Origin of the sequence: Sphingomonas sp. S-NIH.Pt3_0716, from assembly GCF_003950715.1 — a bacterium.
In the GTDB taxonomy this organism is placed as follows: Bacteria; Pseudomonadota; Alphaproteobacteria; order Sphingomonadales; family Sphingomonadaceae; genus Sphingobium; species Sphingobium yanoikuyae_A.
In genome coordinates, this window is the sequence record NZ_QLJK01000026.1 from 1 (window position 1) to 83,124 (window position 83,124).

Sequence of the window (83,124 nt, forward strand, 5' to 3'; positions counted from 1 at the left end):
CGCGGGTGGTCGATCACATCGTCGCGCTGGCGCTGGCTGGAAGCAATGACGGGGGCAACCTGGCCCCCGCGTGCGCCTGTTGCAATGATGCGAAAGGTAGGGTTGAAGCGCGGTTCATTCGCCGTGGTTACGACATCCGCGATATCATGGCTGACATCGAACTGGCGGACTGGATCAAGCGCGGCAGGCGTCGTCTCGACGGTTGAACCAATCATGGATGGCGGGGGCAATCCTGCCCCCGCTGGACCAATACTTATTCGGCTGGCTTCAAGCCAACGCACTGCTTCCAAGCGCCGCCGATCGTGCCGAATTTCTTACGATATTCGATCCGACTACCGGTGCCCTCGGGATAAACCGAGAAGGCCATCGAAACGCCGCCGTAGCCATTCTTGATCAGAACGACGCGCGAACCGTCATCGCGGGGCATCGGTGCGGTGTTGTTCTTATTGGCCAAGCAGAACGCGACCTCGTCAGCGCTCTTTTCGGTGCGAAAGATTTCCTTCGGAGCATCGCTCAAGACCTCGTTGGTCGAAGCGCAACCGGCCAGCAAAGCCGCGCCCGAGAGCGCAACCAAAACAAATGACTTCATAAGACCCCCAAATAGTCGCGTGGGTGCGACCCGAGCTATTTGGTGGAGCTTTTTTTACCTGTCTATATTTTTATTGCTTTGACGGGGAAGATGTTACGGAACTGTCCGTTGTCATAAATAGAGACGTTGCTCCCGTGCTGTCGGATCGCGGTGACGACCACGATCCGGCAGCGCAATCGTCCCATATAGTGGGGCGGGTAAAATCATAATATACCATATATTGGGACTACCGCAGCCCAGGCTTTTTTTCACGCGTCCGAATTAAAATTTCAGGTCAGAGGTTAAGAATGTTCGCGACGAATTCTGCCATGTAGGTGTAGCTCGGGCCGCCCGCATCTGCGGAGTCGCACAGGCCCACCAGATTACCGACTTCGTCAAGGAGCGGTCCACCGGAAAATCCTTCCTCCAACTGGACGTTGAACAGGACACGCGCCGTCATCACCGACGCACTGCCGGACATGCTTGCTTCTGCGGGCGGCCACGGGCCGTCGCCGCCTGTCGGATAGCCATACGCCGTGACCTTTTCGCCGTTAACAACCTGCACGATGTCCGCTTTCGTGAAGGCGCGATAATAGGTCGCGCAAAGGCGAAATTCTTCTTCTGTGATCGGGATCGCGATCATGTCGGGTTTAACGCCATCTATGGGCGCGACATGATTGAAACGCGGATGGTCGCCAACGAACAGATCGATATTCAGCATGCGCTGGTCCGGCAGCATGACCCCCAGCCTATTCGACCAGCGTGAATAATCTTCATGCGCCTTTTCGCCGATCGCATTGTGGGCTGCCGTGATGATCCATCTGCCGTTGCCGCCAGCGAAGAGAAATCCGGAGCCACCGCCGAAGTCGTCTTCGAAGGGATCGTCGGCACGCGGTTTGCGTCGGAGCAGAGGGAGTGAAGCTTTCATAGGTCTCGCATATCCATGTTCAAAACGGCCACAGCCCGAAACATAGTTACTAAATATTAAATATGAAGCCTGGCAAGAAACTGACTGATCCAGCGCGCAAAAAGCTAGCTGGCACCCACAAGAAAAGCGTCGATAACAACGTCGTCAGCATCACGCCCGACCTGGTGCGCGACGTGCCGGTCATGCCAGCCTGGTTGTCCGACAAAGCGAAGGCGGTCTGGACGGCGAACGTCGAGCGCGTTGTCGCCGTCGGCGCGACCAGCATCGACAGCGAAGCATTTGGCCTATTCTGCGATACCATGGCGGTGTTCATCGCCAGCCCGGAAACGGCGAACGCGGCCTTTCGCAGCGAACTGCGGAAGCAAATGGAACTTTTCGGGATCGCCAGCGCCAAGTCCCGCCTCGCGCGGATCGCGGCGGGGGAACCCGCGAAGACGAGTCCGTTCAGCGTTCGTGCGAGTTAGACTTTTCCCAGACCACCTTTCCTGGTCCGGCTGATCCAGGAAACTGCCATCCAAGACGCGTTACCGTATCGATCACCTCGGCAACGAGATAAATAATTTCCTGCCGAGTTTGTCGAAGGAAATCCACGTCAACTGGAGTGTCAAAGCGGCGCTTTTTGCGGTCGATGTAGAACGGGATAGAGCGCCCTTCATCGTCCGGTAGTCGCCAGGAACCATGGCATACGGCGTTCCGAAGTTCAGCAGCGTCACGGAGTTTGCCCACAAGTTCCTCGTGTGTTTCAGAAGCTGTGGACGTGTGATCCCGAACGGCTCGATCAAAGGTTGCGATCTGCGCACCCAAGGCATCGGTGACGGCCTTTTCCAGCACGCCAGGCCATTTTTCCAACGCAGCCTCGATTTCGGTGTCGTCGTATTCTCGGGTTGCGGTCAGGGCGAATATCGCCCGCGTCAATGTTTCTTCCAGGAACCCGAAAGTTCCCACTACGCGACCAAGCTCTTCCCAAAAGATTGCGTCATGTCGATGCGTCGGAAAGTCTTTTGGCAGGTTGTATCTATCGATCGAAAAAGTGTCCTCTGGAGCGGTCGGGTCAGATTGGGCTTCTGATTTAGTGGCATCTGCATTTGGCATGCGGCGGACTTTCATAAATATCGGGTGCGATATCCCCGAAATTCTTACGCTTGGACCGCAGTCGATTACGCCAAGCGCGTCGTCGCTGGCAAGGTGCCTGCCTGTTGGCAAATCCGCGCCGCGTGCCAGCGGATGCTCGATGACTTCAACCGCACCGACATCACGTTCTCGGCCAAATATATCAACCACGCCTGTGCGTTCGTTGAGGCGCTGGTCCATATCAAGGGCCAGTGGGCCGGTCAGCCAATTCGGCTTGAGCCTTTCCAGGTCTGGATCATCGCCAACATCTTCGGCTGGGTCCGCAATTCGGACGGCCTGCGCCGGTTTCGATCCGCGTTTGTCTTGCTGCCGCGCAAAAGCGGAAAGTCGCTGATCGCCGCCGCCATTGCGCTCTACATGGTCTTCGCCGACGGCGAGCCGGGTGCCGAAGGATATTGCGGCGCGACCAACCTGGCCCAAGCCAGCGAAGTATTTGGTCCGGCCAAGCGCATGGCCGAATTGTCACCCCATTTCCTCGATACGTTCGGTGTCGAAGTCATGGCGAAATCGGTCTTTTGCGAGGCGACCGGTCAATCGTTCGTGCCCGTCATTGCGAAGACAAAGGACGGATCGTCTCCGCATCTTGCCATCTGCGACGAGCTTCACCAGGCCATCGACGACACGCAAATTCAGGCGTTCAGAACCGGCATGGGCGCACGTCGTCAACCCCTGTTGCTCGTCATTTCGACCGCTGGCACCAACCTAGCTGGCGTTTGCCGCACCGAGCAGCTTGCCGCCGAGGCTGTGCTGCGCGGCGGTTCGATCGACGACAAGCTGTTCGCAGCCATCTGGACGATCGACGCAGACGACGATTGGCGAGATTTCGATTCCTGGATCAAGGCGAACCCCGCGATCGGCGCATCGCTCTCCGAGGAATTCCTGCGCGACAAGCTGAACGAAGCGCTTCAGTCCCCGGCGAAGGCAGCGGCGGCACGCACCAAACACCTGAACGAATGGGTGGCATCGGCGGCCGGATGGTTGAATCAGAACGATTGGGCGAACGCGGCCGACCCGACGCTCGACATTATGGCGCTCGCTGGGCGTCCCGCGTTCCTCGCGGCCGACCTTTCGACGAAGCAGGATTTGACCAGCATTAACGCGGCCGTCCCACTCGACGATGGGCGCTTGGCGATCTTCCCGTGGTCTATGGTGCCGGAGGGCGCGGTCACCAATAGCCCCAATTCATCGGCCTATGCGGAATGGGTCGAACGCGGTGATCTTATCCAGACGCCTGGTAGTGCGTCATCGTTCGCCGAAGCCGAAGAGCGCCTGGAATGGCTGCGGCAACACTTCGACGTGCGCGTGGCGATCTTCGACCAGTGGCAGGGGGAGGCGGTGCGCCAGCGTTACGAGGCGGCCGGTGTGCCAACGATGATTTGGCAGGCAAATAACCGAGGCGCCTGGACGATGGCGATGGATGATTTCGAGGCAGACCTGAAAAACGGCCTGGTGGTCCATCCCGGAAATGCGGTGCTGGATTGGTGCGCCGCCAATATCTGCGCCTCGACCAGGGGCGTGACCCGCATTCCGGTCAAACCCAGCGGCCAGGATCACCTCAAGATTGACGCCATGGTGGCGACCATCATGGCTTACGCAGCCGCGTCCGTCGAACCGCCAGCGCCTGTCGCCCCGCCGCAGGTGATTTGGCTCTGAGAACCGATCGTTGGCGTTAACTGTTTCGCATTGCGCTCCTTACCAACCGGACAAAGTCCACCGGATCGTTGAAGTAGTTTCGATATGCGCTTCGCACCTGTGCTGGATTATCCGCTCGAACGTAGACAGCGTTGAAGCTACTAGGGTCGCTTTCTAGTTGGGTAGCGTAGTTGACGGCTTCTGTAGATGTCCTGAACGCCTTGACTTCCAGTTTCGTTTCGAATCCGTTGTCCCATGCGATATTCAGAACGTTATGCTTGCGAATTTTGTTGAATTCATCGGCCTGTTTTAATGCTTCTAGGCGGTGGAGAATGTTTAGCTTTCTCTCCAGTTTTGCAAAATCTCGACATAATTCATGAAGATTTTTATTCAAAAATGCGCGAGATATGCCTTCGTGATATCGCGCCAATATTTCACTTGCCATGGCAAAGAATATGACGCGCTCGTTCGCGGCGAGATCGAACTTTGTCCGCTGGTTATCTATTAGGTCTGAAATTTCTAAAGCGGTAGCCCACGCATGCTGAACGCGAGTTCGGTATTGGACTTCAACGAGAAGGCCCAGCCAAGGCTCCGCATTCGTTCCCGCTCGACGGTGTGGCCTTGGGAAATGCTGGAAGACATCATGAATGCCACGGTAGCCACTAGGTTTCGGAGATTCGATGTAGTCATATTTTTCCATGTCGTGTCGAAGCTTGTGATGGACGTTCGCCATCGAAGCGGCAGAATGGATATACTCCCGAAATTTTCGTAAAGAACTAATGTCGTCAAAGATTAAACGGCATCCAGCAAAATCGTGCATGCTGGTTACGTCGGCCATCAGACGGGTGCCATCTGGCCGCTTTCTTCTAAGCTTATCTAGAACCGTATTTCGTCTTTTAAGACGTTGTGCGAACTCTATTCCGCTCCCGGCCTTCTCAATTCGACGCTTGAAAAAAATTTGGAATGTGTTGATCACATACCCGTGCGCTGCGCGCCACTGATCCACTAGCGCCAAATCTTCGGGAGTCTCGACACCATCCGCGATATTCCTCCCGGATCGGTTGACTGATCGCTTGGGTTTTGGCGGTGCGGGGAATGTGCGCAATTTAAGTTCCATAGAATATTGACCGGACGCAGATACGTCATTGGCCATAGGCAGTCAAAGCGCCGTCGTCACAATTGGCCGGATCATCGCGCTAAATACCCGATGGGAAAAATCATTGACTTTTTGTTCGGCCAGGCCGTCGAGCAGTCCTTTCAGACCAAAAGCATTTCGACGACAGTGGTGCCGCACCATGGAGCGGAAACGATTGAGGCGCGGCTTCGTCAGGAAACGGAGGGCGCAACTTCTGCTATCGCCATCAGCGCAGTCTATGCATGTGCCCGCGTCATTGCCGAAGGTCTGGCACTGCCGCCTTGCTATCTTCACCAGGCCGACGCGCGTGGCAAAAAATTGGCGACCCGCCATGCCATATATAATCTGCTTCATCTTGCCCCGAACGACCGGCAGACTAGCTATGAATTCCGCGAACAGATCGGCCTTCACCTCGCGCTGAATGGAAATGCGCATGTATGGCTGAACCGCAATCGCGCCACCGGCGAAATCTTGGAAATGCTGCCCATGGACCCCGGCGCGGTCACGCAGATCGTGGACCCCAATGTTATTGGTGGCCCCGCACGTTACTTCCTCCATGGTCAGGAAGTGCCCCGGAATCAGCTTTGGCACCTCAAGGGGCCGTCGTGGCTATCCTACCGAGGTATGACGGCGGTCGATAACGCCCGTGAAGCGATCGGTCTGGCTCGTCACGCAGAAAAATTCGGCGCCGACCTGTTCGTCAATGGCGGCCAGTTGTCCGGTCTACTCAACGCAAAAGGCGCCTTGACCGACGATCAGGTCCGACAAATTCGCGAAGGTTGGGAGCGGCAATACACCGGCGCGGGTAAACAGCATCGCACTGCCATTCTGACCGGTGACATCGACTATACCGCGATGTCTTCGACCGCCACCGACGCGCAGATGATCGAAGCCCGTCGTTTCCAGATCGAAGAGATTTGCCGGTTCTTCCGCGTGTCGCCGACGAAGGTTTTCCAGTCCGGCGGCTCACAGTCCTATGCCAGCGTCGAGCAGGCGCATATCGCCCACGACCAGGACACCGACGCCCATTGGCACACTCGATTTGTGCAGTCTGCGTCCGTCCATCTGCTGACGGCGGCAGAGCGCGCAGCCGGTTACACAATCTCGCTCGACAATCGCGATTTCCTGCGCGGCACCGCTGTCGAGCGGATGACCTACTATAACGCTGGCATCGCGGCCGGGATCATCACCCGGAACGAGGCCCGCGAAATGGAAGGGTTCGACCGTTCGGATGATCCGTCGGCCGACAAGTTGACACCCGCCGCGAACCTGTTCGGTCCCGACCAGGCCCAGACCGCCGCAGCATAAATATTGATATGCAGAAAAAGGCCCTGGCACTGCGCGAAGTAAAGTTCGCGCCACCGACCGATGACACGACCGAGGCCCGATCCTTTGAAGGATACGGCGCGGTGTTTTCGAACATCGACAGCTACGACGATATCATTGCGCCTGGCGCTTTTGCGGCGTCGATCGCCGAACATAAAGCGGCCGGGACCATGCCGGTGATGCTGTGGAACCACGACGCGATGGCGATGCCGATCGGCTTGTGGACCAGCTTCGACGAGGATGACTACGGCCTCAAGATGTCCGGTGTGTTCTTGGACACCGTGGCGGGCCGTGATGCCCACACGATCGCCAAGGCGGGCGCCGTCACCGGACTATCGATCGGTTACTTCGTCACCGCGTCGGAGATCGAAAAGCGCGATGGCAAGACCGTCCGCGTTATCACCGAGGTGAAGCTGATCGAAGTCAGCCTGGTGACCTTCCCCGCGAACGACCTTGCCCGCGTCAACGACGTAAAATCCCACATGGAGACAGAAGAAATGAAATTGCAGCGCAAGTCGCTCGAACGCCTAGCTGAACTGTTTGGCGAAGCGAAAGACCTGATCGCCGGTCTCGTAACTGAAGCCGACGAAGAAAAGTCCGAGGTCGATGATCAGGCCGAAGACGAAGAAGGCGCAGCGTCAGATGATGACGATGCCGAAGCTAAATACAACGCGGCAGTAGAGGCCGTGAAAACCCTTTCGTTCCACTTCTAGGAGATACATGACTACCACTGCCGTATTTGACGAATTCAAACGCCTTGAGCATGAATTCAAATCTGCGATCGACCGCCGCGACGACGCCGCCACCGAACGCCTGAACAACGCCATCGCCGATCTCGAAGGCAAGATGCGCGACATGGAAAAGGCTGCAAACCGCCCGTCGGTCGAAGGCCATAGCGCCGAAGACGCCGAAGCGAAGTCTGCCTTCACCGCTTACATGCGCAAGGGCGACAAGATCGAAGCCAAGGCGATGTCCACCCTCGTTCCGACCGAAGGCGGCTATACCGTGCCGAAGCAGCTTGCCCAGGCGATCCTGCTCGCGAAGCAGGACGTTCCCGCCCTGCGTTCGATCGCCAACGTGATCAGCGTCTCGACCCCCGATTTCCGCATTCCGTTTTCGCCGACCGGCGCTGCTGCTGCGTGGACCGGTGAAAAGGACGTTCGCAACGAAACCGCTGCGCCGACCATCGTCGAGATCGTGCCGAAGTTCGGCGAACTGACCGCGAAGCCGTTTGTGACCCAGACGCTTCTGGAAGACAGCGCATACGACATCGAGTCATTCATCATCTCGTCCGTCGCAACTGAATTCGCCCGCTCGGAAGGCGCTGCCTTCGTCAATGGCGATGGCGTCAACAAGCCGTCGGGCCTGCTCAACGTCACCAGCGCGCTGACCGGCGACGCGACCCGCGCATTCGGCACGGTTCAGCACGTCACGTCCGGTGCCGCCACCGATATCACCAGCCCCGAAAAGCTGGTGGCGCTGACTATGGCGCTGAAGGCTGGCTATCGTGCGAACGGTAAGTGGCTGACCAACCGCGACGCGCTGCTGCGTGCCCGTGTCCTGAAGGATTCGACTGGTCAGTTCATCTGGCGCGCCGGTCTGGAAGCTGGCCAGGCTTCGACCCTGCTGGGTTACGAAGTGGTCGAAGACGAGAACATGCCCGCCGTCGCGGCTGGATCGCTGTCGATGGCCTTCGGTGACTTCAAGGCCGCCTACACGATCGCTGATCGCGTCGGCGTCTCGATGATCCGCGACATCTATAGCCACGATCCCTACGTCGCGTTCAAGACGCGTATGCGCGTGGGTGGTGTGGTCGTCGATACCAACGCTTACAAGCTGCTCAAAACCGCCGCTTAATCGCGTCGGTAGGGCCAAGCCAAAAGAGGGGCCGGGGAAACCCGGCCCTTTTTCGTGCCCGGCTAAATAGACGGTGAAAAGAGTAACCGCCCCCGCTTTCCCTGCCGTTTCCGCCGACCAGTTGCGCGAATGGCTACGCCTCGATCCCGATGTCGATGCCGACACCCTCGACCTGCTGCTCGGTTCTGCGGTTGATCACGTCCAGGCCCTGACGGGCCAGATCGTCGTGTCGGCCGATTACGAGACGGTCCTTCACGGGCCTGGTTGCCATGTCATCACCATCAGCAATTCCACAGCGGTCGCCCTTTTCGACCAGGCCGGTGACCCGATCACTGACATCGACATCGTCGAAGCCAGCATCCACGGGCACACCGTCTTCGTCGAAGTGGTTCCACCCGACCTTGGCCCGGTCACCGCCCGCGTGACGGCTGGCTGGACGACCGAAGAGATGGTCCCCGCAAGCCTTCGTCACGCCATCGCCGTTTACGTTGGTGCGGCCTACGATAGCCGCCACGCTATCGACGACGCCACGCTTCGCACGGTCGCGGCCCTGTGCCAACCCTTTCGCCGGATCGTCATCTGACCATGCGGATCGACGCAGGGGCGCTGGACCGCCGCATCGAAATCATGGTTCAAACGAAGGTCCGCGACGCGGTCGGCCAGGAGCGTTCGACCTGGACCGTCGCCGCGACCGTCTATGGCCAGCGTCTGGAACTGCGCACGTCGGACATCGCGCGCGGAGCCGGTCGCCAGGCCGTTCCTGCGGCCCGCTATCTGATCCGCTATCGGTCCGGACTGACGGTCGCGCACCGAATTCGCGTGGACGGTCAGACCTATTCCATCACCGCAATCGACGAACCGGATCGTCGCACGACGCTGGTCGTCACGGTCGAGGGGGTGGCGCAATGACCGTCACCGTCACCACTACCGGCTTCGCCGCGCTCGAATCTAGGATGAAATCGCTGTCGAACGATTTCGCGACCAAGGTCGGCCAATCGGCCAACCGCGCCGGTGCCGTGGTGATCCAGAAAAAGATCAAAGAAGGCGTCCCGATTGGCCCGCACGCGGAGGGTTCGATCCGCAACCGCACTCGAAAAAGCGGCAAGGTCGTCCAGGAAAAGCACAGCAAGATCATCAACAACATAAAGGTGCGGAAAGTCAGGGCGGAAGCTGGTCGCGTCGTCAATGCGATCGTCGTCGGCAAAGATGCCTATCATGCTTCGTTCGTCGAATTCGGGTCGATTCATAATGCGCCCAATCCATTTTTCAGGACTGGCTTTGCGCTCGCGAGCGAAGATGCCGTCGATCGTATCAAAGCTGTCCTGGCCAAGCGTCTCGACAAGGCAGGCGTGTGATGATCGAGGCCCAGCTTGTCGCCCATCTCGCGGACCTTGCACCGCACATGTATCCCGGCGCCGCTCCGCTCGACTATTCGACGCCCGCCGTCGTGTATAATCGGATTGGGACCGACCCCAGCGATGACCTGTCCGGTTGGACCGGCGAGGGCTGGCTGACGTTCCAGATCGACGTTTACGATCTCGCCTACCTGGTCGCGAAGGAACTGGCGGCCGACATCCGCGACCGCATGATTGAATGGGATGACGACACTGTCCAGTCGGTGACCTGGACCGGCGAGACCGACATGATCGACGAAACCACCGATACCAGCCTGTTTCGCACGATGCTGACGTTCCGTCTTTACGCGACCCTCTGATCGACAGGTCAATGCGCGCCTTTGGCTAAATAATTTGTCCGGCGCGCCTTTGCGTCGAAAATCATACGGAGACGCAAATAAATTATGGCATCTGGCGCAGTTCATAGCCGCAAAACGAAAATTGAAATCACCGACGGTTCGACCAAGGTCCAGATCAAGGGCCTTACCGGATTTTCTGGTCTGGGCGGTGGTTCCGCTTCCGTCATCGACGTGACCGATCTCGACAGTGACGCAAAAGAAAAGATGATCGGTCTGGCCGACGAAGGTCAGGTCACCCTGTCGCTCAACTATATGCCCGCCGATCCCGGTCAGGTCGCCCTCGAAGAAGCGCGTCTGTCGGGCGAACTTTCCGAATTCGTCATCACCCTTCGGAGCGGTGCGACCTACACCTTTTCCGCCGCCGTGCTGTCGTTCGAAAAGTCGGGCGGTGTTGACGCGGTTATCGCCGGTTCGGTCGCGCTTGAAGTGTCGGGCCTGGTCGTGAAGGGCACCGCCGCCTAACATGGCGATCCTTTCAAAGGGGGCGATCTTTGCGGCCGCCCCCGCCACCATTGAGGTAGAGATTCCAGAGTGGGGCGGCTCGGTTATGGTCCGCGCCTACAGCCTGATCGACCGTGTAGCGCTGATGGATGTCGCGACCGAAAACGCACACGCGGTCGAACTTTACCAGCGTGACCAGGCACTCGACGAAGAAGACCGGGAAGGTCTTGCCGAGGTGAAGCCCTTTGACGCTGCTGTCCTGGAGATCATCTATAGCTGCGTCGATGACACCGGCGCCCGCCTGTTCGATCTGGCCGATCACGACCGTATCCGCGCGCTGTCCTATACCTCGCTGCAATCGATCCTGATCGCGATCCGGCAGATCAACACGGTGCCGGACCAGGCTGCGCTAAAAAAAAGTTCAGACTGAACCCTAATCGGCGGTTTCTCTTCCGCCTGGCTCTTCAAATGGGCCGGACGGTTGAGGAACTGTCGGCGACCATGTCGATGGACGAATTCCACGAATGGGCCGCGTTCCACGATGTCGAACCATTTGGCACGCCGGTCGAAGACGATCGCTTCCGCAATGTGCTCGCCCTGCAATATAAGGCGCTGAACGGCACAGCCGAAATTCACTGGCTGGACCGTGATCCCGAATGGTCGGCACACCTGCGCGACCTGGCACGACCGCCTCTCGATGACGCGATCGAGGCCTATTTCGAAGCCCGGATCGCCGCTCAGAAGGCGCCATCGACCTAAATAATCGATGGCAGACATCGGCTCACTTTACGTAAAAATGGCGCTGGAGAGCGCCCAGTTCATCAATGGTATGAAGAAGGCGGCTGAACAATCGGCCGCCACAAACAAAGCAATATCTGCGGCCATGGATGGCGCGAAGAAAGCGGTCGGCGGCCTCCTGGCTGTGATGTCGGTCGATGCATTCGTGTCGGCCGCACGCGCCGCATTTGACTACGCGGATTCGATCGTGGACCTCGCGGATCGCACCGGCGCGACAACCAAATCCATCCAGGAATTACGCTACGCGGCCCAGATGACCGGGTCGGATTTCGCTTCCGCCGACGGGGCGCTGGAGAAATTCGCCAAAAATCTTGGCACTGCACAGAGCGGCGGCAAGGCGATGGGCGAAGTCTTCAAAAGCCTGGGCGTCACGTCCAGTGATTTCGACACCGCGCTGCGCGAAACCATAGACGGTATCAGCAAGCTGCCGACCGTGTCGCAGCGGAATGCGGCGGCGTTGCAGGTTTTTGGCAAAAGCGCCGGAACGCTGACCGCGCTGATGGGCGAGGGGGCGAAGGGCTTCGACGAATTCGCCGACGCGGCCGACGACCTTGGCATCGTGCTGGGTGACGATCTGCTGCGCAACGCCGGTCAAATCAACGACCGGCTCGACACTTTGAAGATGACACTCGACGCGCGGTTCGCGTCCGCGATCGTCCAGAACGCCGACGCCATCGGCAATCTGGCCGATCAGGTGATCAAGATCGCGGGCGCAATGGCGCAGTTCTGGAGCCAAAATCCGACCGGCGCGCTGGCGATTATCGGCGCCCTTGGCGGTGGCATCACCGGCGGTTTGATGGCTGGCATTCCCGGCGCGATCGGCGGCGCAATCGCGGGCGGTATCGGTGGCGCGGTGCTGGGATATAATAGTCGCGGCGAACGCAAAACCCTGACCGACGAACGCGCTGCCCTGGTCGCCCAGAATAGCGGGAAGAATCCGCTCCTTGCTGCGGTCGGCATCGATGCCGACGCGATCGGAAAGGGATCGCCGCAGTGGAAGAAAAACGAAGCCCGCATCAAAGCCATCGACGCCCGCCTGGCGCGAATGACCGCAGAAGAAGAGGCGGCGGCCAAACTGCTCGCCGGTGGAAATGGTGGCGGCGGCGGTGGCACTCTTCCGCCTGTCGCCGGTGGCGGCAAGAAATCGACCGGCAAGACCGCCGCTGAAATCGCAGCCGAACAGTCTGCCCGCTTCACTGCCGACATGGCGTCCGGCGATATGGAATTGCTTTCCGCGAAACAGGCCCTTCTCTCTGAAATTGTCGAACAGTCGGCGCTCCAGCGTGAAATCCTGTCGATCGAAACGGATCGTCGAAAGGCGGCGATCGACCAGGATGTGGCCGACGGCAAATACACCGCCGCGCAGGGCGATGCGCTCAAGCTGCTCGAAGACAAGATCGCATACACGCGGGCGGACGAGATCAACCTGCGCGAAAACGAAGAACTTGCCCGCCAGGCGCTCGATATCCAGCGTGCCACCCTGGACAACAGTCGCGACCTGTTCGGGTCGGAAATGTCCCTCGCGCGATCGTCCGCTGACCGTCGCGCCATCAGCCTGCGGTTGGTCGATCTCCAGTATCAGCAAGAGCGGCTTTCGATCGACGCGATCCTTGCGTCGAAACAGTCCACTGCTGCGGAAAAGGCCATCGCGGAGGCCCGCCTTGGCGTGCTGGATAGTCTCCAGGCCAACGACACGGCAGCGGTCAACCGCGATACAATGGGACCGCTGGGACAGTATTTGGACGGCATCCCCCGCACTGTCGGGGAAATCCAGGATGCGCTCGGCAGCGCGGCGGCGGAAGGTTTGGGATCGTTCAACGACGGTCTGCGCGAAGCGATCCGGGGTGCCGGAAATCTGGGCGATGCGTTCGAAGCGGTCGGTGACCGGATCATCGACAAACTGATCGACATCGCCCTCCAGCAAGCGATTTTGAAGCCGCTGGGATCGCTGTTTGGATCAGTGCTAGGGTCGATTGGCACCAGCCTCGCGGGTGGCAGTGGTGGCGATATCGTGCTGGGCGGTGCGGCTCTCAAAATCGGCGCGCGCGCTAATGGCGGCCTGACCCGCGCTGGCACCTATGTGGTCGGCGAACGCGGCCCGGAAATTGTCAATGTTGGGAATACAGCCAACACGGTCCCGAATCACGCTCTCCGAAGCATACGCGGCGCGGGCCAGGCCGGTCCCGCCGTCACGATTGGCAACATCACCAGCAACGACCCCGCGATGGTGCGCGCCATGGTCTACGAAGGGATCGCCCAGGCGGCGCCGCTCTTGTCGAAACAGGCGAGTGATCGAACGCTGGGCCGGTTCCAGCGGCCGACGATGTGACGAACGGCATCCGCCTAAATAATGGATGCCGACCTATCCATTGTCCTTTCCCGCCGTCACCCCGAATTCAGAGCGCCTGGCGGTCAATCGTCGCCAGGCCGCTATCGCGTCCAATTTTTCCTTGGTCCAGCAGACGATCAACACCGCCAGCCAGTGGACGCTGACCTGGACCTGGCCGCCGATGCGCCAGAATGTCGCCGAACGCCTGCGCGCCTGGCTCAATAGCTTGCGCGGACAGGTCGGTCATTTTCGTTACTGCCCTCGACAAACCGTCACTTCGACGCTGACGGGTCGGAAGGTCGCCGAGACCGCCTATGCCTATCTGTCCGCCGTCGTGATGGGCGGATGGGTGGCGGGACAGGCCAGCCAGCTTCGGATCGGCCAGCTATTTTCCATCGGGTCGCAACTGTTCGAAATCACCGACGCACCGGCGAACGCCGACGCGAACGGTCAGTGCCTGGTTCAGTTCGAACCCGCGCTTCGCCAGACCTTTGCGGTCGATACCGATGTCGAATTCTTCCGGCCAAGCGGCCTGTTTCGCCTGACTACGAGCGAGGGCCAGACCTATACGCTGACGCCTGGTGGCCAGCGCGGAAACTTGGCCGAATTCGGCACGCTGACCGCTGTGGAGGCGGTGGGCGCATGAGACCTGGCACCACCCCCGAAATCACCGCCGCGCTCGCGGAAGCCGGGATCACGACCGCCCTTTTGGCGCGCCTGGATTTCAAAAGTGGCACGGTTGGCGCCTGGACTGGTGGCCATTCGATCAAGGTGACCGGTTGGGCTGACAGCCTCTTGAACGATCAGACCTTTCACCCGCTCGAAAACGGCGTGATCGTCGATATTGGTGACAACAGCTTCTCGTATAGCGGCTCCGAAGCGCTTGAAATCGCGCTGGGCCTGCCGTCTTCGGTGCCCCTCGCGCTTGAAGCGGCGGCGGTCGAGCCGACCGAATATCAGGGGCGAACGGCCACGATTTGGCGCGCGCTTTTGATCCAGCCTGGCCTGATCGCCGAACCGCATTGGGTCTTTCGTCGAATTCGGTCGGGCACGATGGACACGGTCGAAGTCAGCGGTGACGGACTGTCGCGGACATTCAAACTGTCGATCGAGGGGCACGCTGGCATGATCAGCAACGCCACCCAGGGCACCTATCTCGACCAGCCGAAATTCGACCCGAACGATCGCTCGCAGGACTATGTGGCGGCAATCGCGAACGGCGACGATCTGATGAAATTGGCCCCGACGGGCTGGGCGGCGGTCCAGTCCACGATCAACAACTGGCAGCAGCGTTAGGCGTAGGGCGGTTAAGCTAAATATGGGATGCAGCTTGCGTCCCACAGATATGGCGATTGGGAAGATCGCCTCCGCACCTACCTCGACCGCGTAAACGACGAACCCTTTCGATGGGGTCGTCACGACTGCGCCCTGTTTGCCGCCGATTGTATCCGGGCGATGACCGGGTTCGATCCCGGCGAAGCCTTTCGCGGACGATACGACACCAAGACCGGCGCGGCCGAAGCGCTGCGCGAATTCGGCGCTGGGACGCTCCTTCGGACGGTCACCTCCTGGCTTGGAAAATCCAAGTCGATCCATCTCGCGCAGCGTGGCGACATCGTCATGAACGCGGACCTGTCCTGTGGAGTCTGCGTCGGCCCCTACAGCTATTTTGTCGGGGAAGGCCCTGGCCAGGTCGGGCTGATCCCGGTCCCGACCGCTAGTCTGAAATACGCCTTCAGCGTGCCCTTCGAAGCGTCGGAGGGCGAAACTTGGGCAAAGTAGTAACGACCGTCCTGGTCGTCGCCGTTGCGGTGGCGATCGTCGTCTTTGCCCCGCAGATCGCTGCGGCCATCGGCGCATCGGGTATTTTCGGCGCGACCGTCACCGCCGCGACCCTTGCCACGATCACGTCGTCGCTGGTCGGCCTTGGCGTTTCGCTTGGCATGGCTGCGGCCGCGTCGGTGCTGCGCAAGGCGCCTTCAATGTCGCAGTCGCTGGTCGATCGTCTTCACACCAGCGTCGTTCCCAGCGCCCCGCGAAAGATCGTGTTTGGCACCACAGCGGCCGGTGCGGACGTGCGCTTTGCAGAAACGTTCGACCGCGCCGGTTCGAAAAAGGACGGTTACGCGCAGATCATCGCGCTCGCGAGCCATCGGATCAATGCGGTCAAGGAATGGTATCTCGAAGAGACCCGGACTTGGGCGAACGGCGCGATCGTCGATAGCCACGATGGTGGCGTTCTGGCCGTCCAGACCTGCCTCGAAGGCAAGCCCGGAAACGGATTTTCCTGGGGATCGGGGAAATATTGGACCCCGCAATCGACCTTCACCGGCTGCGCTTATCTCGCCACCCGATACAAGCTGGATTCGAAGGTTTGGCCGAGCGGCATCCCATCTCGTTACACCACGATCGTCGAGGGCTGTCCGCTTTACGATCCCCGCCGCGACAGCACCAACGGTGGATCAGGTGCCCATCGTATTGTGGATCAATCGACTTGGACCTTCCGCGAAGGTTCGACCGAGATTGGCCGCAATCCCGCGCTGGCGCTGCTGACCTATCTGCTCGGTTACCGGATCAACAACAAGCTGGTTTGGGGCATGGGCATCCCGGCCCATCGCATCGACTTCGACAATTTCCGCGCCTACGCGAACGTCTGCGAAGAGCGCGTCCTGACCCAGTCTGGCGCCACGGTTCAGCGCTACACCAGTGATGGCACCTTTTCGACCGCTGACCCGCACGAAACCGTCATTAATGGTCTTTCGGCGGCCATGGGTTCGTGCAAGCTGGTCGATACGTCCGGCGTCTATCAGCTAGTCGGCGGTTTCGACGATACGCTCGGCCCAAAGGTCGATTTCGACGAGAACGACCTGGTCGCCGCAGCCGGATCGGCATCCCCATATCTGTGGAAACCGGCGCCGCCGACCCGCGAATTGCACAACATCGTGCGCGGTCGCTTCGCCGATCCGTCCTCGCTCTATCAGTTGGTCGATTGGGGTGTGGTCGAAACCGATCCGCTACCCGACGCGATCCCGCGCACCCTGTCCCTCGATCTTGGTCTGGTCACCCGCGCAGAGACTTGCCAGCGTATCGCGAAGCAATGGCTGCTCCGCGAGGCCAAGACGCCTGGCGTGTTCAGCGCGACCTTTGGTCCGAAAGCGTTCAGAGTCCAGGTCGGCTCGCTGATCACCATGTCGCTTCCCGAACGCGGTTGGAACCGGAAACTGTTCAGGGTGATCGAGCAGGTCGAGACCCACGATCTTCTCTTCACGATGGCGCTTCGCGAAGAGTCCAGCGAAGTCTATGCCTGGGACCGCGAAGAAAAACCGCTGCCCGCGACGATCCGCCCCGACGGCTATAATCCGCGCGACACCATTGCGCCGGAAAATCTCACGGTCAGCAGTTCGGTCATCGAAGGCGCAGGCGGTCAGCAAGTCAGCGAAGTCGAGGTCACCTGGACCCCAGCACCGTCCGCGCGCATCGTCGGTATCCAGATTGAATCGAGACCGACAGGCGCCATCGCTTGGACCGAGCAGGCCGCGATCCATGATCCCGTCAGCGGTGTTTTCCGCTTTGGCAGCAATGTCGGCGGCGTCGATCTCGCGGTTCGTGCGCGATATCGCATGGGGACCGGCGTTTACAGCGAGTGGGTTGGCGCGGATGTCGTGTCGGCTGCGATCGAGATCGTCGATGGCCAGGCGCGCGAAAACGCCACCACCGCAATCGACACCGCGCAGCAGGCGCAGGAAACCGCGAATTCGGCCGTCAGCCAGACTTCTGTCCTGACCCAGCAGCTTGCCCAGCTTGATGCCGATGTCGCGACGGCGAAGTCAACGGCGGCCGACCTCCAGGCCACCTATGGCAATACCGTCTCGTCGAAAGCCAACGCCGACGCTTCTGCCCAGCACGCTTCGAACGCCCAGGCGGCTGACCAGAATTCTCAGGCGGCGCTCGGTCTGACCCAGCAAGCGCGCGACGCCGCCGCCGACATCCTGAACCAGACCGGTGCGATCCGCGATGAAACGGTCATTGCCCGCACTGACGCGCAGACCGCGAACAGCCAGGCGAAGGGCTATCGTGACCAGACCAGCGAAGCCGCGAACACGGCAGAAGGGGCAGCAGCGCGGGCGGCGGAATCAGAACGCCTGACCTCCATCGCCCGCGATCAAACCGGCCAAATGGTCGCGGCGGCGGCCCAGCACGAAAGTAACACGGCGAGTTATGCAGCCGAGGGCCAGCGAAGCGCGGCGGCTTCTGAAAAGAGCCGATTGAATGCCATTTCGCACGCTGCCGACAACATCGTCGGTAAGCCCTCTTTCGATTCGACTGGCGACCGGGGAGCATGGGCCGGAACGATTTTCGTCGGGAATGATCCGCGTGTCGGTTTTGCGGTCATGTGGCAGCGCGGTCGTGACGCCTACGAGGGCGATCAGATCGCTGGCAACTGGTCAAACCGTCGCCTTCGGATCACGGGAAACGGCGCGGCGTGGGGGCCATATCCCTCGAACGCTGGCGTTCAGGTTTTGCGGTCAAATGGCGAATATAGCTGGCAGACTATTCTGGCACGCCCTGCTGGGGCTGACTACGGTGATTTCTCTGGCGAAGTGGTGATCCAGCCAGACGCCGTATCACTACGGCCATTCTTGCAGTCCGATGGTCCGTTCAGCGCTACGGACCATAATTGCGCGTGGAAAACGCTCCGCATCGAGGACATCACCAACCAGCGTAGCGCCGAAAATGCTGCTGCTGCCTCGGCGGAGAGCCAGCGTCAGGTCGCAGCGATACAGACGGATGTTTCCCAGAAATCCTCGGCAATTGAACAAGATCGTATCCGCACGGAAACAGCGAGAGGGCAGGCTGAAAGTTTTCGCAATCAGGCCGCCACCAGCGAGCAGAATGTCAGCGGGATGGTCCAGACCGTCACCGGTCAGACACAACTTAGCGCGCAACATGTCGGTCAGACCGGAGCGGACGTTTCTGCAACGGCGGCCAATGTGGCCTTGGCGCAGACGAAGGCGACCGAAGCCGGGAACGCGGCTAATGCAGCCAACAGCACGGAAGTTCGTGTGTCTTTGCTCGGTCGTGACGCCGCCTCGCGGGCAGGCGGCAATCTGGTCGGTCGTGCCAGTTTCGACGCCAGCAATGATCGTGGCCTCTGGCGCGATTTCTGCTCTTCGTCGTTAGACCCGCGCGTTGGCTTCCACGTCCTTTGGCAAACTGACCGCGACATCACAGAAGGCGATTTTCTACCGGGTGCTTGGGCCAACCGGGTCATGCGCGTGTCGGGCAACGGAGCGGCGTGGGGACCATATCAGACTATCGCTGGCCTCCATGTCCTGCTGGACAACGGTTCGTCCACGTTCGTCGGATCAACCGCACGACAACCCGGCCAAGATTATGGTGATTTCAGCTTCGCGATCACGCTCCCGGCCAACGCGAGAGCGGTTCGTCCATGGCTGGCCAGTGATGGTCCATGGGGTTCGGCCAATCACAACTGCGCGTGGAAAACGCTTCGGATTGAAGACGTAACCAGCGAAAAGCGGTCTAGCGATTTCGCCGATGCGGCTTCGAGCAGCTATTCGGGTGCGCAATACGAGGCGGGACAGTCCTGGCAGCACTCGCAAGCCGCAAGCGGCTTCAAGGATCAGGCGCAGGCCGCAAACGGCAGTGCTTGGGCAGCCGCAGATTCCGCCCAAGGGTCGGCCGCGATCACAACCGAAAAGGCCGCCGCCGCTGCGCAAAGTGCTAACCTTGCCGCGACCTTCAGCACGGGCGGCGGCAATCTCGCCCCAAACACCAGTTTTTCGGTCGATGCGTCGGGGTGGGCCGCTTACGCGCCGGACGCATTCGGCTTGGCGTGGGGGCGCGACGACGGCGGTGATGCATGGCGTCCTACCAGCGAACACACGCTGTCAATCCGGCAGTCTGGCAATAATCAGTCGATTTGGGGCCAGTGGCACAATGCAGAACGTTACGCTGTGCAGGGCAACACGCTTTATGAATGGTCGATCTACGCAGCCGCGCACCGGTGCAATGTCGAACTAAAAATCGAATGGTATGACGCGAATGGCGCGTTCATCTCAACCTCTTGGGGTGGCTCTCGCACGATAAAAACAGGCGGTAGCGCCATCGGTGCGTGGGATCGCCTATGGGTAAAAGCAGCTTCGCCGCCCAACGCGGCGCAAGCCCATTCCGTATTCATGAAATACGCGACGTATCCGGGCGATGGCGACAGCGTGGCCTGGATGTGTCGGCCGCAATGGCGGCCTACATATGCGGAAGCGCCAGCGCCCACCGTGTATAGCATCGGGTCGGGTGACGCGCTTGCGGTCTCGATGAAGGCCAGCATCAGCCAGAATTCCACCGCGATTGCGACTGCAAATAGCAGCCTGGCAAGCCTCGCAACCGTTGTTCAGAGTGGATCGCCAAACCTTCTGGAGATCGGCGGATTTTCTTCTGGGATGTCGGGCTGGTGGGCGTCCAACAGCGGATGGAGGGCCGGTATTTCGGGGGGCTGGGGTCAGTGCTGCTGGAACCAGCAGGACTTTGCTTCTGGCGGATATTCGTATCTCGAATCCGGCAATGTCAGCGTGTGGGGCGGGCAGGCTTACACTGTGTCCGCCGACAATATCTGTCAGATCAACAGCGGTGTCGGCTACTCGTATGTCGAATTGAACTGGTATGATGGCGCGAACAACTGGATCAGCCAATCGAGCGGGCCTGCTTACAGCAGTTGGCACGATTTCACGGACGATGCCTTCGGCCGAAAAGCGCTCAAACACACGGCGTTCGCGCCGGGCAACGCTGCATTCGTGCGTGTTCGCTTGGTCACGTTCAAAGCGTCTGGGACAATCGGCAACGTAGGCTGGCGTCAGGTTAAGCTGGAACCCGGCCAGCATATGACCGCCTATTCGAACGAAGCGGCGGTGACGATGATTTCGGAAACCGTGACTTCGGTTGATGGAAAAGCCAATCAGGCGCTGGCCCGTGCTGCTGTCCAGCTTGACGTGAACGGTTACGTCTCGGGTTGGGAAATGGCCAACAATGGCCAGACCGGGTCGATGACGATCAACGCCGATCGTTTCCAGATCGTCCGGCCGGGTGGTGGTCCGCGCACCGAATATCGAAACGGTCTTTGGATCGTTACCGATGGGTCTTCTTGGATGTCAATTTGGGGCGGGGCGTTTGGTAGCGGGAACCGCTTCATGCGCTGGACTGGTCCATATTTCACCGACCTGAACAATTGCAACGAGGGCAACGCGAAAGAATATTTGCGCGTCGATGGCACCGCATATTTCGGCGGCGCCTTGTTGGCTGGCACGCTTCGAAACAGCGGCGCGTCGAGCGCTACGGCTGCGAACGCTTCGACGACCACAGGCGCCTTTGGCAGCAATGGCGGCCAGGTCACCGTCAACACGTCGTGGGTCTACAGCTATGATGTGACTTCGACTTACGCGGCCACGACGCAAGGGCGGCAGCAATACGACGCTGCCCTGGCGGCTTTTGGTTCGACAGGGTCGGGCGACGGTGGTTTGACCCATCAGGGATCGAAGACGGAAACCATGTCGGCGGCCGAAATCGTCCTGAACCTTCGTAAAAATGGCGGGTTGGTTGCCAGCCAGGGCGGCGGTTCGAAGATCGTCTCGTTGGACGGTGTGCGTCCGACGATCGGCGATAGTGGTGGCCGGATTACGTGGACGTATAGTCACAGCAGCAGCTTCACGCACGTCGATGACGAACGCTCGACCGCTGCCCGGACGTTCAGTGCCGACATCGTGCGTAACCTGTCTACCGGCAACAACCAAAGCCAACGGGTCAGCGTGGTCTGCGTCGAATGATAAATATGCGCATGGATATCACAGCAGAAACGACCCTTCGCGAGGTCAACGCATATTCGATCCAGACGCTTGAAGCGCTGATCGCCGACATCGACGCCCTCCGTGCGTCCGCGCAGGGCGCGACGTTGGAGCAGGACTATCCAACCGCCCAGGTGGTGGGTCAGGCTCTTTCGAGCTTGGCGGGCATCCGCATGCAGCTTGAGACGCGCCGGGTCACGCTGGAGAACGTCCGTCGGGGTTGGGACGGTGAAGAGCCGTTGGCGGCGGCTGGCACCTTCACGCCGACCCTGCCGGTCACGCCCGCGTGATCGACCGTCTGAAAACGGTGGGCGAAAAAGTGGGGGCCGCAGCGATTTGGCTGTGGCACCTCCCGCCTGTCCGATCCGCTATCGTAACGAACATCATCCGCGTTGCGGGTGGCGGTGTCGTGGGTTCGATCATCGTCGCTATCGTGGATGGCCTTGCGAACGGTGGGTGATGTTTCGTCAATCGTCGAGTGGGCCGCAGCCCTTGCAACCGTCGCCGGTGCGTGCGGCCTAGTGACGCGGGCGATCACGAAAGACGTTGCTCGCGACGTTGTAGAATTGCGAAAGGATGATAGCGATCTTCGGCACAGTCTGAAGAACCAAGCGACGCGCATCGATGCGATCGAGCATCTTCGGACGGCGGACGTTGAGCGCATCGTTAAGTTGGAAAGCGCAGTTCAGTCTTTCGACAAGGCGATCGAGCGGGTTGAACGCGGCCAGGAAAAGCTGGCTACCGCTATCAATGACCGATTTGATATTCTGGCGGAAAGCATCCGCGAGATACGTATCGTGACGCCGAAAGGCTGACTTTCGCCACGACATAAATAGGGTGATGGCTACCCCGTCACCGTTCGAGCCATCATGGCTCACCTATGCCCGCACTCTGGTCGGCGTCCACGAAATCGTCGGCCCGAAACACAGCCCCACGATCATGTCGTGGATCAAAGCGCTTGGTCCCAAAATCCTCGGCATCGCCGTCGATTCCGATGAAACTCCTTGGTGCGGCACCTTCGCCGCGCACGTCGTTTCCCAAGCTGGTTTCCAGCCGCCGAAAATCGCCGTCCGGGCATCGTCTTGGGACGCTTTCGGTGAAGCGGTCAGCAAACCGTATCTCGGCGCTATCGTTCGGTTTCAGCGTCCTGGGGGCGGTCACGTCGCGTTTCTGACGGGCGTATCGGCGGACGGTCGGCTGTTCCGCGTGTTGGGTGGAAACCAGCAGAATTCGGTCAACGAGACCTGGATCGAACGCGGCCGGTGCGTTTCGATGCGATGGCCGACCGGGGCGTCAAAGGCGATTGCGCTGGCGCCGGTGGTGAATTCAGGGGGCGCCAAGGTTTCGAAGAATGAAGCCTAGATAAATAGGGGTTATGTAATCCTCTTCGCGTCTTGGTCGCCTGCGAATTCAGCGGCACCGTTCGTGACGCATTCGCCGCGCACGGTCACGACGCTTGGTCGTGCGATCTCCTGCCATCGTCGGGCCAGCACCTTCAGGGCGACGTTTTCGAGTTCCTTGATCGCGATTGGGACATCCTGATCGCGCATCCTCCCTGCACCTATCTCTGCTCGTCAGGTCTCCACTGGAACAAGCGTGTCGAAGGTCGGGCAGCGCTGACCGAAGAGGCGCTCGATTTCGTGCGGCGGCTGATGGAAGCGCCAGTCGATAGGATCGCAATCGAAAACCCGGTCGGCTGCATCAGCACACGAATTCGACCCGCCGATCAATATGTCCAACCCTACGATTTCGGTGACGATGCCAGCAAGCGCACCGGTCTTTGGCTGAAAGGTCTGCCTAAGCTGGTCGCTGACCGTTCGAAGCGGGTCGCCGGTCGCATCGTCAGCGGGAAGGAGCGCTGGGCCAATCAGTGCGACAGCGGTCAAAATCGCCTGGGACCGTCTTCCGACCGTTGGGCGGCCCGAAGCGTCACCTATCCGGGGATCGCGAACGCTATGGCGACCCAGTGGGGCGTTCTCGCGTGACGCGCTACCGGTCGAAATTCGAAGCCCGTTGCGCCGCGCTCGTCCCGGCCGAATTCGCGCACGAAGCGATCAAGCTGCCGTATCGGATCGATCACACTTATCTGCCCGATTTCGTCGATGTCGAAGGTCGCCGGATAATCGAGGCGAAGGGTCGTTTTCTCGCACAGGACCGAAGAAAGGTTCTTGCCGTTCGCGACCAGCATCCCGATTGGACGATCGAGATGTGGTTCCAGAACCCCCGGCTCAAGATCAGCCCTGGCAGTTCGACCACATATGCGGCTTGGTGCGACCGCAATGGGATCGCTTGGCGCCAGGGGCCAACGTGAAGGACATCATTCGGCGCCGATCCCGACTTCGGCGATGTCAATCGGAATCGCCCCCATTTTGGGGGCAATTATCCATGCGCGATGCTTGCACGTGCGATAAAATGCATCCGTGAATGGAGGTGGGACATGGAGCATTTTGTCGAACGAGCTTTGCCCGACGAACTGGTCGAAGTTCGAAAGAAGCTGGAAGAGTGCCTGTCGGTCCTGGATGCGCACGAAGAAGCTGATGCGGCGATATACGTCTGTCACGCGATCGAGAAGCTGATCGGGGCGCCCAGCACAATAGAGCAGTGGTATATGATGACCGGACGAAACCCGGACGGATCAAGCTGCGAGAGCTAGAGCAGGCTGTAAAGGCCTGCGGCCGACGATCCGATCATAATGGCGGCCAGGAAGATCGCCTGGACTTTGAGGACTAGCGACGATCGATCGCGATCATATTGGTGATGATTCAAACGTTCGCCTTCAAAAAAAATACCCCGCCGACTTTGGCGGGGCATAGTAAAGCCAGAGAGGAGGCCGACAAACGCTTTCTGCTCGCGTCTGTTCCGCGCCTATCGCATCAAGCCCAGCATGGCGGCTGCCGCATATGCGCAAAGCACTGCCAGCGCGAGGATTGTATCGGCGATCGATCGCGTTCGGTTAGTGGCATCGGTGTCGGGGCGGCGCAATGCTTGTCTCTCCAGGTGTGCGGGTCGGGATGAAACGACCGTTCTCGTCGATGGTTGCGCGCTAGATGATCAGGATGACGATCGCGCTGATAGCCGCGACCAGGATCGTCGCAGCCAGGACGAACGCCTCGATATCCGACTGATCGTCGCCGCTTCGACTTTGGTCGCCATCGTCGTGATGATCGTCCATCCGTTCTCTCCCTGCGTCGAAGCGATAGCATCGATCCGTGCAGCGGTCGCCATGGAAATGGTCGAGAGGGATCAATGCGCTGGGGCGGATCGGTGCTGATCGCCTCGACGAACATCATCCCGCCCAGGGCGACGGCTTCAATGGTCAGGACGGATGGCGGTCACGTTTCATCAGGCATCAGCCTTCGGATGATCATTTCATCCATGACCGCCTGCTGCTCGTAGGAGAGGTTCTCTCGGTCGGTGACCGCAGTCCAGGCCTTCATCAGTTCGTCGTCTGACATATCGGCCGCAACCGCAGCGGCCTTCAGGTGGTCTTCCATCCGCGCCTCCGATCATTACGCAGGCGGCAAATAAAATCGATCCGGCAAGATTTTTCAACCGCCTCCAGTTTGCGCTGGGTTAGAAAATCTGGCTGATCACGACCCTATGCAGCACCGCAGCGGGTATCAGTCGATCAACCTGACGATTTCGCTGCCGCGCTGACGATCATCAGCAGCGCAAGGACGGCAGCTTCAATGGTCAGCACGATGTCGGGGCTGCTGCGCATCAGGCGTCAATGTCCATGGGACGCGTCCTCCGTCCGGGGACAGCGTATCACATGTCTGGTGATATAGGCGCGATTAAACCCGGTGCGGGCAACCCTGAGAATTTCCCCAGAATTTCCCCAGAATTTTGGAAGGTGTGTCGGGAAACCCTAGGAAATCCGCCGTTTTTTGGTGGCCGATCCTGCTCCCAAAGCAGGCGCGCTACCAGACTGCGCTACTCCCCGATGCACGCGCGCCTTAGCGTTCGAGCGCCGCCGGCGTCAATGCCCGAAAATCATGTCGAGCCACATATATTGCGCGGACAAATAAAAAGGGCGGACCATATAGGCCCGCCCTTCGAAATCTCGCCGTGGCAGAGATTAGTGCGCGTTCGCAACGTTCTCAGCAACGTTAGCGGCGTTAGCAGCTTCGTTGGCGGCGTTGGCGGCGTTGTCAGCAGCGTTGGCGGCGTTTTCGACAACGTTCTCGACGACGGCGTTCGAAGCGTTCGCGGTTTCGTTGGCCGGCTTCTCACCGCAAGCGGCGAGGGCCATCAGGCTGGCCGAAGCGAAAACAACAGCGATCTTCTTCATTGTGTACGGCTCCCATAGCATTATGCCGCGTCTGGCACGTTACAAATGTGACCCTACGCGAGCGACCCGCATTAACGTGTGCGCTGCACAAATCAATGCTTTTCTGACGTCGGTGAAGCGGCAGAATCACGCGACGGGGCGTTCTCTACTATAAAAGTTCAGTTAATGCCCAATGTTTCTGTCGCATTCGCAGCAATGTTGAGCGTGACCGCCCAGGCGGCGACATTCTGGCGCAGCTGCGCCGGATCGATCTTGTCCAGCGTGTCGTCCGGCGTGTGGTGAATGTCGAAATAGCGGGTGCCATCCTGCTGCAGGTCGATCACCGGAATGCCCGCCTCCACCAGCGGTTCGATGTCCGATCCGCCATGCGCCTTGTCACGGCTCGGCACGATGCCCAGCGGTGCCAGTCCCTGTGCGATCCGGGCCGAAAGCGCTTCATGGCCGGCGGGCAGGGTGAAGTCGACCTTCCACACCTTGTCGGCGCCAAAGTCCGATTCCAGCACCAGCGCATGCGGCTCCTTGCCATGGGCAGCATAATAAGCGCGGCCGCCATTGCCGCCCACTTCCTCGGCGCCGGCGAACAGGACGCGGATCGTGCGACGTGGCATACCGGCCTTGGCGACCTGCAAAGCGGCGGCGGCCACGATGCCGCAGCCCGAAGCGTCGTCGATCGCGCCGGTGCCCTGATCCCAACTGTCGAGGTGACAGGCAGCGACGATGACGCCGGCCTTGGGATCGTTGCCTGGGATTTCGGCGATGACATTGCCCGACGGCTGGTCCTTGGCGGTCTTCGATACGGCGGTCAGGTGGACGCGGACCGGCTGGCCGCGCGAGACCACGCGCGCCATCTGTTCGGCATCGGGGATGCTGACGGCCACGGCCGGGATCGGCGTTACGCCATCGGCCCACATCTGCACGCCGGTATGGGCGATACGGTGATGATCGGTGCCGATCGACTTCACCAGGATCGCGATCGCGCCCTTCCTGGCGGCGATGCTCGGCCCCTGGCGGCGGGCGGCACCATAATAGCCATAGCCCGACCCGTCCTGGGCGGCGACCATGTCATGGCTGACGAACACGATCTTGCCCTTCACCGCGCTGTCCGGCGCGGCCTGCAGGTCGGCGATGGTCGGGAAATAGGCGATTTCGCCTTCAATCCCCTGGGCCGGGGTCGATCCGCTGTTGCCCAGCGCCGCGACGACCAGCTTCTGCGGGAAGGGGGCGATGATCGCTGCTTCGTCATGGACGCGTTCCCACAGCGGCATCTTATAAGGTTCGATGCGGACGTTGGCGAAGCCCAATGCCTTGAGCTTGGCGGCGGCCCATTCGCGCCCGCGCGCTTCGAGCGGCGTGGCGGCCGGGCGCGGGCCGACTTCGGTCGTCAGCCCTTCGGTAATGTCCCAGGCGACATCATCCTTCAGGGCGGCTTCGCGAATCGCGGCGTCGCTGGCCGGGGCGGCCTGGACCAGAGCGGGGGTGAAGATGCTGCCAAGGAGCAGGGCGGCGAGCGGGCCCGATCGGATTTTCTGCATGGCTGAAGGCTTACTCAGACATACCCCATTTGCCAATGGCTTCCGCCTTCGCTAATTCGGCGCAAATTTTCCTGTCCATACCCTTTGGAGCTGCGCGAACCCATGTCCGCCTCATCGCAATATGCCTATGTCATGAAGAACATGACAAAGACCTTCCCCGGCGCGCCCAAGCCGGTGTTGAACAACATCAATCTGCAATTCTATCGCGGGTCCAAGATCGGCATCGTCGGCCCGAACGGCGCGGGCAAGTCGACCCTGATCAAGATCATGGCCGGTATCGACACCGACATCAGCGGCGAAGCCTGGCCGGGTGAGAATGTCACCGTCGGCTATCTGCCGCAGGAGCCCCAGCTCGATCCGACCAAGAATGTGCTGGAAAATGTCAAGGACGGCGCCCGCGAGATGGCGGACAAGCTGGACCGCTTCAACGAGATCAGCATGATCATGGCCGATCCGCCGGAAGATGTCGATTTCGACGCGCTGATGGAGGAAATGGGCACGCTGCAGGAGCAGATTGACGCCGCCGATGGCTGGACGCTCGACAACCAGCTCGAAATCGCGATGGAAGCGCTCCGCTGCCCGCCGTCGGACTGGTCGGTGGAAAGCCTGTCGGGCGGTGAAAAGCGCCGCATCGCGCTCACCCGCCTGCTGATCCAGAAGCCCGACATCCTGCTGCTCGACGAACCGACCAACCATCTGGACGCCGAAAGCGTCACCTGGCTGGAAAATCACCTCAAGGAATATGCCGGGTCGGTGCTGATGATCACCCACGACCGCTATTTCCTCGACAATGTCGTCGGCTGGATCCTGGAGCTCGATCGCGGAAAATATTTCCCCTACGAAGGCAACTACTCCACCTATCTGGAGAAGAAGGCCAAGCGTCTGGAGCAGGAAGACCGCGAGGCCACCGGCCGCCAGAAGGCGATCAACGACGAGCTGGAGTGGATCCGTCAGGGGCCCAAGGGCCGTCAGACCAAGTCGAAGGCGCGTATCGCCAAGTTCGAACAGCTGGTTGCGTCCCAGGAAAATCGTGCGCCCGGCAAGGCGCAGATCGTCATCCAGGTGCCCGAACGCCTGGGCGGCAAGGTGATCGAGGCCAAGGGCATTTCCAAGGCCTATGGCGACAAGCTGCTGTTCGAGGATCTGTCCTTCATGCTGCCGCCCGGCGGCATCGTAGGCGTCATCGGCCCGAACGGCGCGGGTAAGTCGACTCTGTTCCGCCTGATCACCGGCCAGGAAACCCCTGATTCGGGCGAGATCGACATCGGTTCGACCGTGCGCCTGGGCTATGTCGACCAGAGTCGCGACCATCTCGATGCGTCGAAGAATGTCTGGGAAGAAGTCTCGGACGGTCTCGATTACGTCAAGGTCAACGGCCATGACATGTCGACCCGTGCCTATGTCGGCGCCTTCAACTTCAAGGGCCAGGACCAGCAGAAGAATGTCGGCAAGCTGTCGGGTGGTGAGCGCAACCGCGTCCACATCGCCAAGATGCTGAAGCGCGGCGGCAATGTGCTGCTGCTCGACGAACCGACCAACGACCTTGACGTCGAAACGCTGGCGGCGCTGGAAGAGGCGATCGAGAATTTCGCCGGTTGCGCCGTGGTCATCAGCCATGACCGCTTCTTCCTCGATCGTCTCGCCACCCACATCCTCGCCTTCGAAGGCGACAGCCATGTCGAATGGTTCGAAGGCAATTTCGAGGCCTATGAGGAAGACAAGCGCCGTCGCCTGGGCGATGCCGCCGATCGTCCGACGCGCCTCGCCTATAAGAAGCTGACGCGCTGATCTGATCGGGAGGCTGGAAACAGCCTCTCGCTAAATGGCGTAATAACAATGACTTGAAACGCCCGGTGTCCCTCAGGGATGCCGGGCGTTTTGCTGTTCCATCGCCCTGGCGGTAATGAAGTTGCAATATCTGCAACGCCGGTTCCGCCCTTCGCAATTGCGAAAGAACGCGCTGCGCTGCACATAGGACGGGCCTTTCAGGCATCCTCTCCTAAAACTTATCAAGGCCGGCCTTTCGGGGCTGGCCCTTTTTTTGTCCTTCGAACGGGCGTTTTCAGGCAGGGCCAACTCACGCGGAAATCGGACAGGTCGCGGCCGGCCGGGCCAGTGCTGCATTCTTCAGGAAATCATGGTCCGTCAATGCGTCGAGAAAGGCGAGCAGGGCAGGCATGTCGACATCGACCAGCATCGGTGCGGCGTGGCGGCGGATCGCCGATTCGATCGTCGGCGACTGACCATCGTGCAGCCAGGGGCCAGTGACGGCGACATTGCGCAACGACGGCGTGCGGAACTGCTCGGGCGGCGGCTCGAAGCCCGGCGGCAGGGGCTTGCCGCCATAGGCGGCGGCATCGACCTCCTGCGGCGCAGCGGTGCCGACATAATGGGTCTTGCTGTCGGTAAGATCCGGCCCGGAATGGCAACTGCCACATCCTGCCGCGGCAAACTGCGTGGCTCCGCGTTTCGCCAGCGGCGACAGCGTGCCGCGATCATGGGCATTGCCAAAGGATATCATCGTCCGCTGGAAAGCGGCGAGCGCGGCCGTCACCCCGGCAAAGCCGGCCCCGCCCCGATCACCGGGGAAGGCCGCCGCGAACATCCGCTGATAGCAGGGATCGGCGCCGATCCGCCGCGCCAGCCCGGCATCATCCTGCGCCAGCCCCATCTCGACCGGCTTGGTCCCGGTCATCGGAACCATTGCCTGCTGTTCCAGCGTGCTGAGCCCTGCCTCGGTCCAGGTCAGGCCGCTGCGCCAGCCGACATTGGCGAGGCCCGGCACATTGCGCACCCCCATGTCGCCCATCACGCCGCGATGGGTGGAAAGGCCATCGGCAAAGCCCTTCTCCTGCTGGTGGCAATCGGCGCAGGCCATGCTGCCATCGGCCGACAGGGCGCGATCATAAAAGAGCCGGCGACCAAGCGCGACCTTGGCCGCGCTCATGCCGTTGTCGGACGGGATGACGGGCGCTGCAACGCCAGCGGGCAGGGCAGGCCAGCGCCAGGCGGGACGCGCAGCCCCCAGTCCCGTCGCCAGCAGCGCCGCCGCCCCGATGATCGCCGCTCCGCCCACTCGCATCCGTCGTCCCCTTCGCCGCGCATGACGAACCAAGGCTGACCGATCCGCAGGCCGGGGTAAAGGGGGGGCGATGGAGGTTAAGGATGGCGGTCGCTGCCCGATGCCATTTCTTCGGGCAACATCGGATGCTCTCTCGACCGAACGGCTACCGAGGGTGGTTTCCTGCCATTCCCCTCCCGTAAACGGGAGGGATAGCGAGACTTGCGCGCGCAGCGCGTTAGTCGCAGCGGGGTGGGCTTTGGCGACGTCCTTCCCACCCCCCTAACCCCCTCCCGTTTACGGGAGGGGGAACAGTCTCGAATTGGTCGTTAGATGCCATCGCAAATCCGTCAGCCGTGCGAGGTGGGTCTGTCCTATTTGGCGCAAGTCTGATCTATTCGGGCCATGGAAAGTCGTCTCGATTTCGTCTGCTCTTCTGACATTGTCGCTTTGGTGTCGCTTCACGGTCGCCTGACTGCCGCGTCGGCGAAGTGCTACTGTGACCCTGATCATGGCTCTGCTGTCGCGTTGCAGGCGCGTGGGTGCCGCGTAATGGGCGCGTTGCAGGCGCAAAAGGCCCGAAATGGCTCGACGACACTGTGAACTTCGGACGAAAATATACTGTCGCGTCGATTACTCGACTGACCGCCGGATGTTTTCGCTGTCCTACAGGCCGTCATTCAGCCTAAATTCGATCGGCTCTTTGCTCTGTCGAGACCATCTCGCGCCTCATGGCGCGTCAGGCTGTCGGCTTTTTCTCGAAGCTGTTCAGCGCTTCGACCGGCACATCCATAGCGTCGATCCGCGCGACCTTTGCTGCGGGTGGGCCATCCTGTGCCAGCGTGATGAAGCGCGCGACCGCATCCGCCTCGCCCTGTACCAGTGCCTCGACACTGCCATCCATCCGGTTGCGGACCCAGCCGGTCAGGCCCAGGCCGCGCGCGGCGTCGACCGTCCAGTTGCGGTAGAAGACGCCCTGCACCCGGCCGAGGATCATCAGGTGACGGGCGACGGCCGGCATCAGCGGATCCGCTTGATCCAGGTCTGGCCGCCTTCGCGCACTTCGGTGGTGAAATTGGGGATGGCGGCGATCAGATCGGACAGGCGCTTGAAGCCATAATTGCGCACGTCGAAGCTGGAGCGGTTGCCGACCCGCTGGCCGACCGGCCCCAGCGCCACGAAGCCGCGCTCGTCCCGCTTCGCCTCGTCATAGGCGTCGATCAGCAGGCGCACGACTTCCGGGTCCACCGCCGCGCCGGTGCCCGCGGGTGCGGGCGTTGCAGCTGGCGGGGGCAGGGCCGCCGTTGCGGGGGCTGGTTTGGCGGGCGTGCCACTCTTGGCCGGCGCCTTCTTCTTGGGTGCTGCCGCCGGTTTGGCCACCGGCACCTCAACCGGGCGCAGCGCCGCGACGTCGATGAAGCGGGTGCAGGCGCGGCGGAAGCCTTCGGGTGCATTGGCGTTGCCGAAGCCATAGACCGGGATACCGTCCTGGCGCAGGCGGGTCACCAGCGGGGTGAAGTCGCTGTCGCTCGACATCAGGCCGAAGCCGTCGACGCGTCCGCTCGACAGCAGGTCCATCGCGTCGATCGTCATCTTCATGTCGGTGGCGTTCTTGCCCTTGGTCAGGTCGAACTGCTGCTGCGGCTCGATCGCCTGCGCGACCGACAGCGCCGCCCAGGTCTTGAGCGTCGCCTTGTTCCAATTGCCATAGGCGCGGCGGATATTGACCGTGCCGAGTTCCGCCAGCACGGTCATCACCGCATCGAAATGGGCCGCCGACGCATTGTCCGCGTCGATCAGCAGGGCGATATTGCCGCGCCCTTCCTGCCGCATGGGCATGGTGCGCCTCCCGTCAGGCTGCGGCGAAGACGCCGGTCTGTTCGTCCAAGATGTGGAGCTGGCCGTCGGAAATGGCGAAGAAGCTGCCGACCAGTTTCAGTTCGCCGGACTTTTCCTTGGCCCGCACGCAGGGGAAGCTGCGCAGGTTGGTGAGGCTCACCTTGACGCCTTCCTGCTCCATCGCGCGTTCAACATCCCGGTCACGCTGGTCGCCATAGCGGTCCACCACCACGTCGCGCGCATCGTCGAGCAGTTGGATCCAGTTATGGATGAAGCCGCCTTCGCCCGGAGGAGCGTCCTTCAGGTCATGGCTGAGCGCCGCCTTACAGCCGCCGCACTTGCCATGGCCCATGACGACGATCTCGCCGACCTTGAGCACCTGGACGGCAAATTCCAGCGCCGCTGACACGCCGTGCCAGCCGGGATTGGTTTCGAACGGCGGCACCAGCGCGGCGACATTGCGCACGACGAAGATTTCGCCGGGGCTGGTGTCGAATATCTGGGCCGGGTCGACTCGGCTGTCGGAACAGGCGATCACCATTACCTTGGGGCTCTGCCCCTCGTTGAGTTCGTCCCATCGCTCGCGCTGCTGGGACCAGCCGGTGTCACGGAAGCGGCGATAGCCTTCGAGCATGTCTGCAAAGTCGGTCATGATGATTGATGTGCCGCACAAAGAGAGGGCTGGCAAGTATGGTCCTGCATCGCTATCTGGGGCCGATGAACGACATTGCCCCGATCCCCGTCCCCGGTCAGCCCGCCACGACCGAGCGTGCCCGCAAGCCTGACTGGATCCGCGTCAAGGCGCCGACCAGCCCCGCTTATCACGAGACGCGCAAGCTGATGCGGGAAAAGGGTTTGAACACGGTCTGCGAAGAGGCCGCCTGCCCGAATATCGGCGAATGCTGGACCAAGAAGCACGCCACGGTGATGATTTTGGGCGATGTCTGCACCCGCGCCTGCGCCTTCTGCAACGTCAAGACCGGCATGCCGCGCAAGGTCGACGTCAACGAGCCGCAGAACCTGGCTGATGCTGCCGCCGAGATGGGCCTCGAACATATCGTCATCACCTCGGTCGATCGCGACGACCTGCCCGATGGCGGCGCCAGCCAGTTCGTCAAGGTGATCGAGGCGCTGCGCCGGACGACGCCGGGCACCACGATCGAGATCCTGACGCCCGACTTCCGTAACAAGCATGAACGTGCGGTCGCGATGATCGTCGAGGCGCGTCCGGACGTCTATAACCATAATCTGGAAACCGTACCCCGGCTCTACCCGACCATCCGCCCGGGCGCGCGCTATTATGCGTCGCTGCGTCTGCTGGAGAGCGTCAAGAAGCTCGACCCGTCGATCTTCACCAAGTCGGGCATCATGCTGGGCCTGGGCGAGGAACGCCTGGAGGTTCATCAGGTGATGGATGACATGCGTTCGGCCGACATCGACTTCCTGACCATGGGCCAATATCTGCAGCCCACGCCCAAGCACGCCAAGGTGATGGAATTCGTCACCCCGGCCGCGTTCAATGCCTATGCGGCGATCGCGCGGGCCAAGGGCTTCCTGCAGGTGGCATCGAGCCCGCTGACCCGGTCGAGCTATCATGCCGGCAAGGACTTCGCTGAGATGCGCGCCGCGCGCGAGGCGAAGCTGGCCAAGGCGGCCGTCGCGAAGGCCTGATTGGCGAATGCCCAAGCATGAAGAGACCCGCCAACTGCCCTATAGTCCGGAACAGATGTTCGACCTGGTGTCGAACGTCTCGGCCTATCCGCAATTCCTGCCCTGGGTCAGCGCGATCCGTATCCGCTCTGACAGCGAGAGCGAGATGGTTGCGGACATGATCGTCGGCTTCAAGGGGATCAGCGAGAGCTTCACCTCGCGCGTCCACAAGCATCGCCCGGACCATGTCCGGGTCGACTATCTCAACGGCCCGCTTAAGCATCTCCATAATGAATGGCGTTTCCGCGACGACGGGCAGGGCGGCGTGCTGGTGGATTTCGAGGTCGAGTTCGAATTCAAGAACCGGATATTCGAGATGCTGGCCGGTCAGTTTTTCGACAAGGCGCTGCGCAAGATGATCGGCGCGTTCGAGACGCGCGCGGCGGCGCTTTATGGCGCCGGCGAATCGGGCAGCAGCAGTTCGAGCGCGCACAACGCCGCCTGAAGGCGGACGCCGCCCCGGCCATTATCCTCGAAATGATGCATGTCGGCCACGACCTTGTCGGGGCTGCCGCCACGTTCCGCCCGCGCGAAGACGACGGTGCCGACCGGCTTCTGCTCGCTGCCGCCGCCCGGCCCGGCGATGCCGGTGATGGCGACCGCGACATGGGCGTGGCTCTTCTTGAGCGCGCCCTGCGCCATCGCCCAGGCGGTGGCGATGGAGACCGCGCCGAACGTGTCCAGCACATCGTGCGAAACCTTCAGAAGTTCGGCCTTCATATCATTGGAATAGGTGATGAAACCGGCCTCGAAGACGTCCGACGATCCGGCGATTTCGGTTAGCGCGGCGGAGACCAGGCCGCCAGTGCAGCTTTCTGCGACCGCGACGGTGCGACCGGCGCGGCGATTGGCGATGATGACCTTTTCGGCAAGGTCGACGAGCTGGGCTGGCAGGATGGTATTGGGCATGGTCGGCTCAGAATAGCGTGGGGAGGGAGAGGGTGGCAACCGCCTGCGCGGCGATGCCCTCGCGCCGGCCGGCAAAGCCAAGTCGCTCGGTCGTCGTCGCCTTGACGCTGATGCGATCCAGCGAAACGTCCAATATCTCGGCGATCCGGGCACGCATGGCGTCGCGATGCGGTCCGATCTTGGGCGCTTCGCAGATGATAGTGAGGTCGACATGATCGATCCGGCCGTCCCGTTTCAGAACCAGATCACGGGCATGGGCGAGAAAACGATCGGACGAAGCGCCGCACCATTGCGGATCGGACGGCGGGAAATGGCTGCCGATATCGCCATCGGCGAGCGCGCCGAGGATCGCATCGACAATGGCATGGAGCGCGACATCGGCATCGCTGTGACCAGCAAGGCCCCGGTCGTGCGGGACGAGCACGCCGCCCAGCCACAATTCTTCGTTGGGCGCGAGCCGATGGACGTCATAGCCCATGCCGACGCGGGTGGTGCGGGCGCCGCCCAGGCGTGCCTCGGCACGGGCGAAATCCTGCGGGTAGGTCAATTTCTCTAGCCTTTCATCGCCTTGCACCAAGATGACGTCATGGCCCCAGGCGCGCAATATCTGGGCATCGTCGGTGGCTTCCTGTTCCTCGTCCCAGTCGCGATGGGCGGCCAGGATGGTCTCGAAGCGGAAGGCCTGCGGCGTCTGCACGCGATGCAGGTCGGCGCGATCGACGCCGTCGCCCATCCGCGCGCCGTCACTGCGAACCAGCGTATCGGCAACAGGCAGGGCGGGGATGGCGCCTTCGGCATCTTCCAGCGCGGCCAGCAGCCGGTCGATCACCCATGCGGGCAGGAAGGGGCGTGCGGCGTCGTGGATCAGCACGATATCCGCGCCACCGGCCGCCGCGATCGCCTCCAGCCCGGCCCGGACCGAACCGCGCCGGCTGTCCGCGCCGGTGACGAAATGGGCGACCCGGTCGCCGAGCGCAGCCTGCGCGCGGCCCTCCTCGCCTTCGCCCAGAACGATGTGGATGGCCGACACGCCGCCATGCGCCGTCAGGGCGTCATGGGCATGGGCCAGCACGGACTTGCCGTCAATCTGCCGATATTGTTTGGGAATGTCGCCACCGGCCCGGCTTCCCTGCCCGGCGGCGACGATCAGCGCGACGATCCTGCTGTTCGATGTCATGCAGCGGCGCATAGACGCTCTGCCCTATGCTCGCCAACTACTAAAGCGCTACACATGGTCCGGGGCCTGCCTTGTCGTCGCGGCCATTTTCGGCTAAGGGCTGCCTGTTTTTTAGGCAGTGATAGAAGATGACGCGCAGGCTTTCCCCCATTTCCGTTGGACCGGTAACGGTCGACATGCCGGTCATATTGGCGCCGATGACCGGTGTTACCGACATGCCCTTCCGCACGCTGGTCCGCCGTTTTGGTTCGGGTTTGAACGTTACCGAGATGATCGCCAGCGCGGCGATGATCCGCGAGACGCGCCAGTCGCTGCAGAAGGCCGCCTGGCATCCGCTGGAAGAACCGGTGTCGATGCAGCTGGCCGGTTGTTCGCCGACGGAAATGGCCGAAGCCGCCAAGCTGAACGCTGATCGCGGCGCGGCGATCATCGACATCAACATGGGCTGCCCAGTGAAGAAAGTCGTCAATGGCGATGCGGGCAGCGCGCTGATGCGCGACCTGCCGCTGGCGGCGGCGCTCATCAAGGCGACGGTCGAGGCGGTCGATGTGCCAGTGACGGTCAAGATGCGCATGGGCTGGGATCATTCGAGCCTCAATGCGCCCGAACTGGCGCATATCGCCGAGGATCTGGGCGCGAAGCTGATCACGGTTCACGGCCGCACCCGCTGCCAGATGTACAAGGGCAGCGCCGACTGGGGATTCGTCCGCTCGGTCAAGGATGCGGTCAAGCTGCCGGTGATCGTCAATGGCGACATCTGCTCGATCGAGGACGCCGAGACTGCGCTCGACCAGAGCGGCGCCGATGGCGTGATGATCGGCCGTGGCGCCTATGGCAAGCCCTGGCTGCTGGGCCAGGTGATGCACTGGTTCGCCACCGGCGAGCGCCGTGCCGACCCGAGCCTTGCCGAACAATATGATCTGATTACAGAACATTATCGCATGATGCTGGATCATTATGACAATATGACCGGCGTCAATATGGCGCGCAAGCACATCGGCTGGTACACCAAGGGCCTGACCGGATCGGCGGAGTTCCGCAACACGGTCAATCAGGAGGCGGACGCGCAGCGGGTGCTGGATATGCTGGCCGCCTTTTATGAGCCGCTGATTGCGGCGGATGAACCGGCGGTGGCACTTCAGGCTGCATGACCATGCCATTGCCGTCCCTCCCGCCGCTTCAGATGCAGCAGGATGGACCATCCCTGTCGGAACTGATGACGGCGTTGCCGGTCGCAACATTGGTGGTGCGGCCGGATAACGGCATTGCTGATGCCAATGTGCGGGCGGAAACGCTGCTGAATATGGCGCGGTCGGCGATCATCGGCAGTGACGTGGCGCGTACGGTGCGGATCGCGGAGGCTGGCGCCCGGTTTGATATCTGGCACAGTAACAAGCCGATCGCCGCCTATGACATCAAGGTCCATGCCGGGCGCACCGCCGAGATGGAGGTCGATCTGATGATTTCCCCCATCGTCGATCATGAGGGCTGGCGGGTGGTGTCGATCCATGCGCAGGGGCAGGCCCGCAAGATCGGCCATCGCGGCACGGCGGGCGGCGCGCGATCGGCAGTCGGTGCCGCGGCGATCCTGGCGCATGAGATCAAGAACCCGCTGTCCGGCATTCGCGGCGCGGCCCAGTTGCTGGAGACGAGCAACGGCGGCAGCGATGCCGCGCTGACCCAGTTGATCTGCAACGAGGTGGACCGGATCGCTGCCCTGATCGACCGGATGCAGGATTTCACGACCGACCGCACGCTGGAATGCGGTCCCGGCAACATCTATCCGTTGATCGATCGCGCATCGCATATTGCGGCGGCCGGATTTGCCAAGAATGTAAAAATTATAAAGCGTTATGATCCATCCCTACCATTCGCGATCATCAACGACGATGCGCTGGTGCAGGTGATGATCAACCTGCTGAAGAATGCGGCGGAAGCGCTGGAGCATGTCGAGCAACCCTGCATTCGCGTCGAGACGGCGTTCCGGCATGGCATGTCGGTGCTGGTCGGCGATCGCAAGGGCAGCGCCGTGCTGCCGATCGAGATCGTGGTGATCGACAATGGGCCGGGCGTACCCGAACATATTCTGGACCACCTCTTCAACCCGTTCATCACGGGCAAGCGGGACGGGCAGGGGCTCGGCCTGGCACTGGTAGACAAGTTGGTGAGGGACATGAGCGGTTTCGTGCAATATTCCCGCGATCAGGAAGCCGGGGAATCCACCTTCCGCATCCTGCTGCCGATGGGAATGGGCTGATGGCCGCAACGGGTACGGTCCTGGTCGTCGATGATGATCCCGCCATCTGTGTGGTCGTGGGCGAGGCTTTGCGGCGCCAGGGGCACAAGGTGAAGATCGCCGGTTCGATCCGCGAACGCACGGCGCTGATGGAGAGTTTTTCTCCGGACATTCTGATCACCGACGTCATGTTGCCGGACGGCGATGGCCTAGATGGCGTGGCGGAGATTATCGAGCGCAAGCCCGACCTGAATGTTATCATTCTTTCTGCACAGAATACCCTGAACACCGCCATCCGGGCGACCGAGAAGGGAGCGTTCGAATATCTACCAAAGCCGTTTGATCTCAATGAGTTGACGCGCGCTGTTGCGGACGCCTTGGGGCATCGATCGGGCGGGACGGACACGAGCGAGCAAGGATTGCCGCATGACGGCCTGCCGCTGGTGGGGCGATCGCCCGCGATGCAGGAAGTCTATCGCACCATTGCCCGCGTTCTTTCCAATGATCTCAGCATCCTGGTGCTGGGCGAGTCGGGAACGGGCAAGGAGCTGGTGGCCGAAGCCATCCATAGCCTGGGCCAGCGACGCACCCGGCCCTTCGTTGCGATCAACATGGCGGCCATTCCGCGCGAACTGATCGAAGCGGAGCTGTTCGGCTACGAAAAGGGGGCCTTTACAGGCGCGCAGGCGCGGACCGCCGGCAAGTTCGAGCAGGCGCAGGGCGGCACTTTGTTCCTGGATGAAATCGGCGACATGCCGATGGAAGCGCAGACAAGGCTGCTCCGCGTACTCCAGTCGGGCGAGGTGACGACTGTTGGTGGGTCGAAGCCGGTACGGGTCGATGTCCGCATCATCGCCGCCACCAACAAGGATCTGCCGCGGCTGATCGAGGAAAACCGGTTCCGTCAGGATCTCTATTATCGGCTCAATGTCGTGCCGGTGTCGCTGCCGCCTTTGCGCGAACGGCGCGAGGACGTAATCTTGCTGGCCCGCCATTTCCTGGATCGGGCGGCGCAGGATGGCTTGCCGCGCAAGGCGCTGGCCGAGGACGCCGCGCAGTTGCTGATGGCCTATCACTGGCCCGGCAATGTCCGCGAGTTGCAGAATATCATGCAGCGGCTTGCCGTGCTGAGCCGCGAGAATGTGATCGCGGCCGACATGCTGCGCCACGCACTGCCGCTGGATGCCGTGCCGGCCGACCATGCCGCGCCCGCAGGGCAGCTTGCGCAGGCCGTGCGGGAATGGACCAAGCGGCAGCTCGGCGTCGGGCTGGGGCAGGCCAATCCCCAGTTGCATGACAATCTGCTGGCGGTGATCGAGCCGATCCTGTTGCAGGAAACGCTGGCCAGCGTCGACGGCAACCAGATCCGCGCCGCCGGCCTGCTCGGCATCAATCGCAACACGCTGCGAAAGAAGCTGACCGATTATGGCCTCGACCCGCTGCAATTGCGGCTGGGGGACTAGCAAGGGCGAGACGAAGCGCCCAATCGCATCGACCAGCGACATGGTTTTATGTAAAAACTGTGTTTGATCGGGCACGGCATTGTTGTAACGAAGCCACTATGACTGGTGCGGTGACAATCCCCCGACGGGGGCAGGCTTGGGCGAGGCTGATCCGGCCTTACCTGCGCAACGGTCGCCTGGCCGCCGCGATCGAAGCGGTCACGCTGATCCTGTTTCTCGGCACCGCTGGCCTGACCTATCGCCTGCTGTCCGGGCAGGACCAGTCCTACACCCTGCTGACCCCGCCGATCGTGGCGTTGTTGCTGGTCGCCAATCTGGTGCCGGCGATCGCGCTGCTGATGCTGCTGGGGCGCCGCGTGGCCAAACGCAGGGCCGCGAAATCCGCCATAGGTAGCGATGGTCAGCTCCACGTCCGTCTGGTCGCGATCTTCTCGGTCGTGGCCAGCGTGCCGATGCTGCTGGTCGTGATCTTCGCGTCGCTGCTGTTCCAATATGGCGTGCAATTCTGGTTTTCGGACAGTGCGCGCGGCATGCTGCAAAATGCCAGCGACCTGGCGCGCGGCTATTATGAGCAGAATTTGCGCGAGGTCCGCGACGAGACGCTGACCATGGCGAGCGATCTGCGCGACTATCTGGGCCAGTCGAGCGTTTCCAGTCCCCGCTTTGCCGAGGGCTATATCTATCAGGTGGTGACGCGAAAGCTGAACCGGTCGGCGATCATCGAGATTGGCAAGGACGGCGTGGCGCGGACCGCCGCGACGGTTGATCCCGAGAGCCGGCCAGCGTCCGAAATGCTGTCGGCCGATGTGATCAAGCGCCTGGCGTCCGGCGAGGATGTGGTGGTGGCGGCCAAGCCGAACCAGATCGAAGCGGTGACGCTGCTCTACCCCAATTCCAAAATCTATCTCTATGCCACGCGCAATGCCGGCAGTTCGTCCTTCTCCAATGTGGAGCGGGCGCAGAAGGTGCTGGGCGATTATGATCTGTTCGCGGCCCAATCCCGCGCGCTGCAATTGCGGTTCAACCTGCTGCTGTTCGTGGGGTCGCTGTTGCTGGTCGGCATCGCCGTCTACATCGCGCTGGCGGTCGCCGACTGGATGGTGCGGCCGGTCAATGAACTGGTGACAGCGGCCCGCAAGATCACGGCGGGCGACCTGTCCGCGCGCGTGACCAGCCCGGCCAGCCGGGACGAAATCGGCACGCTGGCCTCCGCCTTCAACCGCATGACCCAGCGGTTGGAAGCGCAGACCGGTGCGCTGGTCGCGGCCAACAGCCAGCTTGATGAACGGCGCGCCTTTATCGAGGCGATCCTGTCGGGCGTGAGTGCCGGCGTGTTGTCGGTCGATCGCGGCGGCGTGATCCAGTTGCTGAACAGCTCGGCCGCCGCGATCCTGGTGCGTGAAGGCGATGATCCGGTCGGACGGCCGCTGGCCGAGATTTCGGCTGAGCTGGCCGAACTGGTTGCGTCGCAGGAGGATGCCGGCATCGTCCAGGTGCGCGCCCAAGGCGACCTGCGGACCCTGGCGGTCAAGGTGTCGGAAGATGTGTCCGGCCATATTCTGACCTTCGACGACATCACCCAGCAATTGTCGGATCAGCGCCGCGCTGCCTGGTCGGATGTGGCGCGGCGCATCGCGCATGAGATCAAGAACCCGCTGACGCCGATCCAGCTGGCGGCCGAACGCCTGCAGCGCCGCTATGGCGAAGAAGTGACGAGCGACAAGTCGACCTTCGCACGCCTGACCGGGACGATCGTGCGGCAGGTGGGCGATTTGCGCCGCATCGTCGACGAATTTTCCTCCTTTGCGCGCATGCCCAAGCCGGTGTTCCGGCGCGAGGCGCTGGGCGACATCGCCCGGCACGCGCTGTTCCTGCACGAAGTGGCCCATCCCGATATTCGCTTCGCCTTCGACGCGGATGCCGGGGACATGGAGATGGTGTGCGATCGCCGGCAGCTTGGCCAGGCGCTGACCAATATCGTCAAGAATGCGGTCGAGGCGATCGAGCCGAAGCCGGCGCCCGAGGATGGCGGCGTGCGCGGCCATGTGCGCATGCGCCTGCATGAGGCTGATGGCGCACTGGTAATCGAAGTGCGTGACGACGGCATCGGCCTGCCGCCCGAGCGTGAACGCATCCTGGAGCCCTATATGACCACCCGGTCGAAGGGGACGGGTTTGGGCTTGGCCATCGTCAAGAAGATTGTCGAAGAACATATGGGCGAAATCCGCTTCGATGACGCGGAAGGCGGGGGTGCGCGGGTTACGCTGCGCTTCCCTGTCGTGGCCCTGGAGAAACTGGAAGAGGGGCAGGTGGTTGCCTTGCCCAAAGGAAAAGTGACGGCCAATGGCGCTTGATATTCTGATAGTCGACGACGAAGAGGACATTCGCGATCTGGTTGCGGGTGTGCTGGAAGATGAGGGTTTTACCACCCGCACCGCCGCCAACAGCGACAGCGCGATCGAGGCGCTGGACAGCCGGCGCCCCTCGCTGGTGCTGCTCGATGTCTGGCTGCAGGGTTCGAAGCTCGACGGGCTGGAACTGCTGGACGAGATCAAGCGGCGCGACGCGACCGTCCCGGTGCTGATGATTTCCGGCCATGGCAATATCGACACGGCGGTGGCGGCGATCCGCAAAGGCGCGGCCGATTTCATCGAGAAGCCGTTCGAGGCGGACCGGCTGCTCCATCTGGTGGCGCGCGCCACCGAGACCGAGCGACTGCGGCGCGAGAACCAGACGCTGCGCGCGCGCTTTGGCCAGGATGATGAGCTGACCGGCACGTCGGCATCGATCAACGGCGTGCGGGCGACGATCAAGAAGGTTGCAGGCACCGGCAGCCGGGTGCTGATTTCCGGCCCGGCCGGCGTCGGCAAGGAAGTCGCCGCCCGCATGCTGCACAGCTGGAGCGGTCGCGCCGATGCGCCCTTCATCATCGTCGCCGCGGCGCGGATGGACCCGGACCGGGTCGAAGAAGAACTGTTCGGCGTCGAGGATCCCAGCGGACTGGTGCGTCCGGGCTATCTGGAACAGGCGCATGGCGGCACGCTCTATCTGGACGAGATCGCCGACATGCCGGTCACCACCCAGGGCAAGATATTGCGGGTGCTGACCGACCAGAGCTTCACCCGCGTCGGCGGGCAGCGGCAGGTGAAGGTGGACGTGCGCGTCATTTCCTCGACGGCGCGCAACTTGACGGCGGAGATCGAGGAGCGGCGCTTCCGCGAGGATCTCTTCTATCGGCTCAATGTGGTGCCGTTGCAGATTCCGTCGCTGTCCGAGCGTCGCGATGATATTCCGCCGCTGGTCGAACATTATCTGGCGCGCTTCGCCGCCGATCGTCGGGTCAATCCGCCCGAGATCGCCAGCGATGCCATGGCGGCGCTGCAGGCCAATGAATGGCCGGGCAATGTCCGCCAACTGCGCAACGTGATCGAACGGACGATGATCCTGGCGCCGGGCGACCGGATCGGGCGGATTGAACTGGACATGTTGCCGGCTGAACTGACGAGCGGCGGCGGCGGCGACGGCATTGGCCAGTCGGCGATCATGGGCGCGCCGCTGCGCGAGGCGCGCGAAAGCTTTGAGCGGGAATATCTGCGCATCCAGATCCGGCGGTTTTCGGGCAATATCTCGCGCACCGCGACCTTCATCGGCATGGAGCGGTCTGCGCTGCACCGCAAACTGAAATTGCTGGGCATTACCGACGGAAAGGACGGCTGACGCTAGGGAAATTCCCGATGGCGATGTCAGGCATGGACGCCCCTTCGCAATTGCGGTAGGATTGCCTCGCCCTCGACAAGCGGGGGCAGGCAAGACACCTCCGCCCAGAGGTGCGAGAGCGGGTAACGTCCCGCCAATAAAGGACTGGCAAAAACCATGGCCGACAAAGTGAACAACCTTCAGGATATTTTCCTCAACAGCCTGCGCAAGTCGAAGACCCCGGTGACCATGTTCCTGGTCAAGGGCGTGAAGCTGCAGGGCATCATCACCTGGTTCGACAATTTTTCCGTGCTGCTGCGCCGGGATGGTCAATCGCAGCTGGTCTACAAGCATGCCATTTCGACGGTCATGCCGGCCCAGACGATGGACCTGACCGATCTGCGCAAGGCCAGTGACGGCAATGGCAAGCCGCGCCTGCTGCAGGAGATCTTCCTGAGCGCCGTGCGCAAGTCGGGCAGCCCGGTGACCATGTTCCTGGTCAACGGCGTGATGCTCCAGGGTGAAATCGCCGCCTTCGACCTGTTCTGCATGCTGCTCGAACGCGACGGCATGGTGCAGCTGGTTTACAAGCACGCCATTTCGACCGTGCAACCGCTCCATTCGCTCGACCTGTCGGGTGAGAACGAGCAGGACGACTGATCGTCCATGCCGCATCCGGTCTTCCCGCCGATCCGCGCGGGTAGACCGGAGCGCGGCCAGATGCTCTAAGCTGACATGGCCATATTCAATCGCGACTCCGAGGACGAAGTGGCGCGCGGTGCGCGTGCCGTCGTCGTGCATGCCGAAACCCATGGCGGCGACCGCCGCGACAGCGACGCCCGGCTGGAGGAAGCCCGAGGCCTCGCCCTGGCGATCGGCATCGATGTGCGCGCCGCCCAGAGCTTCCGCGTCCGTGACCGCAAGCCCGCCACCCTGTTCGGCAGCGGTCAGGTCGATCAGATCGCTACGCTGGTGAACCAGGAAGAGGCTGAACTGGTCATCGTCGACAATGCGCTGACCCCGGTGCAGCAGAGCAATCTGGAAAAGGGAACCGGCGCCAAGGTGATCGACCGGACCGGGCTGATCCTGGAAATTTTCGGCGAGCGCGCCGCCACCAACGAGGGGCGGCTGCAGGTCGAACTCGCCCATCTCGACTATCAAGCCGGCCGCCTGGTGCGCAGCTGGACCCATCTTGAGCGCCAGCGCGGTGGCTTCGGCTTCCTCGGCGGTCCGGGCGAAACCCAGATCGAAGCGGATCGGCGCATGATCCGCGACCGCATGGCCAAGATCCGGCGCGAACTGGATCAGGTGACCAAGACACGCGGTCTGCATCGCGCCCGGCGCCAGCGCGCGCCCTGGCCGGTGATCGCGCTGGTGGGATATACCAATGCCGGCAAGTCGACCCTGTTCAACCGCCTGACCGGCGCCGAGGTGATGGCCGAGGATCTGCTGTTCGCCACGCTCGATCCGACGATGCGGCAGATCGTGCTACCCGGTCTCGACAAGGCGATCCTGTCCGACACGGTGGGCTTCGTCTCCGACCTTCCGACCCAGTTGATCGCGGCCTTCCGCGCGACGCTGGAGGAAGTGCTGTCGGCCGATATCATCGTCCATGTCCGCGACATCGCCCATCCCGATACCGAGGCGCAGCGCGACGACGTGCTGGACGTGCTGAGCGAACTGGGCGTCGCCGGCGAAGGGGCGCTGGAACGCGGCGATGGCGAGGCCGATCCGCCGCCGATCATCGAGGCGTGGAACAAGCTGGACCTGCTCGACACAGAGAGTGCCACGCAGGCGCGCGAGATTGCGGCCCGGCATGATGATGTCGTCATCATCTCGGCCTTGACCGGCGAGGGTGTCGAGGGGCTGCAGCGGGCGATCAGCAGCCGGCTGACCCGTGGCGCACGGGTTCACAGCCTGCGTCTGCCGATCAGTGACGGCGCTGCGCTTGCCTGGCTGCACGAGCATGGCGAGGTGCTGGCAACGCGGCCGAGCGATGCGGAGATGCAGGTGGATGTCCGCCTGTCCGACTCCGGCCTCGCCCGGTTCCTGAAGCGCGACCGTTAGAGCAAATTCCGATCCGACTGCGTCAGATCGGTTGCTCTAAGTTTTTGGTTTAACGCGTTTTCCGAGCCATCAGGTGATTCCACCTGATTAGAAAACGCTCTAATCGGGCAGTCGCGCCACGAAATCCTGTACGACGCGGGCCGAATTGGCCGAGGCGAGCGCCATGAAGACGCTCATCTGGTTCTGCTCGGCGTCGCCACCGGCGAGATCCGAGAGGCTGCGGAAGGCCAGGAAGGGCACGCGATTGGCATAGGCGACCTGTGCCACCGCCGCGCTTTCCATGTCCAGCACCTGTGCCTGGAAGGTCGCGAACAGATATTGGCGATAGGCGGCATTGTCCATGAAGGCGGGGCCGCTGATGCCGCGCCCGCCGACATGCAGGCTGGGCTGGTGCGGCAGGCATTTGGCAGCGGCCGCATCGGCGCAGCGGGCCAGGCTTTCCGAGGATGACAAGGCGCGGGCGATGGTGAGCAAAGCGGGATCGGCCGGGAAGGCGCGGTGCCAGCTCTTGGCTTCGGCATCATTGCCGACCTCGACATCGCGCGGGAAGATCATGCCATAATTGGGCAGGTCGTTGCCCGGCGTCCGGAAGATCGGGGCATAGCCGCCCGGCGCCTCGCGCGCGATCGTGCTTTCCATGAACTGGCCCCAGTCGGCCGCGACCACGACATCGCCGATATGCAGCGACGGATCGATGCCGCCGGCAATGCCGGAAAAGAGAATGCGCTTCACCGCGAAGCGATCGACCAGCCACTGGGTGGTCATGGCGGCATTGACCATGCTGACGCCGCTTTCGACCAGCAGCACCGGCTTGCCGGCCATCTGGCCGAGCGTCACCGGCACGCCGTTGACGCGCACCGTGCGCGGCTCCTCGATCCGGCCGACGAGTGCGGCATGTTCGGGCGGGAAGGCGGTCATGATCGCGGTGCGCGGCTGCTCGTCCAGCTTCTGGGCGAGGGCAGGGGTGGCGGTCAGCAGGCCGACCAGGGCTAGAAGCAATTTCATGCGGCGGCAACCCAGGCAAAGCGGATGACGATCAAGATGGCGAGCAGGAAGAGCAGCCAGTCGGCGCGGCTCATCTTGCCGCGCAGCAGCTTCAGGATCGCATGAGCGACAATGCCGAAGGCGATGCCGTTGGCGATCGAGAAGGTGAGGGGGATGAGCGCGAGGGTGAGGAAGGCGGGGACGGCCTCGAACGGCTCTTCCCAACTGACCTCGACCAGCGGCGCCATCATCAGGCTGCCGACCAGGATCAGCGCAGGCGCCGTCGCATAGAGTGGCACCAGGCCGGCATAGGGCGCAGCGAAGATGGTGAGCAGGAAGAGGAGGCCGGTGACGATGGCGGTAAGGCCTGTACGACCGCCGGCTGCGACGCCGGCTGCGCTTTCGACATAGGAGGTGACGGTGCTGGTGCCCGCCGTCGCGCCGACCATGGTGGCGGCCGCGTCGGCGATCAGGATGCGGTTGAGATTGGGCACGCTGCCGTCCGGGCGGGCGAGGCCGGCGCGCTTGGTCACCGCCATCAGCGTGCCGAGATTGTCGAAGAGGTCGACGAACAGGAAGACGAAGATGATTTCCAGCACGCCGATGCCATGGCTGCCGGCGAAGACCGCACCAAGATCGAGATGAAAGGCGGTGCTGCCCAGCGCCGAGACGTCATAGGGCGTCGGCGTGAAATGCAGCGCGCCGACCAGCCAGCCGAGTAGGGTAGTGGCAACGATGCCGATCAGGATCGCGCCGCGGACTTGGCGGATCGAGAGGCCGGCGATCAGCGTCAGGCCGAACAGGGTGAGCAGCACCGGCGCGGAGCGAAGGTCGCCGAGCGCGACCGAGGTGGCGCTGTTGGAGACGACGATGCCGGCATTGCGCAGGCCGATGAAGGCAATGAAGAGGCCGATGCCCCCGGCAACCGCCGCCAGCAGATGCGGCGGGATGGCGGCCAGGATCATCTGGCGGATGCCCGCCAAGGTCAACGCCAGGAAGGCGACGCCCGAGAGGAAAACGCAGCCGAGCGCGACCGGCCAGGGGATGCCCAGGCCCAGCACGACCGAATAGGTGAAATAGGCATTGAGGCCCATGCCCGGCGCCAGCGCGAGCGGCACATTCGCCACCATCCCCATCAGGATGCTGGCAAAGGCGGCAGCGAAACAGGTCGCGGCGGCCACGCCGACCAGCGGCATGCCGGCCTCGCCCAGGATCGCCGGATTGACCAGCACGATATAGGCCATGGTGAGGAAGGTGGTGATGCCGGCGACGATTTCCGTGCGCACATTGCTGCCGCGCGCGGCTATCTGGAAACGGCTGTCCAGCCAGGACGACAGGGGAGTCGTCATTGTGCGCAACCGGGCAGGAAAAGGGAAGGGGCCATGGCCGGCCCGGACAGCGAAGTTGACACCAGATACCCCCTATGCGCGATGGTCGCGATTGCGCGCCCTATGCCGCTGCGCAAGCGCCGCGTCAAAGGTAACGATGCATCACAAATGTGTCGACCAGCCCCAGCGTCGGATGGGCAAAGGCGCCGGGCACGCGGCCGACAATGGCAAAGCCCATCGCCTGCCACAGCGCGACCGCGCGGCTGTTGGAGGAAACCACGAAATTATACTGCATCGCGCTGAAGCCCAGGTCGCGGGCCAGATCGAACGAGGCGGCGCACATGCGCCGGGCGACGCCGCGTCCGGTGGCGTGGCCTGCGGTGACATAGCCGGCATTGGCAACATGGCTGCCACCGCCCGGCTGGTTGGCGCGGACGTAGAAGATGCCGAGCAGGGTGCCATCTTCCTCGACGACGCGAACCGTGCGGTCCGGGGACAGCCACAGGGCAAGGGCCTCTTCGCGGCTGATCGCGCGATCGACCGCCAGCGTTTCGCCGGCTCGCAACACCGGCTCCAGCATGGCCCAGATCGCGTCATGATCCGCCGGCGTGACCGGCCTGATCATTCCGCCTGCTTCGCCTGTTGCCATAGCGCTTCCTTCTCGTCGAGCGACAGGCCGACGAACGCGTCGCCGGCGATTGCCTCCATCTGACGAAAACGACGATCGAACTTGGCATTTCCGCCACGCAATGCGACTTCGGGGTCGATCTTCAGATGGCGTGCGAGGTTCACGACAGCAAAGAGCAGGTCGCCGACCTCTTCCTCCCGATGGGCATGGCTGGTCGCGCTGGCAACCTCGTCCAGTTCCTCATGGATCTTGGCGATCGCACCCTGAGCGTCGGGCCAGTCGAAGCCGGTGCGGGCGGCCCGCTTCTGCAATTTTTCGGCGCGCAGCAGCGCAGGAAGCGCCTGCGCGACGCCAGCCATGGCACTCGGGTCGGGGATCTTGTCGGCGCGTTCGGCCGCCTTGATGCTTTCCCACTGGGCATGGCCATCCTCGCGCCGGGCGCCTTCGCCAAAGACATGGGGGTGACGCCGGATCATCTTGGCCGCGATGCTGTCGATCACGTCCTGCAAGCGGAAATGGCCGGCCTGTTCGGCGATGCGGCTGTGGAAGACGACCTGCAGCAGCAGATCGCCCAGTTCATCGCGCAGGTCCGCCATGTCGTTGCGCTCGATCGCATCGGCCACTTCATAGGCTTCCTCGATCGTGTAGGGGGCGATGCTCGCGAAATCCTGTTCGATGTCCCAGGGGCAGCCGGTGTCCGGATCGCGCAGCCGCGCCATGACATCGGCGATCGGCATGATATCGGCGGGACTGGCTTTGGACATGGGAACCTTCGCATTGGCTGCTGATGGGCCTGCGGATAGGCGTTTGCCGGATACAAGGCCACCCCCGATGTCGAACGGGGCGCCGATAGGCGGATATGGTGCCCATGGCGATGCGAGTCGGAGCCTATGGGAGGGCTATTCCGCTGCGGCGACGACATCCTCGTCCTTGACCGGATTGTTCGTCCGGACCTGCACGACCCGACCCCGGTCAAGATGAACGATGATGTCGGCAAGTGCGACGAGCGATGCCGTATGAGCTATGGCCAATATGGTGATATGGCCCCGCAAACCGGCAATCGCGGTTTCGATCTTGGTCTGTGCGTCCATATCGAGGGCACTTGTCGCCTCGTCCAGGATCAGCAGTCTGGGATGGCGCAGCAGCGCGCGCGCGAGGGCGATGCGCTGCCTTTCCCCGCCGGACAGACGGCTGCCACGATCGCCGACCACGGTATCGAGCCCCTGGGGCAAGGCGCCGACGAACTGCCGGGCGTTGGCGGCGTCGAGGGCGTTCCACAACTCCTCATCGCTCGCATCCGCCTTGCCGATGCGCAAATTGGTTGCGATGCTGTCATGCAACAGGAAGACATCCTGGGGCATATAGGCGATCTGGGACCGCCATTGCCGATCATCCTGGGCAAGGTTGACACCGTCGATCAGAATTTGACCCTCGCTGGGATCGAGCAGCCCCATCAGCATGTCCGCTATGGTGCTCTTGCCTGCACCTGAAGGCCCGACCAGGGCAATGATCTTGCCGGCGGGCAATTCCAGATCGATGTTCGCGATCGTCGGCGTGTCCGTGCCCTGATGGGTGATGGATACCCGATCGAAGCGGACATGCCGGGTCAGGAGCGGCATTTGAACGCGCTCCGGCCCGGCGGTGCGGTTCTGCTCCGCCGTGAAGATGCGCAGCAGCCTGGCGACATTCTCATAGCCTGGCAGGCAGAGGAGCAGTTGCTGGAGCGTGCTTTGCAGGGCGTTGAACCGCGGCGCGAGGCGCATGAACAACAGCAACATCGTCATCAGCTGCGGCAGGGGCAGCGCGATGACGGCATAGGCCACATAGACGAACAGGGCTGCGGCCGCACCGCTTGCCAACTGGAACAGGGCGGTGCTGTTGGATGTCAGCCGGGCGAACTCGACAGTGCCGACGCGCAGCGTTTCCAGCAACCGATCCAAGCGTTGGAGATAATAGGGTTCGCTGTTGAAAGCCTTGGCGATCTTCATGCCGGTGATGAATTCGAACGCGACATATTGCCGTTCCTGCAGGGAATTCGACATGGATTGCGCATGGCGGGCGATCTTCCGGCGCACCGGGTACAGGCCGAACAGGGTCGCTGCGCCAACGGTCATGGCGAACAAGGTCATCTGCCAGGATATCAGCGTGGACAGCAGGCCGTAGAGCGTCAGCCAGATGATATTCTGGCCAAATGACATGAGGCTGAAGACCGCGACCTGGATGCGATCGACATCGTTGCTGAGCGCATGGTTGAGATCGGACCCGCGCATGTTCGCGACCAGCGACCAGCGACCATAGCCGATGGCCGTGAACAGGCGCATGCGGATGTCGTCTACCGCCTGCTGCATCGTGCGGGTCATGAGGAGGAGGCGGCGGCGCGACACCAAAGCCTGAAAGATCATGAGGCACAGCATCGCCGTCAGCAACCAGCCAAGCGATATGCTGCCAATCCAGGGCAGTTGAATGCTGCTCTGGGCCGCACCATGATTGGTGCCGATCAGTTTCAGCAACGGGATCATCGCCAGCAGCGAACAGCTTTCCAGAATGCTGCCGATCAGGATCAGCAACAGGATGACGGAGGCCTGTCGGCCATATCCCCCAAGGGAAAAGCGTGCGAAGTCGCTGATCTGACGGAACTGGCTCACCTATGGTCCTCGCAGTCGGCGCGGACGAGTTCGACTGTCTCTTCCAGTCGATTGAGGGCATGCGGGACGTGCAGCGTTGCCACCTGGACGCAACGGGCCAGGGCAGCGCAGCCCTGCATGTGACGGGCCTCGTCGGCGGGCGAGAGCGCTGCCTTCCCGAAACGGGTTATGTAGGAGTAGCGCAGGATCGCCGACAGGGCCTGGGTTCCGGCAAGCCGGGTGAGGCCGGGCTGATCCCCCACGCGGTCGAGAACATAGAGGCGTTCGGGTTGCAGCAGATCATGGCGGAAATCGCCCATCAAGCGATGCTGGCGTTTGGAAAAGCCGGGATAGACCAATGGCAGCGGCTGTGCTTCAGCCAGTTGCATGGCGTCTGCGGCCTCTTCCGCGAGCTTGAGCTGGCCATAGGCCGGCAGGATTTCGAGCGCGCCGTCCGGGTTGGCGCGGATCGCCAGGAGGTCGTCCGTCAGCAGGCGATGGCCCGCCCGGAGGAAGGCTGCGGCGGTGGTGGATTTGCCCGCCAGTTTGTCGCCAACGAAGATGACGCCATGCCCGTCCAGGTCGATCGCGCTGGCGTGGAGCGTGATGTAGCCGCGCATGTGCAACGCCAGCGCCATGATCGGCCCCAGCAGAGGAAAGGGGAGGTAGGTCACCGGCGTATCGGGATAGGGCTGAATCTCGATGAGGTTGGGGCCGTGGAACTGGAAGGCCGCAACGTCGGGCCATGCCAGGAAATGCGTCCCGTCCGTGCGGAACTGCGTGATCACGCCCTCATCGCGCGACGGCAAGGGCAGATCGCGGCTGTAGATGATGCGGATGTCGGGCACAGATCCCGCCGGGGCGATCGTCAGTTCCGGTAGCGGAACATCCGATTCGATCGTCAGCCCAAAGGCACGATAAAGGGACGAGGCCTTGCTGGCGGGGGCAAGGGCGGGCTGAGGCGTTGGGCCCATCTTCATGTCATCCTCCTGCATGTACGATGTGAAATTTAGCCCTCGGAGCGGCGGGCCGGGATCGTCTTGCAAGCCAGCGGCCCAGACTTGCGACCCGATACGCAGCGAATAAGGGGGCGGCATCATTGGCCATGGATTGATCGAACTGCGTGATGGCCGCGCGGGCCACATCGATGTCGACAAATGGCGCCAACATGTCAGCCTGCGCATCCAGCATCGTCAGCAAGGATGCCCGGTGACGCGCCATGCCTGTTCCCAACTGGCCAGCAAAATTGAACTTGTCGCGCCGCAGTCGGACCGGCTCTGGCAACAGGCCTGCCATGGCGTTCCGCAGGGATGCGCGCGGATAGCCATTGTCGAGCTTGGCATGGGCCGGGAGCGATACGCAGAATTCGACCAGACGGCGATCATAGAATGGGAAGCACAGCCGCACCCCGGCTGCAGCGGCCGAACGATCGAGCACTTCAAACGCATAGGGTTGTTGTGGCGATGTCAGGGTCGACAGGTGGCGCTGCTGCTCGGTCTGATAGGCCGAGCGGCTGGGCATTGTCGCTGTGCGGCGCAAACCTATATCCGTGCGACGGGCGAGGTCCGGTGCGACGAGCGCGGTCGTGAAATTCGGTGAGGTGCGGGGCGGATGCGCATGGTCGACGATGCGCCGCCAATTCTGCCGGAATCGCCGTATCGTCGCGATATGATCGAAATGGGGGGACGCTGCCTGCCAGGTCGAACAACGGAGAATATGGGCCAAGCCATGTGCTTCGCGCAACAAGGTGGCCCAGCGTCGTTCCATCGCCAGTTCGTTCAGCCGCCCAAACCCGTGGGAAACGACTTCATCGCCGCCATGTCCGTCCAGAAGGCGGGGAAGCCCCAGTTGCCGGGCCCTGTGATAGAGGCGTCGTGAACTGCCCAGATTGTAGGCGAGGCAGGGGCCGTCCTGTTCGGTCAGGATCATGTCCAGTTCCTGCAGCGGATCCTGATGCTCGGTGGGCAGGAAATGGGGGGCAAAACGCCCTGCTTGCAGAATGGCCTCTATGTGCGGGCCATCCGTCCAGTTGGGACTTGTGTCGAACGTCATGGACAGGCTTGGCACGGGCGGTCCCGCCGCCTCCGCCCGCAAGCGGGATGCCATCATGGCGATGGACGAGGAGTCCAGCCCTCCGCTGAGCAGCACGCCGGCTTGTTCGCTGATCCGACACGAGACCGCCTGTTCGAACAAGTGCCGGAACTGCTCGGCGGTTTCCTCATCCTTGGGAGGCTGCGATGCCGCCAGATGCCAGTAACGGCTGATGGTGAGTTCGTCGCGTGTGACCTGGATGACGTGCCCTGGCGGCAGACGCCGGATTTCGCGATAGAGCGTCGTCTGGGCATCGCCGACTATGCCGGAGACAAAATCTGCTGCACCAACTTCGTCGATGGCGGATGAAATCTCCGAACCGAGCAGCGCGCCAATCGTTGTCGCCGCCATGAACAGTCTGGGCGAAGCATGATAGTAGAACGGGCGGACGCCGAAATGGTCACGGGCGCCAAATAATGTCTGTGTCGCTTCGTCCCAGAGCACAAAGGCGAAGTCGCCCAGCAACATGGAGGCGCAGTCTGCGCCATAGCGCTCGTACAGCGCGGCTATCAGGCTCGCTTCAGGGAGGGCGGGGCGGGGAGGAAGGCCGAGCCGTGCCTCGATTTCCGCGCGATTGTCGAGCCGGACGTCGGCGGCCACAATAAGGCCCGGACGCCGGTTCTCATGGTCCAACGCCTCCATGCCAGCCCCGGCAAGAATCGTCGGGCCGCTATCGATCGCGCAACGGACCCCGCGTGATACCAGGGAGGCGATGCCTTCGCCGGGCCAATGCCGTGCCGGCCGGCTATCGCGGTGGAACAGGCCGGCAAAAGCATTCATTGCCGGACCAGCCCATCCAGGTCCGCCAGGACATTGAAGCCGGCCAAGTCCTGTCGTCTGCCGCCAATAATGGGCCTTGCACGATGGTCGAGCAGCCAGGCATGGGCCTGGAAGCTGCCATCTTCGGAGCGGCGTACACCGATCCGGATCCAGCTTTCATGTCCCATCCAGGCGAGCAACGTCCGTGTGGCCACGGCCTGGGTCAGGCACGTGGCGCCGGGAACAAGTCGTGAGGCGATGCTGACAGCGCGGGCGGCCTGGCGCACCCAGAGCGGATTGCGCTGGCCAGTGGATTGCGGCAACCATTCGCACAGGCGCGCATAGCTGGTGAGGCTGAGGGCAAGGCGGACAGCCAATACCACAGGCAGTGCGACCGGCAGCAGCAGTGCCAGCAGCAGCCCTGCCAAAGTGCGATCAGGACGCCGGCGCATGCTGGACGCTGATCAATGTGAACTGCGACAGGTTGCTTAACAGGCTCTCCAGATCCTTGCGGCACTGTTCCGGTCGGACGTCAAAGCGTTGTTCGATATTGTCCTGCAACGCGCCGACACTGGTGGGGGTCGCGATCGTTTCCCAGACATGGACGCCGACGCGATTGAGCGCGAAATAGCGGCTGGAGGTCAGGTCCAGTAGAACTCTCTCATTGTCCAGGTCGCAAAACACGATGTTGGGATCTGCTGCCACGATTGTCGCGGATGGCCAGGCGATCGTCATCTTTCTTCCCCGCTTCCAAGGGCCTTGCAGGAGAATGGACGCCCCCTCTGTCCGAGAAGGGCGTCCACCCTGTCAGGAGAACGTGAGCTCGCCGCGCGGCGTACCGTCCGGGAAGGTCGCGTCCAGGCTTTCGCCATAGGACGTGCCCTGCGTCAGCGATTCGAACGAGCCGAGTTCGACGAGCTCGGGCGATTCATAAGACTCCTTTTCCATACTCAACTCCTCATCATCTGCTGAACCATTCAGCGGATATAAATTGATCGTAAGTAAATGTTTAAGTCAAATTCCAATCCATCCGCGGTAACACCTATAGGTATAAACACATATCGCCATGATTTAACTTTGTAGGGCAATGTTTTGCATAAGCTAACATTCAAGGCGTGACTGATGTGTTGTTAGATCCCTCCCGCAAGGCACGGAAAATCGTGGATATCGTGAGGTGCCATGTGGCCCTGTCCGTTCCGCAGATGATCGTTAGCCCCCCTTCTCCGGCGATCGACGCGGACGATTGGGCGGACATCATAATGGTTGGGAAATCCTGTAAACTTCTGCTGCACCTTGGTGCCGGGCTCCGCGCCGCTGGGCAGGATATTCCGGACGCCTTCTCGCGCGAGGAAGATAGGTTCAGGAAGTTGACGCTCGCGATGAACGGCGTGAACATCGCTACAATAACCAATATATCTAAAACTCTAATCCATGATGAGCTGCGATTTATAGTTTTCAAAGGCCCGCTTGCGCAGAGAAGAATCTATGGCGGATACTTTCATCGCCCCTCATCGGACGTTGATATCCTGATCGATCGCAGTGATCTGCGTCGCTGCACTGCGCTTCTCCAGGGGGCAGGTTATTTCCTGCCCGCGGAATGTGATCGTATCTGGTGGCGCGCCTTTCTGGGAGAGCAGCATTTCTTCTCGCGTTCGCCGAACCAGGCAACGGTCGACGTTCATCACCGGCTCCAGCAGCCGGGTTGTCCGCACCCCATGGACGTGGGCGCGTTTCTGCGTGAGCCGGCGGATCAGGAACTGGGGCAGGTGAAGGTTCCCTGCATATCGCCAATCCACGAAATCCTGTTAGCAAGCCTGAGCTTCGTGAAGTCTCTGACCCAGCATTGCCACGCAGCGGCCTATCTTCTGGATTTCTGCGCCGCAATTGCCGGGCTCGATCATGCGGCCTTGGCGATTTTGCATCAACGGGCAACGGAGCAGAATATCGAGCATAGCCTGCGCATCACCTTGGCCTGTGCCGAAAGCATGTTCGGCTTGGAAGTACCGGAATTTGCGGAGCCACTGCCGATCTCGGACCTATTTGGCGCGGATTTGTCCCTGGCCGTCTTCACGCCCGATGATCCGTCCATTGCCTGGCCGCGCTTGCGGCATTTGCTGTGGCGGCTATGCGATGACCGGCGAGCCGGCCAGAAACTGGGAACATATATGTGGGTCGGTGGCAGCTTCCTGGCGTCCAAGGCAGCGCGCAAGATACCGGGATGGCCGAAGGAAGATCCCACCATTATCCATGTTGCGCCTGTTGCCGCATCGGGCTGATCGCTCCGCAAAAAAGCATTACACCGTTGCGAACAGATAGTCGGTGTCACTGGCCGCGCGGATCAGGGGAGTGGGTTGGGTCAGCAACCAGCACTCCCCCGCCCGCCAGGTCAGGCCATCGATGTCCCCGCGCCCCCGCAACGGAATGAACCAGGCGAGGCCGCTGTTGGTCACGTGCAGCGCGTCTCCGCCCTGCATATGTGCCAGTCGCAAACCGAAAGGCCCATCATCTAGCAGGACGCCGCTGCAGCCAAGTGGACGATGCAGGGCAACAGCAGGGCGCTGCTCGGTTTGCAGATCTCCGGCGGTCGCCTTCGTCTCAAGGTCGCGAGTGCGGTCATGTCCATCGCGATTGCAGGTCAGGTCGATATTCTGCTGCACTTCGACAAGAGATATGCCGGCGCCAATGGCATATATGGTGCCAGCCGGCACGAAATAGAAATCGCCGGCGCGAGCCGGCCGCCAATCGATGAACTGCGCCCATGCTTCAATTTCCGCCGCATGGTGCTGCAGCGGCTGTTTCAGCGGAACGATCGTGCCGATGCCGATCATCGATGCAGGCTCCGCCTCGAGAATGTACCAGCATTCTTCCTGGCCGGTGGATTCGCGGTGGGCGTGAATATGGGTCGACAATCTAACGCTGGTATAGATGTACCTAACCTGTAGCGGGGGCCTGGTTCCAGACGGAGATCCAAACCACAATTCGCCGATGCGCTTGCCCAATTTGTCGACAGGGTGGTTAGGGACGACGTCCTTTCCCCAGATCTTTTCCACGAAATTTGGCTGAAGCTTAATACTTGGCATCGGGCATGCCTTGCGTTGTACCTTTTCGCAGGGCGATCGATTGCCTCCGAGGTCTCATGCTCGTCTCCCGCAAGGAATGAGTTCATGAGAGTGATTGATTGGCAGCGGATTGAAATCCGTTCGAACACCTAATCGACTGGCAGGATTGCGCAAGACAAGCTTGTCCATTCTTCCAGTTGGCCGCGCCTGTTTGACTGGTCAGGAAGAAGGGCTTTCTGCCGCTAACGGCAACGGTCGTGTCGCGGCATGGCCGTTCAGGGCATCGGTCAGCTTGCGACGGACCCAATTGCCTACGGGGCGTTCAAACATCTCGTTAGACAGGCCGGCGACGGCCAAGGACAAGATTGTCGCGATCAGGATCTGCATGGGCATGCTGATGTCCCATGCAGGCCCGGCGAGGCGAACCAATTGAAGGATGGGCATGTGGAGCAGATAGAGCGAGAAGCTATATGCACCCAGTCGGCGCATCAACGGATTGCCCCATAGCATGTCGTTGAACGGATGACGGATTGCTGTGCCCAGAATGACCAAGGCGCAGGCAACGATCTTCAAAGGGTCTGCATAGTAGATGATGTGTTTCGGATCGTTGGTCACGGGCGGGAATACCCATGCGCTGACTGAAGCAGGGGGTGCGATGAGGACCCAGATAAAGGCCGCGGTGAACAGCAGCAGCGGCGGGAATAATCGCGTCATGCGGTCTTCCGGGATCTGTCGGACCAGTACTGCGCAGAGAATTCCGGTCATGAAGATGTGCATCTTAGCCAGGGCAAAGATGCCCGGCAGCCAAGGGCTCGCTGCATAGCAGCCTGCCACGATCAGCCCGATCAGCACATATAGCCAGCCGCGTAACGGTTGGTTCGCATGGGTTGCCGCCCAGATCGCCGGGAAGAGAAAGTAGAATTGGAACTCCGGCCCGATCGACCAGAAGACCGATACGGTACTGGTGAATGTTCCCTGCCGGACCAGTTCGATCAGTCCGATTGGATAGATGAAATCGGCGTAGACGAAGCGATAGATCAGGAAGGATAGCAGCGAGACACAGGCGTAGAGCGGCACGATGCGGGCTATGCGCGCCGCAGCGTAGGATGCCAACGCATCTCGGTCGGGCGATCTGGGGAGGTAGAGATGGCCCATGAGAAAGCCGCTGAGCGTGAAGAACAGCAGGACGCCATAATCGCCGGCGCGCGGATGCAGAAGTTCGGGATAGCCGAACGTGCGGAAGTGGCAGAATACGACGAGCAGGGCAGCAAAGCCTCTGATGCCGTCGAGCGCCGGTATATGACGGCCAGGGCTCATGCGGCGTTTCCTTCCATGCGCGTCAGGCGTCCGCGGGCGTAACAGAAGCCGTAGACGACCCACATCAGAGCGGCTGTCTTGATTGACAGCAGTGAATTGCTGATGGGCAGGCAGAGTGCGAGGAAGAGCATAATGCCATGCTTTGCCATCCGGTTGCCGGGATCGCGGCCGAAGCTGCTGCAGGCGAGTGCCAACCAGAGCCCGATCGCGATCACCACGGATTGGGCCTGGACGAAATCGGCCCAGCCGGCGTCATCGAACCGGACCCGATCCGCGCGGATGCCCAACAACTGGTCAAGGTCCATCGATCGCAGCGCATCGAGCCCGACGCTGAGCCGTCCGGGAAGATTGTCTTGATGCTCCGCCAAAATTCCCAGCGCTTCGCCCCCGACCAATGCGACAAGCAGCAACGGCAGATAGGCGACGCTCCATTGATCCGGAACATAGGCGCTGATCGGCAGATAGAGGCAGAAGAGCAGGATCACGCTGAGCGCAAGCCTGCCATCGCAAGTGACCAGCAGCACCGCCGTCGAAACCAGCATGAACAGTCGCGCGCCGTTCGACAGAGAACGCCACATCGCCGCCGTGAAGATGGTACCGACGATCGCCCAGTTGCCGAGCGATACCGGCTCCAGAAACAGCGATGATCCGCGATGCAGGCCAAGGCCATCGAGCAGCATGCGGCCGCCGGGACGTTCCGAACTGAGAAACAGGTCGCCGCCGGCCCAGAAGGCATCTGCGTCATAGCCACGGGTCTGTACATAATAGTCGATCACGCGAAAGGTCGAACCAAAGCCGCCAGGGCTCGCCAGTTCCCACAGGCCGACCAACATGATCAGCAATTGCAACGACAACATTGTCTGACGCAGCAACGCGCCTTCAATGCGGGTTCCAAGCAGAATGAAGGCCGGGATCAACAATATGTCGCCCAGGATCTTGGGTTCGAAATATCCCTTGATCGCGCTCGTCAGCAGCACCGAAAGGACCATGATCCAGGTCAGCGCCAGCCACCGAAAACTATGTTGGACCGGTTGCATGGTCCCGACCAGCAGCGCGGTCAGAACGATGCTGCCCTGCGCGGCGGACACGATGCCGGCGGTCATCGGGAATAGATGCGCGTTGACCCAGGCCAGGGCCGGATTGAAGAGGACCGTGGCGACAAGCAGTCCGGCGGCGACATAGTTGACGAGCCTGTCATGGATCAGGCTGCGTCGATGCACCGCTTCGCGCCGCGCGCGAGCCGGTAGAGAAAGGGCAATCTCAGCCAAGAGAAGCCTCGACGAGCCTGGCGGCAACATCGCTCCAATCCTTGCTCGCCACCGGGCTGCGGCCAGCGTTCAGTGCCCGATCAAAAGCCTCGACCATTTCCTGCGGGTGATCAGGCCGGTAACCAAAGCGCAGGGCATGGTCGCCAACGGCGAAATCGGGGCAAACGGCGGGCAGACCGATTGCCTTATATTGCAGGAGTTTGAGGCTGGAATCCGCGAGATAGGCGGCGGCAGCCGCGCGCTGATAGGCCGCGATCCCGACATCGGCATGCTGGAGATAGGGCAGCGTTTGCGCAAAAGGCATCTCGTCATGCTGGATCACATTGGTCGGAAAGACGCTCTTGGGCGATCCGATGGTGTGGAAGGTGAATTCCGGGCGCGCCAGCGCGAGGGTGCGGATCGCCCCGGCATCGAACAGCATCGATCCGACTGTGACTGCGTTGCGCTTGGTCGCGTAGGGACTGTCTGTTGCCTGATTGAGCAAAGCAGTATCGACGCCATGCGGAATGAATAATTTGGGGCAGCTGAAGGCCTCGAAATGCGGGAGCATGGAGCGGGCGACGACCACGATCAGGTCGATATCGGCCTCCGATTGCCAAAGCATGTCTTCAATGCATTCAGGCACGCCGGCGGTGGATAGAAGATCCGTGGCCCGATAGACGATCCGTGCCGAGGGTGCGACGGCTCGGATGCGCTTCAGCAATGCTGGCGCAATGCCGGATTCGACGATGATGATGTCCGCCGCGCCTGCCGCTTCGTCCAGCGCGGTGCAGCGGTTTCTGGCCCATTTGCTGTAAAGCCAGGATTCCACCTTGCCCGAGACCGGCAACTTCACCGGATGCCATGCGCTGCGCCACAGATAGGCTTGCAGCCCGTCCACCTGTTCCCAGGCATTGGCGCGATCAAACAGATCGGCCCGGCTGTCACCACGCAGGCGCGACAGCCAGCTATAGCCGATCGACATGAAGGTCACCTGATGGCCCTGTTGCGCCATATGGCGCGCCACGAAATGCACGCTCGCGCGGCGCCGGGTCCGATAGTCATGGCGCGAGATGATGAGGACGCGGCGTCCTTCGGCGTGAACCGGCTGTGGCTTTGCGGCGGATTGTCCGATCATGAACGGGCCTCCGTGCTGGCAAGGATCTCGTCATAATAGTCTTCCAGGGCGGCTACGCGGTTGCGGAGGTCGAACTTGGCGGCCACATGGGACCGGCCGGCTCGGCCAAAATCGCCGCACAGGTCCGGCGCGCCGAGAAGCGTTTGCAAATGGTCGGCAAAGTCGTGGCTGTTGCGCGATCGTGCGAGCAACCCGGTCATGCCGGGTTTGATCGCTTCGCGCATCGGGCCATCGTCAAACGCGATCACCGCCATGCCCATCGCCTGCGCTTCCATCAGCACGATAGGAAGCCCCTCGGAATCGCCGTTTGCCGCGCGCACGCTCGGCATCGCGAAGATGCGGTGACGGGCCATGGCCGCGAAGACCTCCGCGCGAGATCGTGCGCCCAGGAAATGCGGCTGGATACCAAGCCGATGGGCCTGGGCGACCAGGGTGGGCATCAGGGGGCCGTCGCCGATGATGGTGAGCGGTTCGCTTCGAATGCGTTCGGGCAACTTAGCCCAGGCATCCAGCAGGAAATTGACCCCCTTCTTTTCTACCAGACGGCCGACGAAGAGGGCGCCCCGGCGGCCATGGGCGGCGGGTGGCGGCGGCAGGCTGGACGTGTCGATGCCAAGCGGAATGACGCGCAGCTTGTGGTCGGGATAGCCTGCCTCGAGCAGGCACTGTTTGATCCACTGGGATACGCAGATGATGCCATGGGCGTAACGCAGAAGGAAGGGCTTGAGCATCAGATACCAAAGTCCCTCGGTCCGGCGCGCATGTTCGCGCGCGGTCACCGTTGCATCATAGCCATGGGCGGTGACGACCAGTGGGATGTTCCGTCGCGCGGCAAGGGACAGGATGTTCGCCCCATCCTGCAGGAAATGCGCGTGGATCAATCGCGTCGAGGGAGCCGACAGGACATCGCCGACATGGCGATATCGGCCGGTAAGCCGATTATAGACTTTTTCATATTTGCCCGCCTGAGCGCGATGTAACAGATGGGGAGTGTGACCGTTAATAGAGTAGCCGTTCAATATGTTCTCAGTTATTATGATCGGATTATATCTATTAAGTCCCTGGATGTGATCTGATATGAAGGTTTCAGAAAGAGGAAGGAAGCCTCTTCTGTATATTGCAACGTTGGGTGTGTCAGATAATTCCACTAGGTGAAATTCCTCAATTCGTTGCGGTTTCATCGATTGGTATATCGAAGCTTATTATCGCTTTCGAGTAAGGCATAACACCTATGCAAAATCCCGCGATTGCTCCTGTGCTCCCACTTGTCAGTGTCGTGATTGCGGCGTTCAACGCCGAGGACAGCCTGGATCGCGCGGTGCAATCTGCGCTTGCGCAGAAACTTCCGGTGGAGGTGATCATCGTCGATGACGCGTCCGGCGACAAAACCGTGGCAATCGCCGAACGATTGATGGAGCAGGACTCACGGGTGCGACTGGTGCTAAGCGAGGCCAATGGTGGCCCTTCGGTCGCGCGGAATCTGGGGATTGGGGTCGCGCGCGGCGAATGGATCGCGATACTGGACGCCGATGATGCGTTCGCACCGGGCAGGCTGGTTCATCTGACCGCGCTCGGCGATCGGCATGACGCGGACCTAGTCGCGGACAATCTGTTTTTCTATGATTGGCACGCCGGAACAGTCGTCGGCACGGCATTGTCGCGGACAGCGCAGCCGATCCGGCATATCCGACCGGCCGAATTCGTCCGCAACGCGATCACAGGGCGCTCGCCGTTCGATTTCGGCCAGCTCAAGCCGATCTTTCGTCGCCGTTTCCTGACGACCCGTTGCCTGCGCTACCCGCCCCAGTTGCGGCACGGCGAAGATTTCGCCTTCATCATCGATTGCCTGCTGGCGGACGGTCGCTTCATTCTGAGTGCAGAGCCGCATTATCTGTTCACTCAGCGGCAGGGCTCCATTTCGGATCAGGGATCGGGGCAATCCCGGACATTACTGAACCTGGATGCAATGCGTGCCCATAGTCTTGCCATGCTGGATCTGCCCCGCGTTCGCGATGATCGTGTTCTGTCACGGTTGTTGGCTCGTCGCGCCAGCGCCATAAGGCAGCAGCATAGCTGGAACCGCGTCTATCCGCATCTTCGCGCACGCAAGCCGATGGCATTGCTGGAGGCGATGATGACGGACTGGAGCAACTGGCCCATGCTGGGACGCCATCTGATCCGTCGCTGGTATCATCGCGCGCAGATGGCGCGGATCGCTCAGCCCGATCGCACCAGCTTGTCGAACTCGACGCTGAGCTGATTGACGCGGTTGGCAAAGATCCGATCGTCACTCAGAAATCCCGCCTCATTCTTCAATTGTTCAAGTGCAGAGGCGATGCGGCTGTGTTGCCGCCGGTTCCATGTGGCGATACGCCGCGCGACCGCGGGTGGTTGTGGCAGACGCCGGGGCAGGGCGAGCAGATGATGTTTCAGTTTTGGCCGCACGGACATCCACCAGGGCCGCTGTTCACGACGGGTCATCTGCCTTTGGTGCGCGAGCGCGCCTTCTGCATCAGGATGCGCGAGGCGATAATGTTCACCGACCAGGCGCCGGACTCCGTCGCGATAGGCAGTGTCCAACGTCGCGGTAGGCAATATTCGCGGTTCATAGGGCAAGTTGAGGGAAAGCGACCAGTCGAGCCATTTGAAACTGTTGATCCTTCCCGAACTGGAGACCGGAATCCAGGGAACGCGCAGCGTATCGGCGATGATCGCTGCGTGCATCGAATCGGCGATCACCAGACGTGACCGGCGGATTTCGTCGATGACCTGATGCGCGCATTGCCGCGGGTCCACCAGCTTGACGTCGGCGGTAGCGCAGGCCGCAGCCCAGTCGCCTTCATCCATCGCCTCGTAGTGGGGAATGAAGATGGGCCGGCCGCGCTCAGCTTCGGGTAGGGGCTTGAGCCGATCCAGCGTGGAAAGCAGCAGCGCGCCATCGGCAATCGCCCGATCCGGGCGGTTGAGGACCCGCGCCGTGAGCGGGCCGCGTAACGCCACCACATCCCAGCGATCGGTCGAGAAATCCTCGGGCACAGGCCTATAGCCCAAGCCGCTCGAGAAAATTCTGATCCGCGATGCAGGCGGCATATGATTGCCGATGATCGTGCCGATGCCGCAGAACAGCGTATCGGCTTCGTCGGACCAACGGCCGGGAGCAAGCTCCTCCCACAGCCAGCCGTTGAGGTCATCGCCAAAATTCCCTTCCTTGGCGCGATAATAGAAGAGTTTCATGTCATGGCCTCGTCCAGGCAGGGGCTGTGCCAGCGCATCTTTCGAATGATGATGTCGCGCCATAATGGCAGCAGCGAGACGTTCATGAGCCGATAGGCATCCAGGATGATGCGACGCTGCTCACCATTTTTCAGGCCCTGATAGACACGGGGGTGAAGCAGGATCGCCGCCATCTCTCGGCGCAAGATCATGATGCGCTGGTCGGTCAGGCGCGCGGCAGCGGCGCTGATGCCCGGCGTGACCCTCATCAAGCGATTGGCGAGCACCATCGACATGAGGCGGCGCAGATTTTTGGCACCAAGCCGCTCATGCGCATCGCGATAGAGATTGATACCTTCTCCACGCTGGGCCTTGGCCAGCTTGGAGAAGCAGATCCCCTCAACGCTGTGCGCCAGCCGCACCCACATCAGCCAGTCTTCGCCGGCATAGCGAAGCCGTTCCTCGAACCGGAGATCGCGCATCGCCCTGTGGCGCAGGATTACGGCGGATGTCTGGCAGAGATATTCCTGAACCATGAATTGCCCCGCGCGGTCGGGCTGCAGGCGATAGATTTGCCCGCCCAGAGGCAGGGGTTCGAACGCATCCTCATTGGCGCCCTGCGCAAAGAGTGTCAGCGAGGCGAACAGGCTGGACGGCGGCATGGCGCTGTCGCAGAAATAGAAATCATGCCCCAATTCGAGCGCGTCCACGCCTTGTTGCAGATGATCTGGCGCCCAACTGTCGTCGGAGTCCAGGAAGGCGACATAGTCGATGTCGGGTCCGATCTGATCAAGGCCGCGATTGCGCGCAGCAGCGGGCCCTGCGTTCGATTGCTGCACGGTCCGGAGGTTCAGCCAGGGTGGCAATTCCATGTCTGCCAGTTCGTCCTGCGCCGGAATGGGCGAACTATCGTCGATTATGAGGAGTTCCACCTCGGTGGGCGCGGTGAACGTTTGCGCAACGATCGAGCGGAGGGCCTGCTGCAGGATACCCCGTTCACGCTGGAAATAGGGGATGATGACCGCGATCCGGCGCACGACCCGCAGTTCACTTGGGTAGGGCGGCACGGGATCAGGCGGCATCGGCGTTGCGGACAGCGTGGGAGTGGGGCGATGACGGCGGGATCGGCCCGTCCGAGTAGCCACCCCTGGCGTCACGGATGGCATTCATGAGGAAGGTGACATTGCCGCGCAAATAGCGGCCTGCCAGTCGGGTCGGTTCGTTCATGAGCCGGAAGATCCATTCCATGCGCATGCGGCGCAGCCAGACAGGCGCGCGCGGGACATGGCCGGCGGTGAAATCGAGCAGGGCGCCCGCGCACAATATGGGGCGGCCGATATGGGATGCCCATTTGGCCGCCCACAATTCCTGGCGGGGGTTCCCCATCGCTGCGATTACCAGATCCGCGCCGCTTTCCCGAATATGGCGGCTCAGATGCTCTTCCTCTTGCGGGTCGAAGAAGCCATGGAGCGTGCCGACTATGCGAATATGGGGATGACGCTCTTCCAGAATGGCGGCTGCACGTTCCGCGATGCCGGGGGCTGCGCCTACCAGGAATAGCCGGAGGCGGTCCGGGTAGCTCTCCAGCAACTGGGGAATGAAGTCCGTGCCGTTCAGATTGTGCGGGAAGGAGTTCCCGTAGCGGAGGCGGCTTGCGATATCGACGCCGACGCCGTCATTAAGGACCAACGCGTCGTTCAGCGCGGCAGCAACGCCCTCGACCCGCCGTGCCTGGTTGATCAGATGGGCATTGCCGAATGCGACCACGCGCGGCGACTGGTCCCTGATCAGATCGGAAACGGCTTTCAGCGCGTCGCTCTCCGAAAGAACGGCAAGGCGAAGCGGCCCGATCTGGCGGGTCTGACGTCCCAGAATATGTTCGTAGATGGCCGAGATCCTGGCGCTCACGCCCGGCCAACCATAAGCGAGCAGACCTGCGGCAGTGGTGGGGGAGGGTGAGCGTTGCTGCGCCTTGCGAATGTCCTGCAGGGTGCGGGCAGCGGACAACGGATCGGTGAAATCGATCAGGCTGCCGATATCGAGCTTGACGCAGGAGCGACGATGCGCCGGAATGTCGCTGACGACCGGATATAGTCCGGCGGACACCCCCTCGATCAGGGAAATACCGAAACCTTCATAGGCGCTGGGCGATGCGAAGATGGTACTCCGGGCAATCAGTGCCTGCAGGGCCTCGTCGCTGGGGCTATCATGAAATTCCACCAGATCGCCCAAGCCGAGTTGTTCGACGATCTGTTGTAGATCGGCGAAGGTGACACCCATCGGCTTTCCCGCGATGATCAGCCGGGCCTTGCGGTCCAGCCGATGCAGATGCGCAAACCAGCGGATCAACAGGTCGATCCGCTTGTTCGGCGCGATCCGGCCGAAATAGATGAAGCGATGCTCGGCGGAAGGCGATTGCGCAAGACCGGCGAACTTGACCGTGTCCACGCCGTTTTCGACCAAGGTAAGTGCGCGACGATTGACCTTGGCGAACGTCTCATAGTCCGCTTCGCTGCAGGCAATGATCGCCCGATATCCAGCCAGTGAAAGGCGGGTCATGCTGTGAAAGTAGAATTGCTTCAATCGACGGGCATAGCCGGTATGAAAGAAGCCGCCATGCGTGGACAGGACCAGCGGTTTGCGGTGCAGCAGCCGGGTCAGCGCCAGATAGTCGGCGAAGAAATCGACGGCGTGGACATGGACGATGTCGCAATCGTCCAGATGGTGCAGCACGGATGGTGCGAGCGGATAGCGACGTCCACCCCGATAGGGTATCCGGACCACCTCTACATCGTCGATGATTTCGCATCGTGGCAAGGGCGCGTCGTCGCCGTCGAAGATGCGGTCCAGGGTGATCATCCTGACCTGGTGCCCGGCGCGAGCCTGTTCGCGGCACAGATTTCTGGTGAAGCTTTCCAGCCCGCCGAGTCCGGGATGATATTGTCGGGAAATATGGGCGATTTTCATATCAGACCCCCTTGGTGCCGACGATCGCTGACCGCTAGATCAGCATGATGGTGCCGATCAGCACCGTGTTCAGCATGGTCATCTTGTTGATCACGGCCTTGAGCTCGCTGGTGGATGTCTGATCGCGCTGGACCGCAACGATCGCGCAATCGGCGCTGCCTGCCGCATGAGCGAGATCGTCGATATGGCTGGCGTCGACCAGGCACAGATCGAAGTGAGCCGTCAGCGACGACAGGCGTTGCGACAGTGGCGCAAGCGGACTGCCGTCGATGGCGCAGCCATCCTGCTGGGGCGCGGCCATGACGAACAACGACCGGATACTGCTCGGCTGGACCAGCTGAAATGGCTCATCCATGTCGTCCGGCGAGCCGGTCCGCGCATTCATGCCAAGCAAGCGATGTTGGACGAAGCCAGAATGCTCCATGTCGACGACCAAGGTGCGCAGGCCGCTCAGGGCTGCCGATACGGCGATATTTGCCGTCAATATGGCCGCCTGCTCGCTCGCCTCGATTGCGATGATCGCGATAGAGCCGGGCGCGCGACCGTCGGGATGGCGCATTGCAGACAGGGTTGACTGGATGTCCCGCGCTTGTTCCGCCAGCATTGCGCTGGGAGCGTGGATCACCGCAATCGCGGGATCGACATTGGCGTGGACAGTCGCCGTTTCCTCGCGCGTATCGCCATCGTAAGTCGGCGGCAGGCCGGGATAGACATCCTCTACCGGTTCAGTCGAGCGAAGCCTCATGACCAATTGCCTCCTTCGATACGGAGTTGCCTGCCGTTGACGCGCAGGTCTGCCTGACCAAGCAACGGCACGCCGGTAAGATAGGTGACGGTGTTACGGCTGCGGATGCGCGGACTGAGCCATTCGGCTAGGATGACCGAGCCGATTGCGAGCATGAGGGCCACCATCGTCATCATCAGGAACCGCACGCCGATATTGGGCGCGTTGGGGATCATCGGCGGTTCTGCAATGTCGAGCCGCACGATGTTGAGCGACGGAGCCGTGCTGGTGGCATGCAACTGCGAGAATTGTTCGGTCTGCGCCTCATATTCCTTGCGCGCCGATTCCACATTGCTTTCCAGCACGGCGAGCTTGCCGCGATCGGCCGCGAGCGACAGCATGCGCCCGCGATGCTGGTCGAGCAGGGCCTGCATAGTGCCCTGATTGGCCGATGCCGCCGAACTGGCCGCCGCCAGCGTGCCCGACATCTTACCGGTTTCCTGAGCCAGACTGTCCTGCATCTGGCGCAACTGCTGCTGGGCGGCACGCATCGTCGCATGATTGGGGCCGAGTTCGGCAGCCATCTGGCTGATTTCCGCCGATTTGGCTGCGATCTGCGCCCTTAACCCCTGGATCACCCCGCTCGATTGAATGTCGGGCATATTGGCGCCGCCCGCCGCGCGCGACCGGGCCTCCGCAGCAACGGCTTCGGCCGACGACAGTTTCGACGACAATTCGCTGAGGCGCGTGCTTTCCGCATCGATGGCGCCAGTGGCGACAATCCCATGGGCGCGCTGGAAATCGGCGAGCCGTGCCTGCGCATCTTCCATGCGCTGTTCGGACGCGGCGATCTGTTTCTTGTACCAGGCAGCAAAGCGCTGGGCGAATTCGTTGCTGATGCCCAGGCGCGCATCATTGAAGGCCTGGGCGAAGCTGTTGGCCATCAAGGCCGAACGCTGTGGATCGAGGCTGCGGTAGGAGACGTCGATCGTATTGCCGGTCGCGCTGGGCGAAACCTGCAAACCCGACTGGACGCTGCGGCTGATCCAGCCTTCGAAACTCTGGTTGCCGTTTGTCTGCTCCTGCCAACGTGCGCGCATGGCCGGATTTTTGAAAAGGCCAAGCCGCTCGGCCACCTTGCGGGCGATCACCTCGCTCTGCAGGATTCTGGACTCCGTCGCGAGCATGGATTCGCCGGTCGCCTCGTTCGATTTGCCGCCGGTCGGGTCCGGTGCGCGGTTGTCGAACAACAAGGTGGCGGTCGCGCGATATTCGCGTGGCGTGATCGCAATCCACAGGACCGTCAGCGCCATGACGCAGCAGAAGATGGCGGCTGCCATCCTCCAACGCTGCAGGATGGCTCGCGTTATGTCGAACATGTACATCCTATCGGTCCCTTACGATGCAGCGCTTTGGCGCTGCCCTTCTACAAGGCTGACGACACGCCGGGTCAGGTGGTCGCCGTGGCGGCTGGCAGACAACATGCCGAGCAGGAACTGGGGGGCGAGGCTGTCCCGAAACATGAGGGCGGTGCTGCCCGGCCGGGCGTGCATGGCCCGGCGCAGGATATCTAGGACCGGACCGTCGCGGTCGATATGCGGCGCCTGCTGTTCCGGTGCGAGTCCGGGAGGAATGATCGCGGCGCGGACGAGCAGCTCGATCACCGGCCAATGGCCAGCGCCCAGATCGATGGCCTCATGGAACAGCGCAGCATCTGTCGGATTGGTGATCGTCCAGTCGTCGACCGCCCGCATCATCCCCGCGAGCGTTGCCGGCATTTCGACCACTGTCTTACGCTGCCTGAGGGTTTCCAGGCAGGCCAGCGCGCAGAACAGGCGGACATGATAGGGGGAGCCGCATGCGACATGGGCAATTGTCTCGCGCGCGGCATCGCTGAAGTTGAGGCCGGCCTGGGCGGCGCCGCGATCGATCAGGTCGAACACGGCGGCCGTGTCGATCCGCACGATGGGAACGGCTGTCATGTGCCGTCGCAGCGATTCATGGCCTTCGATGAGTTGGCTCAATCCGGACGCGATGCCGACCGCCAGAATATGAACCGGCAGGGCCGCGTCGGATAGCAGCTTCATGGTGCGCGACAATTCGCCAAGAACAGCCGGATCGGTGATGCGGTCGAACTCGTCGAGGATGAAGATGAATTTTCGCTGCCCATGTTCGGCGAGCGCTTCCACGACATCGCGCGGTCCAACGATGATCGGCGCATCTGTCGCGGGTGAGCGCGGCAGGTTCCCGCGGGCCGCATCGAGGAACGGTGCGATCAGGCTGGTAAAATCCTGCCCAGGCTCGCATGCCATGTAGAAGACCAGATAGCCGCGATTATCGGCAACATTGGCGAAGACGCGCGCCAGCGACGTCTTGCCTGTCCCGCGGCCGCCAAAGATCATCGCATGATTGCCGCGGTCCAGCACCCCCTCCACCAGCAGGTCCATCTCCTGCTGCCGGCCATGAAGATGGCGGGCGGCCGTGACGGGCTGGGTCGCATTGAACCCCTTGCGTATCGCTGATCGGACAGCGTCAGCGGACATGGCTGCATTTGTAGATGGTGTGATGGATGCAGCACCGGCCGATTGCGCATTTTCAGGCACGCCGCCCGTAGCTCGGGAACGCCGGCCAGGCGCTTCTCGGTGACGCTCGGGCTCGGGCGTTCGTCGGAGCCAACGGGCAATTCTGGTGAAGATATTCACGCAATGCCTCCTATCGGGATACCGGATCGCATCTCAGAAGGTCCGCTCGTTGACGGTGTAGACGTCACCAGGCTTGACCAGCATATCGAGACTGGCCTTCTTGATGATCTCCGTGCCACGGTGCAGCGTGATCTTCTTTTCCGATCCGCCCAAAGTCGGCCCGCCGGCCTGGGCCAGCATCTGGCGCAGGGTCATGCCGGTTTCGAAGGCGACGCGGCCGGGCTTGTTCACCTGGCCGTAGATGAAGACCTCCTCTGCCTTCGGCACGAAGATGGAATCGCCTGCGCGCAGGAACTGACCGGTCCCGCTTTGCGGGTCGAGATCGCTGAGCGCAATCCGGCGATCCGCTTCTCCCGTTCGTTGCAGGATCGCATAGTCCGCCGCGTCCGCGCGGGCGCCGCCGGTGCGCGCCAGCATCATCGCGATCGTCTGAGGCCGATCCAGGGGGTAGAGTCCAGGGTTCTGGAGGTTGCCGAACATCGTGACCGATCGACTGACGAAGCTCACGACTTCGACATTGACGATCGGATCGACGAAATATCCGCCGGTCTGCAATTGCCGGCGGATATTGTTTGCAAGGGCGTTGGTCGTGGATCCCTCCGCAACCACGTCGCCGATGCTCGGCAGGGTAATGCGCCCATCTTCCTTGATCCGCGTTTTGACCTCGATCGGATAGGCGCCGAATATCGAGACGCGTATTTCGTCATTGGCACCCAGGACATAGGCAGCGACCGCTTCCTTGTTGTCGACGCCGGCCAATACGGGATTGGCGAGCGCGGCCAGAAGAAGGGAACTGCACAGGTTTCGCATCGCACGGGGTAAGAACATGGCCATGCTCCTCACAATGTAAGGCCAAGGGACAGCATCATCGATGTCGATTTATATCGGTAGCGCTCGACTGCGCTTTCACGCCATTCGTGGCGAACGTCCACGCCGGCCGTCAGGCGGCTGCGCAGTGCAAATCGATATCCGGCGTTGAGCGCGATCGTTTCGTCGGTACCGCGCATCATGTCGGTGTCGATCAACAACTCGCCCTTGAACTGGCGCCTGGCATAGCTCGCGCCAGCCTGGATCGAAGATCGCGAACTGAGGGTCGCATTGCCGCGCAGCGAAAAATTGGTCAGGACGATATAGGTCGCGCCGGTGTTGCTCTGGTTGCTGGTGCTGCGGCTGCCGTCGAATACCAGGGATGTGCGCGGCGATGGCCGATAGACGGCACCGGCATGATAGCCCAGACCCGAATAGTCATCGACCCGTTCATCACGCGCCTTGGTATGAATATAGCCAATTCCGGCACTCCAACTGAGACGCGGAGCGACAGCGCGTTTGAACTCGATCCCAACCCGATAATTGTCGGCACCGCGGCTCATGCGCAGTTCGGACGTCTCGCCTGACCAGTGGGGGCGGCGGAAAGCTTCGACGTTGAACATCAGTCGGATGTCGCCAAGGCTTGCCTTGCTATAGGCGATACCAATGCCCGCGCTGCGGGTGCGGATGTCGAACGGCCGGCGTGAATCGACGCTATTGTTCGTTTGCAGATAGCCGAGCTTGATGACGGGATAGTAACCATAGGGCTTGTCGCACTCGGCCGTGACCGCATAGTCCTGGGTGCGTTCGCTGTTGCCGACGATCATGCCTTGATCGGCCAGATCGGCCTGTGCGAAATTCAGTCGGGCGCTTGGACGCAGATAGCAGAGTGCGCTGACCTTAACATCGCCCTTGGCGGTGAGCGTAACGCGCTCCCGATCGAGATTGCTGTAGCGCTGATGGAAGTCATAGCCCAACGATCCCACGACCGTGACCTGGTGGACACCGAGATTTTTCCTGAAGGTGACATCGAGCGCCGGGGTGATGCGAATATCGTCCTTGTCACCGGAGACGAGATCATCGCTCTGGCGCAGGACATTGTCGTCGTAAAGCATCCGTACCGTGGGTGCCACGGTCAGGCCGTCAGGCGGCACTTCGACCTGCGCAAAGGCTGGGCAGCCCAAGATGATCGAGCAGGCAAGGGGAAGGCGCGCATAATGCAGGCGGGTCATCTTGCGGCTCCCGCCTGGCTGTATTTTGCAACAATGGCTGCCTGTGGCCGGGCTTTGCCTTGTACGGGTTGCAGGCTCATGGGATAGTTTGCGCCCCACCATGGGCCGCCGGCCCAATAGGCCCAACCCATCCAGACATCGGCATTGGCATCGAGATGCTTGAGCAGGGCGTCTAGGCTGTCGAGGCAGGCGGCATTTGCTGGGGCGCCGAACTCGCCAAGGAAGCCCTTGTGGCGGTTGTCCCGAAGCCATTTTGTCGCCGCTTCCATGCGGCGTTGGATGACCGGCGGTGCTTCGCATTGCGCCTTCATCCCGGAACTGTCCGAGTCCAGATATTGGTGCATCTCGATCGCATAATTGCCGGCTGGATCGCGGAAGTTCTGGAAGGCGGCAGCGTTGGAGGCGCGGCCGCCAGCGATCCAGCTATGCGCGCCGGTCCAGTTGGAGCCCGGCACGAACAGCATGTTGCGCGCACCCGCCTTTCGGATGGCGACGACGCTTTCGTCCACCATCGATCGCCAGCGTGCTGGAGCCATGCCGTTCGGTTCATTCATCAGGCCGAAGGCCACCTGCCGGTTCCCGCGATAATGCTCGGCCAGCCGGCGCCACAGGTCGGCAAGTTTCGCGCTGCCATCTGGCGATTGATCCAGTCGCTGCCCCCCGTTTGCGCCATAATTATGGATGTCGAGGATGATGATCCGGAACGGCGCCAGGATCGCCACGACCTTGTCGAGGCGGGCCTGTTCGGCAGTCGAAAGGGGCTGGAGCGGGACGGGTTGGATCCGCTCCCACAATATCGGAACCCGGACGATCTTCATGCCCATCGCGACGAAGGGCGCCGCGGTGCGGGTATCGGGGTAGATATAATCCTTCCCGAAAATACCCGGCTTCCTGCCCGAGTTGAACTCTCCGCCCGCGAGGTTGATTCCCGACAACGGTGGCTCCGCGCAGGCCATCCAAGGGCATGCCGTCAAGAGCAGGGCAGCACATCGGATCGCAAGGACCGTCCGTCTCGGGCGCTGAGGGGCGCTCATGGTCAGCGCTGCCCGCCTGTGCTAGCAGAGCGCCGCAAAGGAATAGATTGTAGGGCATGGCACCGATCGGGAACAGGCAGGCGAGCGTGGATGTCGCTATCGCGCCCGCGTCGCGACATGCAGCGCGGGCTGTCGCCGGACGTGAACGACATGCCGCGTTGCTGACTCATTTCGGCAGCGTCGGATTGTTGTTGACGCGGGGCGTTGTGACCGACGTTGGGCAGTCGGGCGATGCGGAAACGCGCGTGATCCATTATCGCCGGCAGGTTGATGGAAAATATTGCGTCGAACTGCCCGCGCGCATCGATGTCGATATCGGAGATATGATCATGATCCGTGCGCTGACGCTGCCCGACGGGGCGGTGCGCCCGATCATGGCGCGGGCGACGAGCCGACGGGAATGGATAATGCTCGATGATGTCAACGTGATCGTCGACGATTATACTCGTGCCACACGCCGGTTCGTTCGTTGGGGCACAGGGGCCGGATCGGCTCTGGCAATGCTGGCGGTTTGCGGCATCGCGGCTCCTCTCGCGCTGACCACAGCGGTATTTTCCTTTGCCGGTGCCTGGAGCTTGCATCGCCGCGATCGCCGAGATCGGACTAGGATCGGCCGCTGGCTTGCCCGTTAGGTCGGCAAGAGTTCCAATGGACATGGTCATGCGAGCATCCCCTGCTGCCGATACCAGGTGATGGTGCGACGAAAGCCTTCCTCCAGATTGATCAGCGGCTGATAGCCGAGGACCGTCTGCGCCCGCCTGATGCTGAACGCGCGGTTATGCTTGAAGATGGTCAGCCGGCGACGAGGTAATGGGGGTTGCAATCCCAGCGGCGCATAAAGTGCTTCGCACAGGCGCGCGGCCATCAGCGCGAGGCTGTAGGGGATGGTCGTCTTGGGCGGTGGTACGTCCAAGGCGGTAGCGACGGCCCTTACATAGTCGCGCAGCGGCAGAAAGGCGCGATCACCCAGGATGAAGGTACCCGATGGCGCATCGGGATGAACCATCGTCAATATGTAGCCGGCGACCAGGTCATCAATGTAGACAGGATGGAAATTGGGTGTTTGCCGACCCGCAAACAGAAAACGGCGGCGCTGGACCAGGCGGAACAGCTTTAGCATCCGGGTGTCGCCTGGCCCATAGGTGGAGCAGGGGCGAACGATGACGACGCTCATGCCCGGCCGGCCCATTTCGTCACGGCAGAGATCTTCGGCTCGCAACTTGCTTTCCTGATAGGGATCGCGGGGGTCGAATGGCGCATTTTCGTCTGCGGGGGCGTCGGCCACATTCCCGTGGACACCAATCGACGAGCAATAGATGAAGCGCTCGACGCCGGCCCGTCGGCTCGCTTCGAGCAGGGCTCGAGTAGCATCCCGATTGACCTGCATGAACGCCTTGCGCGGTCCTTCGGTACGGAACATCGCGGCGATGTGAAAACAATAGCGTGCGTCCCGAAGCAGTGCGTCGAAACGATCAGAGTCTGTCAGCGAGCCTTCGATCCACTCTATGCCGCTCTCGCGCTCCGCTTCGGTCAGGGGCCTGCGGCACATCGAGCGGACACGGTAGCCCATTTGCAGGAGTTGACGTGCGAGCGCCCCGCCAACGAAGCCAGTCGCGCCGGTCACTGCTATGATGGGCTGATAACCGATTTCGTTCATGTAAATAGCTTCCAGTCGACGGCGAAAGGCGATGCATTCATCATCGCTATTTTGCGTCCAGGCGCGTTGATCGGCGAGAGCAATTGCGTCTCCATTGAAGAAACGATCATTTGATATCCCGATCTCAATAATATTGCGTGGATCCTGATTGCAGAAATTCTTACGCAACTGCGGTATTAGTCAACATCAGGGGTAACACCTATCAATTAGGTGCAAATACATAATGGAACATGATTTTGTTATGTGTGAACTTGGTGTTTGTTCGGGTGAGTGACGCGAGCACTCGATGCACGTGCCATCTTGTCCGAGGCGGACGCGTTTTCATGAGCGGATCTGCATGGTGCGTTTGGTTCTTGGCGCCCATTCGATCGTGGAGGCGCGCCGCTATTCAGGCTTTCGGCTCATGCTTGTCGCGTGAGCGCCAGTCGGAGAACGGGTTTGGCATTGCAATTTCTGTCTGCAGAGCTGGATCAGCTTTACGCGCGGCTGACAGTGATGCGACTCCGCGCGCAAGGCTGCCAACCGGGTCGGGGCCTGCGCGTGCGAGGTGGCGTGCCTTATCTCCGGAACCCCGGATCCCTGGTCATTGGCAACAATGTCCGCCTGCGGAATGAACCGACCCGGATTCGCCTGGCTACGGTTCCGCAGGGGGCCATCATTCTTGGCGACGAGGTTTCGTTGAACACGGGAGTTCATATCTTCAGCGCTGCGCGGATCGATGTCGGCGGCGGTTCGCGTATCGGTGATAATGTCGCGATGTTCGACACGAGCTTCCATCCCGTTCATGAAGGGCGCTCCGTAAGGCCCCGTCCGATCACGATCGGTCGCAACGTCTGGATTGGCCGCAACGCCATCATCTTGCCCGGCGTGTCGATTGGCGATCATTCCGTGGTGGCAGCCGGATCAGTGGTCTTTGATGATGTTCCCGCCCGACAAGTGTGGCGGGGCAACCCCGCGGCATTCGTGAAGCATGTCCGGGCGACCGACGATTTTCGACGTAGCTAGGGGGAGGGCGATATGTCAGGTCCGGCGTTGGGGCGCGCAGTCCGTTCAGGCATGGCCTGGTCCATCCTGGAAAGTTGGGGTGTGCAACTGTTGCAGTTCCTGACCTTCCTCGTGATTGCGCGCTATGTCGATGCGACGATGCTGGGCATCGTCGCCATGGCCCTGCTCGTGGGGCAATGGTTCCAGATGATCATATTGTCGGGGATCAGTGCATCGCTTGTCAGCAAGGGCACTGCCGATGCCGACTTGGATGACACGGCCTTCTGGATTTCTGCGGCGGCCGGCGCACTGCTGCTGATCGCGACCTTCTTGCTAGCCGACTGGGTCGAGCGAACCGCCGCCCACCAGGGCTTGGGCACGGTTTTGCGCTGGCTGAGTGTCGCGAACTTCCTTGGCGCGCTGAACGTCGTGCCACAGGCTTGGCTGACGCGGGCCTTGCTGATGCGGCCATTGGCCACGCGCTCGACAATCTCGACCCTGGTGGGCGGCCTTGTCGGAATAGCACTGGCCGTGGCCGGTTATGGCGTGATGGCGCTGGTGGCACAAAATCTGGCCGTAGCGGTCATCGGAACGATAATCCTGTGGGCCGCCTGCCCGATGCGACCCCGACTGCGTTTTTCACGGGAAAAGGCAAGGGACGTGCTTTTCTATGGCCGTCATGTCGGCGTGACGGGCGCTGCGAATTTCTTCAATGCCAATGCTGACATCATGGTCATCGGCCTGGCGCTCGGCGGCGCAGCGACAGGCATTTATACCGTCGGCAAGCGGGCTTTGCTGGCCGCCAATCTGATGCTGGCGCGTGCGCTGTCCCGTGTGGCACTTCCGGTCTTCTCGCAACTCAAGGGGGATCCGCCCCGCCTTGCAAAGGCTTTCCTCAGAATAGTGTCGGCGACATCGTCCATAACGACCCCGGCCTTTGTCGGCCTGGCGATCGTATCGGACGAGTTTATTTTCCTGCTGTTCGGTCCGCGTTGGGCGGCGGCAGCCGATGTGATGCGCTATCTCAGCCTGTTCGGCGCGCTCCAGGCGATCGGCATTTACAATCAGTCGCTGATGCTCGCCATGGGAAAGCCGCAATGGCAGACTTGGCTGGCGGGCATTTATGCGCTGGTCAATATTGTCACCTTCTTCTTTGCCGTCGAATATGGGATGGCTGCGGTCGCTGCCGCGTTCACGGCGCGCGCCTATATCCTCTATCCCCTGTCCGTCTGGCCAGTTGTGGTTCTGCTGCCGCTGGGATGGCGGGATTATTGGAAGGCGCTGCGGCCCAGTGTCGTCGCATCGCTGGTCATGGCTGTTTTTCTATGGGGGTTCCGGTTCGCATTGGCCGGCCAAGCGCCGATTCCGATGCTGTTGTCGACGGTCATCGCTGGGGCAGCGGTCTATATGGTCGTCCTCGGACTGGTCGGACGGACCATTGTCATCGACATGTTCCATTTCGCACGGGCAGGGGGCAAACGCGTGTCCTCCACCAGTTAAATTTCCGAAGTGGACATTTTTGGAAATCCTCCGGCAATGACATTTTGCAGCTGCGGAACGAAATTTCTCAAAATGTGTAAAACTACCTACTATACTTCCCCTAATGCCGATGTTAAAAATTGCGCATTGCAGCAGAGAATTATGTAAACCTCCAACTGGATCAATAATCGGTCAGGGGTGAGCATGGGGCAGACGTCCGATTGAAGACGTGAGCCGGTTTCTGCCATCCCTTTCAGGGTGACGGTCGCAGCATATGAAATAATTCTGGGCGTTAAGCGCGGGGTTTGAGTTATGTTCGCAGCCGTCAGACGATTTAACATCATGCCGATCTCCAAGGCGGGCCAAGTCCGCGCCAGCTTTTCGCTGGTCAGATTGCGTTGCCTCAGGCGCCACGTCTCGTGGAGTGGGGTCAGTCGCTATCTGGTCGGGTTGGCCATGGTCGCTATCGCGCTCGCCGCTTTTCAGGCCGATGAATATCCGTCCTTCTCCAGCGAATTTTATGTGATATTCACATTCGTTGCATTGTTTACGACGATGCTGTTCGGCGCCGGACCGGGCTTTCTGGCTGGTATCGCCGCCTTGGCGGTCACTTATCTGCTTGAAGGCTTTCATGGCGGGCTGCTTGCGGCGGGCGCCTTCCTCATGGCGCTGGTTGCCGCCAACGTCGTTGCGCTTCGCGCGACATTCTGGCGCGCCAGAGCGGAATATCAGGCTGCCCATGTCGGCCGGCTGATGACGCAGATGAAGCTGCTGACCGACGGCGCGGCGCATTATGCCCTCTACATGACCGATGTTTCGGGGTTCATCCTGCATTGGAATCGCGGTGCCGAGCGCTTTACCGGCTGGTTGACCGGCGAAGTGATGCATCGCCATGTCGCGCTGCTCTATCCAGGGCGCGCGGAGATCAAGGCGCGCATGGCGCAGGCCTTCGCCTTCGCCCGCCAGCATGGCAGCTGGGAATTTGATCATGAATGCTGCCGCAGCGATGGCACCATCTATCTGCAGAATTGCGTTGTCACGGCATTGTACGACAATGACGGAGCGTTGCAGGGCTTTGCCAACCTGATCCGCGACGTCACGCTGGAGCGTGCGCATGAGCTTGCGCTGCAGGAGCGGGAGCATGAGTTGCGGCTGATATTGGAGACCGCGCCGGACGCCGTCTTCGTATTCGATGCCGACGGCTGCATCGAATATATCAATGAAGCGGCCTCCCGCATGTTCGGCTATGATCTGGTGGATCTCAAAGGCCAGAATTTCGAGAGCCTGCTGCTGGTCTGCCCCTCTGAAGACGAAGTGCCTGATGACTATCCATTCCGGATCGTCGATGTTTCGGAAAAGATCGAGCGGCAGTTGATCGGCCGGCATCATAATGGCTCGAACTTTCCGACCGAGATGACCTTCGTGCGGATGGAGGCGAACGGCGGCACAAGGTTTACCGCTTTCGTCCGCGATCTTTCTGAGCAGGAGGCGACGAAGGCTCGGCTGGAAACCCTGCAGGCGGAAATGCTGGATGGCACCCGCTATAGCGCAATGGGGGCGATGGCGTCGATGCTGTCGCATGAGTTGACCCAGCCATTGACAGCGCTTGCAGCCTATATGGAGGGCGGCAGCATCCTGCTCAATAATCTCAACGGCGGGAGCCGGGCGAAGCTGGACGAGATTTTCCATCTGGCTTCGAGCGAAGCGGTGCGGGCGGGGGCGATCATGCGCCATTTGTGCGACTTTACCAGCAGCGGCGAAGCGCAATTGGAGGTACAGGATATCGGCGAAATGGTGCGCAGCAGCATTGCGCTCGTCCGCCCCGCAGCAGCCCGTGCGCAAGTCCGCGTCGTGCTTCGGGTTGCGCCGGACGCGGGTCCGGTATTCGCCGATCCGATCCAGATCCAGCAGGTGATCGGCAATCTTTGTCGCAATGCCATCGATGCGATGCGCAACATGGATGAGCGGATACTGACGATCCAGACGTCCCGCGTCGATGAGCTTACCACCCAAGTCATGATTACCGACACCGGCTCGGGCATCGCCGCGGAAATCCGCGAGCGGCTGTTCGACGCCTTTGTCACGACCAAGGAAGAGGGAACTGGGGTCGGATTGTCCATTTGTCGAACAATTGTGGAGGCCCATGGCGGGCGGATCTGGGTTGAGCCCGCGCCTGCCGGCAGCTGCTTTTGTTTCACATTGAAGCGTAAGAAGGGGATTCTTTGTGGAGGAAATGAAGACGATTCACATCGTGGACGACGAATATTCCGTCAGAGCGGCAACGGCATTCTTGTTGGAGCTTGAAGGATATTCGGTCCGCACTTGGCAGAGGGGCGCTCATTTCCTCGCCGCCGCGCCGACCGAGCCGCCGGGTTGCGTCATCCTGGACCTGCGCATGCCCGACATGGATGGACTGGAGGTACAGCGCCGGCTCAATGAAGCGGACCTTAATTTTCCGGTCATCATGCTGACGGGGCATGGCGACATTGCCGTGACGGTTGCGGCAATGAAGATGGGTGCCGTGGATTTCCTGGTGAAGCCGTTCGAGCGGCAGAGCCTGCTGCAGGCGGTCGAGAACGCCTGGTCGGTGCTATATGATAATGGTGCGCGCCGGCAAAGGGTCGCGCAGGCGCAATCGCTGGTGGAAAAGTTGACGCCGCGCGAGCGGGATGTGCTGGCAGGCCTGACAATGGGGCTGCCGAACAAGCACATCGCCCTGCAATTGGGCATCAGCCCGCGCACGATCGAAATTCATCGCGCAAACCTGATGGCAAAGCTCAAGACACGCAATCTTTCGGATGCCCTGAGAGTTGCATTCGCGGCGGGAATAGGCCGGAGGCTGGACGGATGAGCGTCAATATTTCTGCCGCCGTGGTGCTTTTTGTCGCCATAAAGAGGGGATTGTCGCGATGAGCGCCAATAGTGCGATCGGGAGCCAGAAAATTGCAAAAAGGCGATCCGGCCATGCTGGCTTGATTTCGACGAGCGACGCATTTTGACGTTGCCAGAGATAATAAAGGCCGATCGCCCAAACGGCCAATATGATTGTCGCACTGGCACAGAGTGCAATGGTCATATTCTCCTGGACCTCCCATTTTTGGATGAAGGGCGATGATCTGGTTTACCTGATTTAACAAAAAAAGATGAGATTAATATAAGTGAAATTACGCTGTTAATAAAATTGCAAATTAAGTTGCATTCGTTCTGATATAAAATTGAATTTCTGATAATTGATTGGTTAATATTAATTAGGTGTTGTCACGGATTGATGCTTTTGAGGTGTCCGTGCTCTTGTTGGTTGAGTTAATTTCGCTCCTCTGCGTGCTGCGGAACTGGGAGCGTCCGGCCATTGCTGTGTCAGTGGTCGACAATCGACGAGAAAAGGACAGGGCATGGCAAATCCGGATTTGGCGGCGCGTTTCCACAGCGTGAGCGGAACGGGGGCGTTAATCGCCAGGCGCAACGCGCGCTTATGGCTGTGCCTGCTCTTGCTGTCGGCTGATTGCTTGGCGCTGCTGATTGGCTTTGGTGTAGGCGCGCGCCTCTCGCCGGCATCCTCGTCGGACATGATCGGATCATTATCCGCAGGCATTCTCGTCTTTGCGATCATCGCCTTTCACAGCCAGGCTTACAGCATGTCCTGTCTGACCAGCGCGACGATCAGCTGTCGTGCTGCGGCATTGGCATTTGGTGCCACCATGCTGCTGTTCTTCCTTGTAATTTTTGCATCGAAGGCGGTGGGGACCTTCCCGCGCTCAGGCATATTGTTCGGCGTTTTTGGCAGTCTGGGGCTGCTGGTCGTGCAGCGCTCACTGATGGCCTATGCGGTCCGGCGTTGCTTCGGAAATCAGCTGTTCGCGGAGATATTGATCCTTGATGGTATCGCGCGCCCCAATGATTGCGGTGCGGCAGCCGTGATTGATGCGCGCCAGATCGGGCTGCGCCCCGAAGAGGATGATCCGCACAAGCTGCACCAATTGGGTGTGCTGCTGCGTGATTATGACAGAGCGATCATCCTTTGCCCGGCTGCCCGACGGGCGAGTTGGGCCGAGATATTGAAGGGCAGCAATGTCCAGGGCGAAGTCGTCGTGCCTGAGGTGGGGGAGACTGCACCGCTTGCGGTAGGGACTTGGCTGGACACGTCGACCCTGGTGGTCTCGCGCGGCCCGCTCAACCTTGCTGACCGCGCGCGCAAGCGCTTGCTCGACATTGCCTTGACTGTGCCCCTGGTCATTGCGCTGCTGCCGTTGCTGCTTCTGGTGGCAATCGCGATCAAGATCGACAGCACGGGGCCGGTCTTCTTCCGTCAACAACGCATCGGTCGCGGCAACCGCTTGTTCCGGATCTACAAGTTCCGCAGCATGCGGACCGATTGCGGCGACGCGTTGGGGAGCCGTTCCACTGGTCGAAGTGATGACCGTGTGACCCGCATCGGGCGCTTCATTCGCAGCACAAGCATCGACGAACTGCCCCAGTTGTTCAATGTTCTGCTTGGCGAAATGAGCCTCGTCGGGCCGCGGCCGCACGCTTTGGGCTCGACCGCTGACAACGCCTATTTCTGGCAGGTCGATCGGCAATATTGGCATCGTCACGCGCTCAAGCCCGGCATCACGGGACTGGCCCAGATCAGGGGTTTCCGTGGCGCGACGGAAACACGCGGCGACATCTTGCGGCGGATCGAGGCGGATCTGGAATATCTGCACGGCTGGAGCCTGGCGCGGGATGTCGGCATCCTGCTGCGGACCTTCAACGTGCTCGTTCATCACAAGGCGTTCTGAAACGGGGGGCATGATCGATCATGATCGGCCGCAAATCACCTCAGGATGAGCCGGCCATGGCGACGAAGCTGGAATGAGGCAGGCGTCGCCACCCGCCTATATCATGATGGGCGCGGCCTCCAATTCTCCAATCTGGATGATGTCGCCTGGTGCCAACCCGGAATTGTCGAACATCGGAAGGATCACATCGGCGTGGCTTGGCCGTGGTTCATGTGGGCAGGCAAGAAGGGGATGTTGCGGTGTAATTTTGTTTTTGGTTCATTTTTTGCGAGAAAGGTGTTGACGGGTTCGTCTGACGCGCCTAGATGCCACTCCACCGACGCGGTGATGACCAACGGTTTTCGCCACGCACGGTCGCCAACATAGCAGGACAGTATGTCCCCCGATAGAGATAGCGGGGAACGATCACTGTCCGCTTCGATGTTTGGACGGCTCTTTGACATTGTGATTTAGATGAAGGGACATGTGGGCGGCGGCCCTGGGTTCTTACGGCTTTCAGGCGTAGGGATTCAGATAAATTTAGGCCGTTCCTATATGTCTCGATATATTCCACTAGAATATATTGTGCAGGAATGGCTCCTGAAAATGAGCGGTTCTGTTTGGGCTTATTCCGCCTGGATAGAATCGGACATCAAACTTG

83 protein-coding genes, 1 tRNA gene and 1 pseudogene are annotated in these 83,124 nt (G+C 61.4%); 43 read left to right on the plus strand and 42 right to left on the minus strand.

Features of this window, described 5'->3' with window-relative positions:
• A partial coding sequence (locus tag BRX37_RS19265) for an HNH endonuclease (protein ID WP_164522488.1) occupies positions 1–206 on the plus strand: 206 nt, incomplete at its 5' end.
• A gap of 47 nt (positions 207–253) precedes the next feature.
• Here BRX37_RS19265 and BRX37_RS19270 read toward each other — a convergent pair.
• A complete protein-coding gene (locus BRX37_RS19270; protein WP_125988771.1) occupies positions 254–589 on the minus strand; it encodes a hypothetical protein in 336 nt (111 codons plus the stop codon).
• Positions 590–863: 274 nt separating this feature from the next.
• A complete protein-coding gene (locus tag BRX37_RS19275; protein ID WP_125988773.1) occupies positions 864–1,496 on the minus strand; it encodes a trypsin-like peptidase domain-containing protein in 633 nt (210 codons plus the stop codon).
• A gap of 62 nt (positions 1,497–1,558) precedes the next feature.
• Between BRX37_RS19275 and BRX37_RS19280 the strand changes: the two genes are divergently transcribed.
• Positions 1,559–1,960 carry a hypothetical protein gene (locus BRX37_RS19280; protein ID WP_017501271.1) on the plus strand — a complete coding sequence of 134 codons (402 nt, stop codon included), beginning with the start codon at positions 1,559–1,561 and terminating at the stop codon, positions 1,958–1,960.
• Here the strand turns inward: BRX37_RS19280 and BRX37_RS27380 are convergent.
• Positions 1,941–2,777, minus strand: a complete 837-nt coding sequence (locus BRX37_RS27380) for a hypothetical protein (protein WP_318276779.1) — start codon at positions 2,775–2,777, stop codon at positions 1,941–1,943. The two genes, BRX37_RS19280 and BRX37_RS27380, sit on opposite strands and share 20 nt — an antisense overlap.
• Between BRX37_RS27380 and BRX37_RS19290 the strand changes: the two genes are divergently transcribed.
• Positions 2,721–4,280 carry a terminase large subunit gene (locus BRX37_RS19290; RefSeq protein WP_125988775.1) on the plus strand — a complete coding sequence of 520 codons (1,560 nt, stop codon included), beginning with the start codon at positions 2,721–2,723 and terminating at the stop codon, positions 4,278–4,280. The genes BRX37_RS27380 and BRX37_RS19290 overlap by 57 nt on opposite strands.
• 16 nt (positions 4,281–4,296) lie before the next feature.
• Here the strand turns inward: BRX37_RS19290 and BRX37_RS19295 are convergent, their stop codons facing one another.
• Positions 4,297–5,412: a RelA/SpoT domain-containing protein gene (locus BRX37_RS19295; RefSeq protein WP_125988777.1), complete on the minus strand. Its 1,116-nt coding sequence runs from the start codon at positions 5,410–5,412 to the stop codon at positions 4,297–4,299.
• Between the two features lie 54 nt (positions 5,413–5,466).
• Here BRX37_RS19295 and BRX37_RS19300 point away from each other — a divergent pair, with 54 nt between their 5' ends.
• The 21 genes from BRX37_RS19300 (at position 5,467) to BRX37_RS19400 (ending at position 24,404) form a co-directional block, all read left to right on the plus strand.
• Positions 5,467–6,702 carry a phage portal protein gene (locus BRX37_RS19300; protein WP_017501276.1) on the plus strand — a complete coding sequence of 412 codons (1,236 nt, stop codon included), beginning with the start codon at positions 5,467–5,469 and terminating at the stop codon, positions 6,700–6,702.
• An 8-nt stretch (positions 6,703–6,710) separates the two neighbouring features.
• Positions 6,711–7,433: an HK97 family phage prohead protease gene (locus BRX37_RS19305; RefSeq protein ID WP_017501277.1), complete on the plus strand. Its 723-nt coding sequence runs from the start codon at positions 6,711–6,713 to the stop codon at positions 7,431–7,433.
• A 7-nt stretch (positions 7,434–7,440) separates the two neighbouring features.
• Positions 7,441–8,577, plus strand: coding sequence for a phage major capsid protein (locus BRX37_RS19310; RefSeq protein ID WP_017501278.1), 1,137 nt, complete (start codon positions 7,441–7,443; stop codon positions 8,575–8,577).
• A gap of 73 nt (positions 8,578–8,650) precedes the next feature.
• Positions 8,651–9,160 (plus strand): head-tail connector protein, encoded by a 510-nt coding sequence (locus BRX37_RS19315; protein ID WP_125988779.1) that lies wholly within the window; start codon positions 8,651–8,653, stop codon positions 9,158–9,160.
• Between the two features lie 2 nt (positions 9,161–9,162).
• Complete coding sequence (locus BRX37_RS19320) at positions 9,163–9,486, plus strand: phage head closure protein (RefSeq protein WP_125988781.1); 324 nt, start codon at positions 9,163–9,165, stop codon at positions 9,484–9,486.
• The gene (locus tag BRX37_RS19325) at positions 9,483–9,932 is read left to right on the plus strand and encodes an HK97-gp10 family putative phage morphogenesis protein (protein WP_125988783.1); all 450 of its coding nucleotides are present in this window, start codon (positions 9,483–9,485) and stop codon (positions 9,930–9,932) included. The genes BRX37_RS19320 and BRX37_RS19325 overlap by 4 nt, the downstream gene beginning before the upstream one ends.
• Positions 9,932–10,291, plus strand: a complete 360-nt coding sequence (gene gp17, locus BRX37_RS19330) for a tail completion protein gp17 (protein ID WP_164522489.1) — start codon at positions 9,932–9,934, stop codon at positions 10,289–10,291. Before BRX37_RS19325 ends, gp17 begins: the two co-directional genes overlap by 1 nt.
• An 84-nt stretch (positions 10,292–10,375) precedes the next feature.
• Positions 10,376–10,792, plus strand: a complete 417-nt coding sequence (locus tag BRX37_RS19335) for a phage tail tube protein (protein WP_125988785.1) — start codon at positions 10,376–10,378, stop codon at positions 10,790–10,792.
• A 1-nt stretch (position 10,793) separates the two neighbouring features.
• A complete protein-coding gene (locus tag BRX37_RS19340; RefSeq protein ID WP_125988787.1) occupies positions 10,794–11,201 on the plus strand; it encodes a hypothetical protein in 408 nt (135 codons plus the stop codon).
• Between the two features lie 38 nt (positions 11,202–11,239).
• Positions 11,240–11,530 carry a phage tail assembly protein T gene (locus BRX37_RS19345; RefSeq protein WP_017501285.1) on the plus strand — a complete coding sequence of 97 codons (291 nt, stop codon included), beginning with the start codon at positions 11,240–11,242 and terminating at the stop codon, positions 11,528–11,530.
• Positions 11,531–11,537: 7 nt separating this feature from the next.
• Positions 11,538–13,898 carry a hypothetical protein gene (locus tag BRX37_RS19350; RefSeq protein ID WP_206434184.1) on the plus strand — a complete coding sequence of 787 codons (2,361 nt, stop codon included), beginning with the start codon at positions 11,538–11,540 and terminating at the stop codon, positions 13,896–13,898.
• A 121-nt stretch (positions 13,899–14,019) separates the two neighbouring features.
• A complete protein-coding gene (locus BRX37_RS19355) occupies positions 14,020–14,544 on the plus strand; it encodes a hypothetical protein (protein WP_206434185.1) in 525 nt (174 codons plus the stop codon).
• Positions 14,541–15,194, plus strand: coding sequence for a hypothetical protein (locus BRX37_RS19360; RefSeq protein WP_125988791.1), 654 nt, complete (start codon positions 14,541–14,543; stop codon positions 15,192–15,194). Before BRX37_RS19355 ends, BRX37_RS19360 begins: the two co-directional genes overlap by 4 nt.
• Positions 15,195–15,221: 27 nt before the next feature.
• Complete coding sequence (locus tag BRX37_RS19365) at positions 15,222–15,680, plus strand: DUF6950 family protein (protein WP_017503513.1); 459 nt, start codon at positions 15,222–15,224, stop codon at positions 15,678–15,680.
• Entirely contained in the window at positions 15,668–21,733 is a 6,066-nt protein-coding gene (locus BRX37_RS19370; RefSeq protein ID WP_125988793.1) for a phage tail protein, read from the plus strand. Before BRX37_RS19365 ends, BRX37_RS19370 begins: the two co-directional genes overlap by 13 nt.
• 11 nt (positions 21,734–21,744) lie before the next feature.
• On the plus strand, positions 21,745–22,041 hold the full coding sequence (locus BRX37_RS19375; RefSeq protein WP_125988794.1) for a hypothetical protein: 297 nt from the start codon (positions 21,745–21,747) through the stop codon (positions 22,039–22,041).
• A 147-nt stretch (positions 22,042–22,188) separates the two neighbouring features.
• Complete coding sequence (locus BRX37_RS19380) at positions 22,189–22,566, plus strand: hypothetical protein (protein ID WP_164522490.1); 378 nt, start codon at positions 22,189–22,191, stop codon at positions 22,564–22,566.
• Between the two features lie 25 nt (positions 22,567–22,591).
• Positions 22,592–23,113, plus strand: coding sequence for a TIGR02594 family protein (locus tag BRX37_RS19385; RefSeq protein WP_125988798.1), 522 nt, complete (start codon positions 22,592–22,594; stop codon positions 23,111–23,113).
• A 32-nt stretch (positions 23,114–23,145) separates the two neighbouring features.
• The gene (locus tag BRX37_RS19390; RefSeq protein ID WP_125988800.1) at positions 23,146–23,736 is read left to right on the plus strand and encodes a hypothetical protein; all 591 of its coding nucleotides are present in this window, start codon (positions 23,146–23,148) and stop codon (positions 23,734–23,736) included.
• Positions 23,733–24,062 (plus strand): PDDEXK family nuclease, encoded by a 330-nt coding sequence (locus tag BRX37_RS19395; RefSeq protein WP_125988802.1) that lies wholly within the window; start codon positions 23,733–23,735, stop codon positions 24,060–24,062. The genes BRX37_RS19390 and BRX37_RS19395 overlap by 4 nt, the downstream gene beginning before the upstream one ends.
• 126 nt (positions 24,063–24,188) lie before the next feature.
• Positions 24,189–24,404 carry a hypothetical protein gene (locus BRX37_RS19400; protein ID WP_318276780.1) on the plus strand — a complete coding sequence of 72 codons (216 nt, stop codon included), beginning with the start codon at positions 24,189–24,191 and terminating at the stop codon, positions 24,402–24,404.
• A 390-nt stretch (positions 24,405–24,794) separates the two neighbouring features.
• On the opposite strand, the gene BRX37_RS27385 is transcribed toward BRX37_RS19400, so the two are convergent.
• From BRX37_RS27385 to BRX37_RS19415, 5 genes are all read right to left on the minus strand, one after another.
• A complete protein-coding gene (locus BRX37_RS27385) occupies positions 24,795–24,923 on the minus strand; it encodes a hypothetical protein (protein WP_268932917.1) in 129 nt (42 codons plus the stop codon).
• 160 nt (positions 24,924–25,083) lie between these two features.
• Positions 25,084–25,245, minus strand: coding sequence for a hypothetical protein (locus BRX37_RS26820; protein WP_017502130.1), 162 nt, complete (start codon positions 25,243–25,245; stop codon positions 25,084–25,086).
• A 364-nt stretch (positions 25,246–25,609) separates the two neighbouring features.
• Positions 25,610–25,694: transfer RNA gene (locus BRX37_RS19405), tRNA-Pro, on the minus strand.
• A gap of 135 nt (positions 25,695–25,829) precedes the next feature.
• Positions 25,830–26,042: a hypothetical protein gene (locus BRX37_RS19410; RefSeq protein WP_004212530.1), complete on the minus strand. Its 213-nt coding sequence runs from the start codon at positions 26,040–26,042 to the stop codon at positions 25,830–25,832.
• Between the two features lie 158 nt (positions 26,043–26,200).
• Positions 26,201–27,574, minus strand: a complete 1,374-nt coding sequence (locus tag BRX37_RS19415; RefSeq protein ID WP_125988806.1) for a M20/M25/M40 family metallo-hydrolase — start codon at positions 27,572–27,574, stop codon at positions 26,201–26,203.
• A 102-nt stretch (positions 27,575–27,676) separates the two neighbouring features.
• Between BRX37_RS19415 and ettA the strand changes: the two genes are divergently transcribed.
• Positions 27,677–29,362 carry an energy-dependent translational throttle protein EttA gene (gene ettA / locus BRX37_RS19420; protein ID WP_004212532.1) on the plus strand — a complete coding sequence of 562 codons (1,686 nt, stop codon included), beginning with the start codon at positions 27,677–27,679 and terminating at the stop codon, positions 29,360–29,362.
• A 289-nt stretch (positions 29,363–29,651) separates the two neighbouring features.
• Here ettA and BRX37_RS19425 read toward each other — a convergent pair whose 3' ends face one another.
• From BRX37_RS19425 to BRX37_RS19440, 4 genes are all read right to left on the minus strand, one after another.
• The gene (locus BRX37_RS19425) at positions 29,652–30,656 is read right to left on the minus strand and encodes a cytochrome-c peroxidase (protein WP_125988808.1); all 1,005 of its coding nucleotides are present in this window, start codon (positions 30,654–30,656) and stop codon (positions 29,652–29,654) included.
• A 718-nt stretch (positions 30,657–31,374) separates the two neighbouring features.
• Positions 31,375–31,656: an acylphosphatase gene (locus BRX37_RS19430; RefSeq protein ID WP_125988810.1), complete on the minus strand. Its 282-nt coding sequence runs from the start codon at positions 31,654–31,656 to the stop codon at positions 31,375–31,377.
• Positions 31,656–32,474 carry an NYN domain-containing protein gene (locus BRX37_RS19435; RefSeq protein ID WP_125988812.1) on the minus strand — a complete coding sequence of 273 codons (819 nt, stop codon included), beginning with the start codon at positions 32,472–32,474 and terminating at the stop codon, positions 31,656–31,658. The genes BRX37_RS19430 and BRX37_RS19435 overlap by 1 nt, the downstream gene beginning before the upstream one ends.
• A 13-nt stretch (positions 32,475–32,487) precedes the next feature.
• Positions 32,488–33,126 (minus strand): carbonic anhydrase, encoded by a 639-nt coding sequence (locus BRX37_RS19440; RefSeq protein ID WP_037519738.1) that lies wholly within the window; start codon positions 33,124–33,126, stop codon positions 32,488–32,490.
• A 38-nt stretch (positions 33,127–33,164) separates the two neighbouring features.
• Here BRX37_RS19440 and lipA point away from each other — a divergent pair, with 38 nt between their 5' ends.
• Together lipA and BRX37_RS19450 are read left to right on the plus strand one after the other, a co-directional pair.
• The gene (gene lipA / locus BRX37_RS19445) at positions 33,165–34,145 is read left to right on the plus strand and encodes a lipoyl synthase (RefSeq protein ID WP_010339374.1); all 981 of its coding nucleotides are present in this window, start codon (positions 33,165–33,167) and stop codon (positions 34,143–34,145) included.
• A gap of 7 nt (positions 34,146–34,152) precedes the next feature.
• Positions 34,153–34,629, plus strand: a complete 477-nt coding sequence (locus tag BRX37_RS19450) for a type II toxin-antitoxin system RatA family toxin (RefSeq protein ID WP_010339373.1) — start codon at positions 34,153–34,155, stop codon at positions 34,627–34,629.
• Here the strand turns inward: BRX37_RS19450 and BRX37_RS19455 are convergent.
• Together BRX37_RS19455 and BRX37_RS19460 are read right to left on the minus strand one after the other, a co-directional pair.
• Entirely contained in the window at positions 34,575–35,093 is a 519-nt protein-coding gene (locus tag BRX37_RS19455; RefSeq protein ID WP_004212578.1) for a CinA family protein, read from the minus strand. The two genes, BRX37_RS19450 and BRX37_RS19455, sit on opposite strands and share 55 nt — an antisense overlap.
• 7 nt (positions 35,094–35,100) lie before the next feature.
• Positions 35,101–36,282 (minus strand): bifunctional 2-C-methyl-D-erythritol 4-phosphate cytidylyltransferase/2-C-methyl-D-erythritol 2,4-cyclodiphosphate synthase, encoded by a 1,182-nt coding sequence (locus tag BRX37_RS19460; RefSeq protein ID WP_125988814.1) that lies wholly within the window; start codon positions 36,280–36,282, stop codon positions 35,101–35,103.
• 116 nt (positions 36,283–36,398) lie between these two features.
• Here BRX37_RS19460 and dusB point away from each other — a divergent pair, with 116 nt between their 5' ends.
• The 7 genes from dusB (at position 36,399) to hflX (ending at position 45,732) form a co-directional block, all read left to right on the plus strand.
• Positions 36,399–37,421 (plus strand): tRNA dihydrouridine synthase DusB, encoded by a 1,023-nt coding sequence (gene dusB / locus BRX37_RS19465; protein ID WP_037506895.1) that lies wholly within the window; start codon positions 36,399–36,401, stop codon positions 37,419–37,421.
• Complete coding sequence (locus BRX37_RS19470) at positions 37,418–38,527, plus strand: two-component system sensor histidine kinase NtrB (RefSeq protein ID WP_037491486.1); 1,110 nt, start codon at positions 37,418–37,420, stop codon at positions 38,525–38,527. The genes dusB and BRX37_RS19470 overlap by 4 nt, the downstream gene beginning before the upstream one ends.
• The gene (gene ntrC, locus BRX37_RS19475) at positions 38,527–39,969 is read left to right on the plus strand and encodes a nitrogen regulation protein NR(I) (RefSeq protein ID WP_125988816.1); all 1,443 of its coding nucleotides are present in this window, start codon (positions 38,527–38,529) and stop codon (positions 39,967–39,969) included. Before BRX37_RS19470 ends, ntrC begins: the two co-directional genes overlap by 1 nt.
• 98 nt (positions 39,970–40,067) lie before the next feature.
• A complete protein-coding gene (locus BRX37_RS19480; protein ID WP_125988818.1) occupies positions 40,068–42,323 on the plus strand; it encodes a sensor histidine kinase in 2,256 nt (751 codons plus the stop codon).
• Positions 42,313–43,686 carry a nitrogen assimilation response regulator NtrX gene (gene ntrX, locus BRX37_RS19485; protein ID WP_004212586.1) on the plus strand — a complete coding sequence of 458 codons (1,374 nt, stop codon included), beginning with the start codon at positions 42,313–42,315 and terminating at the stop codon, positions 43,684–43,686. The genes BRX37_RS19480 and ntrX overlap by 11 nt, the downstream gene beginning before the upstream one ends.
• A 156-nt stretch (positions 43,687–43,842) precedes the next feature.
• Positions 43,843–44,325 carry an RNA chaperone Hfq gene (gene hfq / locus BRX37_RS19490; protein ID WP_004212587.1) on the plus strand — a complete coding sequence of 161 codons (483 nt, stop codon included), beginning with the start codon at positions 43,843–43,845 and terminating at the stop codon, positions 44,323–44,325.
• 75 nt (positions 44,326–44,400) lie between these two features.
• Positions 44,401–45,732 (plus strand): GTPase HflX, encoded by a 1,332-nt coding sequence (hflX, locus tag BRX37_RS19495; RefSeq protein ID WP_125988820.1) that lies wholly within the window; start codon positions 44,401–44,403, stop codon positions 45,730–45,732.
• 99 nt (positions 45,733–45,831) lie between these two features.
• Here the strand turns inward: hflX and BRX37_RS19500 are convergent, their stop codons facing one another.
• From BRX37_RS19500 to BRX37_RS19545, 10 genes are all read right to left on the minus strand, one after another.
• Entirely contained in the window at positions 45,832–46,737 is a 906-nt protein-coding gene (locus BRX37_RS19500; protein WP_125988822.1) for a 5'-methylthioadenosine/S-adenosylhomocysteine nucleosidase, read from the minus strand.
• A complete protein-coding gene (locus tag BRX37_RS19505) occupies positions 46,734–48,065 on the minus strand; it encodes an NCS2 family permease (RefSeq protein WP_125988824.1) in 1,332 nt (443 codons plus the stop codon). The genes BRX37_RS19500 and BRX37_RS19505 overlap by 4 nt, the downstream gene beginning before the upstream one ends.
• Before the next feature lie 124 nt (positions 48,066–48,189).
• Positions 48,190–48,693 (minus strand): GNAT family N-acetyltransferase, encoded by a 504-nt coding sequence (locus BRX37_RS19510; RefSeq protein WP_125988826.1) that lies wholly within the window; start codon positions 48,691–48,693, stop codon positions 48,190–48,192.
• Positions 48,666–49,436, minus strand: a complete 771-nt coding sequence (mazG, locus tag BRX37_RS19515; protein ID WP_004212593.1) for a nucleoside triphosphate pyrophosphohydrolase — start codon at positions 49,434–49,436, stop codon at positions 48,666–48,668. Before mazG ends, BRX37_RS19510 begins: the two co-directional genes overlap by 28 nt.
• A 135-nt stretch (positions 49,437–49,571) precedes the next feature.
• Positions 49,572–51,317 (minus strand): ABC transporter ATP-binding protein, encoded by a 1,746-nt coding sequence (locus tag BRX37_RS19520; protein WP_125988828.1) that lies wholly within the window; start codon positions 51,315–51,317, stop codon positions 49,572–49,574.
• Complete coding sequence (locus BRX37_RS19525; protein ID WP_318276781.1) at positions 51,314–52,276, minus strand: hypothetical protein; 963 nt, start codon at positions 52,274–52,276, stop codon at positions 51,314–51,316. Before BRX37_RS19525 ends, BRX37_RS19520 begins: the two co-directional genes overlap by 4 nt.
• A 1-nt stretch (position 52,277) precedes the next feature.
• A complete protein-coding gene (locus tag BRX37_RS19530) occupies positions 52,278–54,167 on the minus strand; it encodes an asparagine synthase-related protein (protein WP_125988832.1) in 1,890 nt (629 codons plus the stop codon).
• Positions 54,164–54,598, minus strand: coding sequence for a lasso peptide biosynthesis B2 protein (locus BRX37_RS19535; protein ID WP_125988834.1), 435 nt, complete (start codon positions 54,596–54,598; stop codon positions 54,164–54,166). The genes BRX37_RS19530 and BRX37_RS19535 overlap by 4 nt, the downstream gene beginning before the upstream one ends.
• Positions 54,582–54,881 carry a PqqD family protein gene (locus BRX37_RS19540; protein WP_004212598.1) on the minus strand — a complete coding sequence of 100 codons (300 nt, stop codon included), beginning with the start codon at positions 54,879–54,881 and terminating at the stop codon, positions 54,582–54,584. Before BRX37_RS19540 ends, BRX37_RS19535 begins: the two co-directional genes overlap by 17 nt.
• A gap of 72 nt (positions 54,882–54,953) precedes the next feature.
• Positions 54,954–55,094, minus strand: coding sequence for a lasso RiPP family leader peptide-containing protein (locus BRX37_RS19545; protein ID WP_004212599.1), 141 nt, complete (start codon positions 55,092–55,094; stop codon positions 54,954–54,956).
• A gap of 167 nt (positions 55,095–55,261) precedes the next feature.
• On the opposite strand from BRX37_RS19545, the gene BRX37_RS19550 reads away from it, so the two are divergent.
• Positions 55,262–56,422, plus strand: coding sequence for a nucleotidyltransferase family protein (locus BRX37_RS19550; RefSeq protein ID WP_318276783.1), 1,161 nt, complete (start codon positions 55,262–55,264; stop codon positions 56,420–56,422).
• 18 nt (positions 56,423–56,440) lie between these two features.
• Here the strand turns inward: BRX37_RS19550 and BRX37_RS19555 are convergent, their stop codons facing one another.
• The 5 genes from BRX37_RS19555 to BRX37_RS19575 form a co-directional block, all read right to left on the minus strand.
• Positions 56,441–57,055: a mannose-6-phosphate isomerase gene (locus BRX37_RS19555; RefSeq protein ID WP_318276784.1), complete on the minus strand. Its 615-nt coding sequence runs from the start codon at positions 57,053–57,055 to the stop codon at positions 56,441–56,443.
• Positions 57,056–57,424: 369 nt separating this feature from the next.
• Positions 57,425–58,522 carry an acyltransferase family protein gene (locus BRX37_RS19560; protein WP_125988836.1) on the minus strand — a complete coding sequence of 366 codons (1,098 nt, stop codon included), beginning with the start codon at positions 58,520–58,522 and terminating at the stop codon, positions 57,425–57,427.
• Complete coding sequence (locus tag BRX37_RS19565; RefSeq protein WP_206434186.1) at positions 58,519–59,790, minus strand: polysaccharide biosynthesis protein GumE; 1,272 nt, start codon at positions 59,788–59,790, stop codon at positions 58,519–58,521. The genes BRX37_RS19560 and BRX37_RS19565 overlap by 4 nt, the downstream gene beginning before the upstream one ends.
• The gene (locus tag BRX37_RS19570; protein ID WP_125988838.1) at positions 59,783–60,907 is read right to left on the minus strand and encodes a GumK N-terminal domain-containing glycosyltransferase; all 1,125 of its coding nucleotides are present in this window, start codon (positions 60,905–60,907) and stop codon (positions 59,783–59,785) included. Before BRX37_RS19570 ends, BRX37_RS19565 begins: the two co-directional genes overlap by 8 nt.
• A complete protein-coding gene (locus BRX37_RS19575; protein ID WP_318276785.1) occupies positions 60,904–61,926 on the minus strand; it encodes a glycosyltransferase in 1,023 nt (340 codons plus the stop codon). The genes BRX37_RS19570 and BRX37_RS19575 overlap by 4 nt, the downstream gene beginning before the upstream one ends.
• Before the next feature lie 236 nt (positions 61,927–62,162).
• On the opposite strand from BRX37_RS19575, the gene BRX37_RS19580 reads away from it, so the two are divergent.
• Complete coding sequence (locus tag BRX37_RS19580; RefSeq protein ID WP_318276786.1) at positions 62,163–63,167, plus strand: glycosyltransferase family 2 protein; 1,005 nt, start codon at positions 62,163–62,165, stop codon at positions 63,165–63,167.
• Here the strand turns inward: BRX37_RS19580 and BRX37_RS19585 are convergent.
• The 10 genes and pseudogenes from BRX37_RS19585 to BRX37_RS19625 all read right to left on the minus strand — a co-directional run bounded on the left by BRX37_RS19585 (position 63,125) and on the right by BRX37_RS19625 (position 73,487).
• Positions 63,125–63,943 (minus strand): polysaccharide pyruvyl transferase family protein, encoded by an 819-nt coding sequence (locus BRX37_RS19585; protein ID WP_318276787.1) that lies wholly within the window; start codon positions 63,941–63,943, stop codon positions 63,125–63,127. The two genes, BRX37_RS19580 and BRX37_RS19585, sit on opposite strands and share 43 nt — an antisense overlap.
• A gap of 194 nt (positions 63,944–64,137) precedes the next feature.
• The gene (locus BRX37_RS19590; RefSeq protein ID WP_125988844.1) at positions 64,138–65,202 is read right to left on the minus strand and encodes a glycosyltransferase family A protein; all 1,065 of its coding nucleotides are present in this window, start codon (positions 65,200–65,202) and stop codon (positions 64,138–64,140) included.
• Complete coding sequence (locus BRX37_RS19595) at positions 65,192–66,583, minus strand: WecB/TagA/CpsF family glycosyltransferase (protein WP_318276792.1); 1,392 nt, start codon at positions 66,581–66,583, stop codon at positions 65,192–65,194. Before BRX37_RS19595 ends, BRX37_RS19590 begins: the two co-directional genes overlap by 11 nt.
• 36 nt (positions 66,584–66,619) lie before the next feature.
• A pseudogene (locus BRX37_RS27390) lies at positions 66,620–67,087 on the minus strand (glycosyltransferase family 4 protein); the annotation flags it as partial.
• 34 nt (positions 67,088–67,121) lie between these two features.
• Complete coding sequence (locus tag BRX37_RS19600) at positions 67,122–67,832, minus strand: P-loop NTPase family protein (RefSeq protein WP_125988848.1); 711 nt, start codon at positions 67,830–67,832, stop codon at positions 67,122–67,124.
• Positions 67,829–69,151 (minus strand): exopolysaccharide biosynthesis protein, encoded by a 1,323-nt coding sequence (locus tag BRX37_RS19605; RefSeq protein ID WP_318276788.1) that lies wholly within the window; start codon positions 69,149–69,151, stop codon positions 67,829–67,831. Before BRX37_RS19605 ends, BRX37_RS19600 begins: the two co-directional genes overlap by 4 nt.
• 57 nt (positions 69,152–69,208) lie before the next feature.
• Positions 69,209–70,354, minus strand: a complete 1,146-nt coding sequence (locus BRX37_RS19610) for an AAA family ATPase (RefSeq protein WP_125988852.1) — start codon at positions 70,352–70,354, stop codon at positions 69,209–69,211.
• Positions 70,355–70,546: 192 nt separating this feature from the next.
• Positions 70,547–71,341, minus strand: a complete 795-nt coding sequence (locus BRX37_RS19615; RefSeq protein WP_100206924.1) for a polysaccharide biosynthesis/export family protein — start codon at positions 71,339–71,341, stop codon at positions 70,547–70,549.
• A gap of 11 nt (positions 71,342–71,352) precedes the next feature.
• A complete protein-coding gene (locus BRX37_RS19620; protein ID WP_125988854.1) occupies positions 71,353–72,552 on the minus strand; it encodes an outer membrane beta-barrel protein in 1,200 nt (399 codons plus the stop codon).
• Entirely contained in the window at positions 72,549–73,487 is a 939-nt protein-coding gene (locus BRX37_RS19625) for a glycoside hydrolase family 5 protein (RefSeq protein WP_234781551.1), read from the minus strand. Before BRX37_RS19625 ends, BRX37_RS19620 begins: the two co-directional genes overlap by 4 nt.
• A 155-nt stretch (positions 73,488–73,642) precedes the next feature.
• Here BRX37_RS19625 and BRX37_RS19630 point away from each other — a divergent pair, with 155 nt between their 5' ends.
• Entirely contained in the window at positions 73,643–74,218 is a 576-nt protein-coding gene (locus BRX37_RS19630) for a hypothetical protein (RefSeq protein WP_125988856.1), read from the plus strand.
• Between the two features lie 26 nt (positions 74,219–74,244).
• Here BRX37_RS19630 and BRX37_RS19635 read toward each other — a convergent pair whose 3' ends face one another.
• Positions 74,245–75,411 (minus strand): NAD-dependent epimerase/dehydratase family protein, encoded by a 1,167-nt coding sequence (locus BRX37_RS19635; protein WP_125988858.1) that lies wholly within the window; start codon positions 75,409–75,411, stop codon positions 74,245–74,247.
• 270 nt (positions 75,412–75,681) lie between these two features.
• On the opposite strand from BRX37_RS19635, the gene BRX37_RS19640 reads away from it, so the two are divergent.
• From BRX37_RS19640 to BRX37_RS19655, 4 genes are all read left to right on the plus strand, one after another.
• Entirely contained in the window at positions 75,682–76,248 is a 567-nt protein-coding gene (locus tag BRX37_RS19640; protein WP_318276790.1) for an acyltransferase, read from the plus strand.
• 51 nt (positions 76,249–76,299) lie between these two features.
• Complete coding sequence (locus BRX37_RS19645; RefSeq protein WP_125988860.1) at positions 76,300–77,727, plus strand: lipopolysaccharide biosynthesis protein; 1,428 nt, start codon at positions 76,300–76,302, stop codon at positions 77,725–77,727.
• A gap of 291 nt (positions 77,728–78,018) precedes the next feature.
• Positions 78,019–80,010, plus strand: a complete 1,992-nt coding sequence (locus BRX37_RS19650; RefSeq protein ID WP_318276791.1) for a PAS domain S-box protein — start codon at positions 78,019–78,021, stop codon at positions 80,008–80,010.
• Positions 79,940–80,557 carry a response regulator transcription factor gene (locus BRX37_RS19655; RefSeq protein WP_072894451.1) on the plus strand — a complete coding sequence of 206 codons (618 nt, stop codon included), beginning with the start codon at positions 79,940–79,942 and terminating at the stop codon, positions 80,555–80,557. The genes BRX37_RS19650 and BRX37_RS19655 overlap by 71 nt, the downstream gene beginning before the upstream one ends.
• A 3-nt stretch (positions 80,558–80,560) precedes the next feature.
• Here the strand turns inward: BRX37_RS19655 and BRX37_RS19660 are convergent, their stop codons facing one another.
• A complete protein-coding gene (locus BRX37_RS19660; RefSeq protein ID WP_125988862.1) occupies positions 80,561–80,782 on the minus strand; it encodes a hypothetical protein in 222 nt (73 codons plus the stop codon).
• 316 nt (positions 80,783–81,098) lie between these two features.
• Here BRX37_RS19660 and BRX37_RS27395 point away from each other — a divergent pair, with 316 nt between their 5' ends.
• Complete coding sequence (locus tag BRX37_RS27395) at positions 81,099–82,484, plus strand: sugar transferase (RefSeq protein WP_125988864.1); 1,386 nt, start codon at positions 81,099–81,101, stop codon at positions 82,482–82,484.
• Positions 82,485–82,937: 453 nt separating this feature from the next.
• On the plus strand, positions 82,938–83,124 hold a 187-nt coding region (locus BRX37_RS27130), incomplete at its 3' end, for a hypothetical protein (protein WP_206434151.1).

What these genes read in the sequence shown, in the direction of transcription:
- BRX37_RS19270 (WP_125988771.1), bottom strand. Translation starts at nt 589, where the DNA reads ATGAAGTCATTTGTTTTGGTTGCGCTCTCGGGCGCGGCTTTGCTGGCC.
- BRX37_RS19275 (WP_125988773.1), bottom strand. Translation starts at nt 1,496, where the DNA reads ATGAAAGCTTCACTCCCTCTGCTCCGACGCAAACCGCGTGCCGACGAT.
- BRX37_RS19280 (WP_017501271.1), top strand. Translation starts at nt 1,559, where the DNA reads ATGAAGCCTGGCAAGAAACTGACTGATCCAGCGCGCAAAAAGCTAGCT.
- BRX37_RS19290 (WP_125988775.1), top strand. Translation starts at nt 2,721, where the DNA reads ATGCTCGATGACTTCAACCGCACCGACATCACGTTCTCGGCCAAATAT.
- BRX37_RS19295 (WP_125988777.1), bottom strand. Translation starts at nt 5,412, where the DNA reads ATGGCCAATGACGTATCTGCGTCCGGTCAATATTCTATGGAACTTAAA.
- BRX37_RS19300 (WP_017501276.1), top strand. Translation starts at nt 5,467, where the DNA reads ATGGGAAAAATCATTGACTTTTTGTTCGGCCAGGCCGTCGAGCAGTCC.
- BRX37_RS19305 (WP_017501277.1), top strand. Translation starts at nt 6,711, where the DNA reads ATGCAGAAAAAGGCCCTGGCACTGCGCGAAGTAAAGTTCGCGCCACCG.
- BRX37_RS19310 (WP_017501278.1), top strand. Translation starts at nt 7,441, where the DNA reads ATGACTACCACTGCCGTATTTGACGAATTCAAACGCCTTGAGCATGAA.
- BRX37_RS19320 (WP_125988781.1), top strand. Translation starts at nt 9,163, where the DNA reads ATGCGGATCGACGCAGGGGCGCTGGACCGCCGCATCGAAATCATGGTT.
- BRX37_RS19325 (WP_125988783.1), top strand. Translation starts at nt 9,483, where the DNA reads ATGACCGTCACCGTCACCACTACCGGCTTCGCCGCGCTCGAATCTAGG.
- gp17 (WP_164522489.1), top strand. Translation starts at nt 9,932, where the DNA reads ATGATCGAGGCCCAGCTTGTCGCCCATCTCGCGGACCTTGCACCGCAC.
- BRX37_RS19335 (WP_125988785.1), top strand. Translation starts at nt 10,376, where the DNA reads ATGGCATCTGGCGCAGTTCATAGCCGCAAAACGAAAATTGAAATCACC.
- BRX37_RS19340 (WP_125988787.1), top strand. Translation starts at nt 10,794, where the DNA reads ATGGCGATCCTTTCAAAGGGGGCGATCTTTGCGGCCGCCCCCGCCACC.
- BRX37_RS19345 (WP_017501285.1), top strand. Translation starts at nt 11,240, where the DNA reads ATGGGCCGGACGGTTGAGGAACTGTCGGCGACCATGTCGATGGACGAA.
- BRX37_RS19350 (WP_206434184.1), top strand. Translation starts at nt 11,538, where the DNA reads ATGGCAGACATCGGCTCACTTTACGTAAAAATGGCGCTGGAGAGCGCC.
- BRX37_RS19360 (WP_125988791.1), top strand. Translation starts at nt 14,541, where the DNA reads ATGAGACCTGGCACCACCCCCGAAATCACCGCCGCGCTCGCGGAAGCC.
- BRX37_RS19365 (WP_017503513.1), top strand. Translation starts at nt 15,222, where the DNA reads ATGCAGCTTGCGTCCCACAGATATGGCGATTGGGAAGATCGCCTCCGC.
- BRX37_RS19375 (WP_125988794.1), top strand. Translation starts at nt 21,745, where the DNA reads ATGGATATCACAGCAGAAACGACCCTTCGCGAGGTCAACGCATATTCG.
- BRX37_RS19380 (WP_164522490.1), top strand. Translation starts at nt 22,189, where the DNA reads ATGGCCTTGCGAACGGTGGGTGATGTTTCGTCAATCGTCGAGTGGGCC.
- BRX37_RS19385 (WP_125988798.1), top strand. Translation starts at nt 22,592, where the DNA reads ATGGCTACCCCGTCACCGTTCGAGCCATCATGGCTCACCTATGCCCGC.
- BRX37_RS19400 (WP_318276780.1), top strand. Translation starts at nt 24,189, where the DNA reads ATGGAGCATTTTGTCGAACGAGCTTTGCCCGACGAACTGGTCGAAGTT.
- BRX37_RS27385 (WP_268932917.1), bottom strand. Translation starts at nt 24,923, where the DNA reads ATGGACGATCATCACGACGATGGCGACCAAAGTCGAAGCGGCGACGAT.
- BRX37_RS26820 (WP_017502130.1), bottom strand. Translation starts at nt 25,245, where the DNA reads ATGGAAGACCACCTGAAGGCCGCTGCGGTTGCGGCCGATATGTCAGAC.
- BRX37_RS19410 (WP_004212530.1), bottom strand. Translation starts at nt 26,042, where the DNA reads ATGAAGAAGATCGCTGTTGTTTTCGCTTCGGCCAGCCTGATGGCCCTC.
- BRX37_RS19415 (WP_125988806.1), bottom strand. Translation starts at nt 27,574, where the DNA reads ATGCAGAAAATCCGATCGGGCCCGCTCGCCGCCCTGCTCCTTGGCAGC.
- ettA (WP_004212532.1), top strand. Translation starts at nt 27,677, where the DNA reads ATGTCCGCCTCATCGCAATATGCCTATGTCATGAAGAACATGACAAAG.
- BRX37_RS19425 (WP_125988808.1), bottom strand. Translation starts at nt 30,656, where the DNA reads ATGCGAGTGGGCGGAGCGGCGATCATCGGGGCGGCGGCGCTGCTGGCG.
- BRX37_RS19430 (WP_125988810.1), bottom strand. Translation starts at nt 31,656, where the DNA reads ATGCCGGCCGTCGCCCGTCACCTGATGATCCTCGGCCGGGTGCAGGGC.
- BRX37_RS19435 (WP_125988812.1), bottom strand. Translation starts at nt 32,474, where the DNA reads ATGCCCATGCGGCAGGAAGGGCGCGGCAATATCGCCCTGCTGATCGAC.
- BRX37_RS19440 (WP_037519738.1), bottom strand. Translation starts at nt 33,126, where the DNA reads ATGACCGACTTTGCAGACATGCTCGAAGGCTATCGCCGCTTCCGTGAC.
- lipA (WP_010339374.1), top strand. Translation starts at nt 33,165, where the DNA reads ATGGTCCTGCATCGCTATCTGGGGCCGATGAACGACATTGCCCCGATC.
- BRX37_RS19450 (WP_010339373.1), top strand. Translation starts at nt 34,153, where the DNA reads ATGCCCAAGCATGAAGAGACCCGCCAACTGCCCTATAGTCCGGAACAG.
- BRX37_RS19455 (WP_004212578.1), bottom strand. Translation starts at nt 35,093, where the DNA reads ATGCCCAATACCATCCTGCCAGCCCAGCTCGTCGACCTTGCCGAAAAG.
- BRX37_RS19460 (WP_125988814.1), bottom strand. Translation starts at nt 36,282, where the DNA reads ATGCGCCGCTGCATGACATCGAACAGCAGGATCGTCGCGCTGATCGTC.
- dusB (WP_037506895.1), top strand. Translation starts at nt 36,399, where the DNA reads ATGACGCGCAGGCTTTCCCCCATTTCCGTTGGACCGGTAACGGTCGAC.
- BRX37_RS19470 (WP_037491486.1), top strand. Translation starts at nt 37,418, where the DNA reads ATGACCATGCCATTGCCGTCCCTCCCGCCGCTTCAGATGCAGCAGGAT.
- ntrC (WP_125988816.1), top strand. Translation starts at nt 38,527, where the DNA reads ATGGCCGCAACGGGTACGGTCCTGGTCGTCGATGATGATCCCGCCATC.
- BRX37_RS19480 (WP_125988818.1), top strand. Translation starts at nt 40,068, where the DNA reads ATGACTGGTGCGGTGACAATCCCCCGACGGGGGCAGGCTTGGGCGAGG.
- ntrX (WP_004212586.1), top strand. Translation starts at nt 42,313, where the DNA reads ATGGCGCTTGATATTCTGATAGTCGACGACGAAGAGGACATTCGCGAT.
- hfq (WP_004212587.1), top strand. Translation starts at nt 43,843, where the DNA reads ATGGCCGACAAAGTGAACAACCTTCAGGATATTTTCCTCAACAGCCTG.
- hflX (WP_125988820.1), top strand. Translation starts at nt 44,401, where the DNA reads ATGGCCATATTCAATCGCGACTCCGAGGACGAAGTGGCGCGCGGTGCG.
- BRX37_RS19500 (WP_125988822.1), bottom strand. Translation starts at nt 46,737, where the DNA reads ATGAAATTGCTTCTAGCCCTGGTCGGCCTGCTGACCGCCACCCCTGCC.
- BRX37_RS19505 (WP_125988824.1), bottom strand. Translation starts at nt 48,065, where the DNA reads ATGACGACTCCCCTGTCGTCCTGGCTGGACAGCCGTTTCCAGATAGCC.
- BRX37_RS19510 (WP_125988826.1), bottom strand. Translation starts at nt 48,693, where the DNA reads ATGGCAACAGGCGAAGCAGGCGGAATGATCAGGCCGGTCACGCCGGCG.
- mazG (WP_004212593.1), bottom strand. Translation starts at nt 49,436, where the DNA reads ATGTCCAAAGCCAGTCCCGCCGATATCATGCCGATCGCCGATGTCATG.
- BRX37_RS19525 (WP_318276781.1), bottom strand. Translation starts at nt 52,276, where the DNA reads ATGAAGATGGGCCCAACGCCTCAGCCCGCCCTTGCCCCCGCCAGCAAG.
- BRX37_RS19530 (WP_125988832.1), bottom strand. Translation starts at nt 54,167, where the DNA reads ATGAATGCTTTTGCCGGCCTGTTCCACCGCGATAGCCGGCCGGCACGG.
- BRX37_RS19535 (WP_125988834.1), bottom strand. Translation starts at nt 54,598, where the DNA reads ATGCGCCGGCGTCCTGATCGCACTTTGGCAGGGCTGCTGCTGGCACTG.
- BRX37_RS19540 (WP_004212598.1), bottom strand. Translation starts at nt 54,881, where the DNA reads ATGACGATCGCCTGGCCATCCGCGACAATCGTGGCAGCAGATCCCAAC.
- BRX37_RS19545 (WP_004212599.1), bottom strand. Translation starts at nt 55,094, where the DNA reads ATGGAAAAGGAGTCTTATGAATCGCCCGAGCTCGTCGAACTCGGCTCG.
- BRX37_RS19560 (WP_125988836.1), bottom strand. Translation starts at nt 58,522, where the DNA reads ATGAGCCCTGGCCGTCATATACCGGCGCTCGACGGCATCAGAGGCTTT.
- BRX37_RS19570 (WP_125988838.1), bottom strand. Translation starts at nt 60,907, where the DNA reads ATGATCGGACAATCCGCCGCAAAGCCACAGCCGGTTCACGCCGAAGGA.
- BRX37_RS19590 (WP_125988844.1), bottom strand. Translation starts at nt 65,202, where the DNA reads ATGCCGCCTGATCCCGTGCCGCCCTACCCAAGTGAACTGCGGGTCGTG.
- BRX37_RS19600 (WP_125988848.1), bottom strand. Translation starts at nt 67,832, where the DNA reads ATGAGGCTTCGCTCGACTGAACCGGTAGAGGATGTCTATCCCGGCCTG.
- BRX37_RS19605 (WP_318276788.1), bottom strand. Translation starts at nt 69,151, where the DNA reads ATGGCAGCCGCCATCTTCTGCTGCGTCATGGCGCTGACGGTCCTGTGG.
- BRX37_RS19610 (WP_125988852.1), bottom strand. Translation starts at nt 70,354, where the DNA reads ATGTCCGCTGACGCTGTCCGATCAGCGATACGCAAGGGGTTCAATGCG.
- BRX37_RS19615 (WP_100206924.1), bottom strand. Translation starts at nt 71,341, where the DNA reads ATGTTCTTACCCCGTGCGATGCGAAACCTGTGCAGTTCCCTTCTTCTG.
- BRX37_RS19620 (WP_125988854.1), bottom strand. Translation starts at nt 72,552, where the DNA reads ATGACCCGCCTGCATTATGCGCGCCTTCCCCTTGCCTGCTCGATCATC.
- BRX37_RS19630 (WP_125988856.1), top strand. Translation starts at nt 73,643, where the DNA reads ATGGCACCGATCGGGAACAGGCAGGCGAGCGTGGATGTCGCTATCGCG.
- BRX37_RS19645 (WP_125988860.1), top strand. Translation starts at nt 76,300, where the DNA reads ATGGCCTGGTCCATCCTGGAAAGTTGGGGTGTGCAACTGTTGCAGTTC.
- BRX37_RS19650 (WP_318276791.1), top strand. Translation starts at nt 78,019, where the DNA reads ATGTTCGCAGCCGTCAGACGATTTAACATCATGCCGATCTCCAAGGCG.
- BRX37_RS19655 (WP_072894451.1), top strand. Translation starts at nt 79,940, where the DNA reads ATGAAGACGATTCACATCGTGGACGACGAATATTCCGTCAGAGCGGCA.
- BRX37_RS19660 (WP_125988862.1), bottom strand. Translation starts at nt 80,782, where the DNA reads ATGACCATTGCACTCTGTGCCAGTGCGACAATCATATTGGCCGTTTGG.
- BRX37_RS27395 (WP_125988864.1), top strand. Translation starts at nt 81,099, where the DNA reads ATGGCAAATCCGGATTTGGCGGCGCGTTTCCACAGCGTGAGCGGAACG.